General features: G+C 40.0%; 69 protein-coding genes, 2 tRNA genes and 8 pseudogenes. 47 read left to right on the top strand and 32 right to left on the bottom strand.

Annotation, left to right across the window (positions count from 1 at the left end; all coding sequences use genetic code 11):
- A pseudogene (locus FTV34_RS09720) lies at positions 1-112 on the top strand (IS982 family transposase); the annotation flags it as partial.
- A 195-nt stretch (positions 113-307) separates the two neighbouring features.
- On the opposite strand, the gene FTV34_RS09715 reads toward FTV34_RS09720, so the two are convergent.
- Genes FTV34_RS09715 through FTV34_RS09705 form a run of 3 tightly spaced genes read right to left on the bottom strand, consistent with a single transcriptional unit; the run spans position 308 to position 4,064 of the window.
- Complete coding sequence (locus FTV34_RS09715) at positions 308-2,497, bottom strand: polysaccharide biosynthesis tyrosine autokinase (protein ID WP_180070057.1); 2,190 nt, start codon at positions 2,495-2,497, stop codon at positions 308-310.
- A 35-nt stretch (positions 2,498-2,532) separates the two neighbouring features.
- Positions 2,533-2,961: a low molecular weight protein-tyrosine-phosphatase gene (locus FTV34_RS09710; protein ID WP_034706709.1), complete on the bottom strand. Its 429-nt coding sequence runs from the start codon at positions 2,959-2,961 to the stop codon at positions 2,533-2,535.
- Positions 2,961-4,064: a polysaccharide biosynthesis/export family protein gene (locus FTV34_RS09705; RefSeq protein WP_180070055.1), complete on the bottom strand. Its 1,104-nt coding sequence runs from the start codon at positions 4,062-4,064 to the stop codon at positions 2,961-2,963. Before FTV34_RS09705 ends, FTV34_RS09710 begins: the two co-directional genes overlap by 1 nt.
- Before the next feature lie 296 nt (positions 4,065-4,360).
- Here FTV34_RS09705 and tviB point away from each other — a divergent pair, with 296 nt between their 5' ends.
- Genes tviB through FTV34_RS09605 form a run of 20 tightly spaced genes read left to right on the top strand, consistent with a single transcriptional unit; the run spans position 4,361 to position 26,811 of the window.
- Complete coding sequence (tviB, locus tag FTV34_RS09700) at positions 4,361-5,638, top strand: Vi polysaccharide biosynthesis UDP-N-acetylglucosamine C-6 dehydrogenase TviB (RefSeq protein ID WP_180011527.1); 1,278 nt, start codon at positions 4,361-4,363, stop codon at positions 5,636-5,638.
- A 21-nt stretch (positions 5,639-5,659) separates the two neighbouring features.
- Positions 5,660-6,685 carry an NAD-dependent epimerase/dehydratase family protein gene (locus tag FTV34_RS09695; RefSeq protein ID WP_180070053.1) on the top strand — a complete coding sequence of 342 codons (1,026 nt, stop codon included), beginning with the start codon at positions 5,660-5,662 and terminating at the stop codon, positions 6,683-6,685.
- 10 nt (positions 6,686-6,695) lie between these two features.
- Positions 6,696-8,129: a lipopolysaccharide biosynthesis protein gene (locus tag FTV34_RS09690; protein ID WP_180070051.1), complete on the top strand. Its 1,434-nt coding sequence runs from the start codon at positions 6,696-6,698 to the stop codon at positions 8,127-8,129.
- 42 nt (positions 8,130-8,171) lie between these two features.
- Positions 8,172-9,293: a polysaccharide pyruvyl transferase family protein gene (locus FTV34_RS09685; RefSeq protein WP_180070049.1), complete on the top strand. Its 1,122-nt coding sequence runs from the start codon at positions 8,172-8,174 to the stop codon at positions 9,291-9,293.
- A gap of 1 nt (position 9,294) precedes the next feature.
- Positions 9,295-10,116: a glycosyltransferase family 2 protein gene (locus FTV34_RS09680; protein WP_180070047.1), complete on the top strand. Its 822-nt coding sequence runs from the start codon at positions 9,295-9,297 to the stop codon at positions 10,114-10,116.
- Between the two features lie 5 nt (positions 10,117-10,121).
- Positions 10,122-11,240 carry a CapA family protein gene (locus FTV34_RS09675; RefSeq protein WP_180070046.1) on the top strand — a complete coding sequence of 373 codons (1,119 nt, stop codon included), beginning with the start codon at positions 10,122-10,124 and terminating at the stop codon, positions 11,238-11,240.
- The gene (locus FTV34_RS09670; RefSeq protein ID WP_180070044.1) at positions 11,237-12,244 is read left to right on the top strand and encodes a RimK family alpha-L-glutamate ligase; all 1,008 of its coding nucleotides are present in this window, start codon (positions 11,237-11,239) and stop codon (positions 12,242-12,244) included. The genes FTV34_RS09675 and FTV34_RS09670 overlap by 4 nt, the downstream gene beginning before the upstream one ends.
- A gap of 25 nt (positions 12,245-12,269) precedes the next feature.
- Positions 12,270-13,286 (top strand): EpsG family protein, encoded by a 1,017-nt coding sequence (locus FTV34_RS09665; RefSeq protein WP_180070042.1) that lies wholly within the window; start codon positions 12,270-12,272, stop codon positions 13,284-13,286.
- A 29-nt stretch (positions 13,287-13,315) separates the two neighbouring features.
- Positions 13,316-14,440 (top strand): glycosyltransferase, encoded by a 1,125-nt coding sequence (locus FTV34_RS09660; protein ID WP_180070040.1) that lies wholly within the window; start codon positions 13,316-13,318, stop codon positions 14,438-14,440.
- Positions 14,437-15,525, top strand: a complete 1,089-nt coding sequence (locus FTV34_RS09655) for a glycosyltransferase (RefSeq protein ID WP_180070038.1) — start codon at positions 14,437-14,439, stop codon at positions 15,523-15,525. The genes FTV34_RS09660 and FTV34_RS09655 overlap by 4 nt, the downstream gene beginning before the upstream one ends.
- A 1-nt stretch (position 15,526) precedes the next feature.
- A complete protein-coding gene (locus FTV34_RS09650; RefSeq protein WP_180070036.1) occupies positions 15,527-16,660 on the top strand; it encodes a glycosyltransferase family 4 protein in 1,134 nt (377 codons plus the stop codon).
- Positions 16,650-17,597 carry an NAD-dependent epimerase/dehydratase family protein gene (locus FTV34_RS09645; RefSeq protein ID WP_180070034.1) on the top strand — a complete coding sequence of 316 codons (948 nt, stop codon included), beginning with the start codon at positions 16,650-16,652 and terminating at the stop codon, positions 17,595-17,597. The genes FTV34_RS09650 and FTV34_RS09645 overlap by 11 nt, the downstream gene beginning before the upstream one ends.
- 14 nt (positions 17,598-17,611) lie before the next feature.
- Positions 17,612-18,622: a glycosyltransferase family 4 protein gene (locus FTV34_RS09640; protein ID WP_180070032.1), complete on the top strand. Its 1,011-nt coding sequence runs from the start codon at positions 17,612-17,614 to the stop codon at positions 18,620-18,622.
- Positions 18,615-19,145 carry an acetyltransferase gene (locus FTV34_RS09635; protein WP_180070030.1) on the top strand — a complete coding sequence of 177 codons (531 nt, stop codon included), beginning with the start codon at positions 18,615-18,617 and terminating at the stop codon, positions 19,143-19,145. Before FTV34_RS09640 ends, FTV34_RS09635 begins: the two co-directional genes overlap by 8 nt.
- 41 nt (positions 19,146-19,186) lie before the next feature.
- Positions 19,187-21,061 carry a nucleoside-diphosphate sugar epimerase/dehydratase gene (locus FTV34_RS09630; RefSeq protein ID WP_180070028.1) on the top strand — a complete coding sequence of 625 codons (1,875 nt, stop codon included), beginning with the start codon at positions 19,187-19,189 and terminating at the stop codon, positions 21,059-21,061.
- Positions 21,062-21,087: 26 nt separating this feature from the next.
- Positions 21,088-21,963 carry a UTP--glucose-1-phosphate uridylyltransferase GalU gene (gene galU, locus FTV34_RS09625; protein WP_180025392.1) on the top strand — a complete coding sequence of 292 codons (876 nt, stop codon included), beginning with the start codon at positions 21,088-21,090 and terminating at the stop codon, positions 21,961-21,963.
- Between the two features lie 15 nt (positions 21,964-21,978).
- On the top strand, positions 21,979-23,235 hold the full coding sequence (locus FTV34_RS09620; protein WP_180070026.1) for a nucleotide sugar dehydrogenase: 1,257 nt from the start codon (positions 21,979-21,981) through the stop codon (positions 23,233-23,235).
- On the top strand, positions 23,235-24,890 hold the full coding sequence (pgi, locus tag FTV34_RS09615) for a glucose-6-phosphate isomerase (RefSeq protein ID WP_180070024.1): 1,656 nt from the start codon (positions 23,235-23,237) through the stop codon (positions 24,888-24,890). Before FTV34_RS09620 ends, pgi begins: the two co-directional genes overlap by 1 nt.
- A 22-nt stretch (positions 24,891-24,912) precedes the next feature.
- Positions 24,913-25,929, top strand: coding sequence for a UDP-glucose 4-epimerase GalE (gene galE, locus FTV34_RS09610; RefSeq protein WP_180070022.1), 1,017 nt, complete (start codon positions 24,913-24,915; stop codon positions 25,927-25,929).
- 6 nt (positions 25,930-25,935) lie between these two features.
- Positions 25,936-26,811 carry a beta-1,6-N-acetylglucosaminyltransferase gene (locus FTV34_RS09605; protein ID WP_180070020.1) on the top strand — a complete coding sequence of 292 codons (876 nt, stop codon included), beginning with the start codon at positions 25,936-25,938 and terminating at the stop codon, positions 26,809-26,811.
- Between the two features lie 78 nt (positions 26,812-26,889).
- Here FTV34_RS09605 and FTV34_RS09600 read toward each other — a convergent pair whose 3' ends face one another.
- Positions 26,890-28,260 carry a phosphomannomutase CpsG gene (locus FTV34_RS09600; protein WP_180070018.1) on the bottom strand — a complete coding sequence of 457 codons (1,371 nt, stop codon included), beginning with the start codon at positions 28,258-28,260 and terminating at the stop codon, positions 26,890-26,892.
- 143 nt (positions 28,261-28,403) lie between these two features.
- Here FTV34_RS09600 and FTV34_RS09595 point away from each other — a divergent pair, with 143 nt between their 5' ends.
- On the top strand, positions 28,404-29,468 hold the full coding sequence (locus tag FTV34_RS09595) for an acyltransferase (RefSeq protein ID WP_180070016.1): 1,065 nt from the start codon (positions 28,404-28,406) through the stop codon (positions 29,466-29,468).
- A 56-nt stretch (positions 29,469-29,524) separates the two neighbouring features.
- Here the strand turns inward: FTV34_RS09595 and glmS are convergent, their stop codons facing one another.
- From glmS to FTV34_RS09550, 9 genes are all read right to left on the bottom strand, one after another.
- Entirely contained in the window at positions 29,525-31,363 is a 1,839-nt protein-coding gene (glmS, locus tag FTV34_RS09590) for a glutamine--fructose-6-phosphate transaminase (isomerizing) (protein WP_180002650.1), read from the bottom strand.
- Positions 31,364-31,375: 12 nt separating this feature from the next.
- Positions 31,376-32,740, bottom strand: coding sequence for a bifunctional UDP-N-acetylglucosamine diphosphorylase/glucosamine-1-phosphate N-acetyltransferase GlmU (glmU, locus tag FTV34_RS09585; RefSeq protein WP_179992745.1), 1,365 nt, complete (start codon positions 32,738-32,740; stop codon positions 31,376-31,378).
- A 20-nt stretch (positions 32,741-32,760) separates the two neighbouring features.
- Positions 32,761-33,237, bottom strand: coding sequence for a phosphatidylglycerophosphatase A (locus FTV34_RS09580; RefSeq protein WP_051069698.1), 477 nt, complete (start codon positions 33,235-33,237; stop codon positions 32,761-32,763).
- Positions 33,238-33,259: 22 nt separating this feature from the next.
- Complete coding sequence (gene thiL, locus FTV34_RS09575) at positions 33,260-34,177, bottom strand: thiamine-phosphate kinase (protein WP_180070014.1); 918 nt, start codon at positions 34,175-34,177, stop codon at positions 33,260-33,262.
- A 17-nt stretch (positions 34,178-34,194) separates the two neighbouring features.
- Entirely contained in the window at positions 34,195-34,644 is a 450-nt protein-coding gene (nusB, locus tag FTV34_RS09570; RefSeq protein WP_005233270.1) for a transcription antitermination factor NusB, read from the bottom strand.
- A 4-nt stretch (positions 34,645-34,648) separates the two neighbouring features.
- Positions 34,649-35,119 carry a 6,7-dimethyl-8-ribityllumazine synthase gene (gene ribE, locus FTV34_RS09565; protein WP_180032247.1) on the bottom strand — a complete coding sequence of 157 codons (471 nt, stop codon included), beginning with the start codon at positions 35,117-35,119 and terminating at the stop codon, positions 34,649-34,651.
- 11 nt (positions 35,120-35,130) lie between these two features.
- On the bottom strand, positions 35,131-36,252 hold the full coding sequence (gene ribBA / locus FTV34_RS09560) for a bifunctional 3,4-dihydroxy-2-butanone-4-phosphate synthase/GTP cyclohydrolase II (protein ID WP_180070012.1): 1,122 nt from the start codon (positions 36,250-36,252) through the stop codon (positions 35,131-35,133).
- 412 nt (positions 36,253-36,664) lie between these two features.
- Positions 36,665-38,176, bottom strand: a complete 1,512-nt coding sequence (locus FTV34_RS09555) for an aldehyde dehydrogenase family protein (protein WP_180070010.1) — start codon at positions 38,174-38,176, stop codon at positions 36,665-36,667.
- A gap of 336 nt (positions 38,177-38,512) precedes the next feature.
- Entirely contained in the window at positions 38,513-39,481 is a 969-nt protein-coding gene (locus FTV34_RS09550; protein ID WP_166135105.1) for an alpha/beta hydrolase, read from the bottom strand.
- Positions 39,482-40,000: 519 nt separating this feature from the next.
- On the opposite strand from FTV34_RS09550, the gene FTV34_RS09545 reads away from it, so the two are divergent.
- The gene (locus FTV34_RS09545) at positions 40,001-40,591 is read left to right on the top strand and encodes a TIGR00730 family Rossman fold protein (protein WP_166135108.1); all 591 of its coding nucleotides are present in this window, start codon (positions 40,001-40,003) and stop codon (positions 40,589-40,591) included.
- Positions 40,588-40,989 carry an NUDIX domain-containing protein gene (locus tag FTV34_RS09540; protein ID WP_034170792.1) on the top strand — a complete coding sequence of 134 codons (402 nt, stop codon included), beginning with the start codon at positions 40,588-40,590 and terminating at the stop codon, positions 40,987-40,989. The genes FTV34_RS09545 and FTV34_RS09540 overlap by 4 nt, the downstream gene beginning before the upstream one ends.
- A gap of 624 nt (positions 40,990-41,613) precedes the next feature.
- Here the strand turns inward: FTV34_RS09540 and FTV34_RS09535 are convergent.
- The 3 genes and pseudogenes from FTV34_RS09535 to FTV34_RS09525 all read right to left on the bottom strand — a co-directional run.
- A pseudogene (locus FTV34_RS09535) lies at positions 41,614-41,736 on the bottom strand (VF530 family DNA-binding protein); the annotation flags it as partial.
- A gap of 41 nt (positions 41,737-41,777) precedes the next feature.
- Positions 41,778-41,984 (bottom strand): annotated as a pseudogene (locus tag FTV34_RS09530) (DDE-type integrase/transposase/recombinase); the annotation flags it as partial.
- A 120-nt stretch (positions 41,985-42,104) separates the two neighbouring features.
- A protein-coding gene (locus FTV34_RS09525; protein WP_180070008.1) for an IS4-like element ISAba33 family transposase occupies positions 42,105-43,198 on the bottom strand; the annotation gives its coding sequence in 2 pieces (ribosomal slippage) (positions 42,105-42,655 and positions 42,655-43,198; 1,095 coding nt in all).
- 383 nt (positions 43,199-43,581) lie between these two features.
- On the opposite strand from FTV34_RS09525, the gene FTV34_RS09520 reads away from it, so the two are divergent.
- Positions 43,582-45,201, top strand: coding sequence for an oleate hydratase (locus FTV34_RS09520; RefSeq protein WP_004883953.1), 1,620 nt, complete (start codon positions 43,582-43,584; stop codon positions 45,199-45,201).
- A gap of 420 nt (positions 45,202-45,621) precedes the next feature.
- Here FTV34_RS09520 and FTV34_RS09515 read toward each other — a convergent pair.
- Positions 45,622-45,747 (bottom strand): annotated as a pseudogene (locus FTV34_RS09515) (IS4 family transposase); the annotation flags it as partial.
- 40 nt (positions 45,748-45,787) lie between these two features.
- Here FTV34_RS09515 and FTV34_RS09510 point away from each other — a divergent pair.
- Positions 45,788-46,450: an IS1595-like element ISAcra1 family transposase gene (locus FTV34_RS09510; protein ID WP_180070006.1), complete on the top strand. Its 663-nt coding sequence runs from the start codon at positions 45,788-45,790 to the stop codon at positions 46,448-46,450.
- Here the strand turns inward: FTV34_RS09510 and FTV34_RS09505 are convergent.
- Positions 46,418-46,705 (bottom strand): annotated as a pseudogene (locus tag FTV34_RS09505) (hypothetical protein); the annotation flags it as partial. The gene FTV34_RS09510 and the pseudogene FTV34_RS09505 overlap by 33 nt on opposite strands.
- Positions 46,706-46,952: 247 nt before the next feature.
- Between FTV34_RS09505 and FTV34_RS09500 the strand changes: the two are divergent.
- Positions 46,953-50,300, top strand: a complete 3,348-nt coding sequence (locus FTV34_RS09500) for a DEAD/DEAH box helicase (protein ID WP_180070004.1) — start codon at positions 46,953-46,955, stop codon at positions 50,298-50,300.
- Between the two features lie 18 nt (positions 50,301-50,318).
- Here FTV34_RS09500 and FTV34_RS09495 read toward each other — a convergent pair whose 3' ends face one another.
- The 4 genes from FTV34_RS09495 to FTV34_RS09480 all read right to left on the bottom strand — a co-directional run bounded on the left by FTV34_RS09495 (position 50,319) and on the right by FTV34_RS09480 (position 52,467).
- Positions 50,319-51,608: a type II toxin-antitoxin system HipA family toxin gene (locus tag FTV34_RS09495; RefSeq protein ID WP_180070002.1), complete on the bottom strand. Its 1,290-nt coding sequence runs from the start codon at positions 51,606-51,608 to the stop codon at positions 50,319-50,321.
- Positions 51,605-51,922: a helix-turn-helix domain-containing protein gene (locus FTV34_RS09490; protein ID WP_180002657.1), complete on the bottom strand. Its 318-nt coding sequence runs from the start codon at positions 51,920-51,922 to the stop codon at positions 51,605-51,607. The genes FTV34_RS09495 and FTV34_RS09490 overlap by 4 nt, the downstream gene beginning before the upstream one ends.
- 348 nt (positions 51,923-52,270) lie before the next feature.
- A tRNA-Gly gene (locus tag FTV34_RS09485) sits at positions 52,271-52,346 on the bottom strand.
- Positions 52,347-52,391: 45 nt separating this feature from the next.
- Positions 52,392-52,467, bottom strand: a tRNA-Gly gene (locus FTV34_RS09480).
- Positions 52,468-52,697: 230 nt separating this feature from the next.
- Here FTV34_RS09480 and FTV34_RS09475 point away from each other — a divergent pair.
- The 5 genes and pseudogenes from FTV34_RS09475 (at position 52,698) to FTV34_RS09455 (ending at position 55,500) form a co-directional block, all read left to right on the top strand.
- Positions 52,698-53,006 (top strand): BolA family transcriptional regulator, encoded by a 309-nt coding sequence (locus tag FTV34_RS09475; protein ID WP_166134734.1) that lies wholly within the window; start codon positions 52,698-52,700, stop codon positions 53,004-53,006.
- Between the two features lie 9 nt (positions 53,007-53,015).
- Positions 53,016-53,408, top strand: a complete 393-nt coding sequence (locus FTV34_RS09470) for a SirB2 family protein (RefSeq protein ID WP_005233322.1) — start codon at positions 53,016-53,018, stop codon at positions 53,406-53,408.
- A gap of 61 nt (positions 53,409-53,469) precedes the next feature.
- Positions 53,470-54,306 (top strand): annotated as a pseudogene (locus tag FTV34_RS09465) (ParA family protein).
- 13 nt (positions 54,307-54,319) lie between these two features.
- Positions 54,320-54,712, top strand: coding sequence for a hypothetical protein (locus FTV34_RS09460; protein WP_159124119.1), 393 nt, complete (start codon positions 54,320-54,322; stop codon positions 54,710-54,712).
- A gap of 194 nt (positions 54,713-54,906) precedes the next feature.
- The gene (locus FTV34_RS09455; RefSeq protein WP_180070000.1) at positions 54,907-55,500 is read left to right on the top strand and encodes a threonine transporter RhtB; all 594 of its coding nucleotides are present in this window, start codon (positions 54,907-54,909) and stop codon (positions 55,498-55,500) included.
- Positions 55,501-55,525: 25 nt separating this feature from the next.
- On the opposite strand, the gene FTV34_RS09450 is transcribed toward FTV34_RS09455, so the two are convergent.
- On the bottom strand, positions 55,526-56,164 hold the full coding sequence (locus FTV34_RS09450) for a DedA family protein (protein ID WP_034704672.1): 639 nt from the start codon (positions 56,162-56,164) through the stop codon (positions 55,526-55,528).
- 531 nt (positions 56,165-56,695) lie between these two features.
- Here FTV34_RS09450 and guaA point away from each other — a divergent pair.
- Positions 56,696-58,264 (top strand): glutamine-hydrolyzing GMP synthase, encoded by a 1,569-nt coding sequence (guaA, locus tag FTV34_RS09445; RefSeq protein ID WP_180069998.1) that lies wholly within the window; start codon positions 56,696-56,698, stop codon positions 58,262-58,264.
- A 136-nt stretch (positions 58,265-58,400) separates the two neighbouring features.
- On the opposite strand, the gene FTV34_RS09440 is transcribed toward guaA, so the two are convergent.
- Positions 58,401-59,468: a GGDEF domain-containing protein gene (locus tag FTV34_RS09440; protein WP_368856408.1), complete on the bottom strand. Its 1,068-nt coding sequence runs from the start codon at positions 59,466-59,468 to the stop codon at positions 58,401-58,403.
- Between the two features lie 314 nt (positions 59,469-59,782).
- Positions 59,783-61,135 (bottom strand): GGDEF domain-containing protein, encoded by a 1,353-nt coding sequence (locus FTV34_RS09435; RefSeq protein ID WP_166138987.1) that lies wholly within the window; start codon positions 61,133-61,135, stop codon positions 59,783-59,785.
- A 495-nt stretch (positions 61,136-61,630) separates the two neighbouring features.
- Between FTV34_RS09435 and FTV34_RS09430 the strand changes: the two genes are divergently transcribed.
- From FTV34_RS09430 to FTV34_RS09420, 3 genes are all read left to right on the top strand, one after another.
- Entirely contained in the window at positions 61,631-62,578 is a 948-nt protein-coding gene (locus FTV34_RS09430; protein ID WP_180070059.1) for a pirin family protein, read from the top strand.
- Between the two features lie 32 nt (positions 62,579-62,610).
- Positions 62,611-63,009, top strand: a complete 399-nt coding sequence (locus tag FTV34_RS09425) for an OsmC family protein (RefSeq protein WP_180033641.1) — start codon at positions 62,611-62,613, stop codon at positions 63,007-63,009.
- Positions 63,010-63,129: 120 nt separating this feature from the next.
- Positions 63,130-63,780: a glutathione S-transferase gene (locus FTV34_RS09420; protein WP_180033642.1), complete on the top strand. Its 651-nt coding sequence runs from the start codon at positions 63,130-63,132 to the stop codon at positions 63,778-63,780.
- Positions 63,781-63,831: 51 nt separating this feature from the next.
- Here FTV34_RS09420 and phoR read toward each other — a convergent pair whose 3' ends face one another.
- The 3 genes from phoR to FTV34_RS09405 all read right to left on the bottom strand — a co-directional run bounded on the left by phoR (position 63,832) and on the right by FTV34_RS09405 (position 66,839).
- Entirely contained in the window at positions 63,832-65,190 is a 1,359-nt protein-coding gene (phoR, locus tag FTV34_RS09415) for a phosphate regulon sensor histidine kinase PhoR (RefSeq protein ID WP_180069996.1), read from the bottom strand.
- A gap of 24 nt (positions 65,191-65,214) precedes the next feature.
- Complete coding sequence (gene phoB, locus FTV34_RS09410) at positions 65,215-65,925, bottom strand: phosphate regulon transcriptional regulator PhoB (protein ID WP_180069994.1); 711 nt, start codon at positions 65,923-65,925, stop codon at positions 65,215-65,217.
- 221 nt (positions 65,926-66,146) lie between these two features.
- Positions 66,147-66,839, bottom strand: a complete 693-nt coding sequence (locus tag FTV34_RS09405) for a TetR/AcrR family transcriptional regulator (RefSeq protein WP_180047785.1) — start codon at positions 66,837-66,839, stop codon at positions 66,147-66,149.
- A gap of 219 nt (positions 66,840-67,058) precedes the next feature.
- Here FTV34_RS09405 and FTV34_RS09400 point away from each other — a divergent pair, with 219 nt between their 5' ends.
- The 10 genes from FTV34_RS09400 (at position 67,059) to FTV34_RS09355 (ending at position 76,413) form a co-directional block, all read left to right on the top strand.
- Positions 67,059-67,907 carry an SDR family oxidoreductase gene (locus FTV34_RS09400; protein WP_180069992.1) on the top strand — a complete coding sequence of 283 codons (849 nt, stop codon included), beginning with the start codon at positions 67,059-67,061 and terminating at the stop codon, positions 67,905-67,907.
- A 185-nt stretch (positions 67,908-68,092) separates the two neighbouring features.
- Entirely contained in the window at positions 68,093-69,034 is a 942-nt protein-coding gene (locus tag FTV34_RS09395; protein ID WP_171505607.1) for a TauD/TfdA family dioxygenase, read from the top strand.
- Between the two features lie 118 nt (positions 69,035-69,152).
- Positions 69,153-69,857 carry a Crp/Fnr family transcriptional regulator gene (locus tag FTV34_RS09390; RefSeq protein ID WP_180011599.1) on the top strand — a complete coding sequence of 235 codons (705 nt, stop codon included), beginning with the start codon at positions 69,153-69,155 and terminating at the stop codon, positions 69,855-69,857.
- A 110-nt stretch (positions 69,858-69,967) separates the two neighbouring features.
- Complete coding sequence (locus tag FTV34_RS09385) at positions 69,968-70,183, top strand: molybdopterin-binding protein (RefSeq protein WP_179992729.1); 216 nt, start codon at positions 69,968-69,970, stop codon at positions 70,181-70,183.
- Positions 70,184-70,196: 13 nt separating this feature from the next.
- On the top strand, positions 70,197-71,684 hold the full coding sequence (locus FTV34_RS09380) for a hypothetical protein (protein ID WP_180011601.1): 1,488 nt from the start codon (positions 70,197-70,199) through the stop codon (positions 71,682-71,684).
- Positions 71,685-71,708: 24 nt separating this feature from the next.
- Complete coding sequence (locus tag FTV34_RS09375) at positions 71,709-72,776, top strand: ABC transporter substrate-binding protein (RefSeq protein ID WP_180052703.1); 1,068 nt, start codon at positions 71,709-71,711, stop codon at positions 72,774-72,776.
- Positions 72,777-72,803: 27 nt separating this feature from the next.
- Positions 72,804-73,658, top strand: coding sequence for an ABC transporter permease (locus FTV34_RS09370; protein WP_159124141.1), 855 nt, complete (start codon positions 72,804-72,806; stop codon positions 73,656-73,658).
- 10 nt (positions 73,659-73,668) lie between these two features.
- A complete protein-coding gene (locus FTV34_RS09365; RefSeq protein WP_180002675.1) occupies positions 73,669-74,430 on the top strand; it encodes an ABC transporter permease in 762 nt (253 codons plus the stop codon).
- 18 nt (positions 74,431-74,448) lie between these two features.
- Positions 74,449-75,261 (top strand): ABC transporter ATP-binding protein, encoded by an 813-nt coding sequence (locus FTV34_RS09360; RefSeq protein ID WP_180069990.1) that lies wholly within the window; start codon positions 74,449-74,451, stop codon positions 75,259-75,261.
- A gap of 336 nt (positions 75,262-75,597) precedes the next feature.
- Positions 75,598-76,413 carry an ABC transporter ATP-binding protein gene (locus FTV34_RS09355; protein ID WP_180069988.1) on the top strand — a complete coding sequence of 272 codons (816 nt, stop codon included), beginning with the start codon at positions 75,598-75,600 and terminating at the stop codon, positions 76,411-76,413.
- A 148-nt stretch (positions 76,414-76,561) separates the two neighbouring features.
- Here FTV34_RS09355 and FTV34_RS09350 read toward each other — a convergent pair whose 3' ends face one another.
- From FTV34_RS09350 to FTV34_RS09340, 3 genes are all read right to left on the bottom strand, one after another.
- Positions 76,562-77,929: an LLM class flavin-dependent oxidoreductase gene (locus FTV34_RS09350; RefSeq protein ID WP_180069986.1), complete on the bottom strand. Its 1,368-nt coding sequence runs from the start codon at positions 77,927-77,929 to the stop codon at positions 76,562-76,564.
- 161 nt (positions 77,930-78,090) lie between these two features.
- Positions 78,091-79,455 (bottom strand): MATE family efflux transporter, encoded by a 1,365-nt coding sequence (locus FTV34_RS09345; protein ID WP_180069984.1) that lies wholly within the window; start codon positions 79,453-79,455, stop codon positions 78,091-78,093.
- Between the two features lie 103 nt (positions 79,456-79,558).
- On the bottom strand, positions 79,559-80,713 hold the full coding sequence (locus FTV34_RS09340) for a methionine aminotransferase (protein ID WP_180069982.1): 1,155 nt from the start codon (positions 80,711-80,713) through the stop codon (positions 79,559-79,561).
- Positions 80,714-80,986: 273 nt separating this feature from the next.
- Here FTV34_RS09340 and FTV34_RS09335 point away from each other — a divergent pair.
- A pseudogene (locus FTV34_RS09335) lies at positions 80,987-83,152 on the top strand (type VI secretion system Vgr family protein); the annotation flags it as partial.
- Here the strand turns inward: FTV34_RS09335 and FTV34_RS17920 are convergent.
- Positions 83,127-83,261 (bottom strand): annotated as a pseudogene (locus tag FTV34_RS17920) (IS982 family transposase); the annotation flags it as partial. The pseudogenes FTV34_RS09335 and FTV34_RS17920 sit on opposite strands and share 26 nt — an antisense overlap.
- Positions 83,262-83,411: the final 150 nt, after the last annotated feature.

Genomic DNA, 83,411 nt, shown 5'->3' with positions numbered 1-83,411 from the left:
CAAAGCACGTAGTGTTCATGGATTTCTAGGAGGGATTTACGCGTCCTTGTGTGCATATCAACTGATCCATAAAAATAAGCCAACAATTCAAATTATGAAGTCATCGGCTTAAGCAGGATTCGGGTTATATTAAATAATTATTTTTAATTTTATCAGTCATTATAAGACTATAACTAACTTCATAGTAGGATAAATATAAAAAGCTTCAAACTAATTTGATTACTCTACCTTAGTTTGAAGCTTTATGATAACAATGAGGTTATCTTTATATTTAAGACAAATTTAATTGCTATGAATTAAATTTATCTTAATCACCATCTTTTGAAGCCTTATAAGCATACGCATAGTTATATCCGTACCTATAACCATTACCTGGCCCTTTTTGTACATCATTCAGAATAGCACCATTAACTTTCACATTAGCCTGTTCAAAACGAGTGACAGTAATTTCAAGTTCTTTAATTTGTGTTTTACCATGACGTGCAATTAATAGATTTACACCAGCATATTGTGCAATGATGATACCATCGGTTACGGCTAATATTGGCGGAGTATCAATCAATACGTAATCAAAACTAGCTGAAGCTTGCTCGAGAAAAACTTTGAACTTATCTGTACTGAGTAATTCAGATGGATTTACTGGACTTTTACCTCGAGTAACAAAGAACAAGTTATCAACCTGTGAGTTTTGAACTACATCTTCATAGCTATTTTGATGATTTAATAGTTCGGATAAACCTGGTTGTACTTCTTTATTAAAATATTTATTTAAATAACCACGACGTAAATCACCATCAATCACTAATACGCGGCTTCCGCTTTGAGCCAAAATAGTTGCTAGGTTGGTAGTAATAAATGATTTACCAATTTCAGGGGCCGGACCCGAAAGTGCAATAATATTATTTTTGGCATTACTCAAAGCAAAATGGATTGCAGTACGCATACTGCGTAAGCTTTCAATTGCAATATCACTACTATCCTTAACCGCAAGAATAGGGATGCTCTTTTTCTTTTTCAGTAAATTGACGCGACTTTCTTGGAGAGGAGATCGAGGAACTGTTGCATATACAGGCAGATCTAACTCTCTTTCAATTTGCGCTGAATCCTTGATTCCTGAACGCATCATATTGCGCAATAAAGCAAGTAATGTTCCTAAAAAACCGCCTAAGAAAATAGATAAAATTATAATTTGTAATTTCTTTGGTTTAATCGGTTCAATTGGTTCTACGGCAGTATCAACAATACGTACATTACCAATTTCACCGGCTTTAGCGATGCGAAGTTGTTGATAAGTATTAAGTAATCCGGTATATAACTGTTGTTTAACTTCAACCTCACGATAAAGTTGTAAGTAACGACGCTGTAAATCAGGAAGCTGCTTTAAAGTATTACCCAATGCTGCAATTTTGCTATTAATTGCACCAAGTTGAGCATTCATTTGTTCCATTACTGGATGTTCTTCAGTATAACGTGCAGAAGCTTCAGCAACTTTAAGTTCAAGTTCAGCTTTTTGTGTTTCTAGAGCGATACTTTGAGTCAAATACAGTTCTGATTCTTTAGTTAAGTCTACAGTATTATATTGCTGACGGAACTGGTTAAATTCACGTTCTACCTGATCTAGCTGTTGGCTCAACTCAGGGAGTTGTTCATCTAGAAACTTCAATGTTTGGGCAGATTCAGCTGAACGACGTTCAATATTTTGCTGGCTATAGGCTGTTAAGATGGCATTCAATACTTGAGTAATATGCTGTTTATCTTGGCCCTGATAATTTAATCCAAGTACACCCGTCATTTTACCTTTTTCAGCCACTGAATAATTATTAAGTATGCGTTGCACTGCTGCAGGTAACGTCAGCTTTTTAATATTATAAGTAGAATCTAAGAGATCTTTGCTATAAATGGCGACTTTCCAAAGACCATATCTTGATTGAATTTGACTGGTTTGGTTTAAAGGAGCAGTAAATATAATGTCATTTGTTGCTGCATCAGTTAAATTATATTTATTATCATCAAAACTTAATAACAGATTTTTGTTTTTATAATAGTTTGGAATATTAAACTGTCTTACATCAAAACTTTGCTCATTATCTTTGAAGAGTACTGATTTTGTCGTATATTGGATATCATAATTATGATTTTTTAATAATCGATTCCAGATCGAATCTTCAGTACCAGAAATTACAAGGTCTAAGTTTAACTGGTTAATTACTGAACCAAGCACAAGACGTGATTTTAAAATCTCGATTTCAGCTTGAGCCGGAGATTTTTGCTCAATCATATTAGAAAGATCACCTAATAAAGCTGCTGATGCTCCTTTACTATCTTCGACTTGTACCAGGGCATCTACGTTATAGGTATCTGGAGTGATCCTTAGATATAATAAAGCTGCAATTAAACTCAATAATATACAGATCGTGATCAGTTTCCATTGAGCAATTAAGGAAAAAAATAATTCCTTCAGATCAATAGTATCTTCGGTATTGGCAGTTTGGCTCATAATTTAAATATCAAAAAGTGAAAATATTAAAAAACTTAAATATATTTTTTCCAGTCAGTAATGCAGTCTTGAATCAATCTACAAGTTTCATCAAAGACTGTTTGATCATGCTGATAAGGATCGGCAATATTTTTACTTTGCCAATGCCCCAGTCTAAAGGTTTTACCTTTAGCAAAAGGCCAGGTTTGTTCTATATGTTTTTGCTGATTTTGGCTCATAACTAATATCAGGTCGGCTTTTTTAATGAGTTCTGCATTCAGTTTTTTTGCAACATGAGGACTCATATCAATTCCAAAGCGTTGCATACATAGACTCGCTTTTTCATCAGCTGCATGACCAATTAAACCAGAAATACCTGCAGATTCAATATTTAAATGAGGATATTCCTGTTTTAAAAAATATTCTGCCATTGGGCTACGACAAATATTACCAATACAGACCACTAAAATATTGTTAATTTTCATTAGTTCCCCAAACGATCTAAATTATACAATGCATTTGAGAAAGGAATAACCTGGTTAACTACACGTTGCCAGCGTGTAAGACCTGAAGCATCTACATAAACAATATCATTGCTACGCATTTTAAACTGATTTGCTAGGCCAAAGTCCCCAATATTACTGAGATCCATATGATATATTTCTGTCATTGGAGAATTTACATTACTTCGTACTACATAGATTTTACTGCGACTCGCAGAAAGTGGATTTAATCCCAAGCTTTCCCCAATAACATCGCTAAGACTCATGCCTTGGTCGCGTATAGGTAGTGACTGGTTTTTACCTGACTCACCCATAACGTAAATTTTTTGATTCTCACGATTATTGACATATAGGGTGTCATTAGGCTGTATTAATAAATTATGTAGAGAGAATCCTGCTTTTTCTAATTCTAAGGTATTCAAACTATAGGAACGTCCTTCACGAACTAACGTAATAGAAGTATTATCGCCTTGCTCAGGATTGATACCACCTGCCATTCCTAATGCTGTATAAACGCTCACAGGTTGGTCGTTGAGATAAAACTGGCCACCTTTTACAACATTGCCCTGAACCGAATATCTTTTACCTTGATATGATAATACCCGAACGATGACATCCGGAGTCTTTAAGTAACGTGATAACTGACTACGTAATTCACGATTGACCTGGGCTACTGATTTTCCTGAAGCTTGATAGCGTCCAATAATTGGAAAATGAATATAGCCATCTGAATCGATCTGGAAGCCATTCGCTTGTGCAGACTGGTCGCTATTAACACTATTACTTGGAGAAGTAAGTTCTGGATAAGCCCATAAATAAATAGATAAAATATCACCTGGACTCAACTGATAGCTGCGGTGTGATGTACTAAAAAGATGAGCATATTCTTGTTGAATATTATGTACAGCAGGCTGAGCAGCCATAATTGATTCTTGATCTAGCTTAATGACATTTACTGTAGTGCCGAGATCAGTTTGATAAACACCCTCACTAGGTAAGTCATTTGTTTGTAAACCAGAGGTGATTGCACACCCTGTAGTGGTGATACCACCTGCCAATAAAACAGCTAATCGAAAGTGTCGCACAGGCTTTCCTAAATATTAATTTTTAGATTCATTCAAATTGAAGTTATTCTACCGAAGTTACCAGTTATATACATAACAATTTGTAACTTATTAACAGCTTTTTTAAAAGGGAAAAATCAAGTTTATAAGAAACAATAATTATAATAAATAAAATACCAAATTTTCACAAAAAATATACATTACTTTATAATTTAAGTTATTTGAGCACAAATCATAATAGAAATTATATCGTTTTCTGATACTATTCGTGCCGGAAGATTTAATCTCTATAAGCACAGTATAAATAAGGCGTTGACATGCTATCTATTGCAGATTTAAAAATTGCGGTGATTGGTTTAGGTTATGTAGGTTTGCCACTTGCAGTAGAATTTGGGAAAAAAGTACCAGTAGTGGGTTTTGATATTTATCAAAAACGAATTGATGAACTTAGAAATGGCCAAGATCATACATTAGAAGTATCTCCAGAAGAACTCAAACAAGCTATTCATTTAAGCTATTCTGCTAATTTAGAAGATTTAAAAAATTGTAATTTTTTTATTGTCACTGTTCCCACACCAATTGATGAATTTAAACAGCCTGATTTAACACCATTAGTAAAAGCATCAACAAGTATTGGTAAAGTACTCAAAAAAGGTGATGTGGTTGTATATGAGTCCACAGTGTATCCTGGTGCAACTGAGGAAACTTGTATTCCTGTTTTAGAACAGGTATCTGATCTGAAATTTAATCAGGATTTTTTTGCAGGTTATAGTCCAGAGCGAATTAACCCAGGTGATAAGCTTCACCGTGTGACTAATATTCTAAAAATCACCTCAGGCTCAACTCCTGAAGTCGCTGAGTTCGTTGATCAAGTATATAATTTGATTATTGAAGCAGGTACGCATAAAGCAACCAGTATTAAAGTAGCTGAAGCTGCAAAAGTCATTGAAAATACCCAACGTGATGTCAATATTGCTTTAATTAATGAGTTGGCAGTAATTTTTAATAAGATGGGAATTGATACTGAAGCAGTATTACAAGCTGCAGGTACCAAGTGGAATTTCTTACCTTTCCGCCCAGGTTTAGTCGGTGGGCATTGTATTGGGGTGGATCCATACTATCTGACCCATAAAGCGCAAGCGATTGGCTATCATCCAGAAATCATTCTGGCAGGTCGTCGCCTGAATGACGGGATGGGGGCTTATGTAGTGACCCAATTGGTCAAAGCCATGATCAAGAAAAAAATCCAAGTTGAAGGCGCCAAGGTTTTAGTACTAGGTCTTAGCTTTAAAGAAAACTGTCCGGATATTCGTAATACCAAGATCATCGATATCGTGCATGAGTTACAGGAATACCATATTCAGGCAGATGTGTATGACCCTTGGGTCGATGCGGCTGAAGCAGAGCATGAATATGCGATTACTCCGGTCAAGAGTTTAGAGCAAGGTCAATATGATGCAGTGATTCTGGCAGTAGCACATGAGCAGTTTAAAGCCATGGGTGCCGCAGAGATTCGTGCCTTAGGCAAGCCAGAGCATATTTTATATGATTTAAAATATGTGCTGGATCAGTCTGAATCTGACCTGCGTCTATGATTTATTAAGGAAGCTATAAGAATGAGCCAATATCAAACTGTATGTGAGCAATTAAAGCAGCACCCAAAAACCTGGCTGGTAACGGGTGTAGCAGGCTTTATTGGCTCAAATTTACTGGAAACCTTATTAAAGCTTGATCAGACGGTAGTTGGATTGGATAACTTTGCTACAGGGCATCAGCATAACTTGGATGAAGTGCAGAGTCTGGTGACACCTGAACAATGGGCAAACTTTAAATTTTACGAAGGGGATATCCGTAATTTTGAAGATTGTCAAAAAGCCTGTGCGGGTGTGGACTATGTCTTGCATGAAGCAGCACTAGGTTCAGTACCACGTTCAATTGCTGACCCGATTACGACTAATGCAGCCAATATTACCGGCTTTTTAAATATGCTGACAGCTGCACGTGATGCAGAAGTCAAAAGTTTTACCTATGCCGCCAGCAGTTCAACTTATGGCGACCATCCAGCACTACCTAAAGTCGAAGAGAATATCGGTAAGCCACTTTCGCCTTATGCGGTTACTAAATATGTAAATGAGCTTTATGCTGAAGTCTTTGCACGCACTTATGGCTTTAAAACAATTGGTTTGCGCTACTTTAATGTCTTTGGTAAGCGTCAGGATCCGAACGGTGCCTATGCAGCCGTGATTCCAAAATGGACTGCAGCCATGATTGCCGGTGATGATGTGTTCATTAATGGTGATGGTGAAACCAGTCGTGATTTCTGTTTTATTGAGAATACGGTTCAGGCCAATATTCTGGCAGCTACTACGCAAAATGATGAAGCTAAAAATCAGGTTTATAATGTGGCAGTGGGGGATCGCACTACGCTAAATGATTTATTTAATGCTATTAAAGCTGCTTTAAATGAAAATGGTGTGACATATACGAAAGAGCCTGTATATCGTGATTTCCGTGCTGGGGATGTTCGACATTCACAGGCAAGTATTGAAAAGATTAAAAGCTTATTAGGTTATCAGCCAGAATTTGTAATTTCACAAGGAATTGATCAAGCAATGCCATGGTATACAGAGTTTTTAAAGTGATAGAACATAGATGAGTTTAAAAAAACAAGCCATAGCAGGGATCAAGTGGACATTTGTACAGCAGTTTAGTGTACAAGTTATTAATTTTGCAGTTCAGATTATTTTAGCAAGATTATTAATGCCTGAGATGTTTGGACTTGTTGCTATGGTAGTTGTTTTTATGTCTATAGGTCAGGCACTTATGGATGGAGGGATGACGAGTTCTATTATTAGAACTAAAAATCCTGATCAACTAGATTACTCTACTGTTTTTATAACTAACATAATTATGAGCCTAGGTGTATATGGGGTCATCTTTATAGCAGCTCCATATATAGCATTATTTTATAATCAGGAAATTTTAACTAATATTATTAGAATACTTTCACTTACTTTTGTGATTCGTGCCTTAGTTGCAGTACATATGGCTAAACTTACTAAAGAGATGAATTTTAAACTTCAAATGAAGCTGCAAATTCCATCAACAGTCATGGCAGGTATAGTTGGTATAAGTATGGCATATCAGGGGTATGGCGTATGGAGTTTAGTATGGTTAAATCTAATACAGGCCATAAGTTTTACAGTACAAACTTTAGTGTTTATGAAGTGGAGACCTTCATTAATATTTAACTTTGAAAGGTTTAAATATCATTTTAATTTTGGTTATAAATTAACCTTAGCGAGCCTGATAGATGTTATTTTTAATGATGCTTATCGCATAGCAATAGGAAAGCTTTATTCACCTGCTGCAGTAGGCTTTTTTCATCAGGCAGAGACATTGCGTCTTTTTCCTGTTCAGCAAATAAGTACTGTTGTTGGTAAAGTGACCTATCCTCTTTTTGCTAAAATGAATAATGATGATGCATTGAAATTTGCTTATAAAATTACTATGAAATTAGTGCTTATTTTAATTGTTCCTTTAATGTTGGGATTGATTTTAATGGCGGAAGAAGGATTTAGGTTTTTATTTGGTGAGAAGTGGTTACCAGCAGTACCATATTTCCAGATTTTAGCACTTGCCTCTATTGTGAGGCCTTTAAGTTCATATAATTTAAATATTTTAAAAGTTAAAGGTAGGAGTGATATTTTTTTACGAATTGAGATTCTTAAAAAGTTTATAGGGATTGCATTGCTTATTATTGGGTTAAATTTTCAAGTAATTGGTTTAGTAATTTCATTAACAGTTTTTTCATATATATCGTTTATAATTAATATGTATTTTAGTGGGAGTTTAATTTCATATTCAATAAAAGAACAATTAAAAGATACATTATTATTGTATATGCTAGGTGGGTTTGTTTTTTTGTTACTATATTATGTAAAATATAATTTTAACTATATTGCTCACTTTGATTTTATTAGTGTTTTTGTATATATTTTTTTATTTTTCCTTATCTATTATCTGATTTTAAGTGTTCTTGATAAAGAGCTATTGGAAACTATTAAAAACATTAGAAAGGGATAAAATTTATGTTTAATTGTTATTTTTTAGAAAAAGGATATGGAAATGTTTAATAAAGTATTTGAGTCTGAAATGTTGTTTACAGGTTATTATGGACAGTTAAATACAGGTGATGATGCTTTTGTAGTAGTTGCAGATTGGGGCGCCAGAAAATATTGGCATAAGACTAATAATAGGTTTTTAGCAATTAAAAAAAATTTACCAGAAATTAGTGGAGTAAACGGCTATCCTTTTAGTTTTCCTTGCACATATAGTAGTCAAAATAAATTATTAATTTCGAATACGAATTATTTAATATCTGCTGGTGGATCAACTATACATAGTGCCTTACAAAAAAATAATATTAAACAATTAGCATTAAATGAAAAACGAAATGGCTCAAAAATAAAAATTGGTGGAATCGGTGTATCAATTGGTCCTTTTAAAACTAGTAGAGATGAAAAAGCTGTAATTGAATATCTAAAAAATATAGATTTTTTAGCAGTGCGCGATCAAAGATCATATGATTTTGTGAAACAGTTAAACTTGCCATATAAACCAATTAATTCTTTTGATTTAGCTGCTCTATTACCAGAAATTTATGGAAATAATGAAAAAACAATTATGAAAAATAGTATGAAAACTATAGGAATAAGTGTATGCCCTGTAGAAAGTATAACAGGAGCTAATATAGAAAAAGAGAAAGAGAGAAATAACAAAACTGTAGAGCTAATAAAACTATTAGACTTAAAAGAAGATATTCATTTTAAATTCTTTATTATAAATGGAAGTAATAAAGTTGGTGACTTAAACTTGACAAGAGAAACTATATCTAAAGTACAGCCTAAAAGTTATGAAATAATAGAGTATAGTAAAAATACATACTATATTTGGAGTGAAATTTCAAAATGTGATTTCGTTATCTCTACACGATTACATGCTGCAATTTTTGCATGTTTTTCAAATACACCATTTATGTTAAATGAATATCATATAAAATGCTCAGATTTTCTTGATGATGTAGGGCATAATATAGATTATCGCTTATATGATAATGATTATGATATTTTTAGAAAAGTTAATACGATTTTAGATGTTCTTAGTCAAAATTCTAGTTATATTTTTCCATCAAATATTCAAGATATGGTAAAGAAGTCTGAATTAAATTTTATAGGTATAGATATTTAACATGTTTTCTGTAGTAATCCCCTTATACAATAAAGAACTTAGTATCCAAAACACTATACAATCTGTCTTGAATCAAAGTTATCAGAATTTCGAAATAGTGATAATTGATGATGGATCTACTGATAGTAGTGTTGATGCTGTAAAATCTATAAGTGATGAAAGAATTCGACTAATACATCAAGAAAATCAGGGTGTTTCTGCTGCAAGAAATCGAGGTATAAAAGAAGCGAGCTATGAATGGATCGCTTTTTTGGATGGAGACGATCTGTGGGAACCTAATCATTTGGAAGAAATTGTTAAAATGATGAAGGTTTTCCCAGAGAATAAGGTTTATGTTACTTCATTTGAGTTTTCTGATAAACGAAAAATGTTTAAGCATGAAAGAAAAAGTCCAATTTTTAAAATAGAGAATTATTTTAAAGAAGCAATAAAAGAAAATTTATTATGGACAAGTATTGTAGTTGTACATGCTCAATGTTTTCTTGATGTTGGTGGTTTTAATATAAATCTAAATCGTGGGGAAGATTTAGATTTATGGGCTAGATTAGCACGTAAATATTGTATAATAAAAAGTTCTGTAGTTACAGCTACATATCGAATAGAAGCTGAAAATCGAAGTTCATTATCTTTTGATATTAATAAAAGTCGAGTTTATCTTTATGATTTTTCAGTTTCAACTACAAATGAAGAAAAATTATATTATGAGGATCAAGTCATTAAATCATTGCGTGATTTTATAACAAGAAGAAACTTTAGAAATTTTTTCTTGTTATTAAGGAAACATGTGAAAAATATTTCATTAATCAAACTTTTAAGGAATTAATTACTATGCGTTTTCTAATTACTGGTGATTTAGTTGTTAATCAGGAATATGATCCTGAAAAAAATATTGATTTACAGCTTGTAAAATTATTTGAAAGTTCTGATTTTAATATTGTGAATTTAGAAGCACCTGTTACGCAAAGTGAAAATAAAATTATAAAAACAGGGCCTCATTTGAAAGCAAATAAAAATTCCACTTTAGGAGTTTTAAAAAAATTAAACATTAATATTATTGCTTTAGCAAATAATCATATTAAAGATTATAGTGAACAAGGTGTTTTAGATACTATTGATTTTTGTAAGAATAACGATATAAATATAATGGGTGCAGGTAAGAATTTAAAGGAAGCTTCAGAGACTAAAATATTAAATACTATTGAAGGAAAAATTGCTTTAATAAATATTGCTGAAAATGAATGGTCAAGTGCTGGTGAAAATAATGCTGGTGCTAATGGTATGAATTTTATAAAAGATATTAGAAAGATTCAAGAAGCAAGGGAAAATTATGATTTTGTATTTGTAATTATTCATGGGGGACATGAATACTATAATTTACCTAGTCCTAGGATACGAGAGCAATATCGATTTTATATAGAACAAGGCGCAGATCTAGTGGTAGGTCATCATACTCATTGTATGAGCGGTTTTGAGATATATAATGGAAAACCAATATATTATAGTTTAGGGAATTTTTTATTTACTAAAAAAAATGTCAATGAAGAATGGTATGAGGGATTGGTTTTAGGTGTTGAAATTAACAATGGGATTCTTGAATCTCGTTTGTACCCTGTAAAACAGACTAAAGAAAATTTTAGTATATGTTTGTTACAAGGCTCTGAAAAAGAAAATGTGTTTGTAAAGATTAATAGTTTAAATCAAAAAATCATTAATGATGCAATTTTGTTTAAAGAATGGAAGGAGTTTACTCAGTCCAAATCAAGAATGTATTTGAATTATTTATCTCCTCTAAGCTTCATTAGATCTAAAGTGATATCAGCTATTCTTTTTAAGTTGAAAATTAAGTTAATAAATAAAGTCGGTTTAGCTCTTTATTTAAATTTAATTAGATGTGAAGCTCATAGTGATGTGTCTAAAGAAATTCTAAAGGATTATTTAAATAAATGAAAATTGGTATACATCATCGAAATAATAGTTTTTCAGATCGTTGGATTCAGTTTTGTCAAGAAAATAGTATTGACTTTAAAATTGTAGATGCTTTTCATAGTGATATCATTGAACACTTGAAAGACTGTGATGCATTTATGTGGCATCATCATCATGCCGATTTTAAAGATGTGACAGCTGCTAAAAAAATCTTGTTTGCATTAGAGCATGCTGGAATAAAAGTATTTCCTGATTTTAAAACCGGTTGGCATTTTGATGACAAAGTTGCTCAAAAATATTTGCTAGAAGCAATTAATGCACCTTTAGTTCCAAGCTATGTATTTTATGACAAGCAACAAGCTTTAAATTGGGCTAAAGAAACTACTTATCCAAAAGTTTTTAAACTTAAAGGTGGTGCTGGAGCTTCAAATGTAAAGCTGGTTAGAAGTTATTCACAAGCTATAGCACTAATTAATACGGCATTTGGTTGTGGTTTTGCTCAATTTGATCGTTTAGGATACTTTAAGGAAAGATTTAATAAATTTAAAAATGGAAAAGATACTTTTCTTGGTGTTCTAAAAGGGTTTGCTCGAGTTTTTATTGTTCCTGAATTTTCTAAACAACAGCCTGTAGAAAAAGGTTATATCTATTTTCAAGAATTTATTTCAAACAACGATTCTGACATAAGGGTAATTGTGATAGGTGATAAGGCTTTTGCAATTAAGCGAATGGTTAGAGAGAATGACTTTCGTGCCTCAGGAAGTGGTAATATTATTTACGATAAAAATGAAATTAATGAAAATTGTATCAAATTAGCATTTGAAGTTAATAGTAAAATTGAGTCAGCATGTACTGCTTTTGATTTTGTAATTCATGATGATAAACCCCTTATTGTAGAAATTAGTTATGGATTTGCTATTTCAGCTTATGATAGTTGTCCTGGTTATTGGGATAGTAATATGGACTGGTATGAAGGTCATTTTAATCCTCAACAATGGGTAATTGAAAATTTGATAAAAAAATAATATAAATTTTTCTTAGGGTGATCTTGTGCTTCTATTTCTAAGTATTTCTTTTCTGCTCTTATTAGGCACTTTATTACCTAAAGAAAAGCAGAATGTATATCTCTTAATTAGTTTTATTGTTTTATTTATTCTTTCTGCTTTTAGAGATGTTAGTGTTGGAACTGATACATATAATTATGAGACGACTTTTAATAACTTGGAAAATGGTATTTATTGGGTTAAAGAACATATTGAACCAGGTTGGGTCTTTCTTAATGAGCTTACTCTATACTTTGGTCTCGGATTCCAAAGTTTATTATTTTTAGTATCATTCATTACTCTAGCATTTGTTTTTACAGTTGCAGTAAAAAATAGCCCTAATCCAATGTTAACAATTTTTTTATATTATAATTTATATTTTTATTTTTTGAGTTTTAATATATCTAGACAAATGCTGGCTGCTAGTATTATTTGTTTTTCATTTTTTTACCTCTTAAGAAAGCAGTATTTAGTTTTTATATCTTTTGTTTTATTGTCATCTCTTTTTCATATTTCATCTTTAGTTGCTATTTTGTTTGTTTTTTGGGATTTTATTAATCTCAAGAAAATAAATTATATTTTTCTAATCATTTTATCTTTTTTTATTGGTTTGTTTGGCTATGATTTTATTTATTTAATTTTGGATAGGTTTGTTATTGAGGATTTTAGTTATATTAGAGATGAGAATTCTGGAAATATTCTAGGGAACGCTTTATATTTAATTTTATTCAATTCCTTTATTTTTGCATTGATGATGCCATTTAGAAAAATTGATAATTATTTTAAGTATATTTTATTATTTACTATAATCATGAATTTAATAATAAGGGTACCTTATGGTGTAAGATTATTAATTTATTTTTCAATATATCAAATAATTTTTTATCCTTATTTTATTGAGTTGTTAAAGGGTAGGGAGATGAAAATATTTTATTTATCATTAATATTATTATTTAGTTATTTTATTTTATTATATAATTTTGGTTATGGTGGAATTTTACCTTATTCTAATTCCATTTTTTAGTTTTATTGTATTAAGTTTATTGAGTTGGAATGTTGAAGATACATAAAGTAGTTTTTTTCTTACCTAGCTTAGGTGGTGGCGGTGCAGAACGTACGGTTATTCAACTCGCCAATAGTTTTGCTGAATATGGTTTAAATATTCATTTACTCGTGTGTGACCTAAATGGTGAAAAGGCTACGTTGTTGCCGGAAATCAGCTCGAAGGTTGAATTGGTAAATTTGAATTGTGGTCGGGTGATGAAGAGTATCACACCGTTGAAAATAAAGATGAGAACTGAGCACTATGATTGCTTAGTCGCAACCCAAACGCATACCAATATTGTTGCAGGTATTGCCAAAAAATTAGCAGGCGTAAATACACGATTAATTTTCCGTGAAGTTTCCACGCCGTCGAAAAACATGAAGTTACAAGGCATCGCTAAGTTTGTACTGAAAACTTTAGTGAATTGGACTTATCCATTAGCACAGCAAGTGGTTTGCGTATCTAAAGGTGTGGAAGCGGATTTTCGTGACTATTATGGTTATAAGAAAAATAACCTCGTCACGATTTATAACCCTGTGCTGGATGATGCCTATTTTGAAAAACTCAAAATGCCTGTAGCACACCAATTTTTTAATGAGAACAATAAAGTCATTTTAGCGGTGGGGCGTTTGACTGAAGCCAAGAACTTTGGTTTTCTGATTCGCTCTTTTAAAGCTTTGCATGATCAGCATCCTGATACGCGACTCATTATCTTGGGTGAAGGTGAACTACGTACTGAGTTTGAGGCTTTAATCGCTGAACTCAGTTTAACTGAAGTGGTGGATTTACCCGGTTTTGATTCGAATCCCTATGCCTATTTTAAGTATGTATCACTGTTTGTACTGAGCTCCAATTGGGAGGGTTTACCTGGGGTGCTGATTCAAGCCTTGGCATCGAAAGTGAAAGTAGTCAGTACCAATTGCCCAAGTGGCCCAATGGAAATTTTAGATGATGCCAAGTTTGGCTTATTGGTCGAATGCAATGATCAGGCAGGGCTAACTCAAGCAATGCATCAGGCGATTTTTGCCGATTATGTGAAGTTTTCTCATGTTGATTTTGAAGCCCATATTCAGCAGTTCCATAAACAAACCGTGCTGAAACAGTATTTACGCATCATGGAGTCAACCTCATGAATAAACCCTTAATGGTGCATGTGATCAGCAACTTTGCCGGTGTTGGTGGTGCTGAGATGATGCTGGGACGTTTGATTCAATATACCGAAGGTCAGTACCAGCACGTGATCATCAGTTTGATGAAAACCTCTAAGGTGTATCAAAGTACGCTAGATCGTTGTCAGTCACACTATGCTTTGGGTTGGAACGGACTGAATACGTTTGGAGTGATTAAAAAGCTGCGTACGTTACTGAAAAATTTACAACCAAAAACTGTACAATGTTGGATGTATCATGCCAATGTACTCACTAGCTTTAGTGTTATCGGCTTGGCGCAAAAGCCAAGGGTGGTATGGGGCATTCATCATTCACTTGCATCACCAAAAGATGAATCGATTAGTACGAAAATTGCTCTTGGTCTAAGTAAGATTTTATCCAAACAGCCAAGTGCCATTATTTACTGTGCACATTCATCTAAACAACAACATAGTGACTTTGGCTTTGAAAATGCTCATCAATATGTGATTGCCAATGGTGTTTTTCTTGATAAGTTTCAACCCAATACACAACTGTATGAACCAACTGTGATTGGTTTTGCAGGACGTTATCACCCTGCAAAAGGTTATCCGTATCTGTTTGAGACCATGGATTTGCTGAAAAATGAAAATATTATTTTTAAAATTGCCGGTAGTGGGGCAAGTTTTAATAACAAGGAAGTCAAGGCCTTATTTGAGCAGTATCAATTAGATAGCCAAAAAGTACAGCTCCTTGCTCAAGTCTCCGATATGCCTGCGTTTTATCAATCGATTGATGTTTTTTTAATGACGTCGATTACTGAGGGCTTCCCGAATGTGTTGGTGGAAGCGATGGCTTCAGGTTTACCGTGTATCAGTACTGATGTAGGGGATGCCAAATACATTGTGCAAGATTTAGGGGCGATTGTTCCACCAAGAAATCCCCAAGCTCTCGCGGATGCTATTTTGCAATATGCCCAAAAATCCCAAGCAGAAAAACAAGCCTTAAAACAAGCAACCCGTGAACGGGTAGAGCAGAATTTCAGTATCGAAAAAGTCAGCGAGCAATATAAAGCTGTTTGGAGTACTTAACTTGAAAATTGTTTATATTGTGAATGTAGATTGGTTTTTTATCTCCCATAGACTGCCTATTGCACTTGAAGTTTTGAAACAAGGTCATGAAGTTCATATCTTTACAAAAGATACTGGAAAGATGGATTACCTAAAATCGTTAGGTTTGAAAGTACATCCTATTAATTTAGAGAGAGGATCTATTAACCCGTTTAGTTCTTTTAAATTACTTTTTGATTTAAAAAATAAATTAAAGAAAATTAAACCTGATGTAGTGCATTTAGTCACAATTAAACCTGTACTGATTGGCGGTTTGGCTTCAATTTTGGCTAAAGTTCCTTCTATTGTGTATGCAATTTCAGGACTGGGTTTTATTTTTACCAATACCATGCTAAAAGCCAAAATCTTGCGTTTAGGCATTATTCCTTTGTATCGCCTTGCACTTAGTGCAAAAAATAAAACAGTTATAGTACAGAATTTGGATGACTTAAGGATATTACGACAATATGTAGCTATTCCTGAATCGCAAACCGTACTTATTCCGGGTTCAGGTGTAGATTTAAAACAATTTGATTTTCAGCCCATACCTTTAAAAAATAAAATAGTGCTCATGGCTTGCCGTTTACTTGCAGATAAAGGTGTGTATGAATTTCATAAAAGTGCCCGGTTATTGAAAGATAAATATCCTGATGTAAGATTTGTTTTAGTAGGCGGTATTGATCCTGATAATCCTACTTCATTAACTAAAAAAGAGTTAAATGAATGGGTAAAAAAAGGAGACTTGGAGTGGTGGGGGCATCAAAGTAATATGTCTGAAGTTTTGAGCCAAGCCACCGTAGTCGTTTTACCTTCATATCGAGAAGGAATGCCAAAAGTATTATTAGAAGCTCAGGCTTTAGGCCGGCCCATTGTAACTACAGATGTGCCAGGTTGCCGTGAAGCCATAGAAAATGGCAAGACAGGTTTTCTTGTACAGGTAAAAGATGAACATAGCTTAGCAAATGCGATTGAGAAATTAATCACTAATGATGAATTATGTTTAGAGTTTAGTCACAATGCACGTGCTTTAGCAGTACAAAAATTTGATATAGAGCAAGTCGTAAAAACACAGATAAATATTTATGAAAACTTAGTGCAGAGTCAGCATGCAAACTAAAATACTTGTTACAGGCAGCAGCGGTTTCTTAGGCCAATATCTAGTTCAGTTTTTGGCTGAAAAAGGCTATTCAATTTTAGCACATACACGTAATGTCCAAACATTTGCTCATCCTAATATAAGCAATATCAATTTTGACTTAAATGATAACTTGGATAGTGTTGACCTTTCCCAAGTAGAGGTCATTATACATTGTGCAGGACGCGCACATGTCATGGATGAAACTGCAGCATCTCCACTCGAAGCATACCGTCAAACCAATGTACTCGGTACCTTAAACCTTGCACAAAAAGCAGTAGAAAATGGCGTAAAACGTTTTATTTATTTAAGTAGTATTAAAGTAAATGGCGAACAAACCACGACACAAGCTTTTCACCCCAATGATCATGTCCACACAGATGATCCGTATGGCTTATCTAAATATGAAGCAGAACAGGCATTACTTGATTTGTCTAAAGAAACAGGGTTTGAAGTTGTCATTATACGTCCGGTTTTGATTTATGGGCCTAATGTGAAAGCCAACTTTAAAAGTATGGTGAACTTGGCAACTAAAAAACTACCTCTACCGATTGGTTGCTTAAACAATAAACGCAGTATGGTGAGTGTTTATAACTTGGCTGACCTGATTCATACGTGTATGACTCATCCAAATGCCAACCGTGAAGTATTTTTAGCCAGTGATCAGGATGACATTTCAGTCAAACAACTATTTGAAAAATTAGCAAAATACCAAAATAACCAATTATTAATGTTACCTATACCGAAAAGCTTGATCAGTTTTCTTGCAAGCTTGGTGGGGAAAAAAGCAGTGGCTTCACGTTTATGTTCAGAACTGGTGGTAGATACCACTAAAAATACACAACTTTTAGGTTGGACAGCACCCTATACTGTCGATGCGAGTCTAGAAAAAATGTTTAATTCCTCTCATTCCGCATAAGTTTAGTCATAAATATGTCAATTTCATTTTTCCTGATTTTCTTTAGTCTCACATTTGGCTTTACTTGCTTCATGAGAGCCTATGCCTTAAAGAAAAATATCATCGATAATCCTAATGAGCGCAGCTCACACAGTGTACCTACACCACGAGGTGGTGGTGTTGCGGTGGTATGTAGCTACTTGTCAGCTTTGGCTATACTTATATATACCCAGCAACTGACCGCACATGTCGGTTTAACTCTTATAACTGCAGGTTTTGTCATCGCGCTGCTTGGCTTTTTAGATGACCATGGACATATCAACTCCATGTTACGTTTAGCCATACATTTTCTGGTTGCGATTGCTGTGGTAATTAGTTTGGGTGGGTTTGCTGAAGTCATGGTCTTCAATGGTATTCAGCTTGGTTTTCTTGCTAATATTATTGCCGTATTATTTTTGGTGTGGTTGCTCAATCTGTATAACTTTATGGATGGGATTAATGGGATTGCTAGTGTCGAAGCTATTACTACGACAGCAAGTATGGCAATTTTATATTTTTTACTAAATACCTCACTTAACTCTGACATGCTCTGGTTATTAGCAGCCTGCGTATTTGGTTTTCTATTATGGAATTTTCCTAAAGCTAAAATTTTTATGGGCGATGCCTGCAGCGGATTTTTGGGGCTTACATTAGGTATTTTGGCGCTTATTGCCTTGAAAGAAAACTTGGCGCTGTTTTGTGCATGGATTATTTGCCTAGGTGTATTTGTGGTCGATGCGACCTATACCCTTATTAAGCGAGTGTTAAATGGCTATAAAATGTATGATGCACATCGTAGCCATAGCTATCAAATCTTGTCGCGTAAGTGGAATAGTCATACACCTGTGACTCTGGTTGTGGTAGCAATTAATCTACTATGGTTGTTTCCAATAGCGTATTTAACGGTGATACAACAGTGGACGTATCCTGAGATAGGTGTATTAATTGCATATTTACCTTTAATTTTCATTGCAGTGAGATTAAAAGCAGGAAATCCTGATGCCTAAAAAAAACTTACTGATATTAGGTGCAGGTGGCTTTGGTCAATCTATTGCTGAGATTGCTCAAATTTTGGATCAATGGGAATGTATTTATTTTGTTGATGATCGCTGGCCTGAACAGAAACAGGTTGGATGTTATAGTATTATTTCGAACATTGAGAATCTTGAATCTATAGATCATAATAATTTTGATGCGATCGTAGCTGTTGGAAATAATCAAGTACGACAAAAATGGCACCACTTAATACTTGATTTAGCTATCCCTTTAACCAGGATTATTCATCCTAATACAGTTATTTCTCCTAGTGTAAAAATTGGTCAAGGGGTATGTATTATGGCTGGGTGTGTTATTGGGGCAAATACAATTATTCAAGATGGTGTTATTTTAAATATAGGCACCTTACTGGATCATGATGTAATAGTCGGAAACTTTGCACATTTAAGTGTAGGTGTCAAAGTTGCAAGTAATAATATTATTCCTGCATCTACTTTCCTGGAAGCGGGAAGTATTATGGAACATAAAGCTTAATAACGACTTCTTCAAATTAAGATATGATGTGCTGAAAATATATGAAATCTATTGTAATTCCCTTGGTTGAATCTCCACGTGCGGCTAAACAGACATTTTTAGTTATTTTGGACTTCTGCATATTTCCCGTCCTGATCTGGCTTTGCTATGCCATTCGTCAATTCGATCTGGGTGCAGAAGTCGTTCCCAATATTCCTTTTGGTACAGTTTGGGTTAGTGCCATTGCCGTATTGGCTTTATTTGTTTGTGGTGTTTATCGGTTTATTGTTCGTACTTTTAATGAATTTTTTATTGTCAAATTAGGGCTGGCCACTGTTCTGGCAGTCATTGGTTTGTATTTACTTGCGTATGCCACACATGCATTCATTCCTACTTCTATTCCGTTGATGTTTGGCTTCATGATGTTTGCCTGGGTCTGGTTTAGTCGAGGATTGATCCGCTTTATTGTCCGTTCATATCTATATGCAGGAGTATCGAAAAAACGGATTGCGATTTATGGGGCAGGTTATGCGGGACAGCAGGTTGCAGCAACTTTAAATCGTTCTAATGAGCATTTGCCAGTCATGTTTATTGATGATAATCCTTCATTGAGCGGTCAGAATATTGGGGGAATTCAAGTTTATGCACCAGAAACTGCATTAAAATCTTTTACCAAACTACGTATTGATGAAATTCTGATTGCACTTCCTTCAGTGGGACGTATCCGCAAAAGTGAGATCGTAAAATTTTTAGAACCTGCTCATTTAAAAATTACTGAAATTCCAGGGCTGACTAAACTGGTCAATGGTGAAATTCGAGTTTCTGATATTCAGGAAGTTGATATTATTGACCTATTAGGGCGTGATCCAGTTCCTCCTGTGGCAGAGCTACTAGAAAAAAATATCAAAGATAAAGTCGTGATGGTTACAGGGGCGGGAGGCTCAATTGGCTCAGAGCTATGCCGTCAAATTATTAAAAATCAACCGGTAAAACTTATTATCTATGAGCTGACAGAGTTTGCTTTATATAGTATTGATAAAGAATTACGTCTTAGTGCCAGCTGCGAAATTATTCCAATTCTAGGTTCGGTAGTGGATGAAAGTAAACTGGAACGGGTCATTGAGCAATATGGTGTTCAAACTGTCTATCATGCTGCTGCTTATAAACATGTTCCTTTAGTAGAATGTAATCCATTGGCCGGCTTAAAAAATAATGCGGTAGGGACTGCCTTTAGTGTTAATGCTGCAGTCAAAAAAGGGGTCGAGACCTTTGTGCTGATTTCGACTGACAAGGCGGTACGACCAACCAATGTCATGGGTGCGACCAAACGTATGGCAGAGCTTTATTGTCAGGCCATGGCTGAAGCACAGAATCAAACCCAAATTAGTATTGTACGTTTCGGAAATGTCTTAGGTTCATCCGGTTCAGTTGTTCCCTTATTTAAACAGCAGATAGCCAAAGGTGGACCTATCACTGTTACCGATCCTGAAGTGACACGTTTCTTTATGACGATTCCTGAAGCTTCGCAGTTGGTCATTCAGGCAGGTGCTTTAGGCACAGGTGGTGATGTATTCCTGCTCGATATGGGAGAGCCAGTGCGAATCCAGGATCTTGCTCGTCAGATGATTTCACTGAGTGGCTTAAAGGTGAAAGACAGTCAAAATCCAGATGGTGATATCGAAATTCAATACACAGGACTACGTCCAGGCGAAAAACTATATGAAGAGTTATTAATTGACCAAGAAAATACAGAGATTACTTCACATAAGCGAATTTTAAGATCGGTAGAAAAACATTATCCTTTAGCTGAAATTCTGGAAGTATTTAATCGTATGCATGTGCTGACAGCGACTCAAAGTGATGTAGATTGGGCTTTAATGCAGCTTGAACATTATGTCGATGGTTATCAGCGTGGTCAGGAAATTAAAGTAAATTAAATTTGGAAATAATTAGGTTGAATACAATGATTAAAAAAGCAATTCTCCCTGTCGCAGGACTTGGCACACGTTTTTTACCAGCCAGCAAATCCATTCCCAAAGAAATGGTGACGGTAGTTGACCGCCCGGCAATTGAATATGTGGTAAAAGAGGCGATTGCGGCGGGGATTGAGCAAATTATTTTGGTGACGCATTCTTCCAAAGCATCGATTGAAAATTACTTTGACCGTAACTTTGAACTTGAAACTACACTTGAGCAAAAAAATAAAACCGATTTGCTTAAAGAAGTTACTGAAATTTTACCCCCTCATGTTAGTGTGATTAGCGTACGTCAGCCACAGCCTTTAGGCCTGGGTCATGCGGTACTTTGTGCTAAAGCTGTGATTGGTGATGATGACTTTGCTGTCCTGTTACCAGATGTTCTGGTTAAGGATCAAGATACTCAAAATGACTTGTCTCGTATGATTCAACGTTATGAACAGTCTCGTGCATCACAAATCATGGTTGAGGCAGTTCCTGATCATCTGGTTGATCAATATGGGATTGTGGATGTGCCTGCTTCGCCTGCGGAAGGTGAAAGTACGGTGATGCAAGGGATTGTGGAAAAGCCGGCGATTGGTACTGCACCGTCGAATTTATCTGTGGTAGGTCGTTATATCCTTCCGGCAAAGATTATGCATTTACTGGAGCAGACACCAAAAGGGGCAGGTAATGAAATCCAGCTAACTGATGCGATTGCACTATTGCAGCAAACAGAAGTTGTCGAAGCTTATCGGATGAAAGGTCAAACCTTTGATTGTGGTAGCAAGCTTGGTTATCTTAAGGCTGTATTACATTATGGCGTAGATCATCCTAAACTCGGTGCTGAATTTAAAGCATTGATTCAGGAACTCGCCTTATAATAAAAAAGGGATATTATGAAAGTCGCAGTATTAGGAAAAACCTTATTCTCGGGGGTTATTTCAGCTCTATTGGCTGAATGTGGCCATCAGGTCGTATGGTGTAATAGCTTCAATACAGGTGAGCCTGCTCGAACTTACTTTCAGGATGAATCCTTACAACTATTATTACAAAAACAGGAAGAATCCGGTTTTTTAAACTGTTGTGATTTTCAGCATCTGAATTTTAATCAGGATGTCTTTTTCTTTAGTTTTAATGCGACAGAAGAGCAGCTGGCATTTAAGATGTTAAATACCATTCATCATGCCTGCTTTGCACACCCTAAACTGATGATTAATGCATCCACCTTTGGTTTGCATGGTACAGCGCGATTCCAGCAACTTTTACCGAATGATGATTGGGTCTATCTTCCAGATATTATTCAGGAAGGAAATGCTATTCGCAGTTTCGTTCAAGCCACTCAACTGATTGTGGGTTGCGATCAGCCAGATGTACAGCTCAAGGTTAGAGAGTTGTTGCGTCCCTTGTTCCCTCGTGCCCAGCAATATCTGTTTATGCCTATTCTGGATGCAGAATTTACCAAGCTGAGTATTTCCGGCATGTTGGCTACCCGGATCAGTTATATGAATGATCTGGCGAGTGTCGCTGAAAAACTGGGAATTGATATTGAACAGGTCCGTCAGGGTATGGCGGCAGATAATCGTATTGGTTCAGCTTATTTATTTCCAGGTGTGGGCTTTGGTGGGGAAAACTTTTCTCATGATATCCGGACGCTGACTCACGCCGTAGCGGATTCAGGGGTGAAAAACCAGTTACTGGAACAGGTGTGGGATATCAATGAGCAACAGAAAGAGTTGTTATTCCGTAAGCTATGGAATTATTTCCGTGGAGACCTGCAAGGGAAAACAGTCGCCATCTGGGGAGCTGCATTTAAGGAAAATACCCCAAGTATCCAGCAATCTCCGGTACATGCCATGTTGGCAGCATTGTGGGCACAAGGTGCAACAGTGAAACTGCATGATCCACAGGCTTTGACCAATATTGAACAGATTTATGGTCAACGTAGCGATTTAATTTTATGTGAAGACCAGTATCAGGCGGTAGAAGATGCAGATGCATTGTGTTTAATCACGGCCTGGAAACAGTATGGTAGCCCGGATTATGCTTATCTCAGCAAGTTGATGCAGCATCCTTTGATTCTGGATGGACGTAATCTCTATGACCCTGCTTATATCAAGTCACGCGGTTTTAACTATATTGGGGTGGGACGTTGATGTTAGACCAGCTTAAATCAGACCAGAATGGCAATAATGCTTATAAAAAGCTGAATTCTGTAAAAGAACAATTGAAATCGATCCATTTACGCCAACTCTTTGCAGCAGATCCTGAACGGTTTAATCAATACTCGGTACAATTTGAGGAGGTAGTTTTTGACTATAGCAAACATAGAGTCAATCATGATGCTGTGCAGCATCTGATTGAATGGGCAGAAACACAAAATCTAAGATCCTGGATCGGGTCTTTATTTTCCACTCAGACGATTAACTATACTGAACAACGTGCAGCTATGCACTGGGCCTTACGTTTGCCGAAAGAGGACCAGCAGCATGAAGAACTGGCAGCTGAAGTTCATGCTCAGCTAGACCGTATGTATGCTTTGGTCGAGCAGATTCATGCCGGACAACGCCGTGGCGCTACCGGTGAAGTCATTCAGGATGTAGTGAATATCGGGGTGGGGGGATCTGACTTAGGGCCGTTAATGGTTAGTCATGCGCTCTCGGATTTCAAATATCAATCTGCCAAGCCACTGAATGTACATTTTGTTTCGACGATGGATGGTAGTCAGCTATCTGAATTACTGCATCAGTTACGTCCAGAAACCACGCTTTTTATTATTTCTTCCAAGTCATTTGGAACGATTGATACCTTATCCAATGCCCAAACAGTGCGTTTATGGCTGGAAAAATCTTTAGGCCAGCATCCTTCTATTGTTAAACATCATTTTATTGGGGTATCCACTAAACCTGAAAAAATGACAGCCTGGGGAATTGCACCCGAAAACCAGCTGTTGTTATGGGATTGGGTCGGTGGGCGTTATTCTCTCTGGTCGTGTATTGGTTTGCCGATTGCACTCAGTATTGGAGTGGACGGTTTTAAACAACTGCTTGCTGGTGCTTATGCCGTGGATCAGCATTTCCAGTACAAGCCTCTGGAACAGAATATTCCAGTATTAATGGGCTTACTGGGTGCCTGGAATACGAATTTTCTGGATATTCAGACCCATGCCATCTTGCCTTATGATGGACGTCTGAAATATTTTGCATCTTATTTGCAGCAACTGGAAATGGAGTCTAATGGTAAATCCATCCAGCGCAATGGTGAAAAAGTTCAGCTCGACACTTGTCCAATTATTTGGGGCGAAGTTGGACCAAACGCCCAACATGCCTTCTACCAGCTGTTACATCAAGGTACTCAAGCAGTCAGCTGCGATTTTATCGCCCCAGTGAAGCGTTATAACAGTCAACAATATACCTACGTCGATAATGCTGATGCTTTGATCGAACAGCATCATTTGGCTTTATCTAACTGTCTGGCACAATCACGTTTACTGGCATTTGGTAATGATGCCTTGGATCAGACTGAATTGCAGGGCTTGCCAGCCTATAAACAATATGAGGGTAATCAACCGAGCAGTACCATTTTATTACAGGAATTAAATCCTTATAGTCTGGGAATGTTGATTGCACTATATGAACATAAGGTTTTCGTGCAATCTGTGCTTTGGAATATTAATCCATTTGACCAATGGGGCGTAGAAAAAGGTAAGGAAATTGCCAATCAGTTATTGCCTATACTGAATGGTGACCAAACTGATATTAGCGGTTTAGATGGTTCAACCCAGGGTTTGATTAAAATTCTAAAAGCTTGATTAAAATTGAATTAGGAAAGATATGGATAAAATTTTAGTAACGGGTGGAGCAGGTTATATTGGTTCACATACCTGCTTGGAACTATTAAATACTGGGCATGACGTCGTAGTATTGGATAATTTATCCAATAGCTCGGTTGAGTCTTTAAATCGTGTCCAGCAGTTGGCTCAAAAAAGCCTGAAATTTGTCGAAGGTGATATTCGAGACAGTCAGATCCTAGATCGAATATTCCAGGAAAATACCATTGATGCGGTGATTCATTTTGCTGGTTTAAAAGCAGTTGGTGAAAGTCAACAAATTCCATTAGCTTATTTTGATAATAATATTGCTGGTTCAATTAGCCTGGTGCAAGCGATGGAGCGAGCTCAGGTTTTTAAACTGGTATTTAGCTCGTCTGCAACTGTCTATGACGAAGCCAATATTTCTCCGTTAAATGAAGAAATGCCAACAGGTATGCCAAGTAATAATTATGGGTATACTAAATTAATTGTAGAACAGATTCTAGAAAAACTAGCGATTGCAGATACACGTTGGTCAATTGCCTTATTGCGTTATTTTAACCCGGTGGGTGCACATAAAAGTGGCCAGATTGGAGAAGATCCACGAGGGATTCCAAATAATCTAATGCCTTATGTGACTCAAGTCGCTGTAGGTCGTCGTGAAAAACTATCTATTTTTGGTAATGACTATGACACAGTAGATGGGACTGGAGTACGTGATTATATTCATGTGGTTGATTTAGCTAATGCACATTTATGTGCATTAAACAACCGACTAACATCTCAAGGATGTAGAGCTTGGAATATTGGCACAGGGAATGGAAGTTCAGTTCTTCAAGTTAAAAATACTTTTGAACAAGTAAATGGAATAAATATTGCATTTGAATTTGTATCACGTCGTGAAGGTGATGTGGCAACTTCATTTGCAGATAATAAACGTGCAATAGAAGAATTAGGATGGGCACCACAGTATGGTTTGGAGGATATGCTAGCTGATAGCTGGAAATGGCAAAAGCAGAATCCCCATGGATATGGATAATAAAATATGAATTTTATTTATGGGATTATGTGTCATCAATTAACTAATCCACTTGTTTATCTTGTAAATGAGCTGATTAAAAGTCCTAATAGTAAAATTTTAATTCATGTAGATAAAAAATCAGATCTTGATCACATAAAAAAATCGTTACCAAGCAGCTCACAAATAGAATTTTTGAAAGAAAGAGTGGATGTACATTGGGGTAGTTATACTCAAATTGAGGCCACTCTAAAACTTTTAAATTATGCCAGCCAATTTGACTACAGGTATTTTTCTTTATTGTCTGGTGATGATATTCCTTTAATGCCTATTGAAAGTATAGAAAAATATCTTTTAAGCAGTGATCAGGAATATATCGGTTATGAACTTCAAGCAGATCCAAGAAGCCGGATTAAGTATTTATATCCAGATTTCTTTTTTATTAAAGAAAAGTCAGTTTTAGAAAAAATAAAATGTAAGTTAATTATTCTTTTACATAGGCTTGGTTTCTATACTCAAAATATAGAAAGATTGCCAAAACTATATAAAGGATCTTTATGGTTTATATTAAGCTATCAGGCGGTTCAATATATTTTAGATTTTATAAAAAATAATAAAGGCTATGATTTGGCCTTTAGAAAATCACTGTGTGCCGATGAAGTATATTTTCACACCATTATTCAGAATTCATATTTTCAGGAAAGAATTTACCATCCGGAATATGAGGAACAAGTATGGGAAGGGGGATTAAGATATATCGACTGGATGTCAGGACCAGATTATCCCAAAATTCTAGATGAGTCTGATTTTGATAAGATGAAACAATCAGGCATGTTATTTGCCAGAAAAGTGAAGGCAAATATCGATATAAATCTGCTCAAACAATATTTTCAATATTCATAATAAAAAGCCCCCTTCAAAATGGACAGTTCGTCTAATCTGAAGGGGGGACTTTTCTAAAGTTTTTTCTAATAGTTAAAATTATCCCTGAATTAACTGGGTGAGCTCATCTACATAAGATTGCATTGGACGAGGGTTCTGGTCACGACGGCTTTCAATATTTAAGCGTAGTAAAGGTTCAGTATTGGAAGCACGAACATTAAAGCGCCACGCCCCAAAGTTCAGGCTAACGCCATCTGTCTGATCGATTTCTGGTTGCTGGTCGGCATAATGATCAAAGATTTTTTGGATCGTCGCCTGAGTATCTGCGACTTTAAAGTTGATTTCACCCGAACATGGGAATTTGGCAATCATCTCTTCAACTAGGGAAGATAGTGATTTTCCGGTTTCAGATAAAACCGCGATGGCAAGCAGCCATGGAATCATGCCACTATCACAATAAGCAAAATCACGGAAATAGTGATGAGCACTCATTTCACCACCATAGGCTGCGTTGTGCTCACGCATGACATCCTTAATAAAAGCATGTCCTGATTTCGACTGAATAGCTGTTCCTTGATATTGTTCGACAACATCAAAAGTATTCCAGACCAGACGTGGATCATGTACGATTTTTTCGCCAGCCTGTTTTAGCAAGAAGGCCTGTGCCAGTAGACCGACAATATAATAGCCTTCAATAAACTGCCCTTTTTCATCAAACAGGAAGCAACGGTCAAAATCGCCGTCCCAAGCAATACCCATGTCAGCTGAATGTTGAATCACCGCATCACGTGTACTGGCACGATTTTCAATCAGAATCGGGTTAGGAATACCATTCGGGAAATTACCATCCGCCTCATGATGAATCTTAATAAATTCGACTGGAATATTGAGTTCTTTAAATTTAATCTCAATTGCATCAATCACGTGACCCGCTGCACCATTACCTGCATTCACCACCAGCTTCATTGGTCGGATTTTTGCTGGATCAATATAACTCATCAGGTGCTCGACAAATTCAGGCAGGATATTATATTTTTCTGTCGTACCCTTACTTGTAACTTCAGCGAATTCATTATTTTCAGCCAGTGCCTGAATGTCTTTAAGGCCGGTATCTGCGCTAATCGGACGGGCATTTTCACGGACCAGTTTCATTCCGTTATAATCCATCGGATTATGACTGGCAGTAATTTCAATGCCACCTTGAACATCCAGATGAAATGCACCAAAGTAAACTTCTTCAGTGCCGGTCATGCCCAAATCGAGGACATCGACACCTGCATCATTTAAACCACGAATGGTCGCCTGTTTTAAGTCTTCACTGCTAAGGCGTACATCACAGCCAACTACAACGGTTTTGGGTTGATAAATCTGTCCATAGGCACGACCAATGCGGTAGGCGATATCTTCATTTAATTCGGTACCTAACTTGCCGCGAATATCATAAGCTTTGAAACAAGAAAGTTTTTTCATAATTTATTATTTAAGAGTACAATTGAAAAATATATTCTAACCCAAATAAAGATTTTTACCATTCAGCTGGTTACATAATATTAAAATAATGTTTCATTTGAAAAATAAAGTATTGTATTAGAAAAATTATAAGGACGAAAAATATGTCTAATAATAAATTATATTCAATTAATATATTGAGATTTATTGCTGCAAGTTTTGTCTTGCTCAGTCATATAGAAAATAAAGTTCATCAGTATAATATCCTGTCCTTAGAATGGTATCGATTTAGAGGGCCAGGTGTTGATATTTTCTTCGTAATGTCCGGGTTCATTATCTGTTTAACGACAGCTAAAAAAAATATAACCCCTGTAAAATTTTTAAAAGGGCGTATGCAAAGAATATTGCCTCTCTATTGGTTTTTTACCACTGTGGCTCTTTGTATTTTTTTATATAACCCTGAACTCGTTAATATGAGTGGTGGATATACCAATATTATAGCTTCTTATTTATTAATTCCAGGGGAGCATAAGTTCCTTGTTCAAAATGGCTGGACCCTAAGTTATGATGTTTATTTCTATATCATTTTTGCTTTATCTCTCTATTTTTTTAGAAATAAAATAAATTATATTGCATTAATAGCGGTATTAACCTTTTTACCTGCTGTAGGGATATTGGTATTAAATTTAGATAAAGTATTCTTTTTTAATGTAATTCTTTTGGAGTATGCCTTGGGTATTTGTGCATATCTCATTTATATAGAATGCAATTTAAACTTTGTGCTGAATATTATTCTGATTCTATTAGGAACTGCATTTATTTTCTTTCAGAATATATTTAATGTGTTTGAAACTGGATTTGGTCGTGCTTTGGACAGAGGAGTGCCAGCCTTTTTATGTGTGGTTGGTGTGATTGGTTTGGAAAGCTTTTTTAAAAACCATTATCATAAATTTGTAAATATTTTAGATAGATTAGGGAACACGTCTTATTCTATTTATCTGAGTCACCCATTCATACTGGTTATAGGAACAAAGTTATATATAAGCTATTACTTTTTTCAGAATCTTAATTTTGCTTTATTTTTATATGTGATCTGTATTTTTATTGGATACTATGTAAATAAATTTATTGAAGTCCCTTTAAATAGGACAGTTAAGAATTCATTTAAATCAAATTCTATATGGATATTAAAGATTAAAATATTTATTCAGAATTTAAGAAATATATAGTTAACCTGTTATATGAGAGTAATCAATATCCTCATATAACAGGCTAATTTTATGAATTATTCAACTGTTACTGATTTTGCCAGATTACGTGGCTGGTCAACATCAGTACCACGCAGGACTGCCACATGGTAAGACAGTAGCTGTACTGGAATACAATAAACAATTGGCGCTAAAACAGCGTTTACTTCAGGAATATGCACGACATGCTGGCGCTCTTTGGCTTTAATGCCGCTATTTTCATCAGCGAAGACAAATAATTCACCACCACGTGCCTGAACTTCTTCCATATTGGATTTCAGTTTATCCAGCATGTCATCTTGCGGTGCCAGAATTACTACTGGCATATCATTATCTACTAAAGCCAATGGACCGTGCTTCAGCTCACCCGCCGCATAACCTTCTGCATGAATATAAGAAATTTCTTTCAACTTTAGTGCACCTTCCAGTGCGATCGGGAAGTGTGTACCACGGCCTAGGAACAGACAATGCTGTTTCTCTACAAAGAGTTCAGAGAGACGCAGAATTTCATCATCATGACTTAAAGTATCTAGCAGTACCTTAGGCATATGCCATAGTCCAGTCGTGATCTCAGTCATCTGTTCAGCTGAAATGGCATTTTTCACTGTACCGATTTTCAGTACCAGTAACATCAAAGCTGCGAGCTGGGTGGTAAAGGCTTTGGTCGAAGCCACACCAATTTCAGGACCCGCTAAAGTCAGCAGGCTGTAATCTGTTTCACGTACCATTGAAGAAGTTGCAACATTACAAATCGTCATCGTCGTAATATTTACACCTTTTGATGTAGCACGTTTTTGGGTATCACGCAGAGCAGCTAAGGTATCGGCTGTTTCACCTGACTGAGAAATACACACATAGAGTGTATTATTGACAATCACTGGCGTACGGTAGCGGAATTCACTGGCAATCTCGACCTGACAAGGCAGATCAATCAGCTGTTCAAACCAGTATTTGGCAATCATGCCGGCATGGTAACTGGTACCACAGGCAATAATCTGGATTTGCTGGATTGTTGAAAAATCCTGTTCCGCATTCACCAGAAAATCTTCACGCAAGGTATTGCCATTCAAGGCTTGTGAAATAGTCTGTTTTAGCGCTTCAGGCTGCTCATAGATTTCTTTGAGCATATAGTGCTTATATTCACCCTTAGAGGCATTGCTCACGGTGGCATCCAGTTCTTTCACTGGGCGATCTACCAGTTGACCATCCACAAATACTTCAATGGTAGTACGGGTCAGACGTGCAATATCACCTTCTTCAAGATAGATAAAGCGATTCGTGATTGGTAATAAAGCCAATTGGTCAGAACTGATAAAGTTCTCGCCAATACCGACACCGATGACCAGTGGTGAACCTTCACGTACGGTAATCAGTTCATCTGGATGATCTGTATGTACGATCCCGAGTGCATAAGCGCCTTTCAGCTGTGGTACAACCTGACGAACAGCTTCAAGCAGGCTAGGGGTAGATTTCAGTGCATCGTTGACTAAATGGGCAACCACTTCAGTATCAGTTTGTGAAGTGAACACATAGCCTAAAGCTTCAAGATCATCTTTTAGCTCCTGGTAGTTTTCAATGATACCGTTATGAACCACAGCAACATTACCCGAAATATGGGGATGAGCATTGTTTTCAGTCGGTTTACCATGAGTTGCCCAGCGTGTATGCGCGATGCCTAATGAACCATTAATCTGTGATTCATTCACAGCTTGCTCAAGATTCGCGACTTTACCCACACGGCGCTCACGTAGCACCTGGCTATTATTGATTAAGGCCAGACCCGCAGAGTCATAGCCACGGTATTCAAGACGTTTTAGGCCTTCAATTAAGATATTGCTGATATTACGTTCCGCGATGCCACCGACGATACCACACATACTAACTTCCTCTTATTTCTTGATTTTTTGCGGACGCTGATAGTTTTCTTTGGCAAATTGCTTGGAACGTTCTACCGCTAAACTGTTCTCTGCCACATCACGGGTAATCGTTGAACCCGCTCCCACTGTCGCGCCATTACCGATCTGGACCGGTGCAACCAGAGAGCTGTTAGAACCAATAAAAGCATGATCCCCAATGATGGTCTTAAATTTGTTGGCACCGTCATAGTTGCAGGTAATCGTTCCTGCACCAATATTGGAACCGCTACCGACTTCAGCATCACCTAAGTAAGTGAAGTGATTCGCTTTGGAACCTAGACCAATACTAGAGTTTTTCACTTCAACAAAGTTGCCAATATGGACTTCAGCTGCCAGTTTTGCCCCTGGACGCAAGCGTGCAAATGGACCAATTTGTGCTTCTTCACCCACAATTGCCTGATCAAAGATGCTATATGGCTGAACTTTGGTGCCTGCAGCAATCTTGGTATTTTTAATTACGCAGCCTGCACCAATTTCAACATTATCACCGAGTTCGCAATTACCTTCGATAATGACATTGATATCGATCCGCACATCTTTACCAACAGTGAGTTGACCACGTAAGTCAAAACGGCTTGGGTCAATCAGATGTACACCTTGCTGCATCAGCTGTTTTGCCTGATAAGCCTGGAACTGACGCTCTAAAGCAGCCAGTTGTACACGGTCATTGACGCCTTCCACTTCAAAAGCCAGCTCAGGTTCTACAGATGCAACACTCATACCATCTGCCAGTGCCATTGCCACGATATCCGTCAGGTAATATTCACCTTGTGCATTGTCATTGCTTAAACGTGGAAGCCATTCATGTAACTTGGCATTACTGACCGCATAAATACCGGTATTAATTTCTTTAATTTGACGCTGTTCTTCAGAAGCATCTTTATGTTCAACAATGGCTTGAATCTGACCATCTTTACGTACGATACGACCATAACCACTGGCATCTGCAAGCGTTAATGTCACCAGGCCAATGCCTTGCTCTTGAGTAGCATCAAGCAGATTCTGAAGCGTCTGCTGGCTAATACAAGGGACATCACCCGACAGGATTAGTGAAATACCATCTTTAGGCAAAACAGGTAGTGTCATTTGTACGGCATGACCGGTACCAAGCTGTTCAGCCTGCTCTACCCACCGGATATCCTGGTCTGCAAATGCGGACTGAACCTGCTCACCGCCATGACCATAAATGGTAATAATATTGTCTGCATTGAGTTTTTTTGCTGTGTCGACCACATGGCCGAGTAAAGGTCGTCCTGCAAGCGGTTGTAATACTTTCGGTAAGTTGGAACGCATACGGGTTCCTTTACCTGCAGCAAGAATAATCACAGTCGTAGACATGTTCTAATCCTAGATATGGCTTAAGCCATCGTAAAGTAAAAATAAATCCAAATACAAAGTGCTGCCCAGAGGCCAGCGATAATGTCATCCAGCATGATGCCGAAACCACCCCCAACCTGACGGTCAATGACTCGAATCGGCCAAGGTTTCCAGACATCAAATAATCGGAACAGGGCAAAGCCAATGAGTAGCCATAACCAGTTCATCTGACCTAAATAGATCAGTGGCAAAAAGGTGATGGATTGTCCTGCAAACTCATCCCAGACAATACGTCCATCATCATGCACACCCATGACTTTGGCAGTTTGGCCACAGATATATATGCCAACCAGGGACATGATGACAATGGCAAAAAGACTATTTACAAAACCTAAGTAGAGCCAGATGGGTACAAATAAAAGTGCAAAAGCTGAACCAAAAGTTCCGGGCGCTTTAGGCGCCAGACCAGAACCAAATCCTACCCCACTAAAGACAATGAGCCGGTTGATCCATGACATGCTTTTAAAATTGATCGCAGGTTTATGCAAAATGTTGATATCCGTTAAATTGAAGTGAATGATCTACGCCATCTTTTTCAAAAGTTAAACCGTGTTGCTGCTGAATGGAGCCAATTATACTAATCGAAACATCCAGCTGTTTTTGCAATAATTTTTCATAGTTTTGCGGGCTTATTGTAAAGCATAACTCGTAGTCATCACCACCCGCGAGTGCGTATTGCCAACGCTGTTCATCATTTAATGCCTGCAGGGCAGGACTGATCGGTAACTTTTCAAGTCCTAAAGTCGCTCCTACCTGAGAAGCTTTGAGAATATGTCCCAGATCCTGTGCGAGGCCATCCGAGACATCAATCATACTGTTGGCTAGGCCTTTTAAGGCAGTACCCAACTGACAGCGTGGGGTTGGATAATCCAGACGTTTCTGTAATGGATGACCAAGATGATTTAAAGCAAAAGCAGCATCACCCACTGTACCGGATACACAAATCAGATCACCAGGCTTGGCACCTGAACGGGGTACAGCTTTACCAATCTCTACCCAGCCCAGGGCAGTCACAGATAAGGTCAAATGAGGACTTTGTGTGGTATCACCACCAATTAAGCTCACACCAAATTGATCGCAACAATCATAGAGACCCTGACTAAAGGCTTTTAACCAGTCATGATCAATTTGGGGTAGGCTCAAGGCGAGTAAAATACTATGCGGGGTCGCGCCCATGGCTGCAATATCAGAAAGATTAACAGCGACAGATTTCCAGCCAATCGCATGAGGATCGGTGTCTAAAGGAAAATGACGTCCAGCAACGAGGGTGTCGGCACAGATGACCAGTTGTTGCTGTGGAGGAGGGGTGAGCAAGGCTGAGTCATCGCCAACGCCTAAATCGACAGAATTTTTATTCTGACGATTAAAATAGGTATCGATAATCGAAAACTCAGCCATACAACAATTCGACTAGATTAGTTGGCTTGCTGTTTTTCTGCTGCACGTAAAGTTGTCGCTAAACGGTCTAATACACCATTGATGTATTTATGGCTGTCTGCACCGCCAAAGTGTTTAGCTAACTCAATTGCTTCATCCAGAACGACACGATATGGAATCTCAAGATGTTCTTTGAGTTCATAGGCGCCTAGGCGAAGTGTAGCGAGTTCTACACCATCAAGTGCAGAAAGTTCGCGATCCAGCACAGGGATAAGCAAAGCATCCAATGCTTCATGATTGGCAACCACTTGAGTCAACAATTCATGATAATAGCTGAGATCCACTTTGTGCATCGCATTGTCCACACGTGTACGTGCTTCAATCTCATGCACCGGATTGTGGCTCATCTGCCATTCATAAATTCCTTGTACAGCAAAGCGACGTGCTTTACGTTTTGCTGCATAAGTTGCTTGAAGTGTTTGCGACATAGCGTTAAATAGCCTTTAACAAGTTAACCATTTCAATAGCAGTCAGGGCAGCTTCACTACCTTTATTACCTGCTTTTGTACCCGAGCGTTCAATCGCCTGTTCGATACTATCCGTAGTCAATACACCATTAATCACTGGTAAGCCAGTATCCAGGCCAACTACGCCCAAACCTTTGGCACATTCACCAGCTACAAAATCGAAGTGAGGCGTGCTGCCACGAATCACAGCGCCCAGCGCGATGATGGCATCGAAACGATCTGAAGCTGCCAGTTTTTTCGCAACCACAGGAAGTTCCCAGGCACCAGGTGCATGAACAACAGTGATATTATCGTCTGATACGCCATGGCGTTTCAATGTATCAATGGCACCTTCTAACAGATGTTCAACAACAAAGCTATTAAAACGGCCAACTAAAATCGCATAACGGTCTTCGTTCGCGAGATGCAACATACCTTCAATACGGCGAACTGCCATAGGAACCTCGATTATTTCTCTGATGTTTGTTGTGCGGTGATGTATTCCACCACTTCTAAGTTAAAGCCGGACAGGGCATTGAAACGTAATGGAGAGCTAAGCAGCTTCATTTTTTCCACGCCGAGGTCACGCAAAATTTGTGCGCCGACCCCAATCGTCTGATACTGCTGGGAAAGTGCAGCATTGGACTTTACATTTTTTGGTGCTGTAAGTGCATCTAGGGCAGGGCCTAAGTCCTGTAAATGGCGCTGGCCAATCCAGACCAGAACACCACGATCACTGTTTGAAATTTCTTTTAAGGCACGGTCCAGATTCCAGGCCGGTTCACCGTCTTGCTTGTTCAGTTTGAGCAAGTCGCGGGTCGGGTTAAAACCATGTACACGCACTGTGGTCACGCCCTCTTTAGGCTCACCTTTGACCAAGGCCAGATGGATATCCGGATTACCCAGTTCACGATAGCGGTACAGGTCAAAGCTGCCGTATTCAGTATCAATACTTTGCTGATCGATACGCTCAACCGTTTGTTCATTGGTCATACGGTAATGGATCAGATCAGCAATAGTCCCCATTTTCAGGCTATGTTTTTCTGCGAAAATTTCAAGATCTGGGCGACGCGCCATAGTGCCGTCTTCTTTAATGATCTCGCAGATTACAGATGCAGGTTCCAGACCCGCAAGACGAGACAGATCACAACCTGCTTCAGTATGACCAGCACGGTGCAATACGCCACCTGGCTGTGCCATCAATGGGAAGATATGCCCTGGTTGTACGATGTCACTTGGTTTGGCATGTGCAGCCACCGCAGTTTGAATAGTGTGCGCACGTTCAGCTGCAGAAATACCGGTAGTAATGCCGTTGGCTGCTTCAATTGAAAGGGTGAAGTTGGTTCCGTGCTGAGCGCCGTTGGCATCCACCATCAAGGGTAGATTTAACTGCTGGCAACGTTCTTTGCTTAAAGTCAGACAAACCAGGCCACGTGCATGGGTGATCATAAAGTTGATGTCTTCAGGACGCACGTGGGTCGCAGCAATCACCAGATCGCCTTCATTCTCACGGTCTTCGTCATCCATCAGGATAACCATTTTTCCTGCACGGATATCTGCTACAAGCTCTTCAACTGTATTGAGCGGCATCAACCTTCACCTTCTTTTTTGATCTATACCAGACCGAATCATGACATTATTACTGCATAGTCTAACGCTTTTTAAGCAATTTTGCCTATGCTTATTGCTTTCCCTCAGGGGTTCATTGTTATACACAGTCTTGCGTAGCATGAAAAGTCGACTTTAAATGAAAGCACAGGCTTTATGCTGGATTTTTAAACGATCAGAAAGCATAAAAAATGACAAACTTATTTAAAATCAACATAACTAAAAATAATCCCTTATTTTTTATGCAGTTTTATTTATTCGTTTAATACAGCCCTTAAAAATACAAATATATCCTCATGACTCTCTTTATAAATTTTTTACCAATCAGTTTAAAGTTCTGTTTGAAATAATGAATGAATCAGGTGGACCGAAGTCCACCTGAGTTCAGATCAGTTTAGAAGAAACCTGCTGGTTTGGTTGAATAACTCACTAACAGGTTTTTGGTTTGCTGATAATGATCCAGCATCATGCGATGGTTTTCGCGGCCAATCCCGGATTTTTTATATCCCCCAAAGGCTGCATGAGCCGGGTAGATGTGATAGCAGTTGGTCCAGACCCGACCGGCCTGAATGGCACGACCAGCACGATAAGAAGTATGTGCTGAACGTGACCAGACACCGGCGCCGAGTCCATAAATCGTATCATTGGCAATCTTGATGGCTTCATCGAAGTCTTTGAATGTGGTCACCGCCAGTACCGGTCCAAAAATTTCTTCCTGGAAGGTCCGCATGTCATTGGAACCTTTAAAAATCGTTGGCTCGATATAAAAACCTTGTCCCACTTCCTGACGCTCATTGCCGCCTAACAAGATTTCCGCACCTTCTTCACGGCCAGTAGCAATACAGCCGAGAATCTTGTCCTGCTGCTCCTGAGAAGCCTGAGCCCCGATCATGGTCTCGGTATCCAGGGGATGACCAGTCTTGATCTTTTTCACTCGCTCTACTGCAAGTTCCAGGAATTGGTCGGCAATACTTTCCTGAATCAGGGCGCGTGATGGACAGGTACAGATTTCACCCTGATTCAGGGCAAACATGGTAAAGCCTTCCAGAGCTTTTTCCAGGAAATCATCTTTCTGATCCATGATGTCAGCAAAGAACAGGTTCGGAGATTTCCCTCCAAGTTCTAACGTGACGGGAATAATATTCTCAGTCGCATATTGCATGATCAGCTGACCCACAGCGGTCGAACCGGTAAAGGCAATCTTGGCAATCCGTGGATTAGTCGCCAGTGGACGGCCGACTTCCACGCCATAACCATTCACGATGTTTAATATGCCTTCAGGCAACAGATCCTGAATTAGTTCGACCAGCACTAAAATACTCACCGGTGTCTGTTCAGCAGGTTTCAGCACAATACAGTTTCCGGCTGCAAGGGCAGGTGCCAGTTTCCAGGCAGCCATCAGAATCGGGAAGTTCCACGGGATAATCTGACCCACGACACCCAATGGTTCATGAAAATGATAAGCAATAGTGTCTTCATCAATTTCCGAGATGCCGCCTTCCTGGGCGCGAATGCAGCCGGCAAAATAACGAAAATGGTCAATGGCTAAAGGAATATCCGCTGCCAAAGTTTCACGGATCGGCTTACCGTTATCCCAAGTTTCTGCAACTGCTAGTAACTCAAGATTTTCCTCAAGTCGGTCGGCAATTTTTAATAAAATATTGGAACGGGTAGTAGGGGAGCTGTTATTCCATTGCTGTTTGGCGGCATGAGCCGCATCGAGCGCCAGTTCAATATCTTCCACTGATGAGCGTGGAACTTTGGTAAAGGCCCTTCCATCTACGGGGGAGACATTATCAAAATATTCACCTTTGACTGGTGGGACCCATTTGCCGCCAATGAAGTTTTCGTATTGGGATTTAAATTGCACTTTTGAACCGTCAGTATTGGGATCTGCATAACGCATAATTCTATTCCTTGATATGATTATTATTGATGAATGCCGAATCACTTCTGTCCTGCAAAAGCCCTCAGATTCAACATCTCAGCTCTACTATAGAGAGGGAAAAAAATCGCAGGATAAATACTTACAAGCTTGCTACAAAAGGCAACATTTGGATAAAAATAGAATTAATTATCTTTATAGATTTCAATATCTTATTTTTATAATGAAATGATTTTAGTATGTGAAAAGCATTACTGATCAGCTTGATATTTTTATTTCATATCCAGGAAAAATAGGTAAATAAAATTATTGAAAAATAAGACAGGCAGAGCTTGCTACCTATCTTATTCATCTGGCTTATAGGGCTTTATTTTCCAGCCATTGAAATAGCTGCTGATAGACCTGCTCACGGACTGGTTTTTCTGAAAGAACCAGATCATGTATCCCATTTTGAATCGAACAGAGTTGCACATCGCCCTGGATTTTCTGCGCATGTTCAATCATGTCGCGTACCTGAAGAATCACATCACTGGTTTGAGCATTACGGTTAAAACGTAGGGGATAAGTGGTTTTATGGGCATGCATCAGCAAAGTCGGAATATTTAAACGTACACCCTGATGAATTTCTTTTTGTGCTTCGTGAATGGCATGTACAAAACTCAGACGCACCCAGTGATAGCTAGGTTTTTTCCATTCCAGATCAAAATGCCATTCACCCTGATAGCTGATATGCAGACTAGGCACATAATGACGATTTAAGCGGCTAGGAAATAGCATTTCCGGAAAACGTTTTCCCAGACGGCTCAATTTAGGCACCAGAAACTTTTTCTCAAAAGGCGTCATATTAAAGTCATAAAAAGGACTATTGAGCCATAAGCCTTTAATTAAGGGATGATCTGGATGATGTGCTGCATACAAAGTAGTAATTAATCCGCCGGTAGAATGGCCACTGAGTAAAACCGTGTCATGGCCTTCCTGTCCAATAATTTCAAGAGCCTGGCTGATTTCTGCATCATATTCTGAAAGATGATAGACATTATAAAGTTTCTGATGGGACAGATAGGATCGGCCGTATTTACGTAAATCCAGTGCATAAAAATCAAAACCTTGCTGATTAAAACGCTCTGCCATTTCAGTCTGGAAAAAATAATCAATAAAGCCGTGAATATAGAGGACAGCTTTAGAGGTCGGTTGGTCTGCCTTTTTGCGGATCAGTGTGGCAACTACTGTGCCTTCAGTATCTGGCGGGAATTCTAAAGTGGCCTGTTCATAACCTTCACCCAGAATATCAGGTTGATATTCAAGGCTGGAAAGCGGATGGGACATATTGTTCTACTCATGATTATTTTTATTCACTTATCCTTGTGGATTGGCTTGCATTTGTCAAATCCTGCTGTCTTACCCATTCGAGATCAGTAGTACCATTCAGAGAATAGTCAAATATAAAATTTCAGGTCATTGGCAGCCTGATTAACTAAATAAAAATTAATAAAAAACCCCGGCATCCTGCCGGGGTTTTTCGTATTGGTTAGCTCGGTATAACTCCTGTCGTACCTTACAATCCTTGTGCTTATCTATTGTCATTGTTATATGGAACTTCCTGTTCCTGATGTAAGTATCATAGGAAAATTCCACTATTTGGGATAGCCGTAAAGAACCGGAATCGATGTAAGTCAATGCGTACAAGTCTGACTGAAAATTATCCGTATTTTTCTGTAGAAGTGAGAATTTATTCTGAATCATGCGCTTCGATAAATTAGCCGATTATGGTTATTTTGCTTGTTTTTAAGACAATTTTTTTATTTTAATGCAGTTAGAATATGTTGATCGATGAGGGGATAAAAAATGAAATCTATTGCAGTCTTTTGTGGTTCAGCTATGGGGAATAGCGAAAATTTTAAAGAGCAGGCCCAAGCTTTGGGTGAGTCTATTGCGAAACGGGGAATCACGCTGGTTTATGGTGGCGGCCGAGCTGGACTGATGGGTGTTGTGGCTGATAGTGCATTACATGCTGGTGGAACAGTCATTGGAGTAATTCCACAAAATCTAGTCGATGCAGAATTGGCCCATCCGCTGTTAACAGAGCTGCATGTGGTGAAAAATATGCATGAACGTAAAACAAAAATGTCTGATCTGGCGGATGCATTTATTGCTTTGCCGGGCGGGGTGGGGACTTTAGAAGAAATTTTTGAGCAGTTGACCTGGGGGCAGTTGGGCCTTCATCAGAAGCCTTGTGCATTTTTAAATATCCATGGATTTTATGATGAATTGCTGAATTTCTTGATGAAAACGACTGAGGCTGGATTTACCCAGTCACGTTTTACCGATGCCTTGATTTCCTCAAGTTCAATTGAGGAAGTTTTGGATGCTTTGGAGCATTATCATGCGCCTGAACCGAAATGGAATAAAAGTGTAAAGGCAGTAGAATCGGTATGAGTAATAAAGTGATTACGATTGCTGCGGCTATCATTCTGAATGAACAGAATCAGATTTTGTTGGTTCGTAAAAAAGATACCGATTTCTTTATGCATGTGGGCGGAAAGCTGGAACCCAATGAATTGCCTGAAGCTGCACTTTCTAGGGAAGTTCTGGAAGAGACAGGCTGTGAGATGGAAATACTGTCTTATATTGGCAAATATGAAACCGTGGCTGCGAACGAATTGAATCATTCGCTGGTCAGTTATTTGTATCAGGTTAAGTTAAAAAGTCAGCCTCAGGTTCAGGCTGAACTTGCGGAAATGCAATGGGTTGATCTTAATCATCCAGACCTGCCTTTAGCCCCTTTAACTCGGGATATTTCAATTCCATGGTGTAAGCAACTATTGGGAATCTAATGGGATCTCAAAAAAATTTAATCTATAGATATGAAATTTAACCAGATTGTCATATTAGAGCGTTAACATTGATGTTTACAAAAGCCCATTTCCCCTCAAATGGGCTTTTTTTATGGTTTTTTATCATTAATTGCTTGGATGAATTAGATGCTTAAACCTGTATGAAGTGCAATCCTTTTAGCAGGAGTTCCCTAAAAAGATAAATCGAACCAGAGTTCTAGAGATTCAAGATTTAAAGAAAATTTTCTTAATTTGAGAAAAAAGCAGGGTTAGGCAGAATATTTAGTCATTGAGAACGACAATAAAAAAAGCCCCAATCTTTCGATCAGGGCTTTTTGAATCTGGAGCGGGAAACGAGACTCGAACTCGCGACCCCAACCTTGGCAAGAGTCACCGACATAAAATACACTAAATTACATAATTGGTATGTTAATAAACTCTATATATAACAGTTATATAGAGTTTTAATTTTGTGTGACGTAATTTAAGGTGGGGTAGGGTACTTTGATTTTTGGTCACTAATTTATTGTGATAATCAACAATAATAACCAACATTCATATGCTTAATCTAAGAGTGTTTTACTGACTGGTATAATTTTATGATGAGAGGGGTGTTGCCTGAGGCTACGGTTTCTGTTTGGCCTTTTGGCGTAAGACGTACAAATATAAGCTTTCTACTTTTTCACGTGTCCATGGTGTGGTACGCAAGAATCGTAATGATGATTTAACACTTGGGTCTATGCAAAAACTGAACCGTACCGGGTTTGTCGGAGACTTTTTTATTTAAGTTAGGCCACCTGACCTAACGGGTTAATCTTATAATCGTACATTGCTTCAAGCTCAAAAGACGATACATAACTCAGCGCATCAAGCACCATATCTGTATTCTTACGTGTTGATACTTTCCAGCCAACAATTGCACATGAAAAAACATCAATAATAAATGTGGTTTAGACCCAATCTGAATGAGTTTTAATATATGTGAAGTCAGCGACCTGAGATACCGTCTTGGTAGTCAATCAGGTTTTGAGATTATTCGGCTAATAAATAATCTCTTTGATAGGCGGTCTGATGTTTTAAAACGCTATAACACAGATCTCTGTACACGACAAATTTCATAGGATCCTTGTCCTATCAGGCTTTTTCTTTCTTAAAATTGCTAGCACTTTCTTAAATTCTTCTTTTTTTCCAAAACCAATCAAACGTAGAATAGCCATTTGAACATAGTCCAAACCGTAGCGAAATAAACTTACTGAAAGTCGTCCATGCTTCTTTATTTTTATCGCTTTTTTCCGATCATGTTGCCATTCACCTGTTAAATAGCACCAACAGAAACCGATAGCTAGCACTGCTATCAATTTCTTGACTCGTCTAGGGTCTGTTAAACGAGTATTTTCAAGATTGAATCCACGTCCTTTGAGACAACTAAATAACGTTTCGATTTCCCAGCGTAATGCATAATCACGAATAGCAGAAGCATTAAACATAGGAGAAACAACAAGTAAAAGCTCTCCATCTTCTAATCGTAGCGCACTAATATACAGTTTCACTCGACCAACCCAAATACGTCGTTTACGACATTCAGTTTGACCAACTTGAAGATGACGAAATAAATCACTAATTTTATGATTCTTGGCTAAGTGATTGGTCACAATAAAGTTTTTTTAACACGTATACAGAAGTTAATGTCATTTTCAATTAACCATATAAACCATTTCTCACCGATAAATTCTCTGTCTGCAAACACATTCACAATACGATCTTTACCAAAAATGGAGATAAAGCGTTGAATCAAAGCAATACGCTCTTTTGTATCTGAATTTCCACGTTTATTGAGCAATGTCCAAACAATAGGTATCGCTATTCCACGATAGACGATGGCTAACATCAAGATATTAATATCTCGTTTTCCCCATTTCCAATTAGTTCTATCCAAAGTTAATTGGACTTTATCGAATGAAAATATATTGAAAATTAACTGAGAAATTTGACGATAATCGAAATACTGATCTGCAAAGAAGCGTTGTTGTATACGTCGATAAAATGATTGTGGTAAGCACTTGATGGGTAAGGCTTTAGATGCAGAAGAAAGATTACATGTCTGTTTTACAATTAATGCAAGCATAATCAGTGTAAAACATTTTGCATGTGACTTGTTCCACTTTAGATATTTGTTTAAGATGAGATGTAACTCATTGAAATGTGTCATCATATTCGTCGTCAGAAAACAAGTATTATGCCATTATTTCAATGAGTTATCTTTTTTTGTCGTGTACAAAGATATTTTTTAATGATAAATAAAAAGCCTATTTTTAAAGAAATTTAGCATACGGCATAGTGAAAACAACAATAGAGCAATTACTCAACAATAAACATTAACATCAATTATTTAGATCATATTCAATTTTAATAAAAAGACAAATGTGTATTAAAAATAGCCATCATACGTCTATTTTTGATTACAAAATATAATGAGGGGATTGCTTCCCATTTCATACATTTTTCATATATAAAAAGACATACTATTTTTAAGGTTTTTCTAAACCAATTTTTTTACTTCATAATTTTTAACATCATAATTAAAGGTGAACCATGCAAAATAAGAAGCGCACCCCATTAGACGCGCAACAGTCCCATCTTTGGATTATTGGTGGTGGTATCGCAGGTATGGCTGCTGCTGCATTTGCAATCCGTGATGCCAAAGTCCCTGCCAAAAATATCCATATTTTAGAAGAACTCGATATTTCAGGTGGTTCGATGGATGGTGGACATACACCGCATGCCGCGCAAGCTTGGGTAACACGTGGTGGGCGAATGCTGACCGATGAAACTTATTTGTGCCTATGGGACTTATTTTCCAGTATTCCATCTTTGGAAAATCCAGACATTTCGGTGCGTGAAGAATGTCGTGAGTTTAATGAAAAAGTGAAAACCCACGCCAATGCACGGTTGATTGATGCCGAACATGTCATTGCGGATGCAGCAAAGCTTGGTCTGAATACGCTACATCGTGCACAGATGCTGCGCCTATTAGCTTCAAAAGAAGAAAAAATTGGCAGTCGCCGCATTGATGAGTTTTTTGATGAAACCTTTTTTGAAACCAATTTCTGGCGCATGTGGCGCACGACTTTCGCTTTTCAAAAATGGCACAGTGCAGCAGAGTTAAGACGCTATTTCTTGCGTTTTATTCAAGAATTGCCACGCATTCATACCTTAGCGGGTGTGAAACGTACCAAGTACAACCAATATGACTCGATGATTCTGCCCCTACAGCGTTGGTTAGTCGCACAAGGCGTCGATGTGCGTTTTGGACACTATGTCACAGATGCAGACTTCATTACCAATGCTGAAACTCAAGAACGCTACGCTTCACGCCTATATGTACAATTGCCTGAAGGCTCAGAGCAAATTAATCTGAAAGCCAATGATTTAGCTATTTTCACTTTAGGCTCTATTACAGCAGACTCACGTTATGGCGGTAATCATGACGTGCCTGCCCTTATTCGTCATCGAGAAGATCATGGCTGGACGCTTTGGGAAACGCTGGCACAAAAAGCCCCAGACTTTGGCCGTCCAATGACTTTTTATGGCAATGTCGATGAACATAAGTGGGAGTCTTTCACTCTGACCATGAAAGATGACGTGCTACTTAAACGTATTATTGACTATACAGGCAATGAACCAGGCACAGGCGCACTCATGACTTGGTATGAGTCGGGTTGGCATTTATCCATCGTGGTTCCTGCACAGCCACACTTTGCCGACTTACCTGAAGGTTTATATACCTTATGGGGCTACGGTTTCCAAATTGACCATATAGGCGATTACATCAAAAAACCAATGTCCGAAGCCACGGGGCAAGAAATCCTAACAGAACTGATTAAACAGCTCGGTTTTGACGACATTTTAGATCATGTTTTGGCAACGACTGATGTTACTACCGCCATGATGCCATACGCCTCTGCCCTATTCGCCTGCCGTAAACCGGGGGACCGTCCACAGGTAATTCCACAAGGCTCACAAAACTTTGCTTTCCTTGGACAGTTTGTGGAAATTGAAGATGACGTGGTCTTTACTGTGGAATATTCAGTTCGTGGGGCGATGCTTGCCATTTATGAATTTTTTGGGGTGGAACGTGAAATCCCTGAAATTTACAACGGTCTACTTGATCCCAAAGTGGGTTTAAAAGCTTTAGAAACAGTGTTCCACTAAGTTTTTAATATATAGCGATAAGAGCACCTTTATGTCGCCACTATTACATAGTTTAATTTAAGCAACGTTTGGATACACGAGTGTGGCAGGGATGCCACACGTTATCCATCATAATAGGGATGTTATGTATGGGTAACAAAGGCTTTTGCTTTCTTTTGGCTTATCAAAAGTAAGGGTATTGCCTACACAAACACCTTTTATACTTTATTGAAAGTTGAGGCCGTGTACGCACCTAATTTTAAATTGGATAAAAAGAAAAATTAGATAAAACTTTATACCTCATTCGTAAATAAATTGACTAATCAACATAGGAAAAACATCTCCACGTTTTAAATAATACTCCGAAACTGACTAAGTGCTTTTCTATCTTTTTCTCATGATTTTAGATTTCATAAAAATTACCTCTGTACACGACAAATTTCATAGGATCCTTGTCCTATCAGACTTTTTCTTTCTTAAAATTGCTAGCACTTTCTTAAATTCTTCTTTTTTTCCAAAACCAATCAAACGTAGAATAGCCATTTGAACATAGTCCAAACCGTAGCGAGGCTCTAGACTAGCAAAATGATTATGTTAGTCTAGAATCATGATAGAAAACAGTAAATTAAGTCACTACAAGATTAAAAAAATTATTCAATGCTTTTGTGTTGATATTCCTGCTTCCAAAACAGCCTTATTACTCAATTTAAATCGTAATACGATTAACTATTTGTACATGCTTTTTAGAGAAACTATCTATGATCATCAAACAGATTTAAGAGCTAAGTTTGTTGGTTCAATAGAAGTAGATGAAAGCTATTTTGGAGCGAAAAGGCAACGTGGGTTTCATGGAAAGTTAAAGCGTGGTCGTGGGACTCTAAAACAGCCAGTATTTGGAATATTCGAACGTAATGGGCGCGTCTATACTGAAATCGTACCTGACTGTAAAATGAAGACTTTACAAGAGGTTATCATTGGTAAAGTTTCACTTGAGAGTGTGATTTATAGTGATGGATGGCGTGGCTATAATGGTCTTGTTGATGTGGGTTATTCAAAGCATTTTAGGGTAAATCACGGAGCAAATGAGTTTGCTAGAGGAGAATGTCATATAAATGGAATAGAATCATTTTGGAGCTTTTGTAAAAGAAGGCTAGCAAAGTTTAACGGCATATCAAAAGAGTACTTTGATTATCATCTTAAAGAAACTGAATGGCGTTGGATGAGGGAACCTAATGAGTTAGCAACTGAGCTGTGGAACCTCATTAGGTAAAATTAAGTGTAAATCTGCTAGTCTAGAGCCATGAATATTATGCTCAATCCTATTTTGGATCAGTTGGAGAGTCTCTGCTTGAATTTGTCCAGGTAATAGGTCATGAGCGATATTGCTGAATCAGATTGTAACCTTACAAATCGAGCCAATAATTTCATCAACTTCTTGGACACAAAGTTCCGCTTCCTGAGTACCAAGTTTCACAAGAGCTTGTCGAGGAATATTCAGTGCCTCACCCATGATATCCATTTGATGTGGAGGAAAGTTCTAAACCTTTACTGATCGCTTCTGCACTGTATTCAAAGGCGATTAATGGCCGACCTGTGATTGCGGTTGAGGAAACCAATGTACCCCAAAGCCAATATTCACCCCATCCATTGTAGTAAACATTAAGTTTTTGAGCATGGATTTATTTCCTTTTGATACGTTGGCGAGCAGTACTGTTCTGAAATGACAGCTTTGTCCGTTATAATTGTATAAACATTTTTGGTTTCTGGTAATTATGTCCTCATTGATCAATTTTCTATCTCGCTTTAGTACTGCAACTCTTCAGCGCAGTCTGAGCTATGCTAAACACATTGATAGGGAAACGATTGAGTTCTTTGAGGAAAAAGACGGGGTTACGATGTATGCCCAAATTGAAGGGACAGATTATTACGATACTGCAATTACCTATAATCCCCAAAAAGACCGTTTAATCGATGACGACTGCACTTGTCCGGTTGGATATAACTGTAAACATGCTGCTGCTTTAGCGCGGTTATTCTTTCAGGAATATCGCCAGGAATTTCAGCAGCGTTATGCTGACTCTCAATCCCCGCAGGGAATCGCAAAACGCCTACGGGGGGATGATCAGGCACAGCGCTGGTTGAATGATTTTAAACGGTATTTACAACAGACTGAACCAGAGCAATCTGTCAAAACAAACAATTATTTAATTTACCTGTTAGATCAGTCTGTCAGCTTAAAGAAATTGACAGTTGATGTTCAGAAGGCCAGACGCAATAAAAACGGCTCAATTGCGGGGGAAAGTTATTATACCCAATATGAAAATATCACCAGAAAGCATCTGACTTTACCTGAACAAAAACGACAATTATTTAACCAGATTTATTATTATGCCAAAATAAACAGTGACGAACGTTTTTATCAAAGCAATCTTGATATCTCCGGAATTTTATTGGAGCATTTCAAATCTTTTATTCAAAGTGGCGATGTGTACTGGCAAAAAAAGAGCCATACTGCACTTCAATGGTCAGAACAAGGCTATCACATCGAACTGATCTGGCAACAAGGTGTAAACAAACAGACAGAGCATTTAAATATTGAATTGGTCAATGGTGATATTCGACTCGATTTAAAATCAAATCCACATATCCAAATTCTCGCTAGCCAACCACCGTGTTATGTGGATATTCAACAGAACACGGTGGGCCAGTTATATGGTGAATATACGGCAAATCTTCTGTACCATTTTTTACAGATGCCTGATCTTCCATCTATGCTCTTGCCAGAGTTTGAGAAACTGACTCATCAATATTCAGACGTGAAAAATCTGCCTCAGCCCGAGTCTATTCAGCATATTGATGTCCTTGAGGGTAGTCCCCAGCCAATTTTACGCTTCGGTGTTTTAGATAAATTTGATTGGAAATGGGAAGAGTCTGTTTGTGCCGAAATTGAATTCTCCTATGCAGGCGGACGAATAAAAGCAGGTACATCAGGTGACAGTTTTATTGGTGAGCAGCATGGCAAAATGGTGCGACAGCTTCGGGACTTAGTTCAGGAACAACAGTCAATCCAGCGTTTACAGCTGTTGGTCGAATCACTGAAGTGGGTAAAAGATCTTAATTATTACCAGCAATTAAAACTGGATAAACAACGTCTTGATTCTATGGTTTTTGCGTTCTATGGAGACTGGATCAAACAGCTGATGCCCATCAATCAAATTGAATTGATTGGATGGCAGATAGAGCATCTGGAACACAGCCCATTTAAGCTGCAATATGTTGAAAATTTAAATATTTCCATCACTGAATCTGAAAGCCAACAAGACTGGTTCAATATCGGGGCGACCGTTCAGGACAGTGCAGGCAATAGCTATGATTTACTCGATGCACTTGTGGCTTTGGTGAAAGAACAGCCTGATTTACTTGATCCACGGATTTTTGGTCATCTGAATGACAGTCACATTTTCACCCTGAAAACTGCAGCGGATCAACCAGATTTGGCTTTATCCGCAAAGGACATTAAGCCGGTATTGTTGCATCTGCAGAGCATTTTACAGCAAGAAGAGCGTAGCATAGATCGCTATGATGCGAGTCAACTATTAGAATTACAGCATCATCTGGGGATGGTATGGCAGGTCAGTAATCGCCTGCAGCAATTTGCGCAGAAATTCAAACAAGGCTATCAGCAACAACTGCCGACACCACAAGGTTTTCAGGGGGAATTACGTCCATACCAGCAGCAGGGCCTAGGCTGGTTACAGTTTTTAAGGGAAACCCAGCATGGCGGGATTCTGGCGGATGATATGGGTTTGGGTAAAACAGCACAAACTTTAGCCCACTTACTCATGGAAAAGCAGGCTGGTCATTTGCAGGACAGACCCGCCTTAATTGTTGCACCCACATCGCTGATGCATAACTGGTTCAAAGAAGCGGAGAAATTTACCCCTGAGCTCAAGGTATTGCTGCTACAGGGGCCCGATCGCCATCAGTATTTTGAGCAGATTCCACACTATGATATTGTGTTAACCACATATCCGCTTCTGGCGAGAGATGAAGAGCAACTAAAGCAATATGAATATCATCAACTCATTTTGGATGAGGCGCAGAATATCAAAAATCCGCGTGCCAAAGCTGCACAGGTAGTACGGCAATTAACAGCGCGACATCGTCTATGTCTAACTGGTACACCTATGGAAAATCATTTGGGTGAGCTGTGGGCACTATTTTATTTCCTGATGCCAGGATTTTTATATTCACAAGAAATTTTTAATAAAAAGTACCGTCATCCGATTGAAAAACGCGGTGATCAGCAGTTAAGGCAAAAGTTGGTAAACCGCATTAAACCCTTTATTTTACGTCGTTTGAAAACTGACGTTGCCAAGGAATTGCCTGAAAAAACCACGATTGAAGTCAATATTGACATGAATGAGCAGCAATCCAAGCTATACGAGGCTGTTCGCGCCACGATGCAGGCAAATATTCAGAAAATTGTGGCAGAAAAAGGCTTTAAGCGTAGTCAAATCCAAATTTTAGATGCCTTGCTGAAGCTGCGTCAGGTCTGTTGTCATCCTAGCTTGCTGAAACTGGATTCAGTTAAAACCGGGCAGGCGTATTCTGCCAAACTTGAACAGTTGATGGATATGGTTGTTCCAATGGTGGAAGAGGGACGAAAAATTCTTATTTTCTCTCAGTTTACCTCAATGTTGGAACTGATTGAACAACAGCTCTATCACGCAGAAATTGGCTATGTGAAGCTGACTGGAAAGACCAAAAAGCGAGATGAAGTCATTACAGCATTTCAGTCTGGACAAGTGCCGGTATTTTTAATCAGTCTGAAAGCAGGAGGGGTTGGTCTGAATCTAACTGCCGCAGATACGGTCATTCACTATGATCCATGGTGGAACCCTGCTGCTGAAGATCAAGCTTCAGATCGTGCATGGCGGATTGGACAGGACAAGCCGGTATTTGTGTATAAGCTGATTACCAATAAAAGCATAGAAGAAAAAATTATTGCCTTGCAGCAGAATAAAGCAGAACTGGCACAGTCTATTCTAAGCACAGATCATGAGGGAGAAGCGAAACTGACGGAAAATGATGTGATGAAATTGTTTGAGAAATTTTAGCTTGGTTACAGGTTTCCTCTAATCATCTGTAAGTATCTGAAAGTCTGGATGCAATTTTTTCCAATGTTCTCTTAATTTTTCTTTATGAACAGAAATCATAGGTAAGTCTAGTAATAGCGCTGGCCATACTGACCGTGCTTTGTCCATAATGGCGTGAAGTTGTTTTTCAATAACACGCCATGGAACACCGACTTTTTCAGCCCATTGTTCAAAGTGTTTCATCTCAGCTAAATACCAATCTTTATTTTTGGCAAGATTTAAGGCGAAATGACGCTCATTTTCAATATATACACTTGTCATCAATATATCGTATGCAGGGGATAATCTTGGCGTTGTTTTATCGTGATAAATCATACTCCAGTTCTTTAAGTGTGCATCTCCATTGGCGAGCAAAATGTTGACAAGTAAGCGGCTGGCAAATTGCTGAATATCAAGAATTTTGTTATCTGAAAATTGATAAATGATCTTTCCTATCTGCTCATAATTTGTGGTGCTGTATTTCTGCTGTGGATATGCACCGAAGATCTGAGCAAAGTCTTCGATGTGAATAAGCTCTGTAGTATCAGCAGTACTCTGTCTATCAAATCTTTTGATTGCAAAAGCATATTGCTCTTGGGGTAGATTTAATGGTGGAAGGTCTTGTAAGAGTGCCATATCTACCAAACGAATCTCTGGGATATCTATTCCGACCATTTTGGCAAGGCTCATCATAGAATATTCATTTAGCGGAACAAAGGCATGTCTGGAAGAAGGAGTTTTGACAATCCAGTCCCCGAGTAGAGTCGTTTCCGTTGCCTGTGCTAATGTAAAACGCCCATCTTTGGCTTTCATGGAAAACTTCATTTGGACGCCGGCCAAGGAAAACTTATTATTTGTCCGAATCTCTTGCTTTAAGATCTGATCTGGATTCGAGATCTGAAGCTTAAATTTTATTCCATCTGGGATTTCTTCTGGATCTACTGGGGTTGCAATGAGTGCCCCAGGTAAATCATGACCTAAAGCTGCCAATAACTGAAATTCATTGTCTATATGTACTTTGAGGCTTTGTGCAATCAGTTCGCGTAATGCACCTTCTGGTAGCAAGTTTGATAGCAAGGGATGTAAACGCTGATGTGTAACATAGGTCTTTTCTAAAATCTTATCCACTTGAGGATACAAGGGGGAAGTCAGCAGGCTCAAGGTCGGGCGTTGCTGATCAGAGCGGAAAGAATCTGTAAAAACCAGAATATTTTTTCCGCTCTGAAATCCTGCCAAGTATCCAACGATACCGTGATGTAATGTTAATTTCAGGACGGCAACAGTATTCATGGTTCCTCTCCTCCGAGAAGACCCTTCCATGGGTTAGTCATTAAGTCATCCTGATCTTCAATAGTGACTTTAATTTCATCATTCAATAATTGTCTGATCAAATGAACCTTATCATCAGGGATGAGCATCAGTTGAGCATTTAATCCTGCCGCTATAATTTCTAAGGTCTCTAATCGAGGGTTGCCCTGACTTTCCAGTTTTTGGTACTGCTGTCTTGAAATGCCTGTACGGGATTGCATATCAACTTGCTTTAAGCCCAATTGGGTTCGTCTTTTTTTGATTTGCTGTAGTAAAGACTTATTTAGTGTAGACATATTTATTGCTTTTGGTGGTATAAGAAGCATATTAGTTGCTTTTTTATTAAGAAGCAATGACAGAAATTATTAACAGGCTCCGCGGCATCAATATTTAGGATCTAGGCAAGCTGATCTTGTTTAACATAAGCCACTTGGTAGTAGCTAATACTATCTTTTGTTTTGGAGTTTTTTTTATCTTGTATGATTGATGCTCTGGAGCATCATCTACACGGTTTTTTGTTCACAGTTTTGAAAGAGCACTTTTGTAAACTTACTTTTTTAAGTATAAAAATTTCTTATGAAGTAAAATATTGAATAAAACAACAATAAAAAAGCCCTCATCTTTCGATGAGGGCTTTTAGAATTTGGAGCGGGAAACGAGACTCGAACTCGCGACCCCAACCTTGGCAAGGTTGTGCTCTACCAACTGAGCTATTCCCGCAGGGTCGATCAATTTTTTACTTTAAAAAATGAACAAAAAAGAATTTGGAGCGGGAAACGAGACTCGAACTCGCGACCCCAACCTTGGCAAGGTTGTGCTCTACCAACTGAGCTATTCCCGCATGCCGTGTATAATACAGCATGCAAAAACAGGGTCAATAACTTTATGAAAAATCTTGTGTCGATTGCATAAAATAAAAGCAATATTCTCTGTGCTTCCAGACAATTAGACAAAATTTATGCAAAATTTAATGAAATCTCGGCACAATCAAATAATTGCAGACATTTCTTGCACCGAAATAGCGGATAGAACAGGGTATACTGGACCCATATCTTGAATCGGAGTCAGGCCATGAGCTTAGAACAACAACTGAAAGACCGTTTGGCACAATTGTCACCTATCTATCTGGAAGTCGTGAATGAATCTTCGGGTCATGGTGGATATTTTCCGGGTAAGGAATCGCATTTTAAGGCGGTGATTGTCAGTGAAGCTTTTGCCGGTTTACGTGCGGTGCAACGCCATCAAAAGGTCTATGCTGCGGCAGGTGATTTGCTGTCTAAAGATAAAATTCATGCCTTGGCAATTCATGCTTTCTTGCCTGAAGAGTGGACAGGACAGGACACGTCTAGTCCGGAATGTGCACATGCACCGAAAAACTAAGAGGACTTTATGGATACCCAGCTTTTAGTCAAAATTATTCATATGTCTGCGGCAGGACTGGCCATTGTGGCCATTCTTGCGCGTGCTATTACCCTGTTTATGGGTACACAGGGCAATCAACCGAATCCAAAAGCACGTGTATTTCTGGTCGCTTTGCAGCACCTGGTCATTAGCGTGATTGCCTTAACTGGGATTATTGCCCTGTTTTTAAAGAATTTTGATGTACAGCCTTGGTTTTATGCCAAAATCATTTTATTCCTGGTGCTGATTTCATCCCTGGGCAAGGCGTATAAAAAAGATGATTCAATCCTGCTGGTACAACGCCGTGCTGGCTTATTTATTGCTGTGGTTTCACTTATCGCGATTATGGTATTGGTCATGATCAAGCCGAATTTTGGCTAAATTATTCATCAGTCAATGAACTAAAACATACTGATCATTAGAAAAATAAAGAGGGGTGTTTATGCATACTCGTGTGGTATTTAACCAGAAAGGTGGGGTGGGGAAGTCAAGTATTGCAGTCAATCTGGCTGCAATCAGTGCGCATCAAGGGCTTAAAACCCTGTTAATCGATCTTGATCCGCAGGCAAACTCCAGCCAGTATTTACTAGGAGATGATGCAACTTATTCGAGTGACAAGCCGGCGCTGGAGCCGAATATTGAAAACTATTTTGAAGATGTATTGGGGAATTAGCAGAGCAAAAGCTTGATTGGTAATGCGATTGGCTCCATTCTCAAGACCCGGGCCAAAGGGTTGGAAAGTTATCTGCATCAATCACCTTTTAAAAATCTGGATGTCATTCCGGCGAGTCCGAGTTTGGGCACGCTGGCCCATGCACTGGAATCCAAACATAAGATTTATAAGCTGCGCGATGCCTTGCAGCCGCTTGCTGAGCATTATGACCGGGTATTTATCGATACTCCGCCGGCATTTAATTTCTTTACGCTTTCAGCACTGATTGCTGCAGACCGTGTTCTGATTCCGTTTGACTGTGATGTGTTTTCTAAACGGGCCTTACAAACCTTGATTGAGAATGTCATCGAAACTCAGGATGATCATAATGAGCGTCTGGAAATTGAAGGCATCGTGGTCAACCAGTTTCAGGCTCAGGCAAAACTGCCGCGAGAAGTGGTACAGCAACTGAAAGATGAAGGTCTTCCGGTGCTGAACAGCATGTTGCCGCCGTCGGTGCTGATGAAAGAGTCGCATCAAAAAAATCAGCCATTAATTCACTTGGCAACTGATCATAAATTGACTCAGGCCTATCAATCATTGTTCAATGAGATAGAGCAGCATTAAGATCGAGTTAACTATGAAACTTGTGAAAATAAGCCTGGCGATCAGCATACTTAGCTTGTTGAGTGCCTGTGCAACGACGGTCAAACCGACCTATGTTTCACCGACCCATTATCAGACCCTCAACTGTCAGCAGCTTCAGGGTGAATACAACCGTATTCAGCAGTATCTTGATAATGGTGTTGAGCCGCCTAAACGTACAGGTGTCGGCGTAGGGGTAGGCGTCGGTGGTGGCTGGGGCAGCCGCGGCGGCTGGGGCATTGGTCCGAGTGTATCAGTGAATATGGGGCAGTCTTCCAATACCAAACGCACTGAAACGGCACGTCTACTGGGTGAACAGGAAGCTATTGTACAAGCTGCAAAATTTAAAGCTTGCCCAATTGTTGTCCGTCAACACACCAATAAATAGCCCTCTAAACATCAAAAAAATGCTGACTTTAGGTCGGCATTTTTTCTATCTTAAAAGTGATTGGTCAAGTGACAGAGTTCACAGTATTTGCCAGAAAAAATGACCGATGCGCATAAAATTTTGAAAGATCTCGTCTTGTGATCAGAACACGAGATTGGTTAAGGTAATCACCTTGTCTGATATGTTTAACCACCATGATTGAAAACTGGCTCTTTGTTTTTGCAACAATAGCAGTGCTGATGATCCCTGGACCTGCCAATGCATTGGTGGCCAGTTCTGCCTATCAGCAGGGAACAGCCAAAACCAGTCTGTATATTCCCGTCATTCTGGTGGGGTATTTATATGCGATCAATGGGTGGGCTCTGCTGGTTCATCTGTTTTCACCAATCTGGCCGAGTTTTCAGGAACTGGTGCATGTGCTGAGTGCAATCGGTGTGGGCTGGATGACCTTCCATTTATTCAAGGCTCGGCAACTGGAACAATATAATCAGAGTCATCCTCAGATCCGTCCCTGGCAGATGTTTAAGGGAACCCTGAAAAATCCCAAAGCAGCGCTTCTGGCGACCGGAATCTTACCGCTCTCTACTTGGGAAAGCCCGAGTAACTTTGTTCTGGTCTTTACAATTTTTACTGGGATTGCCTTGCTGGTTGCGTTGTTCTGGATGATCTTCGGACAGGCGATTCTGGCGGGAGAGTCGGCAAAAAGAAAAGCCGACCTGATTTATAAAGGGTCGGCTCTGTTTTTACTGCTTTGTCTGGTGCCCTTGTTGATTAATTGGCTGGAGTAAATGTTTGCTCAACAGCTCTAGGCTTCTAGGCAATTTTATTTTTCTTGAGTTTCTGCTGAATAAAGCCAATCACACCTGGCATAACACTTAAAATAATGATGCCAAAAATCAGATGAGTGAAATTATCTTTGACGATTGGCATATTGCCGAATAGATAACCCAGGATCACAAATGAACTAATCCAGAGAAAGCCACCGATCATATTGTAAGTCAGGAAATATTTATAATTCATACTTCCCGCACCGGCAACAAAAGGTGCAAAGGTACGTGCAAAAGGAATGAAACGGGCAAAAATAATGGTTTTGCCGCCGTGTTTGACAAAGAACTGCTGGGTAGCCAGCAAATGTTTTTTATTAATAAAACGTGATTCAATCTCAAATACACGTGGTCCAATATATTTACCAATATGATAATTCAAGGTGTCGCCCAGCACTGCCGCAGTGAACAGTAGTGGAATCAGTACCCATGGATCCATAGCACCCGTTGAAGCCGCCAGCGCACCTGAAGCAAATAGCAAACTGTCTCCCGGCAGGAACGGCATCACCACCAGTCCCGTTTCAACAAAAATAATCAGGAAAAGAATGCCATAAATCCAGATGCCGTAATTGGTAATGAATTCGAGCAGGTGATCATCAACGTGGAGGATAAAATCAAGCAGTTCCATAGGGAAAAAACAAGCGAAAAGGTGATCAAATCCTAACAGTCTGCGGCATGAAAGTCAGTACCGAACAGGAAAATAATTGCCCGCTCATCCCTGATGGGTGAATTAAAAATTTATCTTACAAACTAGCGGTGAGTTCCTGCGAAAAACAGGCTTAGCATGAATACGTCATTAAAATAAAAATCAAAAGGTGGCTCCCATATCTAACCCTAAACCATATCAAATGAAGACCGTGATAGAGACAGGTGAAATAAACTTTCAATAGCAACTTAACTGGCCGATCTTGAAATGATTGAAATCCAAATATCGTAATATCGTAATATCGTAATATCGTAATATCGTAATATCGTAATATCGTAAATACGCTGAATTCCGTGGAGAGAAGGGAGGACTCTTCTACTGAATCAAAAGCTTTATTCTATTTAAAAAAATAAACTGCTTAATTATTATGCTGATGGGAATAGTGTGCTTAAACCTAATAAAAATGCTAGAATACGGCGCTTATCTTTCGTTTGCCTTTCATAGTTGTTTGTCATGACTACCAATACTCAAATTACTGAAGATCGTATCCTGATTCTGGATTTCGGTTCTCAATATAGTCAGCTCATCGCACGTCGTGTCCGTGAAGCTGGTGTATATTCTGAAATGTATGCCTATGACATGTCTGAAGAAGACATTCGCGCATTTAATCCAAACGGTATCATCTTGTCTGGTGGACCTGAAAGTGTTCACCTGGAAGGCAGCCCGCGTGCGCCGCAAGTGGTATTTGAGTTAGGTGTACCTGTACTGGGTATCTGTTATGGCTTGCAAACCATGTGTGAACAACTTGGCGGTAAAGTTGAGCCAGGTACTGTACATGAGTTCGGTTATGCAGAAGTGGATATCGTGGTACGTGACCAGCTGATTGGTCAGCTGCAAGACCGTGAAAACCAGCTGCATGTCTGGATGAGTCATGGTGACAAGGTTGCACGCATTCCAGAAGGCTTCCAGGTGACTGCAAGCACATCAAGCTGCCCGATTGCCATGGTGTCTGATGAAACTCGCCGTTTCTATGGGATCCAGTTCCACCCTGAAGTAACACATACTTCGAAAGGTGCAGAATTACTGTCTAACTTCGTACACCAGATTTGTGGGTGTCGTGGTCTGTGGACACCAGAACATATTATTGACCTGCGTGTAGAACAGCTTCGTGCACAGATTGGCAATGAAAAAGTATTGTTAGGTCTTTCAGGTGGTGTCGATTCATCGGTTGTAGCGGCACTTCTACACAAGGCAATTGGCGATCAGTTGACTTGTGTATTTGTAGACAACGGTCTGCTTCGTTTGAACGAAGGCGATCAAGTGATGCAGATGTTTGCAGACAACATGGGGATCCGCGTGATCCGTGCTGATGCTGAAGACCGTTTCCTTTCTGCATTGGCTGGAGAAGTTGATCCAGAGAAAAAACGTAAAATCATCGGTCGTGAATTTATTGAAGTCTTTGCTGAAGAAGCGCGTAAGCTCGATGGCGTAACCTTCCTTGCACAAGGTACGATTTATCCAGACGTGATTGAATCTGCTGCCAGCAAACAAGGTAAGGCACATGTCATCAAGTCGCACCACAACGTAGGTGGCTTGCCAGAAGATTTGGCATTTGATCTGGTTGAACCATTGCGTGACCTGTTTAAAGATGAAGTACGTAAATTAGGTACGACTCTAGGCTTGCCACACAGCATGATCTACCGTCATCCGTTCCCAGGTCCAGGCCTTGGTGTTCGTATCTTAGGTGAAGTGAAAAAAGAATATGCTGATATTCTTCGCCTTGCTGATGACATCTTCATGCAAGAACTTCGCGCAAGCGGCTGGTACGACAAAACTGCTCAAGCTTTTGCCGTATTCCAACCAGTGAAATCTGTGGGTGTGGTCGGTGATGGCCGTCGTTATGCATGGGTAATTGCACTTCGTGCAGTTGAAACCATCGACTTTATGACAGCGCGTTTTGCACATCTTCCATATGACCTGGTAGACCGTATTTCTACACGTATCATGAACGAAATTGCTGAAGTTTCTCGTGTGGTATATGACGTTTCATCTAAGCCACCAGCAACAATTGAATGGGAGTAATTTAGGGATTTCAAGAAGCAACGCTTCTTGCCTAAATTATGCCAAGAGCTGTGCTCGCGGCAGTGTCTGACGGTTCAGATATATCCTTATAAAAAGAGCGCTTCGGCGCTCTTTTTTATTATCTTTCAAATGACATTTAAACCGGTTTAACCTGCCAGTTTTGAAGTTCTCCAAGCAAGCCCTGATCCAGTTCAGGGTCATAACATTCCACTCTGTTCCGACCATTGGCTTTAGCCTGATACAGGGCAATATCAGCCTGTTTAATCAGCGCCATTAAATCCGTTTCACTGCTTTCCAGAATGGCCGCACCAATTAAAACGGTGAAATCAAGACGATGCCCATGTTCCAGATTGACCACAATATTTTCGATTTTGTGTCTTAAACGCTCGGCAATTTTGAGTGCATCATCTAGTGAAGTTTCAGGAAGGCATGCGATAAATTCTTCACCCCCATACCGTGCCAGCACATCATGGCGCCGCATTTCATTACGTGTGGTCTTCGCAATCAACTGCAATACCTGATCTCCAACATCATGCCCATAACGGTCATTGATCTGCTTAAAATGATCGACATCAAAGACCAGCAAACTGATTGGAGCAGGCTGTTTAAGATTCTTTCGGATCAGCTGTTGCACCAGATATTTAAAACAGCGTCTATTATTCAGGCCTGGCAGCGAGTCAGTATGGGCGAGATTTTCAAAGGTCTGACGGTGATATTCATTCAGGGTGTGTTGCAGGAATACCAAACGGGATTTTAGTGTAGAGTTCCAGCTGATATATAAACTGAAAGTCAAAACCGGCATATAGATCAGGGAAAACAAGAACATCTGGTACAGGTTAGCTTGGGTATTGAAATACACACCGATATAAATCACCAGTGTAATCAGACCGGAATTAATCAGGCTAGGCCAGAAGCGGATCTGTACACATAAATTGGCCAGGACAATAAAGACCAGTGAAGCATATTGATAAATGAGCGTATGCGGACTTTCAGACTGGTTTAGATTAAAAAACCAGATTGCACTTGCTCCGATAATCGAGGTCGGCAACAGCAGGTCAAATACAGGCAAATTCCGGTAAAAATGATACATCCAGATGGTTATCAGCACGATCACCAAGGTATAGCCTAGTTTGGTCAGAATGAGCAAATTCATAATGTCATTCAGTACCAGAATATCGGCAAGGGTGTAGGAGGCATATGCCACCTGTGCAAATAGGTTTACCTACAACAAATATTTTAGAGTGAGCTGTTTCTGATGCCTAAAGTAGGCAGGTTTTAAAGACCCAGGAATACGAACAAGAGGATCGTGAAGGGCATCCTGAAGCAGGAGGCGAGCTTCTTCTTCATATTTATCTGGCATATCGCCTTCCCACATTAAATCCAAAGAAATGAATAAGATGAATATTTATATTTGTATGAAAATATTCTATTCTTTTAGGAATTATTTGAAAAGCATCACAAACAAATTTAGGCCTAATTCTTAAATTCTTGTCTAATAATCTTGATTTTGCTATCAGGTTACAAAGCAGACCAAGACTGTTTCGCTTTATGATGAGCGCCAGACTGCTCCTGTTTATTCAAAGGTTTAAATACATTCCAGGGATTTGGAGATAGGGGTTTAGTCGGTTGCAGCATATTAGGATGATAGACCCGAATCCGGTTTCTTCCCGCTTTCTTAGCTTCATAAAGCGCAATATCTGCATGCTTAATCAGGTCTTCAAGCTCCTGTTGCGGAGATTCAAGTTCAGCAATACCGATAGAAATCGTGAACTGGATTTTCTGGTCAGAATTGATGTGCATCACCTGCTTTTGAATCGAACAGCGAATCCGTTCTGCAATCATCAGGCAGTCCTGTAGCTGGGTATCTTCCAGCAAGGCAATAAATTCTTCTCCACCAAAACGTGCCAGTACATCGCTAGAGCGCATTTCTTTACGGGTAATTTCAGCAATCAGTTGTAGCACCCGGTCACCCACATCATGGCCATAATTGTCATTGATTCTCTTGAAATAATCGACATCAAACATCAAAAGACAGGTGCTGGCAGGCTTTGGCCATTGATGGATTGAACGTTCCGCCATATCCACAAAATGACGACGATTAAATAACTGCGTCAGATCATCAGTATGAGCAAGATTTTTTAAGGTTTGATAGTTCCATTCATCCAGCAAAGTGCGTAAAAAAGAGCGCCGTATGTTGATGATATTATTCCAGTTGATATAAATACTAAACGCCCAGAGAGGCGTGAAAACAACGGCGAAAATAAAGGCCTGCGATAGACTCATGAGATGGGTTACCCCAATCATGATAAACAGGGCGATAAAAATAGAACAATACAGCGCACCCTTAAACTCGGTCTGTACACAGAGATTGGTAATTAAAACAAAGATCGCAGAGGCATAGATATAAGTTGACACATGCGGGCTACTCGACAGCAGGAGCAGGCTAATCCAGGTCGCTGCAGCCACAGTCGTGCCCACAGGCAAAATCATGTCCAGAACCCGGATATTCTTTTGATGCTTAAACAGGTAATAGCAGCAAAACATGACAGCAATGACCAGTGATACCCGGATCAGGCCAGACAGGAAAAACATGTCAGGAATAATAAAAATATCGGCAAAGAAATACAGCAAAAAGGCGATCTGCGCCATGTAATTAATCTGGCGAAGATTTTGATGACGATGCACATAAAGATAGTTATAAAAGTACTGCTGGAATTGCGCAGGAATAGGTGCAGCGCGATGTACAAGCGCATCTTCAATTAACTGGCGATTTTGCAGATCACATTCGGCCAACTTTAATGATCTATCTGTGGTCGAGTTTTGAAAAGACATATTCGCCGTTGAATATATATTTTCATTCGAGGATGACATGTCCTGATCCAATCTTATTTTTATTGGGTCCTATTATGGACCAAATGAATAAAAAAAAATCTCCCTAGAATCAGGGGGTAGTACGAATTTTACAAAGAAAACGTAACAAAATTTTTGTTTTGTAAATATGAAGCTATACGGATCACATTTTTATAGATTGCTGATTTTAATCATTTATATCAATAAAAATAGGCGTTTCACGTGAAACATGAGTATGATGAATAAGTTGATTTAAACGAACTGATGTAAGGTGCTTGAATGATTATATGATTCATCACCAAGATCTTGATTACAGGATTTGGAAGACTGAAGCCTTTAAGTATTTGAACTGTTCTGATGAGTAGCACATTTTATACGTATCGAAATATTTCCAAAGATAGATTTTGTGGGTAGACGCGGTACATTGTTCTATGAGGTAGACATCTTATGATGATCAGGGAAAGATGTCTTGATGCAGCATACAGCCAGAATGAACTTGCCGAGGTCAGCTCAACCATGTCGAATAATAATGATATTGAACTGTCAAATTCAGATGATTGTGAAAAGTATATCAATCAGTTCATACAGGAAGTTCCTTTACGGTGTGCGGAAATCGGGCAGGGAACAGTCATTAAACGCGCCTTGCCGAGTCGGCATAAACGCATGATTGGCGCCTGGTGTTTTCTGGATCATGCCGGTCCTACTCAGTTTCCTCAGGGAGATGGTCTGGATATCGGACCGCATCCGCATATTGGCCTACAAACTTTTACCTGGATGATTGAAGGCACCATGATGCACAGTGACAGTCTGGGTAACCGGCAATTGATCCGGCCGAAACAGGTTAATCTGATGACTTCAGGCTATGGCATTTCGCATACAGAGGTTTCACCGGAAACTGAAACCAAGATGCATGCAGCACAGCTCTGGATCGCCCTACCTGATGACAAGATCAATATGGCTCCCGCGTTTGATCATTATCCGGAATTACCTGTGATCGAAGAACAAGGCATTCAATGTACGGTCCTGGTCGGGGAATTCCTAAATACACAATCCCCGGTTAAAGTGCATACCGAACTTTTGGGGGTGGATCTATTTGCTGCTGAAAGTACCCGTGCCCGTCTGAGTTTAGATCCAAGATTTGAATATGGCTTTATTGCCCTTGAGGGTCTGGCAAGTATTAATGGGCATGAACTGACCGAAGATAATATGGTGATTCTTGAGCCGGGATTGCAGCATGTAGATGTTGAAATTCATGCGGGTGGGCGAATCTTGCTGATTGGTGGAGAGCCATTTGAAAGCCCTATTTTATTGTGGTGGAATCTGGTGGGTCGTGATGTGGAAGAACTGAAGCTGGCCCGTGAACAGTGGATGATGGGACACCCGCGTTTTGGCACCATTCCTAGTTATGATGGGCCGCGTATGGAAGCGCCGGCATTTCCAGAACATATGCGAGCTTCCAAATAACTTTTACATAATCATAAGAACAAAGGATCAGTATGGCCCGTATCGCAATTGCCAAAATACAGAGCTTAACCATACCATGGCAGGGAGAAATCAGTCATGGCCAGCATCATTACCTGACTGATAAACCTGAATCCTTCGGCGGGCAGGATGCAGGTCCTGCACCTTATGATCTGCTTTTAGGCAGCCTGATCTCTTGCACCATGATTACTTTGCGTATGTATGCCAAACATAAGGACATTGAACTGGGCGACTTTCAGGTTGAAGCAGAATTTTTTGTGAATAAAGAAGGACAGGAATGGATTGAACGACGCTTAAGTTTCGATATTACTCATGATTCGGCTTTGCAGCAGAAAATTCTGGAGATTTGTGCCAAAACTCCGGTGACCAAAACCCTGTTACGCAGTCTGGAGATCCGCACTAGCCTGATTTAAGCTAAAAGAGAGTACGCTATATCCGGTAGGGAAAATGTAAGTAGACTGATAAACTCTTTAGTTAGAGCCAGACTTTTTGCTATGCTCACGCAGTAATAACAATAAAATCATGAGTCTAATATGCGTGTTTTACATCATCTCGAACAATCAAGATCATTTCGAATCATGTGGGCCTTGGAAGAGCTGGAACTTGATTATGAGATCAAGTATTACAAACGCCTGCCTAACTATTCTGCTCCGCCTGCTTTGAAACAGGTTCATCCTCTGGGTAAAGCCCCGATTCTGGAAGATCAGAATCTGGTACTGGCTGAGTCTGCCGCCATTCTGGAGTATCTCCAAGAAACCTATGATTCGACCCATCAGTTTCAGCCGATCAGTGCCGAGAACAAGGCGCAATACCGCTACTGGATGCATTATGCAGAAGGGTCTTTGATGCCTTTGCTGGTCATGCAACTGGTGATGACCAAAGTCCCTGAGCAGGTGCCATTTCTGGTACGTCCCGTGGCTAAAACAATTTGTGAAGGGGTGAAGAAGCAGTTTGTGCAAAGCCGTTTAAAAGACCATATCCAGTTTCTGGAAGATCATTTAAGCCAGCATGAATATTTTGCCGGTCGTTTCAGTTTTGCTGATATCCAGATGAGCTTCCCGCTTGAAGCTATGCAAAGCCGTACCGGTAAAAGCTATCCGGCGATTCAAGCCTATCTGGAACGGATCTCGCATCGTGCAGCTTATTTACGGGCCTTATCCAAGGAGCAGGCATTAAAGTCTTAAAGCCTTCGCTAAAAAAGAAAAGGTGCGATTTGCACCTTTTTTATTTCTGAATCAGTCCGGGAAACTGAGTCGTTCTTTAGGAAAAATCACCTTAAAGGTGGATCCCTGATTTTCACGGGAATCAATTTCGAGTTGGGCCTGATGTTGCATCAGTACATGCTTCACAATCGCCAGTCCTAAACCTGTACCACCAGTACGGCGGCTACGGTCAGAATCTACCCGGTAGAAACGTTCGGTCAAACGTGGCAAGTGTTTAGGATCAATCCCAATTCCAGTATCTTCTACGACAAAATAGGCCGATTCACCATCATCATGCCAGCCCATGGTGACAGTTCCACCTTTAGGCGTGTACTTGATGGCATTGGTAATCAGGTTACTGAAGGCACTGGCAATTTCCATATCTGAGCCGATCAGGTCACAGTGACTGTCAATATCCAGATTTAGGGTATGGCCATAATCCACGTTATAGGCTTGCGCATCATCAAACAGCTGGTTCATTAGATTCGGCATGTCAATAATCTGGTTCTTGGCAATATTCTTGTCATTTTCCAGACGGGATAGCAGTAACAGGTCATTCACCAGTGCATTCATGCGACGGGTCTGAGACTGCATCTGGTCAAAGGCGCGTTTCCAGCGCGCGCTAATATCTTCCTGATCGGTAAAGGTTTCGATATAGCCGCTGAGCACAGTTAAAGGCGTACGCAGTTCGTGCGAAATATTATCGACGAAGTCCTTACGCATCTGTTCCAGATTATGCATCCGGGTCACATCATAAGCGACCAGTAAGCGGCTTTCACCGCCAAAACGGGTCATTTTGATTTGCACATAATGATCTTCCAATATCGAAGACTTCATCTTCAGGCCATCAGGTGCATCATCAATATGATGATAGTAATCAATGAAATTTGGCTGACGTAACAAACTCAGGATATTACGGCCGCGATCTTCCTGACCAATCCCTAGTAAACGTCCTGCCGCCGGATTCCACCATTCAATCTGCTGGTTTTCATCAATCAGCACTACAGCTTCTTGAAGGGCGACTAGCGAGGATTGTGCACGGTCAATCAGCTCGACCATTTCAGCCTGAACAACGCGTTCCTGACGCTGGGCCCGATAAACATTGAACAGTAAAGCGCCCCAGATTCCGTTGATATTTGGCGGTACATCATAGGGACGGTTCGAGATCCATTCATTGACCAGGTAGAGTGAACGCAACTGTGTACCAAAGAAGGCAACAAAGGCCAGAACGATACAGATCCAGAAATAACCGATGCCTAGGCCAATACAACTGGCAATTACCAGGAAGAGAAGAAGGAGACGTAAATCTTGCTTGGCAAAATCCCATAGGCTGCTGTAACGGAGTCTTTTGTGCTCGTGTGACAGTTCGGGAACAGGATAGGGCTCATACATAAAACGAGATTTACCTAAAAATAATTAACCGAGTGCAACATCGACACGGGTCGAGAAACGGTAACCGGTGCCACGCACAGTTTGTACATAGCGGTCAGCGCCATAAGGTTCGAGTACCTTGCGCAGGCGACGGATATGCACATCAATGGTCCGGTCTTCAATATAGACGTTGCCACCCCAGACCTGATCCAGCAATTGCGCACGGGTATAAGCACGTTCCGGATGGGTCATGAAAAATGCCAAGAGACGATATTCAGTCGGTCCCATATCCAGTATAGTACTGCCAAAATTCACGCGCTGACTGACTGGGTCTAATACCAGTCCGTTAGCATCAATGGATTTTTCACCGCTGAGGGCATTAGAGCGACGCAAAACAGCTTTAATACGTGAAACCAGCTCACGGGTCGAAAATGGTTTAGTCATATAGTCATCGGCACCGGCATCCAGTCCCTGAACTTTATGATCTTCTTCACCACGCGCGGTCAACATGATGACCGGAATTTCGGACAGATTTTCATCACGTTTCAGACGACGGCACAGATCGACACCACTGACGCCACCCGGCATCATCCAGTCCAGCAAAATCAATGCTGGACGCTGGTCCACAATCATTTGATGAGCCTGCTTGGCATCTTCTGCCTGTAAACATTGAAAGCCTGCCATATCCAGAGCAGTATGGATCATTTCACGAATCGGCAGTTCATCATCAACAATTAGAATGTAGTCATCTTTCACAGCGCAATACCCTATTTCATGCAAACGGTGGACCGTTTTATATTTATGACAGGCTTATTACAAAGATTAATTATGACAGTATCATTGCAGAATAGGTAGTTCCGGGGCCTTTCGCAAAGATTTGTCACAATTTAAGCTGTTATTTTATAAGAGGGTCTTAATTCAAAATCTTGTAGATCACTGAAAGCTAGATCTACGTAGACCTTATCCTGATTTAAAAATTATCTAACCGGATCCGCCGGTTTCTCTGTACCCAAAGTGTCTAATAAAGCAAAGAACACCAGACTACAGGAAGACAGAATTTCTTCCAAAGACTGCTTAAAGCCGCTCATGACCCAGCGAATCGCAATCTGGGTGACATAACCATTAAGTCCGGTCGAGACTAGGGAAATCTCTCGTTCAGAACGATTCAGGTTCGGCATCATCAGCATGACAAAGGCCTGAATCATACGGTCGAAACGGCCCATGGTTTCATGAATCGTGGCCTGATTATGCAGTTCCTGAACCAGCATCGCATCGATATAAATAATTCGTGCCATACCCGGATTGTCACGTAAGGTCGTCAGCAAGGCAGTCAGACCGGCTTCGATCATTTTCTTTGGATCAGAAGAGGCTTGCATCATGGCCTGCATGACATTCTGCTGTAACTGGTCAATCAGCTTGAGGAAAATAGTCTGGAACAGATGTTCGCTTTTCTTAAAGGATTCATAAAAATAACGTTCAGTCAGTTTTGCTTCGTTACAGATATCCTTCACTGTGACTGAAAAGAAACCATAACGACCATAAGCCTCAATCCCGGCCTCAATCAGCTTTTCACGACGCGCCTGCTGACGCTCAGCCATGGAAAGTCCTTTAAACTGGCGTTCCTTACTTTTACTTGCTAGTTTTTGTCCTGAATTTACTGCATCCGTCATAAAGACCATAGACTCATGTGCTTGAGATTTTAAGTATCTTATCAATAAATCCGGCTTTGACCTATGCTGAAATTCAAGCTTGAAAATTGGCCCGTAGAGACATGCTGGAATTATTGACAATATGGATTGTCAAAACTATATTGAAATAATGTGCTGTATCCCTATGCGACAGAAAAACAGGCTGTCATGGAAGGGCAGTGTTTTAATCAAGGAAATTCAATGAAAAATTTTAATAATAAGGTCGCGGCCATTACTGGCGCAGGTTCAGGTATCGGTCAACAACTTGCGGTGCTTTTAGCAAAGCAGGGCTGTCATTTAGCACTCAGTGATGTGAATGAACAGGGCCTGGCTAAAACCGTTGAGCTGCTGAAAGGTACTGATGTTCGTGTCACAACCAAAAAGGTCAATGTGGCTAATCTGGAAGAAATGCACGCTTGGGCCGCTGAGGTCGAGAAAGATCATGGCAGCGTGAATATGATTTTTAACAATGCTGGTGTTGCCCTTGGTTCTACCGTAGAAGGCGCCAGCTATGAAGAGCTGGAATGGATCGTAGGCATTAACTTCTGGGGCGTGGTCTATGGCACCAAAGAGTTCCTGCCTTTAATCAAGAAAACCGGTGATGGTCATGTCATTAATATTTCCAGCTTGTTCGGTTTAACTGCCCAGCCAACCCAGTCCGCTTATAATGCCACTAAATTCGCTGTGCGTGGTTTTACTGAATCCTTGCGTCAGGAACTGGATATGGAAAACTGCGGCGTAAGCGCACTCTGTGTACACCCAGGCGGAATCCGTACCAATATCGCCATTGCAGCGAAAATGAATGACAGTATTCGTAGTCTGGGAATGCACCCGGAAAAATCTGCACAGAATTTCAATAAGCTGCTGCGTTGTCCACCGGAAGAAGCAGCGCGTCAAATTCTGGACGCGGTGCAAAAAGACAAACGCCGTCTGCTGATTGGGAATGATGCTAAAGCCATTGACCTGATGCAGCGAATTCTACCGACGGGTTATCAGAAGGTCATGGCTTTAGCTACCCGCCTCGGCAAGCAGAAGAAAAAGTCAGCTTAAAACGATCTGATCAAAGCCCGCGTAAGCGGGTTTTTTTATGCCTGAAAACTTAAGCAGCTAAAGTATTTTATAAATCAAAAATGGTGCATAAGAATGTCAATAAATTGACAGCGTTAGATAAGCCGATTCGGCATGATGATTTCACAAACCGAAGGTCGACATAATTATAGATAGAGGAAATGATCATGGCTTATGAATATAAACACATCCAGGTTCAACCAATTGGTGGCCGTATTGGCGCTGAAATCCAGGGCGTAAAACTGTCAGCGGATTTGGCTGATGAAGTGGTAAATGAAATCAACCAGGCATTATTGCAGCATAAAGCGATCTTCTTTAAAGATCAGCAACATCTAGATGATGTAGCCCAAGAAGCCTTTGCAGCACGTTTAGGCACACCGTTGAATCACCCGACTGTACCGGTAAAAGATGGCTCTGCACATATTCTGGAAATTGATTCACGCGGTGCACGTGCAGACAGCTGGCATACGGACATCAGCTTTATTGATGCCTATCCAAAAGCTTCTATCCTGCGTAGCGTGGTTGCACCCGCAGTAGGTGGCAATACCGTATGGGCAAATACAACCGCTGCCTACAATGATTTACCTGAAGAACTGAAAACACTGGCGGATAGCTTGCGTGCGATTCACAGCAACAACTTTGACTATGCTGCAAAAGTCAGTGTTCCAAAAGAAGCTTTGGAAAAATATAAAAACTACTTCAATTCAACTGAATATGAAACTGAACATCCATTAGTACGCGTTCATCCTGAAACAGGTGAAAAAACCTTGTTATTGGGCCATTTCTTTAAGAGCTTCGTCGGTTATAGCTCAAGTGAATCACGCCGTTTATTCGACCTGTTCCAAAGTTATGTAGAGAAGCTGGAAAATATTGTCAGCTGGCGCTGGAGTGCAGGTGATGTGGCGATCTGGGATAACCGTGCAACGCAACACCGTGCGATTAATGATTATGGTGACCAGCACCGTGTAGTACGCCGTGTAACTTTAGAGGGTGATGTGCCAGTCGGTGTGGATGGCCGTCCAAGCCGTGAACTGCGTAAAGATGTCAAGCAGGATATCAGCAATTTCCGCTATAACAGCGAAGACGGTATTTATGAAAAAGTTTCATAAGTAATTCTTATTCAATTGGAAACTTTGCATATAAATAGCTAAAGAATCAAGAATAAATGATTCGCCAGTCATTAATGATCCATCTAATATTTAAATAAAATATAGGGTGGATCATTTTATGAAAATTCATACTGCAAAAAATAATGTGGATTATGACATATTAAAAAATATATTTAAAAATATCTCTGAGGATAAGCTGGATTATATTTTAAAATATTCAACGATTCGAAAATATCAAAAAGGCGATTTGATATTAAATAAAGAAAATTGCCATACTGCTTTATATATATTGCTTGATGGGATTATCCAGATTGGATATTTAAGCCCATCAGGTCGTTTTCATGCCTTTAATTATTTCTCGGAAAAGCATCTGATTAACCTGCTTCCTTGCCTCAATACACAAGTGATTGATTATGATTATTATGCTTTTAATCAGGTCAAGGTCCTGCAAATTCCACAGCATATATTTATAGAAGAAATAAATGATAACAATCACTTAAAGCAGGATGCTTTAAATATTCTCAGCCGTCGGATGCAATATCTGATCCAGCAGGTTAAATTCCTGCAAGTCGCTAATTTACATCAAAAAGTATGCAAGGTTTTGCATGACCTTTCGATTCAGTACGGTCGATCTCATCCTCTGGGAACTGAAATTAAACTCAAGATCTCCCAGCATGATTTAGCAGATTTACTCTCTGCTTCACGCCAAACCATTAATAAAGAAATAAAGAATCTGGCCAGTCAAAATATTCTAGATTGGCAATATGAAAATATCGTGATTAAAAACAAAGAATATTTAAATTATCAGATTAACTGGATTTAAAATAATATTTTTGGATTTTATAAAATAATATATCAAAATCTATTTATATTATTTTTCTGCATATTAAAAATCATGCATATTAATTCCAACCAAAACAACAGGAATTAATAATGACAATTCAATCTATTAATGTGCGTAACCAGTTAAAAGGTACTATTCAGGAAATTGTAAAAGGTGATGTGGTTTCTGAAGTCGATGTAGTGACTGCTTCGGGTATTTTCACTTCGGTAATTACGACACGTTCTGTAGAAGAGCTGGATTTGCAGGTAGGAAGTCAGGTGATTGTGCTGATCAAATCGACTGATGTTTCACTGGCAAAACTGTAGGTGTGTCGATTGTATGAAGCAATATTTTAAACAAGGGGCAACGGTACTGACTCTGCTAAGCGCGAGTATTGGCTTAACGCATGCAGATGCGGAGGTAGGTCAGTTACAACAACAGGTCAGTCAACTCGAGCAGTCATTAAAACAATTAAAAACCCAGTTAGCGCAGATTCAGAATCAGAACGAAGCCGTTACAGAAGCCACTACTGCTGATGAGGCTGAACTATCTGCTGATGCAGAAACTGAATCTGATGATGACCAAAGCTTTGTGACACGTGCCGAGTTGCAAGGTCTGCAAAGCGATCTGGAAAACTATAAATATCAGGTACAACGTGACCGCGATACCAAAACGGCATTATCAACACGTCAACTGCTGATTAATGGGGTGGTGCAGGCCAAAGCCTCTTATATCGATGAAGCACAGCGCACTCCACCTACGGGTACCAATACCGGGATGGCAGTTCAAGACCGCCATTCTTCATTTGATTTAGGTGCAGTCCAAATTGGTTTTATTGGCAATCTGTATAAAGACTATGAAGAAGGCAAAAACCTGGATTTCAATCTGCGTTTTGGTACTTCTCCACAGACAGGGACCAATAACAGTTATCTGAACTTATTGGATGCGCAACTGACTTATCACGTATTGCCAACCTTAAGTGCCGACACGGGGCGCTTGAGCGTCACTTTAGGTCAGCAACTGTTGCCATTTGGCCAGGAAGTTCAGGCCACTGAAGACCTAAAACCTACCATTAACAATGCCTTGTTCAGTTTGCCGGGCCTAGGTTATGGACTGGCACTGCGTGAAGTCGGTCTGATTGTGCGTGGGGATGCCTTACCAACCGTGGACTATGGATATAACTATCGCTCGCCAATGATCAGCTATGCCTTTGGCTTGGTGAATGGTAATGGAGCCAATAAATCGGATGACAATGATGACAAAAACTTTATTGGACGTTTGCGTTATACCTTGCCTGCTGAATATAACTCATGGCTGCGTGAACTGAGTTTTGGTCTGTCCTGGTATCAAGGCAAGAGCAATCTATTTGAAATTGATGGTACCAGCGCGGCCTTTGCTGGTAAGGGCGATGTGCTGCGTAAAGGCTTCGATATTTACTATAACCACCATCCATTCGGTGTGACCTATGAATATGTACAAGGTGAAGATGACACCTACATTTCACAAACTGCACAGACCTATAAGCGTGAAAGTGAGTCGCACACAGGTACCTTGTTCTGGAACTTTGGTGAGCAGTTTGTCAAAGGATTCCGTAATCAGGGCCGTTATGACGACTGGTGGCCAAAGTCTTACCAAGCCTTCTATCGCTACGACACCATTGATCGTGACAAGAATTTAGCCGATCAAACTGTTGATATTCACAGTCTGGGCCTGAATGCATTCTTTGCGGAAACCACCAAGTTTCAGATCAACCTGAACCATGTCAACAACGACATTACAAACAAGAGCTATAACGAACTGGTCGCACAATTCCAGTACGGATTCTAATTTTATATTTTGAGGAATTTTCACATGTTTAAATGGTCAAAAGTATTCTTTGCCGGCCTTCTCTCTACAACAACACTGCTGCCAGCGATTCAGACCTCTGCCGCAGAGGCGAAACCCAGCGTGATCCGTTTTGCTTCGCCGATGGTCGGTACAGGTAATCGCCCTGTAGGTTATGGTAATTACTATGCGACTGCACAGACCTTGGGTTTATTTGAAAAAGAATTCCAGAAAGATGGCATCAAAGTACAATGGAATAACTTTAAAGGAGCGGGTCCTGCGATTAATGAATCTTATGCGAATGGTCTGGTCGATATTACCTGGATTGGTGATTTGCCTGGACTGATTGGCAAAGCCAGTCGTCTGGACACTAAACTGGTCGCCATGGCTGGCTCACAGGATAATACTTATCTGGTGGTAGCACCGGGTTCTCCGGCTAAATCGATTGCTGATTTAAAAGGGAAACGAATAGGCTTCTTTAAAGGAACCAATCTGCATTTATCGATTATTAATGTGGTCAAAAAATACGGATTCAGTGAGAAAGACTTCCGTTTTGTCAACATGGATGGCCCAGTGGCGTATTCCGCTTTAGCCAGTGGTGATATTGATGCAATCTGGAGCAGTAGCTATATTTTTCCTGTAGTCGATCGCGGTATTGCCAAGATTATTTATAGTACCAAAAATGAACCTGATCTCTATAAAACCTCAGGCTATGTACTGGTGAATTCCAAGTTTGAGCAAAAATATCCTGAAGTGGTTCAGCGTGTAGTGAATGTTTTGGTCAAACAAGCGGCTTGGGAAAGCAAGCCCGCTAATAAAGATGCCCTGTTTAAACTCTGGGCAAAATCTGGAATATCGTATAGCAACATCAATAAAGCCCATATTGGGGTAGATCTGAAACGTCATAGTGCCCCGATTTTTGATGCCTATAACGTGTCACTCATTAAGCAGAAGCTTAAAGCGGGTCAAGATTTGAAACTGATTCGCGGTAATGTCGATGTGGATAAATGGATTGAGCCGAAGTATGTCAATAATGCTCTAAAAACACTGAATTTACAGAATTATTGGAAACCTCTCAATGCCAATGGGCAATAACCATCATGCCCTTGAGGAGGTTGAGTGATGTTACAGGAAATCGAGCTTGAAACAGCCAAGACACCGACACAGGACAATGCTGCATCCAGATTGAACCGAAAAAGTATTCTGAATTTTTTAAAACAGAATCAGGTGTTCATATGGGGAATCGGAATCATTTTCCCCATCGCGCTGCTCTATCTGTGGCATGTGTCGGTAGAACGGAACTGGGTGAACCCTTTATTGCTTCCTGCACCTGAACTGGTCTGGGTGGCCTTGAAAGATCTGTATCAAACCGGCGAACTGTGGAGCAATCTGAGTGTCAGCCTGAGCCGGATTGGCTACGGGTTCAGTGCCGGCATTGTACTGGCACTGGTCTTAGGTCTGACTATGGGGCTGTCACGTCGAGCAGAAGCCTATATCTGGCCCACATTCAAAGCCATTAATCTGGTACCCGTGATCGGCTGGATTCCACTGTTAATTTTACTGGTCGGGATTGATGAAGCCCTCAAGATTATTCTGATTGCTAAAGCCGCGCTGGTACCGATGACGATCAATGTATTTAAAGGCGTGCGCAATATTCCACAGCAATTGACCGAAGTCGCGGAAGTTTATCAGTTGAGCACCTGGTCCAGATTTAAAAATGTGGTTCTGCCGGGTGCTTTTATCAGTTTTATCGGTGGTCTGCGTTTATCTCTGGCAAGTTCATGGGGCGCTCTGGTTGCAGTAGAACTGCTAGCTTCAAGTGAAGGGATCGGCTATGTGATGGTCTATGGCCGTCAGATTTTCCAGCTCGATGTGGTGATGGCAACTGTAGTGGTGATTGGACTGGTGGGATTTGGCTTTGACGTCATTATCCGCCTCATACAAAAACAGTTCCGTGGCTGGGATCAGGCTAGATAGAGAGAATATCATGAAAAAAATAGATTATCGCGGCTGGGTCATTCCTCTGGTTCTGTGGGTTGCCTGGTTGATCGTGACCGCAAAACAATGGATTGATCCTGCTTTACTGGCGCCGCCAGCTGCTGTATGGCAGGCCTTTGTAGAAAGCTGGCAGGCAGGCGAGGTGACAGAAAACATTATCGCCAGCCTACTTCGCAACACGGCAGGGTTTATTGCCGGTGGAGTGATGGGTGCAGTGCTGGGTTTGGCCTTGGGTCTAAATGTCTGGCTGGATCGAATCTTTTCTCCAACACTGAATGCCATTAAACACGTGGCTGTATTTGCCTGGATTCCACTGATGATCATGTGGTTTGGACACGGTGAAGTTTCAAAAGTGATTTTTATTGCCTTGGTGGTGTTCTATCCGGTGTTCTTTAATACCTATGACGGGGTTAAGAATGTGCCGGTCAAAATTAAGGAAGTGGCGCAGATTTTCCAGCTTAGTCCGGTACGTACTTTTTTTAAAGTGATTTTACCCGCAGCAGCCCCAAGTATTTTTGCCGGTTTGAATATTGCGCTGGTGTTTTCATGGGTGGCGACTGTTGGCGCGGAGTATTTCTTTGTGTCCTCGGTTGGCGTGGTCAATCCAATCATGGACGGACAGAACCTGTTCCAGATGGAAGTGGTGCTATATGGCATGGCCATTATTGCGATTGTCGGGCTGTTATTTTCCAAGGCAGCACAGTTTTTTGAAAACTATAACTTACGCTGGCGTCAGGCGGCCAATAAATAAAAGATGTGAGATAACAACATGAATCAACAGGCGAATATTAAGGGTCATGTCCAGATCCAGAAACTCGACAAGTACTTCCCTAAAGACGGGGAGGAGTTACAAGTATTAGATCAGATTAATCTGAATATCCAGCCAGGCGAGTTCATTAGTATTGTCGGTAATAGTGGCTGTGGTAAATCAACCTTATTGCGGCTTTTGGTGGGCCTTGATGCCGAGTTTCAAGGCAGTATTTTGATTGATGGCAAACCGATTCAGGGCACCAGTCTGGATCGCGGGATTGTGTTTCAGGATCACCGTTTGTTCCCTTGGCTGAGTGTCGAGCAAAATGTAGCTTTAGCGCTGGAAAAATCAGGCCTGAGCAAAGCTGAAAAGCAGGAACTCATTGATTATCATCTGGAGCTGGTGCAATTGAGCCAGTTTAAAACTGCCTATCCAAGTCAGCTGTCTGGGGGGATGAGCCAGCGTGTGGCAATTGCGCGTAGTCTGGTGAATCGTCCACAAATTTTATTACTGGATGAACCTTTTGGTGCCTTGGATGCCTTGACTCGGGCCAACTTGCAACAGGAATTACAGCGGATCTGGCAGTCGGAAAAGATCACCTCTATTCTGGTCACCCATGATGTAGAAGAGGCGGTATTGTTAGGTGATTGCGTAGTGGTAATGCAACCCCATCCGGGACGAATCAAACGTATTGTGAAAGTGGATCTGGAACGTCCGCGTAAACGTGAAGACTACCGTCTGGCGGCCATTAAAAATGACATCTTGCTTGACTTCCAGGATCAGGTCGAGCTTGTGCCGCATGAACTGGAACAGTATAAATTGGCCTGGTAAGCAGAGCCATTTGAATACCCGCATTCGCGGGTTTTTTATTGCCCTAAGCATTGTTGCGATTTGGTTGTTCGGAATATTTTAAATAACGTTTTCTAGAAGAAAAAAAATTTAAATTATTGAAATATATAATTTTATATCTAAGTATTAAAATCTATACATGCTTTTGATAACCAAATAAAAAATCAAGATAACTCCTTACCCTAAACTCTTTTATAGTCAAAAGAGTCCTATTTTCAGCAGATCTAAAAGAGACAGAAATTTATCCAAGTTCATAAACAGGGTAGATCTAATCTAGAACAATGATTAAATATGTATTACAACAAAAGGTGAGGAAAAATGATGGAGCACTCTCAATGTAGAATCACGATTCAAAATTTGCATAAAAGTTATAGCACAGCACCAGATCAGCAGGCTCAGATCCTCGAAGATATTAATCTGGATATTCATGCAGGCGATTTTGTCAGTGTGGTAGGGCATGCTGGCTGTGGTAAATCCACATTGTTACGCTTACTGATGGGCTTAGAGCAGCATCAACAGGGCCAGATTCTGATTCAGGGAAAACAGCCATCTGAACATCTTCCAAATCTCAGTATTGTCTATCAGGATCATCGACTGTTTAACTGGCTCAGTGTGACGGAAAATATCCGCATGGCCTTACATCAAATCCCTTTAAGCAAAGAAGAGGAAAACCGAAGAATTCAGGAACAGCTGGAATTACTGCAACTGACGCCGTTTAAGGATGCTTATCCATCACACTTGTCTGCTGGCATGAATCTGAGAGTGGCCATTGCCAAAAGCCTGGTTACTCAACCGGATATTTTATTATTAGATGATCCTTTTGCCAGGCTGGACGCACTAATGCGTCATCATCTGCATGAAGAATTACAGCGAATCTGGAAAGCCAAAAAAATTACCGTGATTTTAGCGACCCAAGATATTGCTGAAGCTTTATTACTGAGCACTTCAGTTGTGGTAATGCAGGCTAATCCTGGACGAATCGAACAGGTTTTAAAGGTGTCTTTATCTTATCCACGCAAGCGCCAGAATACGCGACTACAGCAGTTGAAAAAAGAAATTCTAAAAGCATTAAATTTTTCAATCGTGAAGGATCAACAGCCGCTACTCACAGGCTCTGGTCAGTTTTGCTGGTAGGCTAGGGGCTTCATTCGTTTCAAGTTATACAGAGATCAACAGCAATAAACCTCGCCCATAGTTGTCATTTCCACTAGCACCAATTACCCCAGTGCTTAACTTAAAGAAATAAAAAATGCCCTATCGGGCATTTTTTATAATGGATGGTTTAAGAGGCAACCGCAGTATTTTGTTGCGTAATCACATACTGATTTTCTGGCCGTTTCAGTCCTAAGTTTTCACGCAGAGTTGTGCCTTCATATTCGGTCCGGAACAGGCCACGGCGTTGTAGCTCGGGTACGATGAAATCGACAAAGTCATTCAGACCGGCAGGCGTAGTTGGTGGCAAGACATTGAAACCATCAGCTGCTTCATTTTCGAACCATTCCTGTAGCTGGTCGACTACCTGTGCAGGTGTTCCGATCAGCGTCCAGTGACCGCGAGCAGAGGCAATATATTCATATAGCTGGCGAATGCTGAAGTGATGCTTCGCTGCAATTTCAAACATCATTTGCTGACGGCTAGACTTGATCTCAATATCTTCTAGAGGAAATGGGGCATCCAAATCATAGTTTGAAAGATTAATATCACCTGCCAGACCAGACAGTAAGCCCAAACCGACATCTGGATGAATCAGACTGTTCAGTAATTCATATTTTTCTTTGGCTTCCTGTTCTGTTTTAGCTACAAAGACAGAGACCCCCGGCATTACTTTTAAATCATCCGGATGACGGCCATATTTAGCCAGACGACTTTTGACATCACGATAGAAGGCTTGGGCATCAGACAGGCTTTGCTGGGCAGTAAAAATCACTTCGGCATATTTGGCGGCCAGCTCACGTCCATCTTCAGATTGGCCCGCCTGAACAATCACTGGATAGCCTTGTGGTGGACGAGGGACATTGAGTGCACCCTGGACATTAAAATATTTGCCGCTATGCAGTGGTTCGTGCTGTTTAGATGCATCAAAGAAATGACCGTTTTCTTTGTCATAGAGGAATGCATCATCTTCCCAGGAGTCCCAGAGCTTCTGTACAACTTCAATAAATTCATCCGCGCGCTCATAACGGACTTTGGCATCCGGATGCGCACTAAAACCAAAGTTACGTGCGGTTTCAGCAGAAATAGTGGTCACGACATTCCATGCGGCACGACCTTTACTGATATGGTCTAAAGAGGCATATTTTCGTGCCAACAGATACGGTTCTTCATAGGTGGTAGAAGCAGTGGCAATAAAACCAATATTTTGGGTGACGGCTGAAATCGCTGCGAATAAGGTGACGGGTTCAAAGCCCACAACTTTATCGCTATAACCGACATTCTTATTATGTTTGGAAGCGCCATGACTCCAGTTGACTGCCAGACCATCTGCAAGGAAATAAGCATCAAACAGGCCGCGTTCAGCAGTTTTTGCTAATTCAATCGCATAATCGATGCTTAAATGATCCTGAGGACGAGATTCAGGATGGCGCCAACCTGCCGCATGTTGCGAAGTCGTTGGAATAAAAGCACCCAGTTTAATTTGTCGTTTAGCCATGAGAAGACCTTGTGTTTTTATACAATACACTGCTTATAACAAGGATCTTCATGGCTGAAAAATATAATAAAAATGAATCCATATAAAAAATATGGATTAAGCAGGAAATACGCTATTTAGAGGTGCTTTGCTAAGGTTTATCCAGTAGTAAGGCTAGAAGATTAAACCAGTGCCTCGATGGTTTTTTTCTTCCAGATAAACTGGTAATACAGGCCTTGCATGATACAAAGACAGACAAAGGCCAAGGCATAACCATACCAGATCCCTTGTAAACCCCACCAGCGGCTGAACATATAGGCAGCTGGTACTTCAATGCCAATAATGGCAATAATATTGATCAACATCGGGACTGTCACTGTGCCACTGGCCCGCATGATCGAAGCAAAAATTGCGCTAGCACCAAAGAACAAAATCGACCATAGGACAATGAAGAGAAGTTGCTGACCCAATACCACAACCTGTGGGTCAGTGATAAATAGTGCCATGAGATATTTAGAAAACAGATAAGCCAGAATTACCAGACTACCTGTAAACAAGATATTCATACTTAAAGCAGTTCGGGTCACTTTATTGAGCAAATCATTTTTACCAGCACCAATGGCCTGTGCCCCAAAGACGGAAGCCGCAATGGCAATAGAAAGGGCAGGGAACTGAATATAATTCAGCACCTGATTCACGGCACCATAGGCCGCCGTCGCTTCTGCACCATAACGGTTGACCAGACCTACAATGACCAGACCAGCGACTGAAGTTGTGACCATTTGAACCCCGGTTGGAATACCTAAGCGCAGGATAATCTTGCTGAGCTGGGGCTGATGACGGATATCTTTGATCAACGCCCAGTCTGGTCTTAGAGGATGACGCTTATAATTTAAATAGAGAATGAGAAATAACAGAACAGCCAAGTTGCCCAGAATGGTTGCAATTGCTGGAGAGATGATCCCCATTTTAGGAAAACCAAAATAACCCGCGATCAGGACCGGTGTCACTACCAAGCCCACACCAATCGTTAGGGCAGAGGCAAACAGTGGCGTAGTACTGTCTCCAACCCCGCGTAAAATTGAAGTATAAATAATATAAATAAAAATCAGAGGACTACCGGCCAGCATCCATTGCACATAAGGCAAAGACAGGTGCATCACATCCGGATCTGTACTCAAGAGTTGCAGGATATTTTCAGCAAAAAATACACCCAATAGGGCAATCAGGCTGCCACCAATCAGTGTCATAAACAGGGTAGAGCCAACTACACAGCGCACTTTTTCCAGGTTTCTGGCACCCCAAGCTTGTCCTACCAGAACCGTAGAACCTGCAGAGAGACCAATCACAAAAGCCATCAGACAGAACAGAATCGGGAAAAATACTGCCACAGCGGCAATTGCTTGCACGCCGAGCATTTGCCCGACAAAAACAGTATTAATCGTACCGGACAGGCTTTGCAGGATGTTGGTAACGACCAGCGGTAACAGGAAAATAAAAAATGTTTTCCATAAATTCTGCTGGTGAACCAATGCTTGCTGTGCCATATGACATCCTGTTCTTGATTTTTCATATATTTATCAGGACTAAATTATCCATGATCCGCATCAAGAACGCCTTAGCTTTTCAGTAACCAATAAGTCTATTTTTTTAAACTTTGGAAAGAATCTGTGCCGCTTCTATCAAGGTTTCATCTTTTTTGGCAAAGCAGAAGCGTAATAAGTGTAAATCTTTAGGCGGCTCCTGATAAAACGCTGATACCGGAATCGCCACAACACCGTGTTGTTTCGCCAGATAATGGCACATCGACAGTGCATCCAGATCAGGACGAATTTCACTGTAATCCAGATTCTGGAAATAGGTGCCTTGTGATGGCGTCCAGTGAAAACGGGAGTCTGTCAGTGCATGATTAAACAAATCCCGTTTGGCCTGATAAAAACCGGACAGCTCATGGATATGTTCAGAATGTAGCTGCATATATTCAGTCAAAGCCACCTGAATTGGCGTTACACCACAGAAGCTGACAAACTGGTAAATCTGTCTGAACATCTGCATTAAGGCTGGCGGTGCAACACAGAAACCAGTTTTCCAGCCGGTCACATGAAAGGTTTTACCAAAAGAACCAATCACAAAACTGCGTTCACGGAGTTCCGGAAATGATGCTGCAGAATGATGACGAACTTCATCAAATACCAGATGTTCATAAACTTCATCAGACAGAACTACAATATTGCGATCACGAATCAGTTCAATCAGCTGTTGCCAGTCTTGCTCTGTCCATACCGTTCCGGTGGGATTATGCGGTGTATTCACTACAATCATGCGGGTACGGTCATTGATTGCATCTTTGACCTGATTCCAGTCCACAGAAAAACCAGGATATTCCAGAGCGATATGTACCGGTTTGGCACCGACCAGCTTCACGCTTGGCGCATAGCTGTCATAACTGGGATCAAAAATAATGACTTCTTCACCTGTTCGTACCGTTGCCTGAATTGCACAGAAGATTGCAATCGTTGCGCCAGGAGTAATGGTGATTTCATCTACCGGGTCTAGAATGAGCTGGTCACGATGCTGATAAAGATCAGCGACCAGCCCACGTAATACTGGTAAACCATCACCCGGTGCATATTGATTAAAACCATTTTCAGCCGCCCGACTGAGGGCTTCAATCAATTGCGGTGGAGCAGGAAAATCTGGAAAACCTTGTGACAGGTTAATTGCTCCGAGTTTTTGTGCCAAGGCCGACATGGTACTAAAAATAGTAACGCCCAGATTGGGAAGTTTAGAATGTAACTCAAGCATGTCCTTGGCCTCTGGCTTATCCTGTAATCGAGGATGATGTAGGAGATATAAAGTATTCGGCTTTCAGTGTAGCAGTAAGTGAATCAGCAAATAATCAGAAAAATTGAAAAGGTTGAAACAGAATACATCTTCTATTTCATAAGCATAGAGGATATAAGGTCAGGTTAAGGCTATTTGTGGTTAATTCATGTGAAATAAATACCAAGATGGATTGTTCTAAGCTTATTCCCTAAAATCAGTGCGATAAAAATAACCTCAAATAATAATTATAAAATGCTACAGAGTATTTATACGGTGCTTGAGGGCTTGGGTCTAAGCTCACAGAAGCGTGCACTTCATCTCCGATTTTCTAATGAAATTTTAAATTCTCAGGTTCTGATTCAGCGTATTGAAGGCAGGCACTGGATCAATGAGGGGCTACATGCTGAATTACTTTGTCTATCCACCCATCCCTATATTGCCTTAAAACAGTTTATTGGCTGTCAGGTTGCTGTTGATCAGGTCACTGATCAAGGTGAGCTTTTCCGGACTACAGGTATCATTACCGCAGCTAAACAGGGGCATAGCGATGGTGCTTTAAGTGTCTATCAGCTGACTCTCGAAGATGCGACTTCACTTTGGCATAAACGCCGTAATAGTCGTGTGTTTTTGAATAAAAGTGTCAGGGAGATCAGTGAAATTCTGTTTACTGAATGGCAAAAGCGAAGTGGCTTATTTGCGAAAAGTTTAAGTTTGGATCTTTCCGGACTAAATCGTGAATATGATGTACGGCCATTGGTCATACAGTCCAATGAAAGTGATTATGACTTTCTGACCCGCCTATGGCGTAGTGAGGGTATTAACTGGCTGATTGATGAAAAGGAATTAATCATTTCAATATCAGCTCGAACCATTCAGCCACAAGTCCTGCGTCTTGTTGATGAGCAGCAATATTTTCAAGCCTTAAAGCGCCGTTCCATCCGCTTCCATCGCAGTCATGCAACTGAGCAATTCGATACTATCACCAGCCTAATTGCTGAGCGCCAATTAGTGCCAAACAATGTTGGATTGCAACGCTGGCAAGCTATAGATCTGGAGCAGGAGCAAAACCAGCGATTGGTGAATATTCAGCAGAGTAGTGTTCAGGATCATACTAGTTTAAATCTGGAAGATGTCTGGAACATCAGCCCAGCTTGGACCAGTGACCTAAATAGAGAAGATCAGGCTACATCATCCAGTCCAGCTCAACTGGATCAACTTAGTCAGCAACTTAGTCACTATCATGCCATGCAGTCCAAATATTTTAAGGCCAGCAGTAGTGTTCGTGATGCCCAAGTGGGTTACTGGTTTGAACTGCATCATCATCCCGAAATTGATCAACATCCGGAAAATCAGCGAGAGTTTCTCATCTTAGGTAAATATTTCTATAACCAGAATAATTTACCGAAAGATCTTTTGCTACAGCTGGATCAGCTCATGCAGTCCAGTCGCTGGAAAGTTCTGGATGATGAGAGACAAGGTAATGAGCTGTATTTAATTCGTCGAGATATTCCTGTAATACCTGAATATCATGCACTACAACATCGGCCCGTGGCCTATCCACAACGGGCGAAAGTGGTAGGGCCTGAAGGTGAAACTATTTATGTCGATGAATGAGGACGCGTGAAGGTTCGCTTTTTATTTACCCGTAGTGAAGATCATCAGCATGATGGTGGTGCTGGCGCCAATGATAATGACACTGATTCGGCCTGGGTAGATGTGCTAACGCCATGGGCAGGTGAAGGTTATGGCGCCCGATTCCATCCACGTATCGGGGAAATTGTAGTGATTGATTTCTTCGAAGGAGATATTGATCGTCCCTTTATTGTTGGACGTATTCATGAGGCTGAACGTTATCAAACTATGTTTGATAAGAAGGGGCAATTGCCACTCACTAAAAAACTAAGTGGTATCCGTTCTCAAGAGGTGGATGGCGAAGGTTTTAACCAGCTTCGCTTCGATGATACAACTGGACAGATTAGTGCACAGCTGCAAAGTAGTCATGGGGCCAGTCAGCTAAATTTAGGAAATCTAAGCCATCCAAAAGAAGATGAGGCTAGCAACGGGCGTGGTGAGGGCTTTGAGTTAAGAACAGATCAATGGGGAGTACTAAGAGCCGGAGCTGGCTTGCTTCTCTCTACCTATAAACAAGAAAATGCCAATGCCAATCACTTAAATGCCAGTCCTGCGAAAAGCCAGCTTGAATCTAGTTTGAATCATAGTAAGGCCTTAAGTGAGATTGCCAAAAATCAGCAAACAGATCCCTTAGAAGGGTTAGATCATCTGAAAAAATTTCTGGATCAGATTGAACAGCAAGATCAAAGCAAGGCTGAAACCTTTAAACAGGCTTTAATGCTGCTGTGTGCACCGAATTCAATTGCACTCTCAACTAATGAAGATCTGTATCTTTCAGCTGATCAGTTCGGACTCTGGAGAAACGACGACTTTGTTTAAGGAAATTCCAGTAGGTTGCTTCAAATTTAAGAAAGAAATCATCAATTACGCAAAATAATTCGGTACTATTAAACATCGGGACTAGAGTTTTAAGTTTTATGTGGTAACTCAACTGATGGCTCTAGTCCTCTTATTTTTCAAGTCAATTTTTTATCCGCGATTCGGGTTAAAATATGAAAATACTTAAATCTATAGTAATAATTAGCAGTAGCTTCTTTTCACTATT

The organism is Acinetobacter sp. YH16038 (assembly GCF_013417275.1).
Taxonomy (GTDB): domain Bacteria; phylum Pseudomonadota; class Gammaproteobacteria; order Pseudomonadales; family Moraxellaceae; genus Acinetobacter.
The sequence above is the reverse complement of the archived record's forward strand: the minus strand, read 5'-3'. Positions and strand labels throughout refer to the sequence as shown.

What these genes read in the sequence shown, in the direction of transcription:
- ribBA (WP_180070012.1), bottom strand. Translation starts at nt 36,252, where the DNA reads ATGCCGCTCAATACAGTTGAAGAGCTTGTAGCAGATATCCGTGCAGGA.
- pgi (WP_180070024.1), top strand. Translation starts at nt 23,235, where the DNA reads ATGTTAGACCAGCTTAAATCAGACCAGAATGGCAATAATGCTTATAAA.
- FTV34_RS09630 (WP_180070028.1), top strand. Translation starts at nt 19,187, where the DNA reads ATGAAATCTATTGTAATTCCCTTGGTTGAATCTCCACGTGCGGCTAAA.
- FTV34_RS09425 (WP_180033641.1), top strand. Translation starts at nt 62,611, where the DNA reads ATGGCCCGTATCGCAATTGCCAAAATACAGAGCTTAACCATACCATGG.
- galE (WP_180070022.1), top strand. Translation starts at nt 24,913, where the DNA reads ATGGATAAAATTTTAGTAACGGGTGGAGCAGGTTATATTGGTTCACAT.
- FTV34_RS09695 (WP_180070053.1), top strand. Translation starts at nt 5,660, where the DNA reads ATGAGCCAATATCAAACTGTATGTGAGCAATTAAAGCAGCACCCAAAA.
- FTV34_RS09375 (WP_180052703.1), top strand. Translation starts at nt 71,709, where the DNA reads ATGTTTAAATGGTCAAAAGTATTCTTTGCCGGCCTTCTCTCTACAACA.
- FTV34_RS09435 (WP_166138987.1), bottom strand. Translation starts at nt 61,135, where the DNA reads ATGTCATCCTCGAATGAAAATATATATTCAACGGCGAATATGTCTTTT.
- FTV34_RS09605 (WP_180070020.1), top strand. Translation starts at nt 25,936, where the DNA reads ATGAATTTTATTTATGGGATTATGTGTCATCAATTAACTAATCCACTT.
- FTV34_RS09715 (WP_180070057.1), bottom strand. Translation starts at nt 2,497, where the DNA reads ATGAGCCAAACTGCCAATACCGAAGATACTATTGATCTGAAGGAATTA.
- FTV34_RS09520 (WP_004883953.1), top strand. Translation starts at nt 43,582, where the DNA reads ATGCAAAATAAGAAGCGCACCCCATTAGACGCGCAACAGTCCCATCTT.
- FTV34_RS09555 (WP_180070010.1), bottom strand. Translation starts at nt 38,176, where the DNA reads ATGCGTTATGCAGATCCCAATACTGACGGTTCAAAAGTGCAATTTAAA.
- FTV34_RS09710 (WP_034706709.1), bottom strand. Translation starts at nt 2,961, where the DNA reads ATGAAAATTAACAATATTTTAGTGGTCTGTATTGGTAATATTTGTCGT.
- FTV34_RS09385 (WP_179992729.1), top strand. Translation starts at nt 69,968, where the DNA reads ATGACAATTCAATCTATTAATGTGCGTAACCAGTTAAAAGGTACTATT.
- glmS (WP_180002650.1), bottom strand. Translation starts at nt 31,363, where the DNA reads ATGTGTGGTATCGTCGGTGGCATCGCGGAACGTAATATCAGCAATATC.
- FTV34_RS09360 (WP_180069990.1), top strand. Translation starts at nt 74,449, where the DNA reads ATGAATCAACAGGCGAATATTAAGGGTCATGTCCAGATCCAGAAACTC.
- FTV34_RS09500 (WP_180070004.1), top strand. Translation starts at nt 46,953, where the DNA reads ATGTCCTCATTGATCAATTTTCTATCTCGCTTTAGTACTGCAACTCTT.
- FTV34_RS09540 (WP_034170792.1), top strand. Translation starts at nt 40,588, where the DNA reads ATGAGTAATAAAGTGATTACGATTGCTGCGGCTATCATTCTGAATGAA.
- FTV34_RS09595 (WP_180070016.1), top strand. Translation starts at nt 28,404, where the DNA reads ATGTCTAATAATAAATTATATTCAATTAATATATTGAGATTTATTGCT.
- FTV34_RS09670 (WP_180070044.1), top strand. Translation starts at nt 11,237, where the DNA reads ATGAAAATTGGTATACATCATCGAAATAATAGTTTTTCAGATCGTTGG.
- FTV34_RS09645 (WP_180070034.1), top strand. Translation starts at nt 16,650, where the DNA reads ATGCAAACTAAAATACTTGTTACAGGCAGCAGCGGTTTCTTAGGCCAA.
- FTV34_RS09370 (WP_159124141.1), top strand. Translation starts at nt 72,804, where the DNA reads ATGTTACAGGAAATCGAGCTTGAAACAGCCAAGACACCGACACAGGAC.
- FTV34_RS09600 (WP_180070018.1), bottom strand. Translation starts at nt 28,260, where the DNA reads ATGAAAAAACTTTCTTGTTTCAAAGCTTATGATATTCGCGGCAAGTTA.
- tviB (WP_180011527.1), top strand. Translation starts at nt 4,361, where the DNA reads ATGCTATCTATTGCAGATTTAAAAATTGCGGTGATTGGTTTAGGTTAT.
- ribE (WP_180032247.1), bottom strand. Translation starts at nt 35,119, where the DNA reads ATGGCAGTTCGCCGTATTGAAGGTATGTTGCATCTCGCGAACGAAGAC.
- FTV34_RS09365 (WP_180002675.1), top strand. Translation starts at nt 73,669, where the DNA reads ATGAAAAAAATAGATTATCGCGGCTGGGTCATTCCTCTGGTTCTGTGG.
- FTV34_RS09460 (WP_159124119.1), top strand. Translation starts at nt 54,320, where the DNA reads ATGAAACTTGTGAAAATAAGCCTGGCGATCAGCATACTTAGCTTGTTG.
- glmU (WP_179992745.1), bottom strand. Translation starts at nt 32,740, where the DNA reads ATGTCTACGACTGTGATTATTCTTGCTGCAGGTAAAGGAACCCGTATG.
- FTV34_RS09390 (WP_180011599.1), top strand. Translation starts at nt 69,153, where the DNA reads ATGAAAATTCATACTGCAAAAAATAATGTGGATTATGACATATTAAAA.
- FTV34_RS09510 (WP_180070006.1), top strand. Translation starts at nt 45,788, where the DNA reads ATGATAGAAAACAGTAAATTAAGTCACTACAAGATTAAAAAAATTATT.
- FTV34_RS09470 (WP_005233322.1), top strand. Translation starts at nt 53,016, where the DNA reads ATGGATACCCAGCTTTTAGTCAAAATTATTCATATGTCTGCGGCAGGA.
- nusB (WP_005233270.1), bottom strand. Translation starts at nt 34,644, where the DNA reads ATGTCGCAAACACTTCAAGCAACTTATGCAGCAAAACGTAAAGCACGT.
- FTV34_RS09580 (WP_051069698.1), bottom strand. Translation starts at nt 33,237, where the DNA reads ATGTCATGGATCAACCGGCTCATTGTCTTTAGTGGGGTAGGATTTGGT.
- FTV34_RS09490 (WP_180002657.1), bottom strand. Translation starts at nt 51,922, where the DNA reads ATGTCTACACTAAATAAGTCTTTACTACAGCAAATCAAAAAAAGACGA.
- FTV34_RS09395 (WP_171505607.1), top strand. Translation starts at nt 68,093, where the DNA reads ATGGCTTATGAATATAAACACATCCAGGTTCAACCAATTGGTGGCCGT.
- FTV34_RS09380 (WP_180011601.1), top strand. Translation starts at nt 70,197, where the DNA reads ATGAAGCAATATTTTAAACAAGGGGCAACGGTACTGACTCTGCTAAGC.
- FTV34_RS09405 (WP_180047785.1), bottom strand. Translation starts at nt 66,839, where the DNA reads ATGACGGATGCAGTAAATTCAGGACAAAAACTAGCAAGTAAAAGTAAG.
- FTV34_RS09430 (WP_180070059.1), top strand. Translation starts at nt 61,631, where the DNA reads ATGTCGAATAATAATGATATTGAACTGTCAAATTCAGATGATTGTGAA.
- FTV34_RS09455 (WP_180070000.1), top strand. Translation starts at nt 54,907, where the DNA reads ATGATTGAAAACTGGCTCTTTGTTTTTGCAACAATAGCAGTGCTGATG.
- FTV34_RS09620 (WP_180070026.1), top strand. Translation starts at nt 21,979, where the DNA reads ATGAAAGTCGCAGTATTAGGAAAAACCTTATTCTCGGGGGTTATTTCA.
- guaA (WP_180069998.1), top strand. Translation starts at nt 56,696, where the DNA reads ATGACTACCAATACTCAAATTACTGAAGATCGTATCCTGATTCTGGAT.
- thiL (WP_180070014.1), bottom strand. Translation starts at nt 34,177, where the DNA reads ATGGCTGAGTTTTCGATTATCGATACCTATTTTAATCGTCAGAATAAA.
- FTV34_RS09420 (WP_180033642.1), top strand. Translation starts at nt 63,130, where the DNA reads ATGCGTGTTTTACATCATCTCGAACAATCAAGATCATTTCGAATCATG.
- galU (WP_180025392.1), top strand. Translation starts at nt 21,088, where the DNA reads ATGATTAAAAAAGCAATTCTCCCTGTCGCAGGACTTGGCACACGTTTT.
- FTV34_RS09355 (WP_180069988.1), top strand. Translation starts at nt 75,598, where the DNA reads ATGATGGAGCACTCTCAATGTAGAATCACGATTCAAAATTTGCATAAA.
- FTV34_RS09475 (WP_166134734.1), top strand. Translation starts at nt 52,698, where the DNA reads ATGAGCTTAGAACAACAACTGAAAGACCGTTTGGCACAATTGTCACCT.
- FTV34_RS09680 (WP_180070047.1), top strand. Translation starts at nt 9,295, where the DNA reads ATGTTTTCTGTAGTAATCCCCTTATACAATAAAGAACTTAGTATCCAA.
- FTV34_RS09350 (WP_180069986.1), bottom strand. Translation starts at nt 77,929, where the DNA reads ATGGCTAAACGACAAATTAAACTGGGTGCTTTTATTCCAACGACTTCG.
- FTV34_RS09340 (WP_180069982.1), bottom strand. Translation starts at nt 80,713, where the DNA reads ATGCTTGAGTTACATTCTAAACTTCCCAATCTGGGCGTTACTATTTTT.
- FTV34_RS09640 (WP_180070032.1), top strand. Translation starts at nt 17,612, where the DNA reads ATGTCAATTTCATTTTTCCTGATTTTCTTTAGTCTCACATTTGGCTTT.
- FTV34_RS09450 (WP_034704672.1), bottom strand. Translation starts at nt 56,164, where the DNA reads ATGGAACTGCTTGATTTTATCCTCCACGTTGATGATCACCTGCTCGAA.
- FTV34_RS09655 (WP_180070038.1), top strand. Translation starts at nt 14,437, where the DNA reads ATGAATAAACCCTTAATGGTGCATGTGATCAGCAACTTTGCCGGTGTT.
- FTV34_RS09550 (WP_166135105.1), bottom strand. Translation starts at nt 39,481, where the DNA reads ATGTCCCATCCGCTTTCCAGCCTTGAATATCAACCTGATATTCTGGGT.
- FTV34_RS09495 (WP_180070002.1), bottom strand. Translation starts at nt 51,608, where the DNA reads ATGAATACTGTTGCCGTCCTGAAATTAACATTACATCACGGTATCGTT.
- FTV34_RS09685 (WP_180070049.1), top strand. Translation starts at nt 8,172, where the DNA reads ATGTTTAATAAAGTATTTGAGTCTGAAATGTTGTTTACAGGTTATTAT.
- FTV34_RS09345 (WP_180069984.1), bottom strand. Translation starts at nt 79,455, where the DNA reads ATGGCACAGCAAGCATTGGTTCACCAGCAGAATTTATGGAAAACATTT.
- phoR (WP_180069996.1), bottom strand. Translation starts at nt 65,190, where the DNA reads ATGTATGAGCCCTATCCTGTTCCCGAACTGTCACACGAGCACAAAAGA.
- FTV34_RS09690 (WP_180070051.1), top strand. Translation starts at nt 6,696, where the DNA reads ATGAGTTTAAAAAAACAAGCCATAGCAGGGATCAAGTGGACATTTGTA.
- FTV34_RS09635 (WP_180070030.1), top strand. Translation starts at nt 18,615, where the DNA reads ATGCCTAAAAAAAACTTACTGATATTAGGTGCAGGTGGCTTTGGTCAA.
- FTV34_RS09545 (WP_166135108.1), top strand. Translation starts at nt 40,001, where the DNA reads ATGAAATCTATTGCAGTCTTTTGTGGTTCAGCTATGGGGAATAGCGAA.
- FTV34_RS09660 (WP_180070040.1), top strand. Translation starts at nt 13,316, where the DNA reads ATGTTGAAGATACATAAAGTAGTTTTTTTCTTACCTAGCTTAGGTGGT.
- FTV34_RS09400 (WP_180069992.1), top strand. Translation starts at nt 67,059, where the DNA reads ATGAAAAATTTTAATAATAAGGTCGCGGCCATTACTGGCGCAGGTTCA.
- FTV34_RS09675 (WP_180070046.1), top strand. Translation starts at nt 10,122, where the DNA reads ATGCGTTTTCTAATTACTGGTGATTTAGTTGTTAATCAGGAATATGAT.